The sequence below is a fragment of the Gordonia sp. PvP123 genome (genome assembly GCF_040547295.1).
Taxonomy (GTDB): Bacteria; Actinomycetota; Actinomycetes; order Mycobacteriales; family Mycobacteriaceae; genus Gordonia; species Gordonia terrae.
This window is the reverse complement of record NZ_JBEPPN010000003.1, coordinates 1-114091: the sequence shown is the minus strand read 5'-3', so window position 1 is coordinate 114091 and position 114091 is coordinate 1. Positions and strand designations below refer to the sequence as shown.

102 protein-coding genes, 4 tRNA genes and 2 riboswitches (1 of these 108 cut by a window edge) are annotated in these 114091 nt (G+C 67.9%); of the genes, 56 read left to right on the top strand and 50 right to left on the bottom strand.

Going from position 1 to position 114091, the window contains the following annotated elements:
- The 3 genes in view from ABIC25_RS06020 to ABIC25_RS06010 are tightly spaced (each overlapping or abutting the next) and all read right to left on the bottom strand, a layout consistent with a single transcriptional unit that may run on beyond the window.
- Positions 1 to 740, bottom strand: partial view of a glycosyltransferase gene (locus ABIC25_RS06020; RefSeq protein ID WP_354560439.1) — the 5' portion only. Its footprint begins 394 nt before the window's first position; only the first 740 of its 1134 coding nucleotides appear in the window; its start codon is at positions 738 to 740; its stop codon lies off the left edge, out of view.
- Entirely contained in the window at positions 737 to 1315 is a 579-nt protein-coding gene (locus tag ABIC25_RS06015; RefSeq protein ID WP_354560438.1) for an LbetaH domain-containing protein, read from the bottom strand. Before ABIC25_RS06015 ends, ABIC25_RS06020 begins: the two co-directional genes overlap by 4 nt.
- The gene (locus ABIC25_RS06010; protein ID WP_354560437.1) at positions 1312 to 2601 is read right to left on the bottom strand and encodes a glycosyltransferase family 4 protein; all 1290 of its coding nucleotides are present in this window, start codon (positions 2599 to 2601) and stop codon (positions 1312 to 1314) included. Before ABIC25_RS06010 ends, ABIC25_RS06015 begins: the two co-directional genes overlap by 4 nt.
- A gap of 77 nt (positions 2602 to 2678) precedes the next feature.
- On the opposite strand from ABIC25_RS06010, the gene ABIC25_RS06005 reads away from it, so the two are divergent.
- On the top strand, positions 2679 to 3122 hold the full coding sequence (locus tag ABIC25_RS06005; protein ID WP_354560435.1) for an LbetaH domain-containing protein: 444 nt from the start codon (positions 2679 to 2681) through the stop codon (positions 3120 to 3122).
- On the opposite strand, the gene ABIC25_RS06000 is transcribed toward ABIC25_RS06005, so the two are convergent.
- From ABIC25_RS06000 to ABIC25_RS05985, 4 genes are all read right to left on the bottom strand, one after another.
- Entirely contained in the window at positions 3090 to 4109 is a 1020-nt protein-coding gene (locus ABIC25_RS06000) for a GDP-L-fucose synthase family protein (RefSeq protein ID WP_354560433.1), read from the bottom strand. The two genes, ABIC25_RS06005 and ABIC25_RS06000, sit on opposite strands and share 33 nt — an antisense overlap.
- Complete coding sequence (gmd, locus tag ABIC25_RS05995) at positions 4106 to 5137, bottom strand: GDP-mannose 4,6-dehydratase (protein ID WP_004021358.1); 1032 nt, start codon at positions 5135 to 5137, stop codon at positions 4106 to 4108. Before gmd ends, ABIC25_RS06000 begins: the two co-directional genes overlap by 4 nt.
- 65 nt (positions 5138 to 5202) lie before the next feature.
- A complete protein-coding gene (locus tag ABIC25_RS05990; protein ID WP_101820215.1) occupies positions 5203 to 6726 on the bottom strand; it encodes a sugar transferase in 1524 nt (507 codons plus the stop codon).
- Between the two features lie 742 nt (positions 6727 to 7468).
- Positions 7469 to 8308, bottom strand: coding sequence for an SGNH/GDSL hydrolase family protein (locus tag ABIC25_RS05985; protein WP_101820216.1), 840 nt, complete (start codon positions 8306 to 8308; stop codon positions 7469 to 7471).
- 189 nt (positions 8309 to 8497) lie between these two features.
- Between ABIC25_RS05985 and ABIC25_RS05980 the strand changes: the two genes are divergently transcribed.
- Complete coding sequence (locus ABIC25_RS05980; protein WP_435529046.1) at positions 8498 to 9901, top strand: lipase family protein; 1404 nt, start codon at positions 8498 to 8500, stop codon at positions 9899 to 9901.
- 183 nt (positions 9902 to 10084) lie between these two features.
- Here the strand turns inward: ABIC25_RS05980 and ABIC25_RS05975 are convergent, their stop codons facing one another.
- The 3 genes from ABIC25_RS05975 to ABIC25_RS05965 form a co-directional block, all read right to left on the bottom strand.
- On the bottom strand, positions 10085 to 10948 hold the full coding sequence (locus ABIC25_RS05975; protein WP_354560431.1) for an SGNH/GDSL hydrolase family protein: 864 nt from the start codon (positions 10946 to 10948) through the stop codon (positions 10085 to 10087).
- 50 nt (positions 10949 to 10998) lie between these two features.
- Positions 10999 to 12633: a vWA domain-containing protein gene (locus ABIC25_RS05970; RefSeq protein ID WP_354560429.1), complete on the bottom strand. Its 1635-nt coding sequence runs from the start codon at positions 12631 to 12633 to the stop codon at positions 10999 to 11001.
- A gap of 116 nt (positions 12634 to 12749) precedes the next feature.
- A tRNA-Lys gene (locus ABIC25_RS05965) sits at positions 12750 to 12825 on the bottom strand.
- Positions 12826 to 13006: 181 nt separating this feature from the next.
- Here ABIC25_RS05965 and ABIC25_RS05960 point away from each other — a divergent pair.
- From ABIC25_RS05960 to ABIC25_RS05950, 3 genes are all read left to right on the top strand, one after another.
- A tRNA-Glu gene (locus tag ABIC25_RS05960) sits at positions 13007 to 13079 on the top strand.
- A 47-nt stretch (positions 13080 to 13126) separates the two neighbouring features.
- A tRNA-Asp gene (locus tag ABIC25_RS05955) sits at positions 13127 to 13203 on the top strand.
- Positions 13204 to 13236: 33 nt separating this feature from the next.
- A tRNA-Phe gene (locus tag ABIC25_RS05950) sits at positions 13237 to 13310 on the top strand.
- Between the two features lie 465 nt (positions 13311 to 13775).
- Here the strand turns inward: ABIC25_RS05950 and ABIC25_RS05945 are convergent.
- Together ABIC25_RS05945 and ABIC25_RS05940 are read right to left on the bottom strand one after the other, a co-directional pair.
- Positions 13776 to 15491, bottom strand: coding sequence for an HNH endonuclease signature motif containing protein (locus ABIC25_RS05945; protein WP_354560427.1), 1716 nt, complete (start codon positions 15489 to 15491; stop codon positions 13776 to 13778).
- Positions 15492 to 15847: 356 nt separating this feature from the next.
- Entirely contained in the window at positions 15848 to 17329 is a 1482-nt protein-coding gene (locus ABIC25_RS05940; RefSeq protein WP_354560823.1) for an alpha/beta hydrolase family protein, read from the bottom strand.
- 409 nt (positions 17330 to 17738) lie between these two features.
- On the opposite strand from ABIC25_RS05940, the gene ABIC25_RS05935 reads away from it, so the two are divergent.
- Both ABIC25_RS05935 and ABIC25_RS05930 read left to right on the top strand, forming a co-directional pair.
- Positions 17739 to 18782 (top strand): hypothetical protein, encoded by a 1044-nt coding sequence (locus ABIC25_RS05935; protein WP_354560822.1) that lies wholly within the window; start codon positions 17739 to 17741, stop codon positions 18780 to 18782.
- A complete protein-coding gene (locus ABIC25_RS05930; RefSeq protein WP_354560426.1) occupies positions 18779 to 19381 on the top strand; it encodes an NUDIX hydrolase in 603 nt (200 codons plus the stop codon). The genes ABIC25_RS05935 and ABIC25_RS05930 overlap by 4 nt, the downstream gene beginning before the upstream one ends.
- Before the next feature lie 4 nt (positions 19382 to 19385).
- Here the strand turns inward: ABIC25_RS05930 and ABIC25_RS05925 are convergent, their stop codons facing one another.
- Entirely contained in the window at positions 19386 to 22472 is a 3087-nt protein-coding gene (locus ABIC25_RS05925; RefSeq protein ID WP_354560424.1) for an ATP-binding protein, read from the bottom strand.
- Between the two features lie 71 nt (positions 22473 to 22543).
- On the opposite strand from ABIC25_RS05925, the gene ABIC25_RS05920 reads away from it, so the two are divergent.
- The 5 genes from ABIC25_RS05920 to ABIC25_RS05900 all read left to right on the top strand — a co-directional run bounded on the left by ABIC25_RS05920 (position 22544) and on the right by ABIC25_RS05900 (position 27385).
- The gene (locus tag ABIC25_RS05920) at positions 22544 to 23239 is read left to right on the top strand and encodes a hypothetical protein (RefSeq protein WP_354560422.1); all 696 of its coding nucleotides are present in this window, start codon (positions 22544 to 22546) and stop codon (positions 23237 to 23239) included.
- Between the two features lie 124 nt (positions 23240 to 23363).
- A complete protein-coding gene (locus ABIC25_RS05915) occupies positions 23364 to 23915 on the top strand; it encodes a YceI family protein (RefSeq protein WP_004021349.1) in 552 nt (183 codons plus the stop codon).
- 302 nt (positions 23916 to 24217) lie between these two features.
- Positions 24218 to 25933, top strand: coding sequence for an adenylate/guanylate cyclase domain-containing protein (locus ABIC25_RS05910; RefSeq protein ID WP_248644849.1), 1716 nt, complete (start codon positions 24218 to 24220; stop codon positions 25931 to 25933).
- Positions 25934 to 26054: 121 nt separating this feature from the next.
- Positions 26055 to 26945 (top strand): oxidoreductase, encoded by an 891-nt coding sequence (locus ABIC25_RS05905; protein WP_354560420.1) that lies wholly within the window; start codon positions 26055 to 26057, stop codon positions 26943 to 26945.
- Between the two features lie 92 nt (positions 26946 to 27037).
- On the top strand, positions 27038 to 27385 hold the full coding sequence (locus tag ABIC25_RS05900) for a hypothetical protein (RefSeq protein WP_248644850.1): 348 nt from the start codon (positions 27038 to 27040) through the stop codon (positions 27383 to 27385).
- 33 nt (positions 27386 to 27418) lie between these two features.
- Here the strand turns inward: ABIC25_RS05900 and ABIC25_RS05895 are convergent, their stop codons facing one another.
- The 6 genes from ABIC25_RS05895 to ABIC25_RS05870 form a co-directional block, all read right to left on the bottom strand.
- A complete protein-coding gene (locus tag ABIC25_RS05895; protein WP_004020260.1) occupies positions 27419 to 27937 on the bottom strand; it encodes a hypothetical protein in 519 nt (172 codons plus the stop codon).
- A gap of 234 nt (positions 27938 to 28171) precedes the next feature.
- Entirely contained in the window at positions 28172 to 28801 is a 630-nt protein-coding gene (locus tag ABIC25_RS05890; RefSeq protein WP_239404110.1) for an alpha-ketoglutarate-dependent dioxygenase AlkB, read from the bottom strand.
- 53 nt (positions 28802 to 28854) lie between these two features.
- On the bottom strand, positions 28855 to 29139 hold the full coding sequence (locus ABIC25_RS05885) for a GIY-YIG nuclease family protein (RefSeq protein ID WP_064572140.1): 285 nt from the start codon (positions 29137 to 29139) through the stop codon (positions 28855 to 28857).
- Positions 29140 to 29539: 400 nt separating this feature from the next.
- Positions 29540 to 31258, bottom strand: coding sequence for a GMC family oxidoreductase N-terminal domain-containing protein (locus tag ABIC25_RS05880; protein ID WP_354560417.1), 1719 nt, complete (start codon positions 31256 to 31258; stop codon positions 29540 to 29542).
- Entirely contained in the window at positions 31255 to 32808 is a 1554-nt protein-coding gene (locus tag ABIC25_RS05875) for a flavin-containing monooxygenase (RefSeq protein WP_354560416.1), read from the bottom strand. Before ABIC25_RS05875 ends, ABIC25_RS05880 begins: the two co-directional genes overlap by 4 nt.
- Positions 32801 to 33382, bottom strand: a complete 582-nt coding sequence (locus ABIC25_RS05870) for a TetR/AcrR family transcriptional regulator (protein WP_064572139.1) — start codon at positions 33380 to 33382, stop codon at positions 32801 to 32803. The genes ABIC25_RS05875 and ABIC25_RS05870 overlap by 8 nt, the downstream gene beginning before the upstream one ends.
- A 105-nt stretch (positions 33383 to 33487) precedes the next feature.
- A riboswitch (adenosylcobalamin (AdoCbl) riboswitch) is annotated at positions 33488 to 33569 on the top strand.
- 22 nt (positions 33570 to 33591) lie between these two features.
- On the opposite strand from ABIC25_RS05870, the gene ABIC25_RS05865 reads away from it, so the two are divergent.
- From ABIC25_RS05865 to ABIC25_RS05850, 4 genes are read left to right on the top strand one after another with little or no spacing between them, the layout of a single operon-like run.
- Entirely contained in the window at positions 33592 to 35202 is a 1611-nt protein-coding gene (locus ABIC25_RS05865) for an ABC transporter substrate-binding protein (protein ID WP_354560414.1), read from the top strand.
- Positions 35203 to 35212: 10 nt separating this feature from the next.
- Positions 35213 to 36187, top strand: a complete 975-nt coding sequence (locus ABIC25_RS05860; RefSeq protein ID WP_354560412.1) for an ABC transporter permease — start codon at positions 35213 to 35215, stop codon at positions 36185 to 36187.
- Positions 36184 to 38463 (top strand): ABC transporter ATP-binding protein/permease, encoded by a 2280-nt coding sequence (locus tag ABIC25_RS05855; RefSeq protein WP_354560410.1) that lies wholly within the window; start codon positions 36184 to 36186, stop codon positions 38461 to 38463. Before ABIC25_RS05860 ends, ABIC25_RS05855 begins: the two co-directional genes overlap by 4 nt.
- A complete protein-coding gene (locus ABIC25_RS05850) occupies positions 38424 to 39407 on the top strand; it encodes an LLM class F420-dependent oxidoreductase (RefSeq protein ID WP_354560409.1) in 984 nt (327 codons plus the stop codon). Before ABIC25_RS05855 ends, ABIC25_RS05850 begins: the two co-directional genes overlap by 40 nt.
- A gap of 177 nt (positions 39408 to 39584) precedes the next feature.
- On the opposite strand, the gene ABIC25_RS05845 is transcribed toward ABIC25_RS05850, so the two are convergent.
- Positions 39585 to 40751, bottom strand: a complete 1167-nt coding sequence (locus ABIC25_RS05845) for a pyridoxal phosphate-dependent aminotransferase (protein WP_354560407.1) — start codon at positions 40749 to 40751, stop codon at positions 39585 to 39587.
- Positions 40752 to 40844: 93 nt separating this feature from the next.
- Between ABIC25_RS05845 and ABIC25_RS05840 the strand changes: the two genes are divergently transcribed.
- The gene (locus ABIC25_RS05840; protein WP_354560405.1) at positions 40845 to 41396 is read left to right on the top strand and encodes a pyridine nucleotide-disulfide oxidoreductase; all 552 of its coding nucleotides are present in this window, start codon (positions 40845 to 40847) and stop codon (positions 41394 to 41396) included.
- A 16-nt stretch (positions 41397 to 41412) separates the two neighbouring features.
- Positions 41413 to 43104 (top strand): protein kinase domain-containing protein, encoded by a 1692-nt coding sequence (locus ABIC25_RS05835; RefSeq protein WP_354560403.1) that lies wholly within the window; start codon positions 41413 to 41415, stop codon positions 43102 to 43104.
- A 21-nt stretch (positions 43105 to 43125) separates the two neighbouring features.
- Here ABIC25_RS05835 and ABIC25_RS05830 read toward each other — a convergent pair whose 3' ends face one another.
- From ABIC25_RS05830 to allB, 4 genes are all read right to left on the bottom strand, one after another.
- Positions 43126 to 44796, bottom strand: coding sequence for a DNA repair helicase XPB (locus ABIC25_RS05830; protein WP_331711032.1), 1671 nt, complete (start codon positions 44794 to 44796; stop codon positions 43126 to 43128).
- 76 nt (positions 44797 to 44872) lie between these two features.
- Entirely contained in the window at positions 44873 to 45802 is a 930-nt protein-coding gene (locus ABIC25_RS05825) for an oxygenase MpaB family protein (protein ID WP_064571303.1), read from the bottom strand.
- Positions 45803 to 45858: 56 nt separating this feature from the next.
- On the bottom strand, positions 45859 to 48207 hold the full coding sequence (locus tag ABIC25_RS05820; RefSeq protein ID WP_354560401.1) for a helicase-associated domain-containing protein: 2349 nt from the start codon (positions 48205 to 48207) through the stop codon (positions 45859 to 45861).
- Between the two features lie 54 nt (positions 48208 to 48261).
- Positions 48262 to 49635, bottom strand: coding sequence for an allantoinase AllB (gene allB, locus ABIC25_RS05815; protein ID WP_004020244.1), 1374 nt, complete (start codon positions 49633 to 49635; stop codon positions 48262 to 48264).
- A gap of 248 nt (positions 49636 to 49883) precedes the next feature.
- On the opposite strand from allB, the gene ABIC25_RS05810 reads away from it, so the two are divergent.
- On the top strand, positions 49884 to 51395 hold the full coding sequence (locus ABIC25_RS05810; protein WP_354560399.1) for an NCS1 family nucleobase:cation symporter-1: 1512 nt from the start codon (positions 49884 to 49886) through the stop codon (positions 51393 to 51395).
- A gap of 16 nt (positions 51396 to 51411) precedes the next feature.
- The gene (locus tag ABIC25_RS05805) at positions 51412 to 52134 is read left to right on the top strand and encodes an aspartate/glutamate racemase family protein (protein WP_354560398.1); all 723 of its coding nucleotides are present in this window, start codon (positions 51412 to 51414) and stop codon (positions 52132 to 52134) included.
- Here ABIC25_RS05805 and ABIC25_RS05800 read toward each other — a convergent pair.
- Together ABIC25_RS05800 and ABIC25_RS05795 are read right to left on the bottom strand one after the other, a co-directional pair.
- Complete coding sequence (locus ABIC25_RS05800; RefSeq protein WP_354560396.1) at positions 52109 to 53425, bottom strand: APC family permease; 1317 nt, start codon at positions 53423 to 53425, stop codon at positions 52109 to 52111. The two genes, ABIC25_RS05805 and ABIC25_RS05800, sit on opposite strands and share 26 nt — an antisense overlap.
- Before the next feature lie 309 nt (positions 53426 to 53734).
- The gene (locus ABIC25_RS05795) at positions 53735 to 54358 is read right to left on the bottom strand and encodes a TetR/AcrR family transcriptional regulator (protein WP_239402801.1); all 624 of its coding nucleotides are present in this window, start codon (positions 54356 to 54358) and stop codon (positions 53735 to 53737) included.
- A gap of 133 nt (positions 54359 to 54491) precedes the next feature.
- Here ABIC25_RS05795 and ABIC25_RS05790 point away from each other — a divergent pair, with 133 nt between their 5' ends.
- Genes ABIC25_RS05790 through ABIC25_RS05775 form a run of 4 tightly spaced genes read left to right on the top strand, consistent with a single transcriptional unit; the run spans position 54492 to position 59719 of the window.
- On the top strand, positions 54492 to 55637 hold the full coding sequence (locus ABIC25_RS05790; protein ID WP_354560394.1) for a saccharopine dehydrogenase family protein: 1146 nt from the start codon (positions 54492 to 54494) through the stop codon (positions 55635 to 55637).
- On the top strand, positions 55634 to 57196 hold the full coding sequence (locus ABIC25_RS05785; protein ID WP_354560393.1) for a class I adenylate-forming enzyme family protein: 1563 nt from the start codon (positions 55634 to 55636) through the stop codon (positions 57194 to 57196). Before ABIC25_RS05790 ends, ABIC25_RS05785 begins: the two co-directional genes overlap by 4 nt.
- Complete coding sequence (locus ABIC25_RS05780; protein WP_354560391.1) at positions 57193 to 58548, top strand: NAD-dependent succinate-semialdehyde dehydrogenase; 1356 nt, start codon at positions 57193 to 57195, stop codon at positions 58546 to 58548. Before ABIC25_RS05785 ends, ABIC25_RS05780 begins: the two co-directional genes overlap by 4 nt.
- A 49-nt stretch (positions 58549 to 58597) precedes the next feature.
- The gene (locus ABIC25_RS05775; protein ID WP_354560389.1) at positions 58598 to 59719 is read left to right on the top strand and encodes a Zn-dependent alcohol dehydrogenase; all 1122 of its coding nucleotides are present in this window, start codon (positions 58598 to 58600) and stop codon (positions 59717 to 59719) included.
- Positions 59720 to 59746: 27 nt separating this feature from the next.
- Here ABIC25_RS05775 and ABIC25_RS05770 read toward each other — a convergent pair whose 3' ends face one another.
- Together ABIC25_RS05770 and ABIC25_RS05765 are read right to left on the bottom strand one after the other, a co-directional pair.
- Positions 59747 to 60985 carry a PucR family transcriptional regulator gene (locus tag ABIC25_RS05770; RefSeq protein WP_101820268.1) on the bottom strand — a complete coding sequence of 413 codons (1239 nt, stop codon included), beginning with the start codon at positions 60983 to 60985 and terminating at the stop codon, positions 59747 to 59749.
- A 55-nt stretch (positions 60986 to 61040) separates the two neighbouring features.
- On the bottom strand, positions 61041 to 61901 hold the full coding sequence (locus ABIC25_RS05765) for a phytanoyl-CoA dioxygenase family protein (RefSeq protein WP_354560387.1): 861 nt from the start codon (positions 61899 to 61901) through the stop codon (positions 61041 to 61043).
- 305 nt (positions 61902 to 62206) lie between these two features.
- Here ABIC25_RS05765 and ABIC25_RS05760 point away from each other — a divergent pair, with 305 nt between their 5' ends.
- The 4 genes from ABIC25_RS05760 to ABIC25_RS05745 all read left to right on the top strand — a co-directional run bounded on the left by ABIC25_RS05760 (position 62207) and on the right by ABIC25_RS05745 (position 66330).
- Positions 62207 to 63739 (top strand): flavin-containing monooxygenase, encoded by a 1533-nt coding sequence (locus ABIC25_RS05760; RefSeq protein WP_354560385.1) that lies wholly within the window; start codon positions 62207 to 62209, stop codon positions 63737 to 63739.
- Positions 63736 to 64785 carry an alpha/beta hydrolase gene (locus ABIC25_RS05755; protein WP_239402809.1) on the top strand — a complete coding sequence of 350 codons (1050 nt, stop codon included), beginning with the start codon at positions 63736 to 63738 and terminating at the stop codon, positions 64783 to 64785. Before ABIC25_RS05760 ends, ABIC25_RS05755 begins: the two co-directional genes overlap by 4 nt.
- Entirely contained in the window at positions 64782 to 65474 is a 693-nt protein-coding gene (locus tag ABIC25_RS05750) for a hypothetical protein (RefSeq protein WP_354560383.1), read from the top strand. The genes ABIC25_RS05755 and ABIC25_RS05750 overlap by 4 nt, the downstream gene beginning before the upstream one ends.
- A 91-nt stretch (positions 65475 to 65565) precedes the next feature.
- Positions 65566 to 66330: an alpha/beta fold hydrolase gene (locus ABIC25_RS05745; protein ID WP_354560381.1), complete on the top strand. Its 765-nt coding sequence runs from the start codon at positions 65566 to 65568 to the stop codon at positions 66328 to 66330.
- A 28-nt stretch (positions 66331 to 66358) separates the two neighbouring features.
- Here the strand turns inward: ABIC25_RS05745 and ABIC25_RS05740 are convergent, their stop codons facing one another.
- Positions 66359 to 66766: an STAS domain-containing protein gene (locus ABIC25_RS05740; protein ID WP_239402812.1), complete on the bottom strand. Its 408-nt coding sequence runs from the start codon at positions 66764 to 66766 to the stop codon at positions 66359 to 66361.
- Between the two features lie 162 nt (positions 66767 to 66928).
- Positions 66929 to 67333 carry a hypothetical protein gene (locus ABIC25_RS05735; protein WP_354560379.1) on the bottom strand — a complete coding sequence of 135 codons (405 nt, stop codon included), beginning with the start codon at positions 67331 to 67333 and terminating at the stop codon, positions 66929 to 66931.
- Between the two features lie 97 nt (positions 67334 to 67430).
- On the opposite strand from ABIC25_RS05735, the gene ABIC25_RS05730 reads away from it, so the two are divergent.
- On the top strand, positions 67431 to 67823 hold the full coding sequence (locus tag ABIC25_RS05730) for a winged helix-turn-helix transcriptional regulator (protein WP_354560820.1): 393 nt from the start codon (positions 67431 to 67433) through the stop codon (positions 67821 to 67823).
- Between the two features lie 175 nt (positions 67824 to 67998).
- Positions 67999 to 69405 carry an HNH endonuclease signature motif containing protein gene (locus ABIC25_RS05725; RefSeq protein ID WP_354560378.1) on the top strand — a complete coding sequence of 469 codons (1407 nt, stop codon included), beginning with the start codon at positions 67999 to 68001 and terminating at the stop codon, positions 69403 to 69405.
- Here the strand turns inward: ABIC25_RS05725 and ABIC25_RS05720 are convergent, their stop codons facing one another.
- The 6 genes from ABIC25_RS05720 to ABIC25_RS05695 all read right to left on the bottom strand — a co-directional run bounded on the left by ABIC25_RS05720 (position 69406) and on the right by ABIC25_RS05695 (position 75636).
- A complete protein-coding gene (locus ABIC25_RS05720; protein WP_354560377.1) occupies positions 69406 to 70365 on the bottom strand; it encodes an alpha/beta hydrolase in 960 nt (319 codons plus the stop codon).
- Between the two features lie 15 nt (positions 70366 to 70380).
- Positions 70381 to 71037 carry an LGFP repeat-containing protein gene (locus ABIC25_RS05715; protein WP_354560375.1) on the bottom strand — a complete coding sequence of 219 codons (657 nt, stop codon included), beginning with the start codon at positions 71035 to 71037 and terminating at the stop codon, positions 70381 to 70383.
- A gap of 32 nt (positions 71038 to 71069) precedes the next feature.
- Positions 71070 to 72008 (bottom strand): TAXI family TRAP transporter solute-binding subunit, encoded by a 939-nt coding sequence (locus ABIC25_RS05710; protein WP_354560374.1) that lies wholly within the window; start codon positions 72006 to 72008, stop codon positions 71070 to 71072.
- A 9-nt stretch (positions 72009 to 72017) separates the two neighbouring features.
- On the bottom strand, positions 72018 to 73409 hold the full coding sequence (locus tag ABIC25_RS05705) for an MFS transporter (protein WP_004020228.1): 1392 nt from the start codon (positions 73407 to 73409) through the stop codon (positions 72018 to 72020).
- 115 nt (positions 73410 to 73524) lie between these two features.
- Positions 73525 to 74970: a sensor histidine kinase gene (locus ABIC25_RS05700; RefSeq protein ID WP_354560373.1), complete on the bottom strand. Its 1446-nt coding sequence runs from the start codon at positions 74968 to 74970 to the stop codon at positions 73525 to 73527.
- A 3-nt stretch (positions 74971 to 74973) separates the two neighbouring features.
- Positions 74974 to 75636 (bottom strand): response regulator transcription factor, encoded by a 663-nt coding sequence (locus tag ABIC25_RS05695; protein WP_239402819.1) that lies wholly within the window; start codon positions 75634 to 75636, stop codon positions 74974 to 74976.
- 118 nt (positions 75637 to 75754) lie between these two features.
- On the opposite strand from ABIC25_RS05695, the gene ABIC25_RS05690 reads away from it, so the two are divergent.
- The 11 genes from ABIC25_RS05690 to ABIC25_RS05640 all read left to right on the top strand — a co-directional run bounded on the left by ABIC25_RS05690 (position 75755) and on the right by ABIC25_RS05640 (position 84272).
- Positions 75755 to 76129, top strand: a complete 375-nt coding sequence (locus ABIC25_RS05690; protein ID WP_239402820.1) for an ArsR/SmtB family transcription factor — start codon at positions 75755 to 75757, stop codon at positions 76127 to 76129.
- 48 nt (positions 76130 to 76177) lie between these two features.
- Positions 76178 to 77551, top strand: coding sequence for an ABC transporter substrate-binding protein (locus ABIC25_RS05685; protein WP_354560370.1), 1374 nt, complete (start codon positions 76178 to 76180; stop codon positions 77549 to 77551).
- A gap of 342 nt (positions 77552 to 77893) precedes the next feature.
- Positions 77894 to 79453, top strand: a complete 1560-nt coding sequence (locus tag ABIC25_RS05680; protein WP_354560368.1) for an amidase — start codon at positions 77894 to 77896, stop codon at positions 79451 to 79453.
- 82 nt (positions 79454 to 79535) lie between these two features.
- A complete protein-coding gene (gene nthB / locus ABIC25_RS05675; protein ID WP_239402823.1) occupies positions 79536 to 80267 on the top strand; it encodes a nitrile hydratase subunit beta in 732 nt (243 codons plus the stop codon).
- The gene (gene nthA, locus ABIC25_RS05670; protein ID WP_086535295.1) at positions 80264 to 80869 is read left to right on the top strand and encodes a nitrile hydratase subunit alpha; all 606 of its coding nucleotides are present in this window, start codon (positions 80264 to 80266) and stop codon (positions 80867 to 80869) included. Before nthB ends, nthA begins: the two co-directional genes overlap by 4 nt.
- Positions 80866 to 81282, top strand: a complete 417-nt coding sequence (locus ABIC25_RS05665) for a nitrile hydratase accessory protein (RefSeq protein ID WP_354560366.1) — start codon at positions 80866 to 80868, stop codon at positions 81280 to 81282. The genes nthA and ABIC25_RS05665 overlap by 4 nt, the downstream gene beginning before the upstream one ends.
- Before the next feature lie 46 nt (positions 81283 to 81328).
- Positions 81329 to 81559, top strand: a complete 231-nt coding sequence (locus ABIC25_RS05660; protein ID WP_354560364.1) for a CbtB domain-containing protein — start codon at positions 81329 to 81331, stop codon at positions 81557 to 81559.
- Positions 81560 to 81579: 20 nt separating this feature from the next.
- Positions 81580 to 82416: a CbtA family protein gene (locus tag ABIC25_RS05655; protein ID WP_354560818.1), complete on the top strand. Its 837-nt coding sequence runs from the start codon at positions 81580 to 81582 to the stop codon at positions 82414 to 82416.
- A 62-nt stretch (positions 82417 to 82478) separates the two neighbouring features.
- Positions 82479 to 83552, top strand: coding sequence for an aliphatic aldoxime dehydratase (gene oxdA / locus ABIC25_RS05650; RefSeq protein WP_354560363.1), 1074 nt, complete (start codon positions 82479 to 82481; stop codon positions 83550 to 83552).
- Between the two features lie 11 nt (positions 83553 to 83563).
- Positions 83564 to 84037, top strand: a complete 474-nt coding sequence (locus ABIC25_RS05645) for a group I truncated hemoglobin (protein WP_086535395.1) — start codon at positions 83564 to 83566, stop codon at positions 84035 to 84037.
- Between the two features lie 28 nt (positions 84038 to 84065).
- The gene (locus ABIC25_RS05640) at positions 84066 to 84272 is read left to right on the top strand and encodes a ferredoxin (protein ID WP_354560362.1); all 207 of its coding nucleotides are present in this window, start codon (positions 84066 to 84068) and stop codon (positions 84270 to 84272) included.
- Between the two features lie 12 nt (positions 84273 to 84284).
- Here ABIC25_RS05640 and ABIC25_RS05635 read toward each other — a convergent pair whose 3' ends face one another.
- Both ABIC25_RS05635 and ABIC25_RS05630 read right to left on the bottom strand, forming a co-directional pair.
- Complete coding sequence (locus ABIC25_RS05635; protein ID WP_064571290.1) at positions 84285 to 85100, bottom strand: bifunctional allantoicase/(S)-ureidoglycine aminohydrolase; 816 nt, start codon at positions 85098 to 85100, stop codon at positions 84285 to 84287.
- Positions 85097 to 86371, bottom strand: coding sequence for a DUF6986 family protein (locus ABIC25_RS05630; protein ID WP_354560359.1), 1275 nt, complete (start codon positions 86369 to 86371; stop codon positions 85097 to 85099). The genes ABIC25_RS05635 and ABIC25_RS05630 overlap by 4 nt, the downstream gene beginning before the upstream one ends.
- A gap of 117 nt (positions 86372 to 86488) precedes the next feature.
- Between ABIC25_RS05630 and ABIC25_RS05625 the strand changes: the two genes are divergently transcribed.
- Positions 86489 to 87250, top strand: coding sequence for an IclR family transcriptional regulator (locus ABIC25_RS05625; protein WP_239402828.1), 762 nt, complete (start codon positions 86489 to 86491; stop codon positions 87248 to 87250).
- Here ABIC25_RS05625 and ABIC25_RS05620 read toward each other — a convergent pair whose 3' ends face one another.
- Positions 87251 to 89623, bottom strand: a complete 2373-nt coding sequence (locus ABIC25_RS05620; protein ID WP_239402829.1) for a protein kinase domain-containing protein — start codon at positions 89621 to 89623, stop codon at positions 87251 to 87253.
- 128 nt (positions 89624 to 89751) lie between these two features.
- The gene (locus ABIC25_RS05615; RefSeq protein WP_354560357.1) at positions 89752 to 91872 is read right to left on the bottom strand and encodes an RCC1 domain-containing protein; all 2121 of its coding nucleotides are present in this window, start codon (positions 91870 to 91872) and stop codon (positions 89752 to 89754) included.
- Positions 91873 to 91973: 101 nt separating this feature from the next.
- On the opposite strand from ABIC25_RS05615, the gene ABIC25_RS05610 reads away from it, so the two are divergent.
- The 4 genes from ABIC25_RS05610 to ABIC25_RS05595 are packed head-to-tail and all read left to right on the top strand — an operon-like array spanning position 91974 to position 93730.
- The gene (locus ABIC25_RS05610; RefSeq protein WP_101820284.1) at positions 91974 to 92246 is read left to right on the top strand and encodes a hypothetical protein; all 273 of its coding nucleotides are present in this window, start codon (positions 91974 to 91976) and stop codon (positions 92244 to 92246) included.
- A gap of 5 nt (positions 92247 to 92251) precedes the next feature.
- On the top strand, positions 92252 to 92803 hold the full coding sequence (gene moaC / locus ABIC25_RS05605; protein ID WP_354560356.1) for a cyclic pyranopterin monophosphate synthase MoaC: 552 nt from the start codon (positions 92252 to 92254) through the stop codon (positions 92801 to 92803).
- Positions 92796 to 93287 (top strand): MogA/MoaB family molybdenum cofactor biosynthesis protein, encoded by a 492-nt coding sequence (locus tag ABIC25_RS05600; protein ID WP_239402832.1) that lies wholly within the window; start codon positions 92796 to 92798, stop codon positions 93285 to 93287. Before moaC ends, ABIC25_RS05600 begins: the two co-directional genes overlap by 8 nt.
- On the top strand, positions 93284 to 93730 hold the full coding sequence (locus ABIC25_RS05595) for a molybdenum cofactor biosynthesis protein MoaE (RefSeq protein WP_354560353.1): 447 nt from the start codon (positions 93284 to 93286) through the stop codon (positions 93728 to 93730). The genes ABIC25_RS05600 and ABIC25_RS05595 overlap by 4 nt, the downstream gene beginning before the upstream one ends.
- Before the next feature lie 92 nt (positions 93731 to 93822).
- Here ABIC25_RS05595 and ABIC25_RS05590 read toward each other — a convergent pair whose 3' ends face one another.
- From ABIC25_RS05590 to ABIC25_RS05570, 5 genes are all read right to left on the bottom strand, one after another.
- The gene (locus ABIC25_RS05590) at positions 93823 to 94443 is read right to left on the bottom strand and encodes a transglycosylase family protein (RefSeq protein WP_004020203.1); all 621 of its coding nucleotides are present in this window, start codon (positions 94441 to 94443) and stop codon (positions 93823 to 93825) included.
- A 6-nt stretch (positions 94444 to 94449) separates the two neighbouring features.
- Positions 94450 to 94633, bottom strand: a riboswitch (cyclic di-AMP (ydaO/yuaA leader).
- A gap of 257 nt (positions 94634 to 94890) precedes the next feature.
- Positions 94891 to 95139 (bottom strand): MoaD/ThiS family protein, encoded by a 249-nt coding sequence (locus tag ABIC25_RS05585; RefSeq protein WP_101820288.1) that lies wholly within the window; start codon positions 95137 to 95139, stop codon positions 94891 to 94893.
- An 11-nt stretch (positions 95140 to 95150) separates the two neighbouring features.
- Entirely contained in the window at positions 95151 to 96239 is a 1089-nt protein-coding gene (gene moaA / locus ABIC25_RS05580) for a GTP 3',8-cyclase MoaA (protein WP_064571283.1), read from the bottom strand.
- A 27-nt stretch (positions 96240 to 96266) separates the two neighbouring features.
- Positions 96267 to 96812, bottom strand: coding sequence for a flavin reductase family protein (locus ABIC25_RS05575; RefSeq protein WP_064571317.1), 546 nt, complete (start codon positions 96810 to 96812; stop codon positions 96267 to 96269).
- A 5-nt stretch (positions 96813 to 96817) separates the two neighbouring features.
- Positions 96818 to 97027 (bottom strand): hypothetical protein, encoded by a 210-nt coding sequence (locus ABIC25_RS05570; RefSeq protein ID WP_004020199.1) that lies wholly within the window; start codon positions 97025 to 97027, stop codon positions 96818 to 96820.
- A gap of 229 nt (positions 97028 to 97256) precedes the next feature.
- Between ABIC25_RS05570 and ABIC25_RS05565 the strand changes: the two genes are divergently transcribed.
- A complete protein-coding gene (locus tag ABIC25_RS05565) occupies positions 97257 to 97670 on the top strand; it encodes a cold-shock protein (RefSeq protein ID WP_004020198.1) in 414 nt (137 codons plus the stop codon).
- A gap of 4 nt (positions 97671 to 97674) precedes the next feature.
- Here the strand turns inward: ABIC25_RS05565 and ABIC25_RS05560 are convergent, their stop codons facing one another.
- Both ABIC25_RS05560 and ABIC25_RS05555 read right to left on the bottom strand, forming a co-directional pair.
- A complete protein-coding gene (locus tag ABIC25_RS05560) occupies positions 97675 to 98187 on the bottom strand; it encodes a DUF2771 family protein (RefSeq protein ID WP_354560352.1) in 513 nt (170 codons plus the stop codon).
- Entirely contained in the window at positions 98184 to 100190 is a 2007-nt protein-coding gene (locus ABIC25_RS05555; protein WP_435529047.1) for an MFS transporter, read from the bottom strand. Before ABIC25_RS05555 ends, ABIC25_RS05560 begins: the two co-directional genes overlap by 4 nt.
- A gap of 87 nt (positions 100191 to 100277) precedes the next feature.
- On the opposite strand from ABIC25_RS05555, the gene ABIC25_RS05550 reads away from it, so the two are divergent.
- Both ABIC25_RS05550 and ABIC25_RS05545 read left to right on the top strand, forming a co-directional pair.
- Positions 100278 to 101084, top strand: coding sequence for a DUF3027 domain-containing protein (locus tag ABIC25_RS05550; protein ID WP_004020194.1), 807 nt, complete (start codon positions 100278 to 100280; stop codon positions 101082 to 101084).
- 17 nt (positions 101085 to 101101) lie between these two features.
- Complete coding sequence (locus ABIC25_RS05545) at positions 101102 to 103888, top strand: sacsin N-terminal ATP-binding-like domain-containing protein (protein WP_354560351.1); 2787 nt, start codon at positions 101102 to 101104, stop codon at positions 103886 to 103888.
- On the opposite strand, the gene ABIC25_RS05540 is transcribed toward ABIC25_RS05545, so the two are convergent.
- On the bottom strand, positions 103848 to 104441 hold the full coding sequence (locus ABIC25_RS05540) for a TetR/AcrR family transcriptional regulator (protein ID WP_004020192.1): 594 nt from the start codon (positions 104439 to 104441) through the stop codon (positions 103848 to 103850). The genes ABIC25_RS05545 and ABIC25_RS05540 overlap by 41 nt on opposite strands.
- Before the next feature lie 71 nt (positions 104442 to 104512).
- On the opposite strand from ABIC25_RS05540, the gene ABIC25_RS05535 reads away from it, so the two are divergent.
- Complete coding sequence (locus tag ABIC25_RS05535) at positions 104513 to 105652, top strand: acyl-CoA dehydrogenase family protein (RefSeq protein ID WP_239402839.1); 1140 nt, start codon at positions 104513 to 104515, stop codon at positions 105650 to 105652.
- A gap of 19 nt (positions 105653 to 105671) precedes the next feature.
- Here ABIC25_RS05535 and ABIC25_RS05530 read toward each other — a convergent pair whose 3' ends face one another.
- Positions 105672 to 106394: a hemerythrin domain-containing protein gene (locus ABIC25_RS05530; protein WP_004020190.1), complete on the bottom strand. Its 723-nt coding sequence runs from the start codon at positions 106392 to 106394 to the stop codon at positions 105672 to 105674.
- A 167-nt stretch (positions 106395 to 106561) separates the two neighbouring features.
- Between ABIC25_RS05530 and ABIC25_RS05525 the strand changes: the two genes are divergently transcribed.
- The 4 genes from ABIC25_RS05525 to ABIC25_RS05510 all read left to right on the top strand — a co-directional run bounded on the left by ABIC25_RS05525 (position 106562) and on the right by ABIC25_RS05510 (position 111545).
- Positions 106562 to 107143: a phosphatase PAP2 family protein gene (locus ABIC25_RS05525; protein WP_354560349.1), complete on the top strand. Its 582-nt coding sequence runs from the start codon at positions 106562 to 106564 to the stop codon at positions 107141 to 107143.
- A 563-nt stretch (positions 107144 to 107706) separates the two neighbouring features.
- A complete protein-coding gene (locus ABIC25_RS05520; protein ID WP_004020188.1) occupies positions 107707 to 108957 on the top strand; it encodes an acyl-CoA dehydrogenase family protein in 1251 nt (416 codons plus the stop codon).
- Between the two features lie 13 nt (positions 108958 to 108970).
- Entirely contained in the window at positions 108971 to 110044 is a 1074-nt protein-coding gene (locus tag ABIC25_RS05515) for a phosphotransferase family protein (RefSeq protein ID WP_239402844.1), read from the top strand.
- 28 nt (positions 110045 to 110072) lie between these two features.
- On the top strand, positions 110073 to 111545 hold the full coding sequence (locus tag ABIC25_RS05510; protein WP_239402845.1) for an APC family permease: 1473 nt from the start codon (positions 110073 to 110075) through the stop codon (positions 111543 to 111545).
- Here the strand turns inward: ABIC25_RS05510 and ABIC25_RS05505 are convergent.
- Positions 111542 to 111790, bottom strand: a complete 249-nt coding sequence (locus ABIC25_RS05505; RefSeq protein ID WP_064571276.1) for a DUF2530 domain-containing protein — start codon at positions 111788 to 111790, stop codon at positions 111542 to 111544. The genes ABIC25_RS05510 and ABIC25_RS05505 overlap by 4 nt on opposite strands.
- Before the next feature lie 24 nt (positions 111791 to 111814).
- Here ABIC25_RS05505 and ABIC25_RS05500 point away from each other — a divergent pair, with 24 nt between their 5' ends.
- Both ABIC25_RS05500 and ABIC25_RS05495 read left to right on the top strand, forming a co-directional pair.
- The gene (locus tag ABIC25_RS05500; protein WP_064571275.1) at positions 111815 to 113383 is read left to right on the top strand and encodes an NCS2 family permease; all 1569 of its coding nucleotides are present in this window, start codon (positions 111815 to 111817) and stop codon (positions 113381 to 113383) included.
- A gap of 108 nt (positions 113384 to 113491) precedes the next feature.
- Complete coding sequence (locus tag ABIC25_RS05495) at positions 113492 to 113956, top strand: MarR family winged helix-turn-helix transcriptional regulator (protein WP_004020183.1); 465 nt, start codon at positions 113492 to 113494, stop codon at positions 113954 to 113956.
- The last annotated feature ends 135 nt before the right edge of the window (positions 113957 to 114091 follow it).

The window sequence follows — 114091 nt, the reverse complement described above, 5'->3', positions numbered from 1 at the left end:
AAGGTGCGAAGCACGTCGTCGACAACCGGCCCATCGCCCTCGTCGGGTCCGATGATCGTGAAACGGGCTGGGATCAGCGGCGCGAGTTCGGTTGCGACGCAGGCGAAGGCCACTGCACGCTTCCGGGGATGCAACCGGGCGAGAAAGAGGACCTCGGGCAGCCCGTCGGGGCGATCGGCCGGCATGGCGTCGGGCAGTGGCACACCATTGCCCAGGTAGGAGTAGCGCGGTGAACCGCCGATCGCCGATCGGAGCTTTCGCAGCTCGACCTCGTTCAGGTAGAACGCTGTTCGGGCATCGCGCACCGCCGGGATCGTGAGCGCCCGATCGATCACCTGATAGGGCAGCGACGGCCGGGGGTTGATCATCCCGTGTGTCTGCACGTGTGTCGGGACGTTGCCCCATGACAGCAGGCGAGCGGCGGGGAGGGTCACGAAGTCCCGACCGAGGTGGACATGGGCGACGTCGAAATCGTCGGCGTGCGCCCGAATCCAGCGCAGCATCGACGGCGCGATGATGCGTGAGAAGCTTCGCCCGCGGCCGACGGTTCGCGTCGGAAACGTGAGGACACGGACACCGGGCAGGTCAGGGGCCGCCGCCGGCCCGTCGTACGAGCCGGCGATGAGCGTGACCGCGTGACCCAGCTCGGCGAGCGCGCGACTCTGGTTGATCGCAACGGTTGCGGGTCCGCCGAACTCGCCTGCGGGCGACAGGAGTGTGAGTACCTGCAGGATCCTCATGGTCGGCCGCCCGGTGTCGAAGAACGCGACTTCGCCGAGATCGCCGGGATGACCACCGCTCCGGCGGGCACCTGCGTACCAGGCTGGAGCACAACGCCTTTCAGTACGGTCACGCCGTTGCCGAGATGGCAGCGATCGCTGATGACGACCGACTCGCTCGTGCGGGTGAAGGTGGGTGAGCGGTGGTCATGACCGCCCGAGCAGATGACCGTCCGTCGTCCGAGCGAGCAGTGGGCGCCGATGGTCACCGGTTCCGGGTTGATGATCCACACATCGCGGTCGATGCGCACGTCGTTGTCGAGGTCCAGCTTCCATGGGAAGTGCACCCGGAAGCTCCGGTGGATGTCGCATCCGGCACCCACCCGCGCGCCGAAGGCACGCAGCAGACGGGTACGCAGCACGGTGCCGCCGACCCCGCTTCGCAACACGGCGCCGACGCCCAGCCAGGTGACAATCCACAGTCGATTGCGTCCGCGATCGGACTTGTCGACGATGTAGTCGCGCAGGCGTCGGGGTTCGAGTTCGGACAGGACCTCCGAGCGCGCGGTGGTCGTGGTCGGTGTCGTCACGGTCATGCCCGCACCGAGGCATGGTGCGACAGCTTGCGCAGCCACATCTCGAATTTCTCGACGGCGGCGTCGGCGCCGAGCACCTCTCGCGAATACCGTTCGCCCGCTTCGCCCATGATGCGTGCCGCGGTGCTGTCGGCGGCGATCTGGGTGATCGCTTTGAGCAAAGCAGCCGGATCGCCCGGGGAGACGACGACCCCGGCGAGCGAGCGCCGTACCTCGGCAGCGGTGATCCCGCCATCGGAAACCGCTGCCACCACCGGTATTCCGTAGCTGAAGTAGGTGGTCAGCTTGCTCGGCAGCGACATCTCGAGGACGCCGGGCTTCTCGTTGACCACCAGGACATCGGCGGCGGAGAGCATGAGGTGGAACTGATCGTCGGGCAGGGAGTCGACGAAGGTGACGTCCGTGCAGCCGCGCGCGCGGTCCTCGAGATGCCGGCGCTGATTGCCGTCGCCGACCAGGTACAGGTGTACGTTCCGAGCTGCGTCCGACGACCCGGCGACGAGTCGTGCGGCGTCGACCAGGTTCTCCAGGCCCTGCTTCTGGCCCATGTTGCCGGCGTGCACCGCGACGATCGCGTCGGCGGACATGCCGAGTCGGTCTCGTGCGATGTCCCGGGGCGCACGAGGTTCGTGGCGCACCTGCGTCCAATTCCGGACGTGGGTCACCACCGCCGGGTCGACGCCGAGTCGGTCGACGATGATCTCGCCGAAGCGCGGATGCACGACCGCCACCTCATCGGCGGAGCAGAGGGCGAACTTCTCGAGTCTGCTCACGAGGGCGCGGCTGAGGGACCCGCCCGCGGCCGCTTCGCTGACTGCCTGGCTGTACAGGTCGTGGACCCAGACCCCCATCGGTGACAGCGTGCGACGCCCGACCCTGCGGCGCATCATCACCAGCGCCGACGCGATGAGCGGCGGACTGGCCATGACGGTGACGGCCTCCGGTCGCAGGTGGGCGACGATGGCGCGCAGGCCGAACTCGAGCTCCATCCGCGAGCGTGACACCAGAGCAGTGCCGTCTGGGATGCTGTGCGGTACTCGCACCACGATGACGCCCTGATCGACGACCGTGGACGTGTAGTCCGACATGTTCCCGTCGAGTCGCCACTGCGGGTAGTGCGGGTAACCGGTGATGACGCGCACGCTCCACCCACGAGCGGCGAGGCGTCGGGCGATGTCGGTGACGTAGGGCGCGATCCCGGTGACCTCGGGGGCGTAGTTGATCGCGATGAAGTCGACACACTTGCGACCCTCGGACCGATCCATCGGTTCGGCGACGCCGTTCATCGGGCCCGATCCACCTCGGGTTCGATACGATGGCGGTCGTGTTAGCTCAGTTGTCATCGCTGGCTTGGCCTTTCGTGATGCGTGCGATCGGGTTGGTGTTCGTGCCCAACTCCGTTCGCCTGGCGGTGCTCCGGGTGTTCGGTGCGGAGATCGGCCGCGGGGTGCTGATGCGACCACGTGTGCGGGTCACCAGTCCGGCGCGACTCGTGATCGGCGCGGACTCGTGGATCGGCGAGGCGGTGACTCTCGACAGCGCCGGTTCGATCCGGATCGGCGCGAACGTCGTGGTGTCGCAAGCCGCCGCCCTGCGGTGTCCGGCCGATACACGCGGTGAGCTGGTCGTGGAGGACGGCGCGTGGATTGCGTTGCGCGCGCGTGTGATAGGTCCGGTGACCATCGGACGACGCGCGGTGGTGGGTGCCGCCGCGATGGTCTCCCGCGACGTCGCGCCCGGGACGGTGGTCGTCGCATCGGTCATCACCGACGACTCAGATCCGGACATCGCCGGCCCCGACCTCTGAGCAGGGGTCCATATCGGCTTGGTGAGCTGCGCGGTACCACTCGACGACGTCGGCGACACCCTGCTCGAGACTGATCGTCGGCCGCCATCCCAGGCTGTGAATGGTGCTGACGTCGAGCAGCTTTCGTGGCGTTCCGTCGGGTTTGGTGGTGTCCCAGTCGACAACACCGCCGTAACCGACGGCGTCGGCCACGATCGCGGCGATCTCGGCGATCGAATGGTCCATGCCGGTACCGATGTTGACCTGGCGCGGATCGTCGTGATTCTCGAGCAGGCACAGGCAGGCCTCGGCCATGTCGTCGGCGTGGAGGAGCTCGCGACGCGGTGTCCCGCTTCCCCAGTTGGTGACGCTCGGCGTGGCCCCCCGGCGCGCCGACTCGTAGCGTCGGATCATCGCCGGGAGCAAATGGCTCGTCTCGCCGGAGAAGTTGTCGTTCGGCCCGTACAGGTTGGTGGGCATCGCGGAGATCCAGGGCAGCCCGTACTGGCGTCGCGTCGCCTGCACCTGCATGATGCCCGCGATCTTGGCGACCGCGTACGCGTCGTTGGTCGGTTCCAGGGCGCCGGTGAGCAATGCGTCCTCGCGGATCGGCTGCGGGGCGAACTTGGGGTAGATGCACGACGACCCCAGGAACAGCACGCGCTCGACGCCATATGCGGCCGCCGCGTCGAGGACGTTGACCTGGATGCGCAGGTTCTCGGAGAGGAAGTCGACAGGCCAGGCGTTGTTGGCGGCGATTCCGCCGACCCGGGCGGCCGCCAGGATCACCACGTCGGGTGTGTTGTGCGCGAAGAACTCGAAGACGCTGTGCCGGTCGCGGAGGTCGAGTTCACGGCTGGTGCGCCCGATGATGTCGGAGATTCCCCGCCGCCGCAGCGCCCGCACCAGAGCCGAACCGGCGAGGCCGCGGTGGCCCGCGACGTAGAAGGTGGCCGACGGATCGAGCGGCCCGGGCTCCCAGCCGCGTCGTCGCACAGACCGCGTCATGACGCGCGACTCCAAGCGAGCAGTTGCGGCTTGTCGATCCACTCCGTGCCCTCGCATTTCAAGGCGGCGATGTCGGCATCGACCATGATCCGAGCGAGCTCCGGTGCGCGGACCGCGGCTCGCCACCCGAGGTCAAGTTCGGCCTTCGACGCGTCGCCGATCAGCGAGTCGACCTCGGTGGGACGCAGGTAGCGCTCGTCGAAGACGACGTGGTCGCGCCAGTCGAGGCCGGCGTGGTCGAAGGCGTGCTGGAGGAAATCGCGGACGGTGAAGGGCACACCGGTCGCGAGCACGTAGTCGGCGGGCTCGTCGGCCTGCAGCATGCGCCACATCCCCTCGACGTACTCCGGCGCGTAACCCCAGTCGCGCACGGCGTCGAGATTGCCCATGTAGAGGTCCTTCTGGACGCCGGCCTTGATGCGGGCGACTGCGCGGGTGATCTTGCGTGTCACGAAAGTCTCGCCGCGGCGGGGGGATTCGTGGTTGAACAAGATGCCGTTGACGGCGAACAGGCCGTAGGCCTCGCGGTAGTTACGGGTGACCCAGTACGAGTAGACTTTCGCCGCCCCATACGGGGAGCGAGGGTAGAACAGGGTGTCCTCGTTCTGCGGCGGGGGAGAGGCGCCGAACATCTCCGAACTGGATGCCTGGTAGTACCGGCATCGAATGCCCGCCTGGCGCACCGCTTCCAACAGTCGGACCGAGCCGATTCCGGTGGTGTCACCGGTGTGCTCGGGCTCGTCGAAGCTGACGCGGACGTGCGACTGCGCGGCCAGGTTGTAGACCTCGTCCGGGTCGATCGACGCGAGCAGCGTGACCAGTCGGGCGCCGTCGCTGAGATCGCCGTAGTGCAGGAACAGGCGGGCGAACGGGTCGTGCGGGTCCTGATAGAGGTGGTCGATCCGGGCGGTGTTGAACGACGACGATCGTCGGATGAGTCCGTGCACCTCATAGCCTTTGGACAAGAGCAATTCGGCGAGGTAGGAGCCGTCCTGACCGGTGATCCCGGTGATCAGGGCCTTCTTCATGGTGCTTCCTTCGAGTGGTGTCGATCCGTGGTGGTGGCGGTGCGGATGATGGGTGGACGTGGCGGTCAATAGGCGCCCCGACGAGAGAGGACGGCGCTGGCGGTCCGCCAGAGGATGACGAGATCGGTTGTCAGTGACCAGTTCTCGACGTAGGAGAGATCGAGCCGCACGGAGTCCTCCCAGGAGAGGTCGCTGCGACCGGAGATCTGCCACAGGCCCGTCATCCCGGGGCGGACGAGCATGCGTCGCCGGACGACCGGGTCATAGGACTCGACCTCTTCACGCAAGGGCGGGCGCGGACCCACGAGGCTCATCGTCCCGCCCAGCACGTTGAACAACTGCGGCAGTTCGTCGAGGCTGTAACGGCGGATGATTCGACCGACACGGGTGACCCGCGGATCGGCGTGGAGTTTGAAGAGGACTCCGTTCCCGTCGTCGCGGACGGCGAGGCCGGCGCGCATGGTGTCCGCGTCGACGACCATCGAGCGGAACTTCCACATCGCGAACGGAGTGTTGTCGGTGCCGATGCGTTCGGCGCGGTAGAACACCGGGCCTCTGCTGTCGAGCTTGACGGCCAGCGCGCAGAGCGCGAGCAAGGGTGAAAGAAGCACCAGTGCAACCATTGTCAGCACCTTGTCGAAGGTCTGTTTCAGAAAGCGGTTGGCGCCTTTGTATCGCGGTCGATCGATGTGGAGCAGTGGGAGTCCGGCCTCGGGACGCATGGTGATACGCGGGCCGGCGACGTCGATCAGTCCGGGGGCCACGAGCATCTCGACATCGCAGTTCTCGAGCTCCCACGACAGTTCACGCATAGCCCGATGGCCGAGTGCGTCGGCGGAGGTCACGGCAACGGTGTTGGCCCCGCAGGTGCGGACCAGCTCGGAAGCCCGGTCGTAGCCGGCGAAGATCGGGACTTCGGCGAACACGCCCTGGGTCGCGTGTCCGGCGGCGAACTTCGGGGTCGGAGAGGCGCCGGGCGGATCGGTGAGGCACACTCCCACGACTCGGTAGCCGAGGGCGGGATTCGTGTTCAACCGGTCGATGAGTGCTCGAGCGGATGATCGGGATCCGACGACCAGTACCGATCGCAGGAATCGTCCGCTCTCGCGGCCCGCCAGGAGGTGTCGGCGCCAGGCCCATCGGCCGACGATGAGCATCAGCGTCCCTGCCGGGAGCGCGATAGCGATGAATCCGCGGGCGATGCCCAGAGCGAATGCGAGGTCGATGATGGCCCAGGCACCGAAGCAGACGAAGCAGGCGCTCAGGACACGGTGGTACTCAACAGGTCCGGTGCCCAGTATGCGGGGATCGCCGGCCTGTCCGACGCGCAACGCCGTCTGCCATCCGACGATGAGGGTCACGGTGACCAGGAGTGCGGGGATACCGTCGCGGCCGATCGGCCGGAAGGGGTCGGCACCGAACCGTAGGAACTGTCCGGCCAGAACGGCGATCGAGATGAGCGACAGATCGGTCCACGCGACGTGCCGCGCGTACTGGACCAGCCAACTCTGCGACGTGGTCGGCGTCGCGTCCGGAACACGGTCGGTACCGATGAAGGCCCTCGTGAACCGGTCAACTGGAACGCTCATGTACTCCCCCTGAGTGACGCCGAGGCGAACGGCCGGTTGTATTCGAGCGGCTCGCTGCCTTGGCGATTCGGAACACTACAACGCATTTCTCGGCTTTTACACAGATTGTTTTGCGCGGGTTCGTCTGGACTACGTCGCTTTGTCGGAAAAGGCGGAGAACCTGGACGACTGACTCAATCCCGGTTTCAGAGCGGGATTCTCGATCACTGTCGAATGGGCTGGTATCGGCGTCGGGCCCGTTTGTCAGGCGATGCTTGTCGAGTGTTCCGAGAGCTGAGATTCGCGCCCATGAGACAACAGTGGTTGTCTCGTCGGTGGCGCTCTAGGTGTTCTGAACTGCAGGTTTACCGGGCCGTCCGTCAGCCGGTGCGCTCGGCGGTGCTTCGGTCGGCGTGTGGCGACGCTCGCGCCTGTGTTGCGAGTTGACAATCGCCGGTTGAGAAATGCCGGTTGACTAATGACCGCTTATTTTTGTGAGTCGTTTTCGTTGATCAGAACGTGAGCTATCGGGGCGTTCCCGAATCGAACCGGAATTGGACAATTCGACGGGTTGTCGTCGGTCGGAATGTCTCGCGGGAGAGTTCCGGGGAACCGCTCGGAACTGCCGGTGAGTTGGCACAATTTTGTACCGAGTCGGCGTGTCCCGGAGGACAGCACGGCCAAAGGTGCGCACAGCGAACGGGTTTCGGGTTCCGCCGGTATGAGACGGCGATCAGCTCTGCAACGTGAGCTTCTACGGGGTCTAGAGCGCCCGGGCGATCAGATTTGCGATGGCTTTGCTTCCCAACGGCGTCGGGTGGCGGGGTTGGGTCTGGGATTGCGAGGCGTTCCCTTCGAACCAGCGCGCTGCGCCCGCGCATGCGTCATGTCCGACCGCGGCGGCGGCCACGTCGACGAAGGTCATCGATCGTGTGACGGCGGCTGTCCGCAGGATCGCGTCGAATCGCTTGAAAAACGCGTAGAGGTACGCGGCGTCGGCGTTGCTGATGTTCGCCTGGCCGGGGCAACCGGTTCGGCCGTAGTAGCCGCCGTGTCCGACGAGAACTACGCGAGCGAGGGGTGCGCGGGCGGCGATGGCGCTCAGAGTTGCGCCGATCTTCGGTGCGACTGCGGTGAGGGCCGAGGTCATCCGGTCGGCCATGGCTCGATCCTGTCGACACCGAGCGTCCTGGCCGAACCTGGGCGTGAAGCAGGAGGAGACAATCGACCACCAGCGGAGATCGTTGCCGCCGATCGAGAGAGTCACCAGTCGCGTGGACCACGACAGGGCGTTGATCTGGACGGGCCGGGCGCCAAACGATGTCGTCTGTCGGCTGGTCGTGACGTCTGCTGTCGTGGCGTTCACGCAGGCAACCGAGGTGAAGCTCATCCGGAGCTGGGAGGCGAGGTGCGTCGGGTAGGCGTCGGCGGTGCGGCCGCACCCGTCCGGATGCTGTGCCGAGGTCAGTGTCGGCGCCGCGGCGCGTGAGTCCCCGAGGGCGACGTAAGCGGGTGCCGCCGGCGCGGCGAGAACCGACGGTACCGACACACAGCTGATCGCGATGGCGAGGATGGCGACGAGTGCGAGGCGGATTCGGGTCACGGCGGGAGTATCCCAGCTGTCCCGGCGGGCGTTACATGAGGCCTGCCTCAGACGGAAACAATCAACAGGGCCGTTGCCGCCCGTTCACGCGAACCCTTTAGCATGACGGGGTTCGATTTCGATGCGAGCAGTGGCTGACCAGCGGGGTGTTCCGGTCCGGGATCGCTTGTATGACAAGGAGTATCGGCGATGCCGGCATGGTGGAACGTGCGGCCCTGGACGCTGCGCGCAGCGGCCGCTGCAGTGATGGCGACGGGGATGACTATCGGCGCGGTCGGCGGTCCGGCGGAGGTGTGGGCCGAGCCGCCGAATCTCGGTCCCGCGCCCTCCGCGGTTCCCGAAGCCATCGACGCGGTTGTGCCCGCACCGCCGGTGAAGGAGCTGCAGCGCATACCTGCGCGCTCGGTGACCCCCGGAGCCTCCCACGAGCTGCAGGAACTGCGCGAGGCGGTCATGCCGTCGGCGAGTGGCGACCGGTTCTTCGACCAGTGGCCGGCCGATCTCGCACGCCGTGCTGCCGGAGACGTGATCGCCACTCGCGATGTCATGCGCACGGCGCAGTTGCTGATGACGGTTCCGCTGCGGTCGGCGCGCCAGATCAAGTTCCGCAGCGTCGACGCGGGGGACCAGCCGATCTTCGGTACCGCGACCCTCCTCGCCCCGGCCAAGGCGTGGAGGGGACCTCGGTCGCGTCCGGTGCTGGTTCACAATTCGCCGATCGTGGCGCTGGGCACGAAGTGCACGCCCGGTTACACGCTGGCTCACGGCTATCACTCCGACACCAACACCACCGACCTCATCCCGCCGTTCGCGCAGTTGGCCTTGGACCGCGGCTACGCGGTGATCGTGCCCGACCACACCGGCCCCCGGATGGCCTACGCCGAACCGTATGTCGCAGCGCACGTGATCATGGACTCGTTGCGGGCGGCAGGCCGGCTCGACCCCGACAACTTCGCCACCGGACCCATCGCCATGCACGGATACTCCGGCGGCGCGATTGCCACGAATGCCGCAGCGAAGCTTGCCGAGTCCTACGCCCCGGAGCAGGCCGGGCGGATCGTCGGGGCGGCGTACGGCGGCGTTCCGGCCGACTACCGTTCCCTGGCCGGGGCCATGAACGCCAACCTCGGTACCGGGGTGTTCCACGCCGCCATGCTCGGTGTCGCACGGGAACGTCCCGAAGTCCTCGCGATGGCGAACAACGCGGCACGCTGGTTGGCCACTTCTCCGATGCGGGACCTGTGTACCACCGGGATGGGTGCCCTGGGCGCGTCGCACATACCCACCCAGGTGTTGTCGGCCGACCCCGATCCTTACCACTCACCCGTCGCCGAGCGCCTTTTCGAGATCACCTCGATGAAAGATCGGCAGGCGACGATGCCGCTGCGGATCTACCACGGAACGTACGAGTGGTGGATCCCGGCGAGCCAGGCGCGCGCTTTGTTCGCCGAGCAGTGCGCGCTCGGGGCATCGGCGTCGTATCGCGAGTACCCGGCCGAGCACATGACCGGGATCTTCGCCGGGCTGCCCGACACGTTGACGTGGCTCGATGATCGTCTGCGTGGGAAACCCGCGCGGAGTGAGTGCCGCTGACAGGACGACTTGTTTCGACGTCGCCGCCGGCCGGCCAACGGTGGGGTGGCTTCGACTCGGCGCCTCGCTTCGCTCGGGGCCGGCTCAACCAGCGGTGGGGCGCGGGGACGGCTCAACCAGCGGTGGGGCCGCCGGGGGACGCTGCCAGCGGTGAGGCTCGGATCGGCTCGCCCAGCGGTGGCGTCAGAGCGCTGCGACGACCAGGTCCGCGATGGCCTTGCTGCCGAGCGGGGTGGGGTGGCGTACCTGGGTTGCCGAGCGCGAGACGTTTCCCTCGAACCATCGGGCGGCACCCGCGCATGCGTCGTGTCCGACGGCGGGGCCGGCGACGTCGACGAAGGTGACCGACTGCGCGTGGGCGGACTTCTCGAGTACTGCGTTGAAGCGCTCGAAGAACCGGAGGACGAACGCGGCGTCTGCGGCGCTGATGTTGGCTTGGTCGGGGCAACCGGTCTGCCCGTAGTAGCCACCGTGACCGACGAGTACGACCCGCGCGTGGGGAGCGCGTCGTCGGATCTGGGTCAGCGTGGCGTCGATCTTGGGCGCGAGCGACGCCAGGCTCGGGTCGATTCGTCTGCTCACCGACGTGTTGTCGCGGCAGCGCGCATCGTGGCCGAATGTCGTTGTGAAGCAGGACGACACCAGCGACCACCACTGCAGATCGATACCGCCGATCGACAGGGTGACCAGACGTGTCGAGCGAGATAGCGCGCGAGTTTGGACGGGCCGCGGGCCGTAGAGCGTCAGCTGCCGCGTCGTCGTGACATTGGCAGTGGTGGCGTTGACGCAGGCGACCGACCTCACGGCGAGTCCGAGTCGCGAGGCCACGTGTACCGGGTAACCGTCCGGTGTGCGCCCGCAACCGTCTGGGCGCAGGCTGGAACCGTTGGTGGGCGCGGCAGCGCGCGAGTCGCCCAACGCGACGTATGCGGGAGCACTCGGTGACGCCGTCGCCGGCACCGCCAGCGCGGAGCCGAGCAGACAGACGAGGGCTGCGAGAGTCGCGATGCGGACGCGGGACATCAGGGAGCTGTGGCCGTCGATCATGTTGGTGCTTCCGGTTCTTTTGTGGGGCTGGTCTGGAGTGGGGCAGTACGTCAGGCTCGGCACAAGGCCTTCAGGTTCTGCTGCGAGGTGAAAGCGGAAATAGTCACCGATCCGTCGCCGGCGAGCTTCGCCAGGTATGTGCCCTCGTACTGAACGGCTTCGTCCGGGTACCTCGTGGCCAGGTCGCCAAGTGCGGCAACAGCTTCCAGGTCGCCGGCAGGACCACGGGAGTTGATCAGATTCCTGGTTCGGTACAAGTCCGAGACTTGCTGCCACGCGTTGCAGACATCCTGCTTCGTCGGGGTGGCGTTCTCATCCGACGCGCTTCTGGGCTCCTCGACCGTGACCTGCGCGCCGTCGGGCCGCTTGCACCGGATGACCGGCTCGCCCGCCTCGGTTTCCGCGGCACCGAGGATGTTGCATCCCCATGCGTCGATCTGAGCCCCGCGATCACCGCGTTGGGTACGAGGATCGTCGACGTAACGTTCGACGAGCCGGAGCGCGGTCTGGCAGTCAACACCTCTGGCGACGACGCGAAGCTTCGGGAAATCGGCTGTGGGCCCGCAGTTGTCGGCCTCGTCCTGTGAAGTCGGTTTCGGCAGGCAGGTGCACAGGGTGAGAGTCCGGACGGTACCGCTGACGACATCGCCGTCGTAGGCAATCCGAAGTGCGATACCGCGGGGTTCCTCTGCAGCGAAATATGCCGTGGACGTAGCTTTGTCGTCACTGACAGCCTCGCCGAACAGTTCGACGACGCGACTCATCGGAGTGCCGACCGTCACCCCGTCGACCGTCGTGACAGACGGTCCGAGCGGGCGGATCTCGACCAAGACGCCGTCGGCGAAGACCCATTCGCAGTCACGCCAGCGCACGACCACGCGGTCGCCGTCCGCCGTTCCCGTGGACAGTTCCGGGAAGCCAGGTGTCGTGGCTCTGATCTCGTTGGCACGAGACCCCAGGTTCACCCCGGCCAGGCCGGTGTCGGTCAGCTTCGCCGACGCCGAGTCGGCGTCGCGGGCGGCGGTGATCCGTGCGGCGAGCTGCTGCGAGTTGTCGGCCGTGATGTACACGCCGCCGCCCTCGCGCGCGATGCACTCCAACTGCGTATTCGTCGCACGGAAGCCGATCGTGCTGATCGTGACGTCGGGGTAGCGAGCGCGCAGCTGCTGGGCCGTGTCGCAAGGATCGGGCGGGCAGTTTGCCTCTCCGTCAGAAACCAGAACGACGGACCCTCCGCTGTCGGCCAGCAGCTCGACACCTTGGGTGAGAGCCTTCGACAGCGGGGTCCACCCTTGAGCCTCGACACCGGCGATGGCCCCGGCTGCTGCGCCCTTGTCGATGCGTGCCAGATCCATGATTGTCGTGACGTCTTGGCAGCCGGCCGCCTGGCGCGTCGTCTTCGCATCGAGCATGTTTCCGTAAGCGACGAGACCGAACGGTGTGCCGTCGGGGAGGCCCGTCGCAAAGTCCGTCACGGCGGCGCGTGCAGCGTCGATGCGCGGGCCCGGAGCGTCGGCAGTCAGCATCGACTCCGATCCGTCCAGCACGACGACCACTGGGGAGGTGTCGGCGGACGTGGTCGCACTCTCCGACGAGGAGCTCGGGCGGCCGTCGCCCGACGTGCTACAAGCGGCCACCAGGAGACAGATGATGGCCAAAGAGCCCAGCCGGGCGAATAGCGTCACCAGCGGATCGTAGGTAGTCAGCAAGCACTCCCGGAGGCTTCGCCGGCAGAGTTCACCCGATCGGGTGACACTCACTTCTCCTGTGCCGCAGCGCGCTTCGCGCGAGACGTCGGTGCTGGTGCCCCCACCAGGGCTCGAACCTGGGACCTGCGGATTAAAAGTCCGTAGCTCTACCAACTGAGCTATAGGGGCAGGACCCCGGCGAGCCGGGGCGTCGACTACTTTACAACGCCCGCCGACGGCATCGACGAGCCCCTCGGCGTGCGTGTCGCGGACCTGGATCTATAGACACTTTTGCCGCCTGACCTGGCGATTTGTGGTTTTCGCGAGACGTGTCATAAGCTATCCAAGCTCCCAACGGAGAACACGACCGGCCCCCTTCGTCTAGCGGCCTAGGACGCCGCCCTTTCAAGGCGGTAGCGCGGGTTCGAATCCCGTAGGGGGTACGCCTGCCCGGCACTCGGCGACGAGGACCGGGCAGATAATTGAACAAGGCCCTGTGGCGCAGTTGGTTAGCGCGCCGCCCTGTCACGGCGGAGGTCGCGGGTTCGAGTCCCGTCAGGGTCGCCAAAGGTTTCGGTTCATTAGTGACCGGTGCCTTCCGGCCAGGTAGCTCAGTTGGTACGAGCGTCCGCCTGAAAAGCGGAAGGTCGTCGGTTCGATCCCGACTCTGGCCACCTGTAGATCCCCAGCAGTCTAACTGCTGGGGATTTTTCATTGCGTGCCGCTGGGTGTGACGCGCCCGATGCGGACCAGTCAGCAGTGCGTCGGCGCACAACCGGTCAGCTGTCCAAACCCCAACAGCGGCAACAGAATCACCTGAACGGACGACGTAATGCTCTTTGCGGTCCGACGCTCGAGCAGCCATGATTGTGCGATGAACGCGTTACCGGGGGGTACGCCGCGTGAACCCTCATACAGTCATTTTCCGAGAACGAACGAGAGCGGACAGCCGCGCCATGCAACGGCGCCCGCCGACAGCCGCGAGAGAGACGTCGGCACACCGACATACAGGTACGAGTACAAAGACCCGTACGCTCCCATGTCCACCGCGAAACAGGTGGCGCTCGGATGCGCGATCTCCCTCGTCTTGATCGCCTTCGCGGTCGCGGCCTTCCTCGTCGGTCAGTCCTGAACCGTCGTCAGAACGGCGGCGGGTTGTCGATGAAGTCTTGACGTTCGGCGGCTTCTTCGGCTTCGCGCTGCTTTCTGTTGCGGGCACGTTCGGCCCGCCGACGGGCCAGTTTGGCGTCCAGTCGGCTGGTGGTGCGCCGCGGGTTGTCCTCGGGCGCGATCGTGCGGGGCGTGGGTGGGGCTTGCGCGGCTTGTTCGAACCGGATACGCCGCAGGTTCGGGAACAAATCTTCGAGGGTTTCCGCGTCGCCGTGGATGGTGACGCCTTCGGGTGTGGTGTATTCGGTGACCAGGCGTCCGTCGTTGTCGCGGTATTGGTCGTCGATCCAGTCGCCGTGGGTTTTGAGGAGGTGACCGGGGCGGCATTTCGCGTTGAGGTTGTCGCTCGACGTCGTGCCGCCGTGCGATGGGTTGGTGTGGTCGTATTCGGTGACGTGGTCGAGGTCGCAGTCGAAAGCCGAGTGTGTGCAGCCGGGTTCGGTGCAGTAGCCGTCGCGGACCCGCACGAAGTCGGCGCAGGACGTGGTGGGCCGGTAGGGGTCGGCGGGTTGCGATCCCGGGTAGATCACCACGACCTCGGGTGCTGACGATCCGGTGGGTGCCTCGCGGTGGGCTGTAGGTCGGTCGGTGTGGTCGGCCGGGTCGTCGGTGCTGGTGCCGGCAATCGGTTCGGTGCCTGAAAACGGTTCGGCGGCTGCGGGTATCGGCCGGGTTCGTGATGGTGTGACGGGTGTGAGGGTGGCGTCGGTGCGGGCGGCGAGGTCGCGGACATGCTCGTCGGAGATGACGCCGTATCCGTCGAGGAATCCGGGTCCGGTGGCGCCGGCGAGGGTGGCGGCGTCGGTGACGACGTGGATGACGACCTCGGTGCTGATGGCGGCGAGGACCGCGTCGGGGTCGGGGATGGTGGCGGTGCAGTCGTCGCGGTCGCATTGGCATTCGAATGTGGTGCGGGTGAGCAGGGCGAACATCGCATCGGAGGTCCGGACACCCAGGAGGCGGTCGTCGTGTTCGCACACCGAATCGGCGAGGATGCGGACTGTTTTGGCGCTGATGCGGATGTTTTCGGCGGACATGACGGCGGTGATCTCCCCGACGCCGTCGTGGAAGTTGTCGGTCCACACGCCGCGGGAGTCGAGGGCGTCGCGGCGTCGTTCGCGGACGAGGTCGGGGTCGTGGCGGAAGAGGGTTCGGTCGACCATGTCGCGCAGGCGGGCCCGATCCCACGAGCCTCGCCGGTTGCGGATGGTCTTGGCGATCTCGGCGTCGATGGTCAGGATGATCGGGTCGTCCGTGGGGATGAGTTCGGTGCGGGAGATGATCAGCCGGATCTGGTCGTCGGTGAGGAGTCCGTCGCGCAGGGTGGTGGCCACCTCGGGGAGGCGGTCGCGCAGGGTGAGGGCTTCGTCGATGAGGGTTTCGGCGCGGCGGCGTGAGATGGCCGAGTGGCGGGCGATGCGTGAGGCGCAGTCGGCGTAGCCGTCGGAGACGAAGGCGTCGGTGTGTTCGCGGGCGGCGACGAGCCGGTCGTGCATGACCGCGACCGTCTGGTAGCGACTCCAGGCGAGGTAGGACTGGCCCCGGTTCGTCGCGCCCAGGCCGTTCATCAGGGTCACCATGTCGTCCTCGTCCGGGTAGGCAGGATCAACTCCGGCGAGAAACTCGCTCGGTAGATCGGTCCACAACCGCACGATGACCCCGGACTTTCGTGGACCGGTCCCCATCCCGGTCCTCTGCCACCCACGGTAAACCACCCCACCGACAAGATCGGACGATGCTGGGAGTGGTTGAGGGACTGGTGGTTTGGTTGCGAGGTGGTTTCGACTCGGCGCCTCGACCTCGGGGCCGGCTCATCCAGCGGGGAGGGGTGCCGGCTCAACCAGCGGGGATGGGCGGCTTCGCTCGGTGCCGGCTCAACCAGCGGAGGGGGAGGCGGCGGGTGGCGCAGCCGGCAGAAGGGCTGCCGGCTGCGCCGGTCGCCGACGCGACCAGCAGGGCGGGTGCGGGTCGCGGTGAACGCCGGCGCAGCCACCGGAGGGGTCTGGTGGCCGGGAGTGTCGCCGACGCGGCGTGTGGGGCCTCAGGCGGCGGCGTCGGACCCGCCGTCGGCCGAGTCGGATTCGGTGTCGCTCCCGGTGTCCGGCGTATCGGTTTCGGTATCCGACTCCGATGCGTCGGAGTCCGGAATGGCCGAGGTGTCGTCAGCCGTTGGGGAATCGCTGCCGTCGGAAGACGGCTCGGCATCCGTGGAATGCCGTCCGACGCCGGTCAATCGGTGCCGTCCGCCCTCGGTAGGAGTTTCGGTCTCGAGAGTGCTGCCGGAATCCGTGGTGTCGGGCGCGCGATGGCGGCCGCCGGTCGGCGTCTCGGTGTCGGGAGTGGCTTCGACAGGCTTGACCAGCGTGGGGGTGGGCTCAACCAGCGTGCGGGTGGGCTCAAGCAGCGTGGTGGTGGCTTCGACCGACTCAGCCAGCGGGGTCACCGGCACTGCTGCGTTCGACGGCGTCGGGGTCACCAGTGGGTAGAAGGCGTTGTTCACGCGGTCCCACCGAGCGACGTCGGCGTCGCTCGGGTCGATTCCCACCGCGTCGTTGAGAATCATGGCGACCAGGGTGAGTGGGTGGTGCTTCGGCTGGTAGACGACGTAGGTGGTGTTGCCATCCTGGCTGCGCATCGCGGTCGGCGGCGCGCTGTAGTCGATCAGGTTGCCGTAGTTCTCTTCACCGAGGCCGGAGTGGATGGCGATGAAGCCCGCGCCGTTGACAAGCAGCGAAGACAGCGGTCGGTGCGATTTCCACTGGAAGTTGGCGACCGGATCGCCGACCACGATGATCGACGTGACCGGCAAGTCGTCGCCGGTGGCGCCCGGGTCGCGGGCGCCGTTGCTCTCGGCGCCGAAGAGCTCGAACACGGTGCTCACCAAAGGGTTGTCGTCGGCCCACGCCTTGAGACCCCACGGGCTGCGCGGGTCGGAGATGAGCAGGATCAGCGAGTTCTCGGTGTCGATCGTGCCGTCGGCGACCGCCGCCTCGGCGGCGTCACCAAGTGCGTCGGCTCCCTGGGAGTAACCGGTGTACACAACGAACGGCTGTCCCACGGCCTGGCGTGCGAACGCCGCCATGACGGCGAGGTTGTTGTCGATCGCAACGTCGCGCGACGCGTCATAGCCCGGGGCAAAGATCGGCAGAATTGCACCCGAACGACCGGAAACCAGCGGCCCCAGTGCTTCTGGATAGTCGATGACGAGGGTTTGGCGGCCCGCTCGTAGGCCCTTGATGCGCGGGAACAGCGTGCCGTCGTCGGTTCCGGGCGTCACCACCACGACGGTGTTGCTGTCAGCCCGGGGAAACGATGTGGACAGCCAGTCCGGTCCGAGCCCGTCGTCGGGTTCAGCGGGTCGGAAGACGCCCTCGCCGTTGAGCTGGTCAATGGTCTGCTGCGTTTGCGGAGACAGCACTGGTGTGGCCGCAGCCGTCGATGACAGCGCAGTTGGAACGATCAGTCCAAGGCACAGTGCGCACCCCACCGTAGAAGCGCGCAGCGCTTGTCGAATACCTGTCATCAGATTCCCCGCCCCCGGTGAATGTCGCGTCGGCGTGACAGCCAGTGTTGTCATGCTCAATCGTTGCTCCGCGATCTCGAAACTCGGCCAATTGTGCGCCCTGGCTGCGAGTCCCGACAAGTTACCGGCGGGTTTTCGCCCGATCGGGGGAATGGGATTCACTCGTTTGGGGGAAGGAAGGAATTCTGCTGACTGCCAAGTGGTTTCGAGTCGGATCACCCAGCCGAAGGGTGGGAGTGGTCACCAGGTGGCTTCGACTCGGCGCCTCGCTTCGCTCGGAGCCGGCTCAACCAGCGGGGTTGGGTGGTTTCGACGAGCTCAACCAGCGGGGGTGGGTGGTTTCGAGAAGCTCGACCAGCGACGACGGCCAACCGGCCATACTCGTTCAATGAGAACTCGCGCGACCACGGTGGTCGTCCGCAGCGTGTACGGCACCGCGGCCGTCGAGTGGTTCTTGATCATCGCGATCGCGACGATCATCGTCACCAGGCTGTACCTGCACCTGACCGGGTATCCGCAGATCGGCGGCGGCACCCTGCACATCGCGCACGCGCTGTGGGGCGGGGCGCTGATGATGCTGGCGCTGATCACCGGTTGGCTGTTTCTAGGGGCGACGGCGCGGATCGTCGCGATCGTGCTCGGCGGCATCGGTTTCGGGTTGTTCCTCGACGAGGTCGGCAAATTCGTCACCCGCACCAACGACTACTTCTACGGGCCGTCGGCGGAGATCATGTACGTGCTCGTCGTGATGATCCTGTTGATCAGCCGCGTCGTCCGAGATGTGCAGCGTCCCACCGGCGCCGAAGCGCTCGCCAATGCGGCGGTCATCGCGGCCGACGGTGTCGCACACGGGCTTCCGGAGCGCCGCCGACGCCAAGCCGAAGAGTTCCTCGTCGTCGCGGAGGACAAGGGCCTCGATGCCGAAACGATCGGTCACATCCGGGCGCTGCTCGAGTCGAGCGAGGGCACGCCGGATCGGTTGATGCGGCTCCGCGACCGCGCGGTGGCGTTGATCCCCGGCTTCTTCCGGAGTCCCCGATGGATTCCCTTCGTCGGCTGGGGATTGGTGGTGGCCTCCGCGCTCACCATCGTCGTCGGCGTGTTGAGCTTCTACTTCACCGGGGATCGCAGCGAGGAACTCGACATCTACATCGAGCTCACCGGCAGTACTCCCGCCACGTGGATCCTGCTGGTCAGCGGCATCATCACCCTGGCCTTGGCCCTGCCGGCAATGGTCGCGCGTGGACGCGGGGTGGCCTCGGCGGGACCGCTTCGCGGGCTGCGTATCGCGGCGTTGGTGTTCATGCTGTCGAACGCACTCGTCGACTTCGCGCTCGAAGGGTTCGGTGCCCTGTTCAACCTGGCCCTCGGGCTGTTCGCGCTCAGCATCGTGAGCTATCACCTCACGCAGGCGGTCACGACGGATGGCCGACATGATCAACTGAGGGTGTGACTACTCTCGATCGGGCCGTGGCCGCCGCGCGCGTCGGCGCCTTTGACCGGCGCACCGCCGACGTCCCGGATGCCCGCGCCGCCTCGGTCGTCCTCGCCGTCGCCGAGAAGGACGGACGCCAGGGCATCTGGTTGTCCAAACGCCCGGCGACCATGCGACGCCACGCCGCGCAGTTCGCCCTGCCGGGCGGACGGCTGGACCCCGGTGAGGACCATGTCACGGCCGGTCTGCGTGAACTCGACGAGGAACTCGGCATCCAGTTGCCGTCGAGTTCGGTGCTCGGTGCGCTCGACGACTACCCGACTCGCTCAGGGTTCGTGATCACCCCGATCGTCTGCTGGGCCGAGGAGTACCAGGAACCGACGCCCAATCCCGACGAGGTGGCCCTGCTGTTCTTCGTCACCTTCGAGGAACTGCTCGTCGAACCGCGATTCCTCACGATTCCACAGTCGGATCTGCCGGTCATCCAGCTGCCCATCGTCGGCTCCCTCGTCCACGCGCCGACGGCTGCGGTCATCTATCAGTTCGCCGAGGTGGTCCTGCGGGACCGACACACCCGGGTCGACGGCTTCGAGCAGCCGGTGTTCGCCTGGAAGTGAGGCGTCAGCCGTCGCCGAGTCGATGCTCGGCGCGCCGCAGGTAGGGACGGGCGCCGGTGTCGCGCGCGACCCGTATGGCCTCCCGCAGATCGGCCGAGCCATCCATCCCGACGATCTGGCGTGCTGTTCCTCGATAGAGCGTCACCGGACCCAGGCACACGAGTCCAGGCCACTGCACCAGAAGGCCCGACGACCAGTCCGCGGTGAACGGCTCGATGCGTCCGCAGATCTCGCGCGCGGCATCGCGGTGACGGGGATCGCACGAGATCGCGTACAGCGTCTCGATCAACAGCGGAACCCGGGCGACCACCCGCGAACCCGTCCACCCGCCGGCGTCCGCGGTGAGCTCGGTCGCCAGGTCGAGGGCGCGGTCGAGGTCGCCGCTCTCGGCGGCGCCGAGAGCGATGACGAGGGCGAAGTCCTCGTCGACCTCTTCCGCCAGCGCGTCGAACGGCGGCAGCGCCGAGGCGAGGTCGCCTCGATGCCACGCCGCGATCGAGGCGCTGGTCGCCATCGAGGACTCGGCGAGAAGCCTTGCACGGTCCGACAGTTCGCCGACCGTCGCCGCGAACCGTTCGGTCAGCCTCGTGCTGGTCTCATGATCGCCGCGCAGGAGCGCGATCATGACCTGCCACCACAACTGCATGGTCTCCGCGTCGGTGCCGCCACCTCGTCCAGCGAGTCGGGTGAACTCGGTCGACAGCCGCCGCGCCAGACGGAGGTCACCTGCCTCCAGCGCACACACACGTCGTAGGTGGAGTGCGGTGAGGCGCTTCTGAATGTCGCCCGCCGACAGTTCGTACAGCTCCCGCGCGATCTTGCGCCGATCCGCCAACCGGTCGGGAACCCACCGCACGAGGAAGTCGGCGAGCGCGATCTCGAAATCCACGGCGCCGCCGCCGTGGACGACCCGTGCGGCCCCGAGGTGATCGTCGGCGCCCGGCAAGCCGAGGACCGTCAACCGGGCTGCCTCCGACGCGTGCAGGCGCGCCGACACCTCTGGGGCCAACGCGTCGCCGTGTGTCAGCGCCTCACGGGCCAGCGCGGCGTCGTCGGACTGCACGACGCCGTAACCGGACCAGTAGCCCGCGACCCCTCGGGGGGTCGACAGCAGCGCGGTGTCGGCGAGGGAGCGCCAGTCCCGCGCAGCCCGACTCGGAGCTGCGGCCGATTCGAGAGACGCAGCCGCGGAATCGAACTCGCCGACACGGAGTGCGGCCTCACCGGCGATCCGGTGCAGCTCGACGGTCGACGACGGGTCCAGCCCGGGAAGGGAGAGCCCGCATCGGGCCAGGTCGAGCGCGCGATGGTCCGCCGACGCGGACAATGCGCGGTGAGCCGCCCGGATACACGCCTGAGTGGCGACGGCGATCGATGCCACGTCGACGGTGCCCCGGAACTCGCTCCTCAGAGGAGTGAGGTCGGTCAGCAGGCCGCTGCGCCGCGCCTCATCGCCCACGCCTCGACCGAGAGCATCGGCCACCTCGGTGAACACGTCCTCGGGGAGTTCACCTCCGGCCACCGCAGCGATGGTGACGAGTGCACGCGCGGCGTCGGACAGGTCGTCGAAGCGTGTCGAGATCATCGATCGGACCGGTTGGTTCCGATCCCACGATTCACCGGTCGCCGCCGCAACGCACAACTGTTGCGCCAGAGCGGGATTGCCGAGCGACTGGGCGACCAGCGTCTCGGCGTCGAGGTGTGCGGTCTCGCCGACGTCGCCGAGGCGCTGATCGATGAGGGTGCGGATGTCGTCGGTGCCGAGCTCGCGCAGACGCAGGTCGGCGACCGGGCCGTGCCGATCCAGCGTCGACCGGAGGATTCGGACGGGCTCGGCGTCGGGGTCGCGGGAGGTGACCAGTACCGCCAACGGTGCCTGCCCGATGCCTGCCAGCACCCGGCCCAGCACACGCGCGGAGTCGGTGTCGAGCCATTGGGCGTCGTCGACGAGCAGCACTGATCGCCCGAAAGCGGCTACGTCAGACCAGATGTGGGCGGTGAGGTCGGTGACGATTCGCCCGGCCGGGATGGGCGCCGTCGGGCCGGATACGGGTGACTCGCCGAACAGTTCCTCGAGTCCGCAGAACATCGGTCCGGGCGGCCCGGGGCGGCCGATGAAGCGGCGCGCGGTCGCACCGTGTCGGGAGACGAGGTGTTCCACGAGCGCGGTCTTCCCGATGCCCGACGGTCCGACCACGACCGCACCCGCGGGGCGGCTCGTACTGGCGTTCCAGACCTGTTCGAGGACAGCGTGTTCCGCGGTGCGGCCGAACAGTTCGCGTGTCGTCCGGGCCGGCGACGGTCGCGCGACGGCAGGGGAGGTCCGCATGACCACGGGCGACGGGTCGAGCAGATCGACTTCGAGGGCGACGGTGTCGGGGTGTGGATCTAGACCCAGGTCGTCGCGCAGGCCCTGCCGGAGCAGGCGCAGCACGTCGAGGGCGTCGACAGTGCGTCCGTCGTCGTGCAGTGCGTGGGCAAGTGTCCGCGCGGCGCCCTCGCGGTAGGGATGGCGTCGGCACAGCGGCGTCAGCAGCGCCACCGAACGACGGTGCTCGCCCACGGTGCGCAGCGCGTCGGCGGCGGTCTCGGTGAGTTCGGCCCGCATCTCCTCGAGTCGGACGAGTTCGGGTGCGATGTCGGGGATGTCGGCGATCTCCGGAAGCGGATCGCCGCGCCAGAGTTCCAGGGCTCGGCACAACAACTCTGCGCCGGCTCGAGGGTCGGTCCGGACCAGCTGCAGTCCTTCTTGTCCGAGTATGTCCAGCAGGTCGAGGTCGGTGACCGCTCCGTCGCAGCGCAACACGTATCCCGCGGGCACGGTGTCGATGCGCACGGCACCGGTGGGGCCGAGCGTCCGGCGCAATCGTGAGACGTAACCGTGCAACGTGCTCACCGCCGACGCCGGTGGACGACCGCGCCACAGCAGTTCGGTCACCCGCTCGGGGGAGCACGCCGTGCGTTCGGCGGTGAGGATGGCCAGCAATTCGGCGTGTTTGCGGGCCGTCATCGTGATCGGCGACCCGTCGGCGGCCGTCACCGACAAAGGGCCCAGGACCCGGATCGCCAGTTGTGGATCGGAAGCCAACACACGCGCCGTTCGTCGGGCCGCACCAGTCGCGCACAAGGCTAACACCAGTGGGGGCCGCCAGCGTTGCGGTCATGACTACCACCGCACACACCCAGAACCAGAACGACAACGCGACCGGCGCCGACGGTCCCGGCCCGTTCCGCAGTCCGAGTTGGCAGGTCCTGCGCCGCCTCAGCGGGGGCGCCCTGACGCTCGGCGGGCTCGCCTGCATCGCCGGCGGCACCCTGCACCCCATCGTCGACGGTGAAGCCCATTCGGTGCAGGCGCTACAGGGGGCGGGCGCGCCATGGGCGCAGATCCTGCTCGCGATCGGCACGACCCTGCTGCTTCTCGGCCTGCCCGGGATGTATGCGTGGCTGGCGCCCCGGATCGGGATCGCCGGACTGATCGGCCTCGTCGCCTACGCGGTCGGCAACCTCGTCACCGCAACCGGTCACCTCACGATCGAATTGTTCGTCGCGTATCCCTTTGCGCACGATCCGGACAAGGCCGCGCTCATCGCTGCCGACGACTCGATGCTGGGCACCACTGCCTTCGAACTGCTCAACACGGTCGGCGGCCTCGTGATGCTCGCCGGAATGGGGATCTTCGGCGTCAGCCTCATCCGCAACCGGGCGGTACCGCTCTGGATCGGGATCCTGACCGTGGTCGGCATGGTCGGGTTCATGCTGCCGATCCCGGCGATCGCCGGGATCTCCGGCTTCATCTACGAGGCGCCCCGCGGAATCGCCATCGCCGCGATCGGAGTGTTGATGTTGCGGAGGTGACGTAGATCACACGAGCGCCGGGGATGAAATCGGACCGCGGTCCGGTTAGTGTCTGGTGATGGGTCGCGAAGGCCCACAGCCACCATTCGAGACCCGAACGAACACTCCCTGGAAGGACCACGACATGACCTCCGCAACCACCGTCAAGGCACCCGTCCCCGCCGGCACCTGGACCATCGACGCCGTGCACTCGGCGATCAACTTCACCGTCAAGCACCTCATGGTCAGCAAGGTCCGCGGTAGCTTCGACACCTTCTCCGGCACCATCACGGTCGACGAGAACGGCACCCCGGCCGTCCAGGCCGAGATCGACGTGACCTCGATCAACACCCGCAACGAGCAGCGTGACGGCCACATCAAGTCCGCCGACTTCTTCGACGCCGAGAAGTTCCCGACGGCCACCTTCGTGTCCACCGGCGTGCGTCAGAACGGCGACGACTACCTGCTCGACGGCGACTTCACCCTGAAGGGCGTCACCAAGCCCGTCACCCTCGAACTCGAGTACCTGGGGACCAACCCCGGCATGGGCCAGGGCACCGTTGCCGGCTTCGAGGCGAAGATCGTGCTCAGCCGCAAGGAGTTCGGCATCGACATCGAGATGCCGCTCGAGGGCGGTGGCGTCGTCGTCGGCGACAAGATCACCATCAACCTCGAGATCGAGGCCCTGCAGGCCTGATCCGCAGCTGACCCGAATGGACCGGCACCGTGAGGTGCCGGTCCATTCGTGGTTTCGACACGCCGCGTGGCCGCTTCGCGTCCGCGTGGCGGCTCAACCAGCGGGGGATGGGCGCGTGGCCGCTTCGCGTCCGCGTGGCGGCTCAACCAGCGGGGGATGGGCGCGTGGCGGCTCAACCAGCGGGGGATGGTCGCGCGGCGCCTGGTCGAAGCCACCTGGCTTGCGACAAGGGTCGTTGGACACCTCTGCGACGGCGCCTCCTTGGGTAGGCTGCGGAGAACGCCGTCAGGCAGGAGAGGCCGATGGGACGACCACGCCGGACCCGTCGTGGTGCGTCGTGGATGCGTCTGCGCCGACGCACCGCGGGTTTTCTGTGGGGCGTGTCGACGGTCCCGAGTCCGCGCGGATGGGCCCGGATCGGGCCGACGATGCGCAGCAAGATCGCTCTTCACGCCACCGTCACTGCGATGACGGCCGTGATCGCCAGCAATGCGGTGATCGGCGTCGAGACCTTCCTGCTCGTCCAACTCGCCTTCAACGGCGGACAACTGACCTTCGACGAGACGCTGGGTGCGCCGAATTTCCCGGTCGTCGTAGGGGCGATCGTCGTCGGTATCCTCACCAACCTGCTGCTCGGAATGCTCGCGGTCCGGCCTCAACTGCGCTGGTTCATCAGCTGCCAACCCGCCGACCATGCCCGACGACGCGCAGTGCAGCGGATACCGATCGTCCAGCTCGGGGTCACGGTCGTCTCCTGGAGTGCGGCAGCCCTGTTCTACGTGTTCATCGCCGAGGAACTGACGACCGCGACCGTCGCGGGCGTCGCGGTGGCCTTCGCGCTGGCCGGTATGTCGAGCGCTTGTCTCACCTACCTGTTCGCCGAGCGCGCCGCCCGGCCCCTGGCTGTCGTCGTTCTCGAGGATTTCCCGACGGATCACGTGATGAACGGTGTGCGGGTACGGATGCTGGCCGTGTGGGCCGTGAGCTCGGCGGTGCCGATGGTCGGTCTGCTGACCGTCAACGCAGGCCGGTGGACCGGTCTGTTGCCCGACGTCTACGGTGCCGTCGACTGGACGACGGTGATCCTGTGCCTGGTGGGTCTCGCATCGGGAGCCCGTGTCATCGCGCTTGTCGGACAAGCGATCACCGACCCGTTGACCGAGATGCGCCGCGCGGTTCACCGCGTCGACCACGGGGACTACAAGGCACGCGTGCCCGTCTACGACTCATCGGAACTCGGCGTGCTGCAACACGGTTTCAACCAGATGGTCGAAGGGCTCGCCGAACGTGACCGCATGCGTGAGATCTTCGCGCGACACGTCGGCGACACCGTGGCCGATCTCGCGATCTCCGACGGGGTCGGCATGCACGGCACCAACAAACGAGTCGGCGTCCTCTTCGTCGACATCGTCGGATCGACCGGACTGGCGCAGCAACGCAGTCCCGATGACACCGCCGCGCTGCTCAATGCGTTCTTCAGCATCGTCGCCGACGTCGTCGACCAGCACTCCGGCTTCGTCAACAAATTCGAGGGCGACGCCGCGCTCGCCGTCTTCGGCGCACCCGTCGAGATCGACGACCCGGCCGGCGCCGCGTTGGGAGCGGCCCGCGATCTCGCCGACCGCCTGGCCAGCAGCCTCGACATCCGTTGGGGGATAGGCGTTTCCTACGGCGAGGCGTTCGCGGGCAACATCGGCGCCGAACGGCGCTACGAGTACACCGTCATCGGCGACCCGGTGAACGAGTGCGCCCGGTTGTCCGACATGGCCAAGACCGGGCGGATCCCGGCGCTGGCGAGCGGGGCGGCCGTCGAGTCGGCAGGCGAGGAAGCCGAGGAATGGAAGCTTCTCGGTACTCGGATCATGCGCGGACGCTCGGAGCCGACCGCCTTCTACGCGCCGATCCAGCTCGTCGAGCGGCTCGGATCGTCGACCAATCTGATCGCGGAACTGTTGCGGCCTGCCCGGCGGATCGTCGGCGCGAATCCGTTGCGGCTGACGACATTCTTCGGCGGGTAGGCCCGCCGAACGCCGGGGACGTCCACGGCGACTCGTTGACGTCGTCCCGGCCGGTCAATAGCGTGGGCCGCATGGACCCGGCGTCGGTGCCGGGCCTGACAACGCATCCCAGGGGGTCGTGATGAGTGGTTGGACGAATTCAGATGTGCCGGACCAGGCGGGCCGGACGTTCGTGGTGACCGGCGCCAACAGCGGTCTCGGCTATCAGACCGCCAAGGTCCTGGTCCGTGCCGGCGCCGACGTGGTCCTCGCGTGCCGGAACACCGCGAAAGCCGACGCCGTGGCGTCGGAGCTGGGGCCGAAGGCGACCGTCGCCACACTGGACCTCGCCGACCTCGAATCGGTGCGCAGCTTTGCCGCCGGGATCACCGGCGCCGACGTCCTCATCAACAACGCGGGGCTGATGGCGGTGCCGTTCCGGCGCACCGCCGACGGGTTCGAGATGCAGATCGGCACCAATCATCTCGGGCACTTCGCCCTCACCGCGCTGCTGCTGCCGAAGATCACCGAGCGCGTGGTGACCGTGTCCTCGACGATGCACCAGATCGGCGACATCCAACTCGACGACCTGAACTGGGAGCAGCGCCGCTACCGCCGGTGGCGGGCCTACGGCGACTCGAAGATGGCCAACCTGATGTTCGGCAAGGAACTCGCCGCGCGGCTGGCCGCGGCCGGGTCGTCGAAGAAGTCGTTGATCGCCCATCCCGGTTATGCGTCAACGGAATTGCAGGGCAGGAGTGAGAACTTCTCCGACTTCTTCGCGAAGCTGGGCAACAAGCTGCCGATCGCCCAGCCGGCGGCCGACGGCGCGCTGCCACAGCTGTACGCGGCGACCGTGCCGGACGCGGAGTCCGGGACGTTCTTCGGGCCCACCCAGATGTTCGGCATGCGCGGTGCGCCCGGTCGGAGCGGTTACAAGAAGGCCGCCGACAAGACGGAGTTCCGAGCGGCGCTCTGGGAAGAATCCGAGCGGCTGACGGGTGAGAAGTTCGACGTCGGGGCCGCGGGCTGACGAACGGAGTCGGCCACGCGATTCGTTCCCATGATCGGACGAATTGTGTTCGGGATCGAGAACTTCGGACGCTGATGCCATAGATTCTCGGCATGACTCTGTCGAAAGTCTCGATACGAATCGTCCTCGCCGGCGCCGCGTGTGTTGCCGGCGCGGCATTGTCCACCGTCTCGCCTCCGTCGGCGTCGGCCGAACCCACCGGATGTGTGGCGGGTTCGGCCTTCGTCGTGGCGGCGTCGTACTGCAGTGGCGGGACGGGTGAGCATCGGGTCGAAGCGGCCTGCGTCGTACCTTCGCTCTACGCCACGTTGTTCACAGCCCCCGGACCCTGGACGGCGCCTGGCCAGCTGTCCGTCGTGACGATCGGTGCGCCGACGACGTCGCCGACTTCGGCCGGGAGCTGCGTTCTCCCGGTCTTCGCCGGAACCGGGACGCGCTGACACCGAACGCTCGGCCGACGTCCGGCGACGTGACTACTGGACGCTGAACGCGATGCTGTTCGACGCACCCGAGATGGTGTCGGTGACGCGGATGGTGAAATCGCCCGCGCCCTTGAAGAAGTAGGACTTCACCGCAGTGCAGTCCTGCGTCTTGAACAGGGAAGCCTGCTTGGGGACCTTGGGTCCGGACAGACGGACCTCCATGCGGCACTCGTTGCCGTCGACGATCGGCCCGGCGTCGATGATCGAATTCCAGCGCACGCCCAGACGCGAGTTCTTCGGGTAGGTGTTGGGCACGATCGCCTGGGTCTTGTCGGGCGTGTAGACCCACACATTGATCGACTTGATGCCGTTTGGCGCGCCGGGACGACCGAGCTTGCCGTAGTGCGTCACCTTGTCGCCGCCTGACGAACCGAGCGCGGCGCTGCCGGAGTCGAGGCTGCCGCTCGCGCTTCCGAACAGCGTGTCGAGCGGGCTCGCGGTCGCCGGCGCGACCGGCAGGGCCAGGGCGGCGGTGGCGAGCAGGGCGGCGGCGATACGGGTGCGCTTCATGACTTCTCTCGGTCCTCGCGGTTTATAACGAAATGATTAAAGCACGATCGCCCGCTGGTTGACCCGGCACCGAGCCGAAGGCACTTGGTGACCTACCCCCGCTGCTCGGCTGGCAGGAGAGCCCTGCCCCCGCTGGCTCGGCGAGCGGGAGAGCCCTACCCCCCGCTGGTTGAGCCGGCTCCGAGCGGAGCGAGGCGCCGAGTCGAAACCACTTGGCGACCGCAACGGCCCACATCACCACACCCCGGGCGGCCTCAGTTGAATGCTGATCCGGGCGCCGACACCACGCACCTTGGGGACCGCGTGCTCCCAGGTGCGTTGGCAACTCCCACCCATGACGAGCAGGTCGCCCGAAGACAGCGTGAACTTCAGTGACCGCCCACCACCGCGGGGTCGCAGCATGAGGGGTCGAGGTGAACCGAGCGAGATGATGGCGACCATCGTGTCGTGTGTGGACGCCCGGCCGATCCGGTCACCGTGCCACGCAACCGAGTCATTGCCGTCGCGGTAGAGGCTGATCCCGGCCGTCGAGAATCCCTCGGGCAGTTCGTCGCGGTAGTGCTCGGTCAGCGCGGTGCGTGCGTCGGTGATGATCGGATCGGGGAACAGGTGATCGGCCTGGTAGATGGAGACAAGCCGCGGGACCTCGACCACCCGCTCGTACATACGACGTCGCTCGGCCCGCCAGGGGACGCATTCGCTGAGTCGGTCGAAGAGTTCGTCGGCGCCCCTGATCCAGCCGGGACACAGGTCGACCCACGCTCCCTCGGTGAGCGGGCGCCGCGAGATCGAGGTCGCCAGGTTTCCAAGCGTCGGCTCCGCTGACTGCTCAGAGAACAAGGAGCCTTGGGTACCGAGGGACATGGCTGCAGGGTACACCTGAATAGCACGTGTGTTCGAGTGTTCTGCCCCTGCCGTCACCTCCCATCCGCGCGCGACAGTTCCGGCAGCAGGTCGAGCCGGCCCTCGATGAGTGCGGTCCGCTTCGCGCGCGACCAGCCATGGATGCGACGCTCTGCTGCGTAGGCCTCGCCGATGTGCGGGAACTCCTGCTGGTAGACGAGCCGAACCGGCCGACGAGGACGCGTGTAGCGCGATCCGTTCCCCGACTGGTGCTGGTCGAGTCGATGCTCGACGTCCCGGGTGCTGCCGACGTACAGGGTGCCGTCCGAGCATTCCAGGATGTAGAGAAACCCGCTCATGGTGTGACTGTCCCAGGATTGCTGCGACAAATCGGCCAGAGTCTCCACAGCCGACGGAGCGCGGCGAGGCTGTCCACAGGACCGTGTGGGATGAGTTTCGCGGATCGGTCGCCAGGTGGTTTCGACTCGGCGCCTCGCTTCGCTCGGGGCCGGCTCAACCAGCGGTGGGGACTGCCGGGCTCAATTAGCGGGGGTTGTCGCCAGGTGGTTTCGACTCGGCGCCTCGCTTCGCTCGGTGCCGGCTCAACCAGCGGGGGTAGGGTCCTCGCTTCGCTCGGGGCCGGCTCAACCAGCGGTGGGGACTGCCGGGCTCAACCAGCGGGGGTTGTCGCCAGGTGGTTTCGACTCGGCGCCTCGCTTCGCTCGGTGCCGGCTCAACCAGCAGTGGGGGGCTTCCGGGTCAACCGGCGCGGGTGGCGTCGGACACCGGCGTGATCGGCAGGCGCAGCGCGCCAGGGGCGTGTGCGGGGACGGTCGGACGGTGGGGTTCCACCGGCTCGACGGGACGGTACGACGCTCCGAGCTCGGGTCGCGGGTCGGCCTCCCCGGCGTTGGGCCACATGGCGAGCGCGCGCTCCGCCTGTGCGGTGATCGTGAGCGAGGGATTGACGCCGAGGTTGGCCGAGACGGTCGCGCCGTCGACGATGTGCAGGCCCGGGTGATCGAACACCCGGTGGTAGGGGTCCACCACGCCGTCCAGTGCCGACCGTCCGATCGAGCAACCGCCCAGGAAGTGAGCGGTCATCGGGATGTTGAACAGGTCGACGATGGAACCTCCTGCGTCGCCGTCGATCTCGCGTGCGACAGCCCGGACCGCGTCGTGTCCCTCCGGGATCCACGTGGGCGGTGGATCGCCGTCGCCCTGCCTGCTACGCAGCATCGGGCCGAAACGGCCTCGCCGGGAGAACAGTTCGAGTGAGTTGTCGGCAGTCTGCATGACGAGCGCGATGATGGTGCGCTCCGACCAGCGCCGTACGGAGAGGCCGCGCATCGTGATCACCGGGTGGCGGACCATCTCGATCAGTGCCTGCAGCAGCCGCGGCAGCGGACCACCACCGTCGACGAGAATCGCCTGCAACAATCCGATCAGGTTGCTGCCCTTGCCGTATCGCACCGGCTCGATGTGCGTGTGCTCGTTGGGATGGAACGACGACGTGATCGCCACACCCTCGGTGTAGTCGGTCTCGAGGTCGCGCGCGGTGGCGGCCAGTACCGCCTCGGAGTTGGTGCGGACCACCTTGCCCAGGCGCGACGACAGCCCGGGCAGGTGTCCGCCCTGCTGCATGTCCAGCAGGAGCTTGTTGGTGCCGTACGTGCCGGCGGCGAACACCACGTGATCGGCGGTGAACGTGCGGCGCCCGCGGCGCGACCAGCGGCGGCCCGACCGGTGCGCCTCCACGACGTACCCGTCGCCCGAACGGGGACGGACGGTGTCGACGGTCGTCATCGGGATGATGTCCGCGCCGGCCTGCTCGGCCAGGTACAGATAGTTCTTGACGAGCGTGTTCTTCGCCCCCACCGGGCATCCCGTCATACACGCGCCGCAGTCGGTGCAACCGGTGCGTGCCGGACCGGCGCCGCCGAAGAAGGGGTCCTCGACGGTCTTGCCGGCCTCCCCGAAGAACACGCCGACGGGGGTGTGGACGAAGGTGTCGCCGACCCCCATCTCCTCGGCGACCTTGCGGATCACGCGGTCGGCCGGCGTCACCTTCGGGTACGTCGTCACACCGAGCATTCGCGACGCCTGGTCGTAGTACGGGTCGAGCTCGGACGCCCAGTCGGTGATCGACCCCCAGTGCGGGTCGTCGAAGAAGGCGGGCAGCGGCCGGTACAGGGTGTTCGCGTAGTTCAGCGATCCGCCGCCGACGCCGGCACCGGCCATCACGAGCACGTCGCGCAGCAGGTGCATGCGCTGTACGCCGAACAGTCCCAGCGCGGGCGCCCAGACGTAGTCCTTGAGGCGCCAGCTCGTCTTGGGCAGGTCGCCGTCGGAGAAACGCCGTCCGGACTCGACAACCGCGACCCGGTAGCCCTTTTCGGTGAGACGCAGGGCCGCAACCGAACCGCCGAAACCGGAGCCGATGACGATGGCGTCGTAATGGTCTGGGGTCGAACTCACGGTGCGACGGTCCTCTCGGTGTCGGGTTCGGTTGCATCGGTGGCGGCCGCGAGTGGGATCGCGGCGTCGAATCGGTGATCGGCCGGGTCGAACGACGACATCATCCGGCGGAAGTCGCTCGTGAACTTCGGCCACATCACCGAGTTTCGTCCGGTGGAGTCGAGATACCAGCTCGAGCATCCGCCCGAATTCCATACGGTGCGTTCGAGTTCGGGATCGAGGTCGGCGTTGTACCGGTCCTGGGCGGTGTCGGTGACCTCGAAGGTCGACCGGCCGCTGCGGGACAGCTCGGAGAGTGCCTTGCTCATGTAGTACGCCTGCGGTTCCAGCATGAGCACGATCGAGCTGTGACCCAGATTGGTGTTGGGGCCGTACAGGAAGAACAGGTTGGGGAAGCCGTGGATCTCGACGCCGCGGTAGGCGCGCGGCGATCCCGCCCACGCCTGGGCCAGGGTGCGCCCGTCGCGTCCGGTGATCGCCGACGCGATCGGCGGTTCGGTGGGGGTGAACCCGGTGGCGAAGACGACCGTGTCGACCTCGTGTTCGCGGCCCTGGTCGTCGACGGCGCCGCGTGCGGTGAGGCGGGTGATCGCGCCGGTCACCGTTGCATTGTCGCGCTGCAACGCGGGGAACCATTTGTTGGTCAACAGCATCCGCTTGCAACCGATGGTGTAGTCGGGGGTGAGCCGACGGCGCAGGTCGCCGTCACGGACCTGGATCCGCAGCTGCGCCAGCGCGATGGTCTTGGCGATCGGGAGCAGTTTGGGGTTGCGGGCCATCATCAGGACGTAGGCCTCGCGATAGGTCCACACCATCCGCCGGACGAGCCGGTGGACACCGGGGACGCGGCGATAGAGTGCGCGTTCGAGGGAACCGATGGTGCGGTCCAGACGCGGCACGACCCAAGCGGGAGTGCGCTGGAAGACCGTGAGATGTCCGACCTCGTCGACGATCTCGGGCACGATCTGGATCGCCGACGCGCCGGTGCCGACGATCGCGACGCGACGTCCGCGGAGGTCGTGGGAGTGGTCCCACTGAGCGGAGTGGAACACGGTGCCGGTGAACTCATCGGCTCCGGCGACCGGTGGCAGACCCGGCTCGGACAGCGCACCCGGTGCCGCGACCAGGTAGCGGCAGCGAACCTCGCCATCCGTCGTGACCACGACCCATTCCTGCGCCGCGCCGTCCCAGTGAGCCGATGTGAGTGCACAGTTGTAACGGATCTGGTCGGCGAAATCGGCTGCGACCGAACGTAGATACTGGTGGATCTCGTGGCGGCGACCGTAGGTGTTGGACCAGTCCGGGTTGGGGGCGAAGGACAGGGAGTACAGCGACGTCGGGACGTCGCAGGCCGCGCCCGGGTAGTCGTTCTCGCGCCAGACCCCACCCGCGCCGTCGCCACGTTCGATGGCCAGCGTCTGCAACTGCGGATGATCCGTGCGAAGACGATGCAGGGCGGCGAGACCGCCGAACCCGACGCCGACGACGAGGACGTCCACGCGCCGGGGCAGCGTGTTCTGCTGCGGGAGAGTCGGACTGGGTTCAGTCATGGGTCAGGAGTTCCTTCCATACGGGCAGGAGGTGGTCGAGCAGCGCGCGGTCGGCGTCGGGTGAGCGCAGGATGCGCGACACCGCCAATCCGCGTGCGAGTTCGATGGAGAGTTCGAGTTCCGCGGCGGTGTACCGGTCACCGAACAACTCGGCACAACCGACGGCGAGTGCGTCGGACACCTGCTGTTCGAGCGGGATGATCGCGGTTCGCAATCCGACGTCGCAGCGGGCGGCGACCCACAGCTCGAGAGCGGCGTCGAACAGCGGGCCGCTGAACGCCTCGATGAGTATCTCGAGTCCCTCGTCACCCGTCCGGGGCCGCGACAGGATCTCTGCCAGCCGACGCTCGACCAGGTGTCCGACCGCGGCAACCACCAGTGATTCCCGGGTGGGGAAGTGATGCAGGAGAGCGCCGCGGGAGATACCTGCCCGGCGGTTGACCTCCTGCGTCGTGGTGGCGGCGTAGCCGACGTCGACCAGGGCGTCGACGGTCGCGTCGAGGATGAGCGCACGCGTGGTCGCGGTGCGTTCGGCCTGCGTGCGTCGGCGCGGGGCTCGGGTGGGCTCGGTCACATCGACGACGATAGCACAAACAGTCCGGACTGCTTGTAAGTTCCGGGGATCATCCACCGCACGCCGCATGCGATGTCGTGATTGTCCACTCCGTACGATGACCGGGACGCAAGGGAACCCGGTGCGAATCCGGGGCTGTCCCGCAACTGTGACCCGACCTCGATCGGGAAGCCAGATCGCTTGCGTCTTCGCGACCCACGAGGATGGACATGAAAAATTCAAGATCGACAGCTGCGCACGCAGCTCCCGAATTGACCCGACGCCGGCTGCTACGCGGAGCCGGTGGGATCGCCGGCCTCGCCGGTCTCGGCGCGGTGGGCCTGCTCGCCGGTTGTGCCGACCGGCCGAGCCCGGCAGGCGCTCCGAGCGGCGGTACCCCGGTCCCCGGCGGCACATTGCGCGTCGTCTTCGCGGGCACCTCGGCGACCGCCGATGTCCTCGACCCGCACGTCGTCGGCCACTCGGCGGGTGGCGCACTGTCCAAGGCGGTGTGGGATCACCTCGTCGACTACAACAACGACCTCACCCTCGACTATCGGCTCGCCGAGTCGCTGGAACCCAACGCCGACGGCTCGCAGTGGCGGATGGCGCTGCGCCGGGGCGTCGAGTTCAGTGACGGTTCGCCGTTCACGTCTCGCGATGTCATGTGGAGTCTCGAGCGCATGCTCGACGAGGAGAAACCGTCGGCCGGTGACCTCGACATCATCGACCTGTCCCGCACCAGGCCCGACGGCGATCACGCCGTCGTGGTGTCGATGAGAGAACCCGTCGCCGACTTCGGTTCGGTGCTCGCCGGTTGGTACGTCTACGTGATCAAGGACGGTACGACGGAATTCACGCCGTCGTCGCTTCCCGTGGGGACCGGCCCGTTCGTTCTGGAGTCGTGGTCGCCGGGCGACCGGTCGGTGTTGACCCGCAACGAGAACCACTGGGATCAGCGGCCGCACCTCGACGGGCTGGAGATCCTCCAGGTCGCCGAAGCCGACGCCAGATTCAACGCGTTCGGCTCGCAGGAGGCCGACGTCGTCTACGAACTCTCGCCGGCGCAGGGCAACATCCTGCGATCGCAGTCCGACGTCTACCTCGTGACGCCGCCGGTGGGCACGATGAGCTCGTTCACGATGCGTACCGACCTCGCGCCGTTCGACGATCCGCGAGTACGGGAGGCCCTCAAGCTGTCGGTGGACCGGCAGGCGATGGTCGACAAGGTGTATTACGGGTTCGCCGAGGTCGGCAACGACCTGTACGGCAAGGGCGCACCGTTCTACGCCGACATGCCGCAACGCGCGTACGACCCGGAACGAGCTCGCCGCCTGCTCCGAGAGGCGGGCAAGGAGAACCTCGTCGTCACCCTGCACACCGCGGACGTCAGTCCCGGCCAGTTGGCCTCGGCGACCCTCTTCGCCGAGCAGGCCAAGGCCGCCGGGATCACCGTGAACCTCGCCGTCGAGCCGGGCGACACCTACTTCTCCCAGGTCGTCGGGTCCAAGCCCTTCACCCAGTCCGGTTGGTGGAACTACAGTCTGGACTACTTCTACGGGCAGACCCTCACCTCGGACGCCCCGGCCAACGCGACCGCCTGGCGTCGTCCCGCGTGGGATGCCACCTTCGCCCAGGCTCGCGCCGAGATGGACCCGGCTCGCCGTGGTGAGTTGTACCGGGAACTGCAGGACGAACTCTGGAACGACAGCGGTTACCTCATCCACAGTTTCGCCCTGCAGCCGACGGGCGTCCGCAACACCGTGCAGGGCATCACCGACGGGGTGCCCGGCACCGGGCAGTGGGCCTCCTTCACGGGCACCTGGCTCCAGCAGCGCTAGGGGACTCGTCGTGTTGCGGTATGTCGCGGGCCGGTTGGCGGGGGCGTTGGCCGTGCTCGCTGTCGTTGCGGTGTCGATCTTCGTGCTCTTCGAACTGCTCCCGGGTGATGCCGCCACGACCCGGTTGTCGAGAGGAGCCGCGGGCCAACCGGATCCGGCTCAGGTGGCCGCTCTGCGCGCGGAACTGGGACTCGATCGTCCGGCAGTCGTACGGTTCCTCGACTGGGCAGACGGTTTCCTCACCGGGGACCTCGGCGTGTCGCAACTCTCGGGCCGTCCGGTCGCCGAGATCCTCGACGGGCGACTCGCGAACTCGGTGATCCTCGCGATCGTCACCGTCGTCGTCCTGGTCCCGGCGGCGCTGGCGATCGGCGTCGCCGCCGGCGCACGGCCGGGTTCGCGCTGGGACCGGTTGCTCAGTACTGCGGCGCTCGCGGCGGAATCCGTCCCCGCGTTCGTGGTCGGTGTCGTACTGATTGCCTGGGTGGCGATCGGGATGGGGGTGCTGCCCGCGGTGTCGCTCGTACCGACGGGCACATCGGCGCTCGACCGTCCGGAGGTGCTGGTGCTACCGGTGCTGTGCCTGCTCATCGGGCTGGCACCGCATCCGGTGCGACTCGTCCGCGCCCAGATGGCGGAAGCGATGCGCGCGCCGTACATCTCGGCGGCGCGGGCGAACGGGGTCGGCGAATTCCGGCTCGTCGTGCGTCATGCGGCGCCCAACGCGATCTCCGCGTCGGTGCAACCGCTGGCGGGAGCCGTCGTCGGGCTCGTCGGCGGTATCGCGGTCATCGAAGTCGTGTTCGCGTATCCGGGTGTGGCGCACGAACTCCTGCGGGCCATCTCCGGACGCGATCTGATCTTCGTGCAGTCGGTGGCGGTGCTGTTGGCCGCGTACGGACTAGTCGTGTACCTGCTTGCCGACCTCGTGGCACTCGGCTCGTCACCGGCCGCGCGTGGTGTCATCGGACGTGGGCGGTCATGAGTACGCGCTCTCGACGGCTCGTCGGCCCCGCTGCGGTGTTGGTCGTCCTCGTGATCGTCATCGTCCTCGGGCCGTTCGTCGCACCGTTCTCGCCGACCGCGATCGCCTCGGTGCCGTTCGAGACACCGTCGTCGAACCATTGGCTCGGAACCGATTTCGTCGGACGCGACGTCCTGTCACGCGTTCTACACGGTGGTCACCGGCTAATACTGATGACCGCGGTCGCGCTGTCGGTGTCGTACGTCGTCGGCGTTCTCCTCGGAGTCACCGCGGGAATGTCACGCCGGCTCGACGGCTGGGTGATGCGCCCGGTCGACGCGATCACCGTCCTGCCATGGTTTCTCCTGCTCGTGGTCATCGCGACGACGATGGGGAAGGGCCCGGTCGCGGTGTGCCTCACCGTCGGAGTCGCGACGGTGCCATGGGTGGCGAAGATCGTGCGGACGGCGACGATCGAACTCATGGACGCGGGTTTCGTCGAAGCCGCGATCGCCCGCGGCGAGACACTGCGATGGATCGCGGTGGCCCAGGTACTGCCGAACCTGCGGCCGGTGTTGCTGGCCGACGCCGGGATACGGGTCTCGGGAACCATCGCGCTCGTCACCGCGGGAAGCTTCCTCGGTCTCGGAGTGACTCAGCCACAGCCGGACTGGGCATTGATGGTCACCGAGAACAAGGGCGGGATGGCGTTGACCCCCTGGCCGGTCATTGTGCCTGCCGTATGCATCGCATCGCTGGTCGTGGCGGTGAACCTGCTCGTCGACCGATTGTCCGAACCTCCCGAGCCCTCACCTCGTGGTCCGCGACAACGTGTCCGGCGGCCGCTGGACCGTCCGGATGCCACCGCCGGGAACTCGATATCGGTGTCGGGGCTCACGGTGGCGGCACCGGATGGCACCCCGCTCGTCGCGATCGACGCCCTCGAGGTCCGCCGTGGCGAGACCCTGGCCGTCGTCGGACCCTCCGGTGCCGGAAAGACCACGACGGCACTCGCTCTCGTCGACGCGCTGCCACCCGGATTCGTCACCGCCGGGACCGTGCGTGTGCAGGCTCCCGCCGACGGCGGTCGACGGCTCGGATACGTACCGCAGGACCCCGGTACCTCGCTCAACCCGTCCATGCGGATCGGTTCGGCCCTCCGAGAAGTCCGACGCGCCCACCGGTCGCGTCGTGCCCGGGACATCGAGATCCTGCTCGCCGAACTGGGATTGCCGACGGACCGCGAGTTCCTCCGCAGGTATCCGGCGCAGCTGTCCGGCGGCCAGCAACAACGGGTTCTCCTCGCGATCGCCCTCCTCGGCTCCCCGGGCGTGCTCGTCCTCGACGAGCCGACGAGCGGTCTGGACGCGGCCACGGCGGACGAACTGGTCGGGGTGTTGGACCGTCTCCGCAGTGGACGCACGGTCATCGCCATCACCCATGACCTGCACCGTATCTCGCGTATCGTCGATCGAGTCGTGATGCTCGACGGCGGGCGGATCACCGGTGAGTGCCAGGCCGACGAGTTGCCTGCATCGCATGTTCCGGCGGCGGTGGCGCCCGCGGCCCGGTTCGTCGACGACGCCGGCCCACGCGTCGTCGTGCGCGGCGTCACGGCAGACCATGGCCGCGCCACCGTGCTGCACGACGTCTCGTTCGAGATCGGGCGGGGCGAGTGTCTGGCGATCGTCGGACGTTCGGGCGCCGGAAAGTCGACGCTCGCGCGGTGTCTGGCGGGTCTGCATCCCCCGACCGACGGTGAGCTGCTGCTCGACGGCGCGCGCCTGGCGTCGACCGCCCGTGACCGCAGCATCGATCAGCGGCGCGCGATCAGCATGGTCTACCAGAATCCGCGACGCAGCCTCGACCCCCGGCGGACGGTCGGCCGGGAACTGCGCCGGGTACTCCGGGTGTTGCGCGGACTCGACGGCGTTGCCGCGGACCGCGAGATCGCGTCATTGCTGGCGGCGGTCCACCTCGGCCCGGAGATGCTCGATCGCCGCCCCGGCGAGTTGTCCGGCGGCCAGATCCAGCGCGTGGCGATCGCACGGGCACTCGCCGGCGGTCCGGACGTCCTGATCTGCGATGAGATCACGTCGTCGCTGGACGAGGTGGCCGCGGATGCGGTCCTGAGGATCCTCGAGGAACTCCGGGCGACGGGAACCTCGATGCTGCTGATCTCCCACGATGCGCAGACCGTGCGGCGGATGGCCGATCAGGTCCGGACGATGATCGACGGCCGCGTAAGTTGGACGGCATGCGATTCGGACTCTTCATTCCGCAGGGCTGGCGTCTAGATCTCGTGGGTGTGGACCCCGCGGACCAGTGGGGGGTGATGTCCTCGGTCGCCGACCGCGCCGAGTCGGGCGGATGGGACTCGGTCTGGGTCTACGACCACTTCCACACCGTGCCGCTGCCGACGGACGAGGCCACCCACGAGGCCTGGACCCTGGTGGCCGCACTGGCCGCCACCACCAGCCGCGTGGAGATCGGCCAGATGTGCACCGCGATGAGTTACCGCAACCCGATGTACCTGGCCAAGGTCGCCGCCACCGCCGACCTGATCTCCGGGGGCCGCGTGCAGATGGGCATCGGCGGCGGTTGGTACGAACACGAATGGCGCGCATACGGATACGGATTCCCGTCGGCGGGCGAGCGCCTCGCGCGGCTCGACGAGGGCGTGCAGATCATGAAACAGGCCTGGGAACAGGGCCGCGCGACGCTCGACGGCAAGCACTACACCGTCGACGACGCCATCTGCGCCCCGCAGCCCACGGCCGGACGGCTGCCGCTGTGGATCGCCGGCGGCGGGGAGAAGAAGACGCTGCGGATCGCGGCGAAGTACGCGGACTACACCAACTTCGACGGCACACCCGACGGATTCGCGCACAAATCGTCAGTGCTGCAACAGCATTGTGCCGACCTCGGACGCGACTTCGAGGCGATCACCCGCTCGGCCAACTACAACATCATGCTCGGCGAGACCGAGGCCGAGGTGGAACGCAAGCTCGCCGACCTCGAAGCCCGGCTCAGCAAGACGGTCGGGCCCGACGCGGCTGCCGGCAGCATGGGCGCGTTCCGCGGTATGCCCGGCGTCGGAACCCCGGAACAGGTCGCGGAGAACCTCCGCGTCCTCGCCGATGCCGGTCTGGCATACGGGATCTGTTACTTCCCGAACATCGCCGTCGACCGCGAGGACCTCGAGTTGTTCGAGGAGCGAGTGGTTCCGGCGTTGCGCTGAGTGGCTTCGGTCGCCTGGTGGTTTCGACTCGGCGCCTCGCTCCGCTCGGTGCCGGCTCAACCAGCGGGGGTGGGCGGCTCGCTTCGCTCGGTGCCGGCTCAACCAGCGGGGTGGGGGCTCGCTTCGCTCGGTGCCGGCTCAACCAGCGGGGGCAGTGCCCGCTCGATCAGCGAAAGATCAGAGCCGCCGAAGTCGTTCAGCGGCCTCGGCGATGACCTCGTCGCGTTTGGCGAAGGCGAACCGGAGCAGGTGGTGCCAGGGTTCGCGGTCGTCGGTGAAGACGCTCACCGGCACCGCGGCGACGCCGATGCGCTCCGGTAACGACCGGCAGAACTCGATGCCGTCGTCGACGCCGAGCGGCCGTGGGTCGGCGCAGACGAAATATGTTGCTTCGCTTCGGTGTACGGCGAAGCCCGCGTCGGTCAGGGCGGTCGAGATCAGGTCGCGTTTAGCCTGTAGTGCGAGAGCTGACTCGCGTACCCAACCCATCTCGTGTTCCAGGGCGTGCGCGACCGCGGGCTGGAACGGTCCGGAGCCCACGTAGGACATGTACTGCTTCGCCGTCCGTGCCGCGGCGATCAATTCGGGCGGCCCACTCACCCAGCCGACTTTCCAGCCGGTGCAGTTGAAGGTCTTCGCAGCGCTGGAGATCCGCAACGTCCGTTCCCGCATACCCGGCAGCGTCGCCAGCGGGGTGTGGGTCCGTCCGTCGAAGACGAGGTGTTCATAGACCTCGTCGGTGAGGGCGACGACGTCGTGTTCGACGCAGAGTCGGGCGATCTCGGCGAGGTCGCCGGGCGACAGGACGGTCCCCGTCGGGTTGTGCGGGCTGTTGACCAGCACCACCGATGTCCTCGGCCCGAAGGCCGCGGCGAGCCGTTCGCGGTCCAGGCGGAAGCCGTCGCCGTCGGGTACCAGCGGTACGACGCGTCGCACGCCGCCGGCCATCGCGACGGTGGCGGCGTAGGCGTCGTAGTACGGCTCGATCATGATCACCTCGTCACCCGGTTCCACCAGGCCGACGACCGCACCCGCGATCGCCTCGGTCGCGCCGACCGTGATCAGCACCTCGCGATCCGGGTCGTAATCGAGCCCGTACAGGTCGTGCTGCGTTCGCGCGACCGCGTGCCGCAACTCCGGCACCCCGATACCCGGCGGGTACTGATTGCGTCCGTCGGTGATGGCCTGGCGCGCGGCGTCGAGCATCGACGCCGGCCCGTCGGTGTCCGGGAAGCCCTGGCCGAGGTTCACGGCGTCGTGGTCGACCGCCAGCGCCGATATCTCGGCGAAGATCGTCGTGGCGAATGGACGGAGCCTGCGGGTTGTCCTGTCCTCGAATGACATGGATCCCACAGTGGCACAGGTCCACTGTGTGCGGACACCGGACCTCGTCCGAATGACGGGGTCGACGACCCCGCCGGGGCGTACGATCCGTGCATGAAAAACCCAGCAGAGGTGAAGAAGCCCGCCGGACGGGTTCGGGTGCTGGCGGCGATCGCGGGGTGCGCTGCACTGTTCGCCGTGGCGGCCTGTTCGTCGGTCGAGCGCGTCACGAACAACGTCTCCGAACCCTCGGACGTCGCGATCGGGGAGTGCGTGGAGGTCCGCGAAGCGGACGGTAGCTCCACCGTGGAGGCGACGAAGACCGATTGTGACGGTGACGGAATGACATTCGTCGCCACCCAGGTGGTCCCCGGCGAATGCGGCGAATTCGAGAACTACCTGACCTTCCCGGAGACCTCCGACAAGCTGTGCCTGATGCCGAACTTCGCCGACGGCCAGTGCTACCAGATCCCACAGTCGGCGGGCGGGTCGCTGGTCGACTTCGCGAAGATCGACTGCGCGGGCACCGCGGAATCCGGATCGGCGATCTACCGCGTCGATGCCAGCGGTGACGGCTCGCTGGAGTGCACCGAAGAACAGCTCAAGGCCACGTACGAGGTGCCCGAACCACGCGCGTTCTGCATGACCTCGGTGGGAGACGCCTGACGCGCGAGGAGGGGCGATGCCGCGCAATCCAGGCGAGCACTTCGCCGGCTACACCATCATCCGACTCGTCGGCCGCGGTGGGATGGGCGAGATCTATCTCGCGAGACACCCGCACCTGCCGCGGAACGAGGCGCTGAAGGTACTGCCCGCCGAACTCAGCCGCGACCCGATGTACCGGCAGCGGTTCGTCAAAGAAGCCGAGCACGCCTCGAGCGTCGTCCACCCGTCGATCGTGACGATCTTCAACTCCGGCGAGTACGACGGCCACCTGTGGATCGCGATGGAGTACATCGACGGCATCGACGCGCTGCGACTGCTCCGCCAGACCCCACAGGGTCTCGACACCCCGACCGTGATCGCCATCGTGCGCGCCGTCGGTGCCGCGCTTGACCGTGCGCACGCGACGGGACTCCTGCATCGCGACGTCAAACCGGCCAACATCCTGCTGCAGGGCGTGGGCGGCCCGGAGCCGCGAGTCCTGCTCGCGGACTTCGGGATCGCCAAGTCCGAGCAGGACGTCAGCCATCTCACGTCGACGAATGTCTTCCTCGGCACGGTCGCCTACGCCGCCCCCGAGCAGCTGCTCGGCGATCCGGTGGACGCGCGTGCGGACCAATACGCGCTTGCGGCCACCGTCTTCGAACTCCTCACCGGCCGGCCGCCGTTCCAGGGCGCCGGCACCGCGTCGATCATCGCCGGCCACCTGCAGTCGATGCCGCCGCGCCCGTCGACGCTGCGACCGGGCATCTCCGGCAGCGTCGACCCGGTGTTCGGCCGCGCCCTCGCGAAGGAGCCCGACCGCAGGTACGGATCCTGCCGCGAGTTCGCCGCCGAGCTCGAACGCGCGCTCGCGGCACCACCGCTGTCGAAGGAGCCGACGGTGCGTGCGCCGACACCCGCGCCGGTTTCGGTGACCCCGCCCGCCCCGGTGGGTCCGGTTTCCTATCCGCAAGGGCCGCAGCAGTATTCGCCGTATCAGTCGCAACCGGGGACCTATCCCGGTGGGTTCGCCTCGCAGGGCGGCTACCCCTCGCAGGGCGGCTACGCGCCGCCACCGCCGAAGAAGCGGTCCGGCCTGCTGATCGCCCTCGGCTCGCTCGCGGTGATCCTCGTCCTCGCGATCGCCGCCGGGGTCGTGTACGTCGCGACACAGGTGTCGAGTGCACCGACCGCGGGCGGCACCTCGACGTCGCGCTCGACCCCGGTCGCCGGGCCGGAGACCACGACCTCCGCCGCCGGCACCTCCGCTCCTCGCACCACCGACTCCTCGACGCCGGCCGTCAACGGACCGGGGGACGTCCAGGTCGGCGAATGCGTCGGCATCGCCACCGATTCCGGGTCGTCGACGAGTGTGAATGCCTCCAAGGTCGACTGCGACTCCGCCGGTCTCAATTTCTACGCCGCGTCGAAGATCGCCGCGTCCACGTCGTGCGCGAGCCCACAGAATTCGACGCTCACGTTCCCGGACAGCACGGACAAGCTCTGTCTCACACCGAATTTCTACGAGGACCTCTGCTACCTGGTCCCGCTCTCGGGTGGCTCGCTCGCCGACTACCGGGAGGCCCCGTGCGCGAGCTCGGCGACGGCGCAGACGGTCCTCGCGCGTGTCACCACGCGGTCGGACGCAGCCGTGACCTGCTCCGGCGACGAGACCAAGTGGGTCTTCTTCGAACCGGAGTCGATCGGGTACTGCCTCATCGAGACCTGAGGCCGTAGGGACCGGAGGGGCTCAGTCCGCGGAGGTGGAGTCACCGATCGTCGGGCCGAGAAGGTCGTCGGCGTCGGTGATGCGGTAGGCGTAACCCTGCTCGGCCAGGAACCGCTGGCGGTGCGCCGCGTAGTCGGCGTCGAGGGTGTCGCGGGACACCACCGAGTAGAAGTGTGCTTGCCCGCCATCACGTTTCGGGCGTAGCAGCCGGCCGAGGCGCTGCGCCTCCTCCTGGCGGGAACCGAACGTTCCCGACACCTGAACCGCGACCGAGGCCTCGGGGAGGTCGATGGAGAAGTTCGCCACCTTCGACACCACGAGGGTCTGCAGCTCGCCGGAACGGAACCGGTCGAACAGCACCTCGCGCTCCTTGTTCTTCGTCGAGCCCTGGATCACCGGGGAGTCGAGTTCGCGACCGAGTTCCTCGAGCTGATCGATGTAGGCGCCGATGATCAGGGTCTGCTGACCGCGGTGCTTGTCGAGGATCGCCTTGACCACGTTGACCTTGGTGTGCGCCGTCGAGCAGAGCTTGTACTTCTCCTCCGGCTCGGCGACCGCGTACTGCAGACGTTCCTCGTCGGTCAGGGTCACCCGGACCTCGACGCAGTCGGCCGGGGCGATCCACCCCTGGGCCTCGATGTCCTTCCAGGGCGCGTCGTACCGCTTGGGGCCGATGAGGCTGAAGACGTCACCCTCGCGGCCGTCCTCGCGGACCAGGGTGGCGGTCAGGCCGAGGCGACGACGCGACTGCAGGTCGGCGGTCATCCGGAAGACGGGGGCGGGGAGGAGGTGGACCTCGTCGTAGATGATCAGACCCCAGTCGCGCGAATCGAACAGGTCGAGATTGCGGTACTCGCCCTTCGACTTCCGGGTCATCACCTGATACGTCGCGATGGTGACGGGGCGGATCTCCTTGCGCTCACCCGAGTACTCGCCGATCTCTTCCTCGGTGAGGGAGGTGCGCGCGATGAGTTCGCGTTTCCACTGACGACCGGCGACCGTGTTGGTCACCAGGATCAGCGTCGTCGCGCCCGCCTTGGCCATCGCCGCCGCGCCGACCATCGTCTTGCCCGCACCGCAGGGGAGGACCACCACGCCCGAGCCGCCGGCCCAGAACGAGTCGGCCGCCATCTCCTGATAGTCGCGCAGCTGCCAGTCGTCCTGGGCGAGCTCGATGGCGTGCGCCTCACCGTCGACGTACCCGGCGAGGTCCTCGGCCGGCCAGCCGACCTTCAACAGAACCTGCTTGAGTCGGCCGCGCTCGGACGGATGCACGATGACGGTGTCGTCGTCGATGCGGGCGCCCAGCATCGGCGCGACCTTTTTGTTGCGCATCACCTCGATGAGGACGGCCTGGTCGAGGCTGACGAGGGTGAGGCCGTGTGCCGGATGCTTCACCAGCTGCAGTCGGCCGAACCGTCCCATCGTGTCCACGACGTCCATCAGCAGCGGCTGGGGCACCGCGTAGCGCGAGTACGTCACGAGCGCGTCGACGACCTGTTCGGCATCGTGACCTGCGGCTCGGGCGTTCCACAACGCGAGCGGGGTGACGCGGTAGGTGTGGACGTGCTCGGGGGCACGTTCGAGTTCGGCGAAGGGTGCGATCGCCGCGCGCGCCGCCGCGGCGTCGGGGTGATCCACCTCGAGCAGCAGTGTCTTGTCGGATTGCACGATCAGGGGTCCATCGGTCACCCGCTCCATTGTCCAGAAAGCACCGACGATTGTCAGCGTCGGGCCTGCTCTGGAACGCGTGAGACCCCCGTCGGCCTCAGAAGACGGGGATGCCGAGCTTGCGTCGGACCCGCAGATCCACCAGGTTGAGCCGAAAGATCCCGCGCAGCACGGGTGCCACCAGAGGGTCCACGAGTCGGAAGCCGGCGAGCGCCCGCTGGTACCGGCGCTCGTCGCGGTCGGACCACCGCCACCGCATCATCTCGCGGAACTCCGGCGGTAGCCCGGCTTTGATCGCGTAGGCGAGTGAGGGGCCGATCGTGATGTGCGCGAGGGTTCCCAGCGCCCCGACCCGGTACTCCAGGAACGACAGGTCGGCGAGGCTGCGGAGTTCCTCACGGACCGGGTCGTCGATGCGCAGCGCGGTCAGCTCGGTGTTCCAGTAGACGAGCAGATCGTCGTAGGTCTTCGGCCATCTGTCCCGCGGCACGTTGAGCGCGGTTCCCAACGGGTGCGACTCGGTGAGCACCATCTGCTTCTCCTCGGCGCTCAGGGGGCCGTAGAGCAGTTCGTACTGGTCGATGAAGTACTTGAGCAGGCACACCGCGACCCACAGCTGTAAGCGTGAGTCGTTGGCGCTGTAGCGGACGGGACTCGTCGCGGTCGAGTACACCTGGTCGTGGATGTGGCCGACGGCGTCGTGGATGTAGGCCTTGTCGGCGTCGGTGCCCATGAGTGCGACGGCGAGGAACGTCCCCGTCGTGCGGCCTCGTTTGATGGGCCGCTTGATCGCGTTGCCCGACGGCACGCGGCTCTCGTGTACGCCGTAACCGACCTTCGGGTTGGCGAGCTGCATGATCACGTTCGCGCCGGCGAGGGAAGGCCCGATAGCGGTGACGAGGTCGGCCGGTCGTGTCACCCGGGGGCGCTTGCGCGAGGGTTTCATCCGGGTGACGAGGTCGTGCTGATAGGTGTCAGCGACGCCACCGGGGGGTTCTCCTGCGGGGATCTCGCGAGCCGCGGTCATACCCGAGGGTACCAAGGATGAGACGGAAATCACTCCGATGTCTCTGTCTCCAGGGCTCAGGCGTCGAGCAGTTCCACGCTGGTGAGTCGATGGAGCGAGAAGCGCTGCTCGTCGTCGCTGCCCTCCTCGACGGCCACGAGTTGACCCGCGCCGAGGATCTTCGGCGTCACCACGTGCCGGCTCGCCGAGCCCTGGGCGTCGACATACCCCACACGCAGCCTGCGGTTGGCACGCAGGGCGAGCTGGATGAGCGCGGTCGCGGATTCGCCCCCGCCGGTGGCCCGGACCGGGGTCGTCGTGGCCGCGCCGCGAACCGGGGTGGCGGCCGCCGCCCGGTCGGTCGAGCGGATTCGCGTGACCACCGACCGTAGTTGGTCCTCGGACGGCGCATTGCGGCGCGGCTGGCTCTGTCGCCGCGCCCGCGACACCGTGACCCGACTGCCCCGCTCGCGCAGATCGACCAGGGCGCCCGACGAATCCTCACCCGCCGGAGCGAATCCCGCCGCTCGCAACTGGTCGATGACGTCGCGCACCTCTGATGGCGACACCGCGACCGTCGGCGCCAACGCGCGCAACGCGAGTGGCTCGGCAGCCGCGCTGCGCAGCACGGCGGCCAGCACCGTCGGGTCCTCACATCGGATGAACGCCGACGCCACGCCCACCCGCAACTGGCCGTGTCTGCGGGCCACGTCCTCGATGAGATACGTGAGGGATTGCGGCACCGGGGTTCTCGAATGCGTCGTGAACATCGACAACAGCTCGTTGCTGCTGCGGCCCGCGTCCAATGCCCGGCGCACGCTCTCCGGCGAGACCCGATACACCGAGGCCGCGCCGCCCGACTCCAGATCGGCGACGAGTTCGACCTGTTCCGCGAGTTCCGAGGTCATCGGGCCGGGGACGGTCAGCGTCAGATCGGCCTGCGTCAGGAAGTGATCCACCGGTTCGGGCAACGCCTTGCGCATCGCGGCGAGCACCGCCGCGTCGACATCGGCGGGGTCGGTGGCCGGTGATTCCTCGACGGTGTACGCGCGGCCGACGGTGGTCAGGGCGTCGTGCGCGACGAGACCCAACTCCCGTGCCTCACGGAGTGTTTCGGCGACGACGCGGCGACTGAAACGTCGGATCTGGCGGGGACGGTGCCAGTGCAGGTTCGCGAGGACCGTGTCGGCGGGTACCCCGACCGCGGTGCCGGCGTCGGCGAGCGTGGACAGGATGAGCTGACGTTGCACGGGAGCGTACGCATCGTGCAGGTCGGCGGCCAGGGTGGCCAACGCGTTGCCGTCCCGGTCGGGTTCGCCGACCTGCCAGGCCCGGCGCGGCATGTGCAGCCAGGCATCTGCCAGCGCGAGCCACTGACGTTCCCGCGGTTGGTGCAGCCAGGTGTCGGCGGTGGAGGTGGGTGCGAAGGACTGCTCGCCGGAATCGTTGGGCGGCGCGGGTTCCGGGAAGCCGGCGTCGATGAGCCGGAGGTAGGCGGCGAGCTCGATCAGGAACGCGACCCGTTGAGTCTCGAGGCCGGTCAGCTTCGCCAGGCGCCGCAGTTCGCGCACGCCGAGCGCGCCCGAGCGGAGCACCGCCGCCGGGGTCGCCCCGAGGACCGTGATCAGCTGGGTGAGATGACGGATGAGTTCGAGTGCCTCACCCCCTGCGGCGGCGTCGACCGCCTTGGCCCCGAAACGGGGTTTGGCGCCGGACTCGTGTAACGGCGGTGGCGTGAGAACATCTGTGTGCCAAGGCGGTTCGTCGCGAAGCACGGCGCCGACCATCGGTGGGAGCTCGACGGTCTGACTGTCGACGCGGGCGAGCAGGCCCGACGAGATGAGGCGCGCGACCGGGGACTCCGGATCGGCGTCGGGTGCCGCATCGCGGCTGCGGCCCAAGGCCGGTCCGCGTGCCAGCGTCTGCAGCAGACCGAGAGGGCGTTCGTCGAGACCGGCGATCATCGCCGCGATCTCCTCCCCGGACCGTCCGACGAGAGGTCCGGTGAGATGCCGCGCCTTCCATGGCATCGCGGATTCGAGGTGCTCGCCGGCGCACAGGGAGGAGTCATCGCCCCACAGCACCGCGCGTCGACGGAGGAGATCGATCCGGGCACGTACGGAGTCGGCATCGGCCCGTCCGGACAAGGCCTTGGCCACCGTCGTGACCGACGGTCGCTTCTTCTTGTCCGGACTACGGCTGTGGCGCGCGCTGACCACCTCGAGCACCGCGACGGCGAGGATGTCGAGATCCTCGCCCGCCAGGGACAGCGACGCCGCCGACAACGCCCGCTGAGCGAGCACTCGGGTACCCGACGGTGTCGGTGAGGCGAGATCGGGGCGTTCGACGAGGAGCTCGGTCAGTGCGTCGTCGGAACGCGCGGCCAACTCATCGGCCAGGCCGGTGTGCTGGTCATCCGAACTCATTCGATCGAGCTTACCGGGGGCCTTCGACGGGGCTCAGGCAGCAGGGACGAGGAATCAGACGTCGCCGCGGCGGAGCATGCGGCCCCGGGCGGTCTCGAAGTCCACCCGCTGTCCGCGAACCCAGGTGCCCGTCACCACACCGGCAAGCGCACGACCGTCGTACGGGCTCACCGGGTTCTTGTGGTGTAGCCGGTTGACGTCGACGATCTGCGCGGACTCCGGCTCGAAGATGGCGAAGTCGGCGTCGCAACCGAGGGCGATGCGGCCCTTGGTCGGCAGGCCGGCGAGGTCGGCGGGCTTCGACGCCATCCACTCGATGACCTGCGGGAGGTCGATGCCGCGCTTCTTGGCCTCGGACCAGATGAGCGAGAGCCCGAGCTGCAGCGAGGCGACGCCGCCCCACGCGACCCCGAAGTCCCCGTTCTCGGGGTCCTTGAGGTCGACGGTCGACGGCGAGTGGTCGGAGACGATGCAGTCGATCGTGCCGGCCAGCAGTCCCTCCCACAGCAACTCACGGTTGCCGGCCTCCCGGATCGGCGGGCAGCACTTGAAGGCGGTCGCACCGTTGGGCACCTCCTCGGCCAGCAGGGTGAGGTAGTGCGGGCAGGTCTCGACGGTGATCTTCACGCCGTCGCGCTTCGCGCTTGCCAGCATCGGCAGGGCGTCCGACGACGACAGGTGGAGCACGTGGGCGCGGACCCCGGTCCAGCGTGCGCGCTCGATCACCTCGGCGATGGCCAGGTTCTCGGCCCCGCGCGGCCGCGAGGCGAGGAAACGTCCGTACTCGTCACCTTCGGGTGACGGAGCCTTGTCGATGGCGCGGGAGTCCTCGGCGTGCACGATCATCAGCGAGTCGAACTCGGCCAGCTTGGCCATGTCGGCTTCCATCTCGTCGGCCGTCAGGTGCGGGAACTCGTCCACTCCCGAGTGCAGCAGGAAGCACTTGAAGCCGAAGACGCCGGCGTCGTGCAGTCCCCGCAGGTCGTCCTCGTTGCCGGGGATGGCGCCGCCCCAGAAACCGACGTCGATGTGCGTCTTGCCCTGCGCCGCAGCGCGCTTCTCGGCCAGTGCGTCGACGTTCACGGTGGGCGGAATCGAGTTCAGCGGCATGTCGATGAGCGTGGTGACGCCACCGGCGGCGGCCGCGCGGGTGGCCGAGTCGAAGCCCTCCCATTCGGTGCGGCCGGGCTCGTTGACGTGTACGTGGGTGTCCACCAGTCCGGGGATCATCACCTGGTCGTCGGCGAGTTCGATGACCTCGGCGCCCACGAGTCCGCTCCCGAGCGGTTCGATGGCGACGACCCGACCGTCGCGGATGCCGATCTCACGCGCGACGATGCCCGCCGTCGTCAGCGTCTGTTCGCCACGCACGACCAGGTCGAACGGGGTGTCGGAGACGGGGGCCTGGTCACCGGATTCTGAGGTCATGGGGCGGGACTCCTTGGTGGTCGCCGTGTCCTGGGTCGATCCAGAGACTAGCTCACACTATTCCTCATCATGGAATCCCGTGCTGTTATTTCGGAACGTAACTCGCGAGTAGCGCAGGGTCGTGCTATTGACAACGACCCTGAGCGTGGGGCTAACTGTCACGAACGCGGAAATCCGATTCCACATCACGGAACTCCCGCAAGTGTAGGAGCGCGGTCATCGCCGACCGTCCGACCGAAAGTGCAGAGATGAGCACTGAGCAGCACACAGTTCCCGTCGGTGAGGATGTCTCCGGTACCACCGGCGTCGTCCCGGATGGGCTGAGTCCGAAGCTCTACAACGACGACCTCGCGCCCACGAGCCGTGTCGGTCGACGCTGGAGCAGCTACAACATCTTCACGTTGTGGGCCAACGACGTCCACAGCCTGGGCAACTACGCCTTCGCCATCGGACTCTTCGCGCTCGGACTCGGCGGCTGGCAGATCCTGACCGCGCTGGTGCTGGGCGGCGTCTTCCTCTTCCTGCTGCTGAACCTCTCCGGGTTCATGGGGGAGAAGACCGGTGTGCCGTTCCCGGTGATGAGCCGCATCTCGTTCGGTATCCGTGGCGCGCAGATCCCCGCCCTCATCCGTGGCGGAGTGGCGATCGCGTGGTTCGGCATCCAGACCTACCTCGCCTCCGTCGTCCTGCGGATCATGCTGGTGGCCCTGTTCCCCGGCGCGGCCGATCTGGACACCAACCGCTTCCTCGGGCTGTCGACCCTGGGCTGGATCGCCTTCGTGTCCCTATGGGTGATCCAGGTGATCATCGTCAGCTACGGCATGGAGATGATCCGCCGCTACGAGGCGTTCGCCGGTCCGGTCATCCTGATCACGATGGTGTCCCTCGCCATCTGGATGCTCAGCAACGCCGACTGGACGATCGCGTGGTCGACGCCCGATTCGTTGACCGGCGTGGACATGTGGCTCCAGATCATCGGTGGCGCCAGCCTCTGGGTCGCGATCTACGGCACCTTCGTCCTCAACTTCTGCGACTTCACCCGAAACGCCGAATCGCGAAAAGCCATCGTGGGCGGCAACTTCTGGGGCATCCCGCTCAACATGCTGCTCTTCGGCGGCATCGTGGTCGTCCTCGCCGGCGCGCAGTTCCGGATCAACGGCACGGTCATCGAATCGCCGGCGGACATCGTCCAGACGGTGCCCAACACCTTCCTGCTGGTGCTGGCCTGCCTCGCGCTGCTCATTCTCACCGTCGCGGTGAACCTCATGGCCAACTTCGTCGCGCCGATCTATGCGCTGTCGAACCTCTTTCCGCGGCATCTCGACTTCCGGCGCGCAGCGCTGGTCACCGCGGTCATCGGGCTGGTGATCCTGCCGTGGAACCTCTACAACTCACCCGCGGTGATCAACTACTTCCTGGGCGGGCTCGGTGCACTTCTCGGACCGCTGTTCGGCATCGTGATGGCCGACTACTGGCTCGTCCGGCGTGCTCGGATCGATGTACCCGCGCTGTTCAGCGAGGCTCCCGACGCCGCCTACCACTACCGCGGCGGGGTGAACATGCGGGCCGTCGCCGCGCTGATCCCGACCGCCGCGATCGCCCTGGTGATGGCGTTCGTCCCGGCCTTCGAAGTGATCTCGGAATTCTCCTGGTTCATCGGCGCCGGTCTCGGGGCGGTGGTCTACCTGGTGGTCGCCGACCGTCGCGGGCCGTTCGCCGAGGTCTCGGGCGAGCCGATCTCCGTCGCCAGCACCCACTGATCAGGAAGAAGATCTGATGCGCATCCTCGTCGCCAACGTGAACACCACCGAGTCGATGACCGAGGCCATTGCCGATTCGGCTCGATCGGTGGCCTCACCGGGCACCGAGATCGTCGGCATCACACCGCGATTCGGCGCCGACTCGTGCGAGGGCAACTTCGAGTCCTACCTCGCCGCCATCGCGGTGATGGACGCGATCCTCGCCTACCCGGAGCCGTACGACGCGGTGATCCAGGCCGGGTACGGCGAGCATGGCCGCGAGGGACTGCAGGAACTTCTGGAGGTCCCCGTCGTCGACATCACCGAGGCCGCGGCGTCGACGGCGATGTATCTGGGACACCGCTTCTCGGTCGTGACGACGCTGGATCGGACCGTCCCACTCATCGAGGACCGGCTCAAGCTCGCCGGCCTCGATCAGCGCTGCGCATCGGTTCGGGCCTCGGGACTCGGTGTGCTCGAACTGGAGTCGGACCCGGAGCGTGCGGTCAAGGCGATCGTCGAACAGTCGACGCGCGCCGTGGCCGACGATCACGCCGAGGTGATCTGCCTCGGCTGCGGCGGGATGGCCGAGCTCGAGGAGCAGGTCCGCGAAGCGACCGGCGTCCCGATCGTCGACGGCGTGCGTTCAGCCGTCACGATCGCCGAAGGTCTTGTCCGGATGGGACTCTCGACGTCGAAGGTGAGGACCTACGCCCCGCCACGAGAGAAGAAGATCACCGGCTGGCCGTTCCGGATCTGACGGGGCGAATGGGCCGACCCACGCCCGGCCCGGCCGTGCCGGCTGCGATGCGTGTACGGAGGACGACGGCCCACCAGAGGAAGCCCAGCACCAGCAGGACCGCAAGCGGTACGACGTTGGGCCGGAATTCCGGCAGGAGGACCAGCGCGCCCATCACGACCGAGAAGCAGAGCAACCCGACGATGTGGACGGGGCGCCGGAAGCGTCCGAGGTCGAAGAAGCCGGGTTCGGACGACGGGAACGTTCCGCGACGATCGGCGACCATCATCCCGGCCGTGGTCAAGATGTACACGCCGACGTACCCGATCGTCGCCATGCCCAGGATGTAGGAGAACGCTTTCTCGCTGAACAAGGCGGTGACCAGGAAGAACCCTGACACAGCTGCCGATCCCCACACCGCGGTCGTCGGAATCCTGTGCTTGGCCGAGACGGCGCCGAGCGCCCGCGAGCAGGGAACCATGTTGTCGCGGGCCATCGCGTACAGCAGTCGGGTGGCGACGAGCATGTTCGCGAGCACGCACACCAGGATGTTGGTCAGCGCGATTGCGACGACGAAGTTCGCGAACTGTGGCGACACCTGGGCGGAGATGATCTCCAGGATGGGCGCCGAGGATTCGGAGGTCGCCCCGATGTCGGCGGTTGCCAGCAAGAACGTGATGTACATGAAGAACTCGATCGCCGCGGCCGTCCTGAGTGCGAGGAACATCGTCCGGGGGATGACGCGCCGCGCCGACTTGGTCTCCTCGGCGATGTCGGCGGGCGCCTCCACACCGAGCAATCCGAACATGACGCCGAGACTGGACACCATCCATGCGAAGACGAACGTCGCGTCAACGGTGTTCCCATGTGAGGCAAAATAACTCAGAGGTTGCCCGGACTCCTTGACCAGGACCACGTAGATCAGGACGAAAGCGGTGATCCCGACGGTCAGGAAGATCTCGAGCATCACCCCGATGTTGTTGACCGCGGTCGCGAGCCTGATGCCGTAGACGTTGATCAACACGCAGAGCAGCAACACGCCTGCCGTCACCCCGAGTAGCTGCGGTGTGGAGGCGTCCCACCCGACGAGGCCGGCGAAGTAGGTCGCGAACGTGAACGCGACGCCGGTGAACCCGGAGATGAACCCGATCAACGCGATGAACCCGGTGAACCATCCCAGGTTCGGGTGAACCAGGCGACTCGTCCATTGATACGCGTAGCCCGCGAGCGGCAGTTTCACCGCCAGATCGGCGGCGATCATCGCCCACAGTGCGAAGACCACAACGACGACGGGCAGGGTCCAGACGAACATCGGGCCGACCGTGTCGATGCCGAAACCGAATCCGGCGTAGACGGCAGTGGTGGCGCGATCAGCGCGAATCCCACACAGAAACTCGCGAACGGGGTGACGGAACGATCGAGTTTCTGTGCGTACCCGAAACGTTCGAGATCGAGGTCCTCATCGGAGGTCATCAGTTGTGTCCCATCTGAACACCGGCGGGGCCGGGTGGGGTGCGGAATCGACGGACTCAAGCAGGGGAAACGAATATTCGTTCGCTCGAGTGCGGCAACGCTAACCCCGGGCGGAGACGAGTGTCAATGACTTGGTGCGATCTCCGCGCTAGTCGGCGAGCATCCGGCGTGCCAGGCGCCAGTGCAGCTCCGCGACGTCATCGGGAGTCAGCGCGCTGTCGGCGTCGTACCAGATGGCGACGCGGTCACACATGGCGAGGATCGCCATCGTCACGATGTCCACCTCTGGCGCAGGCAGTTTGGGCGCGTACGCCGCCACTCGTCGACCCAGTAACTCCAGATAGTCACGCTGCTGTTCGAGCAGTCGGTCGTAGTCCTCGTGCGAGACGAAATCGCCGGCTGACGCCGTGTCGAGGAGCATGTCCGCAACGCGGGCGAGATGCACGTTCTCGATCTGATAGAGAACATGCCGGCGGACGGTGTCGCGAAGTTCTTCTTCCGGTGTGCCGTCGCCGACGGCGGCCGCGTTCTCGGTGAAGTCGGCCAGTACCCGCGAGACGGCCTCGGTGAGGATCTCCTCCTTGGAGCGGAAGTGGCTGTAGAGGCCCGGCGCCTTGATGCCCGCGGCCTCGGCGACCTCGCGCACGGTGCATGCACCGAATCCGCGTGTGGCCACGATCGTGACGGCCGCCGCCAGAATCCGTTCGCGCCCGATGTTCTGGTCGAAGACGCGGTCGAGACTGGTGGGTTCCGCACCTCTGGTCGACGGCATGGTCGCAACAGTACCGCGATGTCCGAACGTGTCCGACAATCACCGACCGACCTGGGGCGTTGACCGATGGCCCTTCAGCGGCTAGCTTAACGAATATTCGTTCGCACGCTCGTGGAGGCTGGAAATGGTGTCAGTGGCAATCGTTGGGGTCGGTCAGATGGGTGGCGCAGCCCTGCGAATTCTGTTGGAGGAGTTGCCGGACGCGCGCTTCGTGGCCATGGACCGGGCGCCGGAGGCGCTCGCGCGCGCCGAAGCACTCGATCCCCGGCGCGTCAGCGGCCGGGTTGTCGACGTCTCAACCGAGGAGGTCGATCTCGCCGGGGTCGACCTCGTCCTCAACATGTCCGGCCCGTTTTTCGCCGGATCGGGAAGCCTGGCCCAGGACGCCCTCCGGTCCGGCACCACCTATATCGACATCGGTGACGATCTTGAGGCCACCGACAGCATCCTCGCTCTCGATGCGGCCGCGAAGTCGGCCGGTGTCGCGCTGATCACCGGCGCGGGTTGGTCTCCCGGCGTGACGAACTGGTGCGCCGCCCGGCTGCTGGACGAGCACCCGGATGCAGACGGTGTCCAGGTGGTGTGGGCGACGCACGAACGCAACCCCGGCGGGCTCGCGCCGCTGCGGCACATGCTGCACATGGCGGTCAGCCCCTGCCCGGTGTGGTCCGACGGCCGGTGGGTCGAGTCGCCGGGGTTCGTCCCGGCCACCGCGGCCGAGTTCGACTTCCCGGAACCGTTGGGCCGCATCGAGGCCTACGACACCGCTCACCCGGAACCCCGCACTCTTGCCCGTACCTACCCGCGCCTGCGGAACGCGAGCTGCAAGGGATCTCTGCGGCCGGCATGGGCCAACGCTGCGTTCTCCACCCTCGGCCGCATCGGCTTCGGATACCACGACCTCGCGATCGACGTCGCGGGGCACGACGTCGAACCCGCGGAGTTCTTGTGGAAGATGATGTGGGCCAGGCACTCCGCCGGGTCGCGTCGGGATGAGGGCGTGGCCCTGACCGCGTTGCTGGTGCAGGTGCTCGGCGGTTCAGACGCCGAAGTCCTCGGCTCGCTGGCAGTCGTCGACGACGCGCCGATGTCCCGCGGCACGGGTCTGGGCGCCGCCGTCGCCGCCGTCGCCGCGCTGCGCGAACCCCCGCCCGCCGGCGCGTGGGGACCCGAGGTGCTCCCGTGGCAGTTCGCGCTCGGCGAGTACGAGCGGGTCGGTCTCGAGCTGGGTGGTTTCGGCCCGGGTATCCAGTCGTCGATCGTCTCGGTGCCGGAATGACCGCCCGGTCGAACCGGCCGACCCTGTCGCGTGCCGTCTCCGCCTGGGCCGAGGACCGCCCGACCGCCATCGCCGTGGAGTCAGCGGGCGACTCCGTCACCTGGTCCGAACTCGATGCCGCGCTGACCCGATTCGCAGGTGAATTGCGTTCCCGCGGTGTGGGTGTCGGGGACCGGGTCGCCCTGCTGGGAGAGAACAGCCTGGAATGGGTCGTGGCGTTCCTCGCCTGCGAACGCGCACAAGCCGTCGTCGTGCCGATGAACACCCGGCTCGCGCAGGCGCAGATCGCGCAGCAGGTCCGTGTGGTGGATGTCGCGCTCGTGCTGGTCGATACCGATTCGGACATCCCGCCGCTCGAGGGGGTGGCATGCGTCGAACTCGGCGCGCTCATCGCCTCCGTCCGCGCCGGCGGACCAGCTGATGCGCCGGTGATCGACACGAGCGACCTCCCGGACGACCCGCACGATGGGGTTGCCGATGATGCCCCCGCGCTCATCAGCTTCACCTCCGGGACCACCGGAACCCCGAAAGGCGCGACGGTCTCACGATCGTCCCTGGCCGCGTACGGACAGGGGTTCGCGCAGTACTTCGGCACCCGTCCGGACGACAGCACACTCGTCATCGTCCCCATCTTCCACAACACCGGATTCGCCGATCAGCTCGCGCACATGATCGCCGCGGGAGCCACCACGAGGCTGCTGCGGCGGTATCGCACCGACGCCGCCGTCGCCGAACTCGTCGCTCGGCCGGTCACTTTCCTCGCCGCAGTGCCCAGCATGTTGCGCATGCTGATGCTCCACCACGACGCCGATGCGGTCTTCGCGGGTGTGCGCACCGTCATGTACGGCGGCAGCGCCATCCCGGAGGCGTGGGTGCGCGAAATGCACCGGCGATGGCCGCACGTCCGGCTCGCACATGCCTACGGACTGAGCGAGTTCACCTCGGTGTGTACCGTCCTCCCGAGCGAACTCGCCTCGACCGCAGCCGAATCCGCGGGCAGGCCGCTGCCCGGCGTCCGGATGCGGGTCGTCGACGACGGTCGCGATGTCCCACCGGGCGATACGGGTGAGGTCTGGGTGTCGGGACCGACTCGCATGCTCGGCTACTGGAACCAACCCGAGTTGACCGCGCAGAAGTTCGCCGGGCCGTGGTTGCGGACCGGGGACGTCGGACACATCGACCCCGACGGCCTCCTCTGGCTGCATGGTCGGGTCGACGACGTGATCAACCGCGGCGGCGAGAAGATCATGCCTGCCTTCGTCGAGTCGCACCTCGCCGGGCACGACGGCATCGCGGCCGCGTGTGTCTTCGGCTACCCGGACGAGATCCTGCGCGAGCGCATCGCCGCGGCTGTCGAACTCCGCGACGGGGTCGTGTTCGACGCCGACGCCATGCGGTCTCACCTACGGCAATCGTTACCCGACTACGCCGTTCCCGATCGCTGGATCGTGCGCGACACCCTCCCGCTGAACGCGTCCGGGAAGGTCGACCGCAGGACCCTACGAGCGGAACTGACCCGAGAACCCACTCTGCCGACATCGAGGAGCATCCGATCATGACCGACCCGACGTACGCGGTCACCGACCCCGCGACCGGCGAGACGCTGCGGACCTATCCGGCCGCAACCGATCAACAGATGGACGCCGCCCTCGGCGCGGCATGGCAGGCCCACCGGGAGTGGTCGAGAAGGTCGACCGTGGCACAGCGCGCCGAACTCATCCGCGAGGTCGCGTCGCTGCACACGCGACGCCGCGACGAACTGGCCGAGATCATTCATCGGGAAATGGGTAAACCGCTCGAGGAGTGCGTCGGCGAGATCGATTTCAGCGCTGCGATCTACGAGTACTACGCCGATCACGCGGAACGCCTCCTGGCCGACCAGCCGATCGAACTCCTCGACGGAGACGGCAGCGCGCTCGTCCGACGCGAGTCCATCGGAGTCCTGCTGGGGGTGATGCCGTGGAACTTCCCCAATTACCAGGTCGCTCGCTTCGCCGGTCCGAACCTCGTTCTCGGCAACACGATCGTCCTCAAGCACGCGCCTCAGTGTCCGGAGTCGGCGGCCGCGATCGAACGGATCTTCGCCGACGCCGGGCTGCCTGCCGGCGCATACGTCAACGTCTACGCCACACACGAGCAGATCGCCGATGCCATCGCCGATCCGCGGGTCCGGGGAGTGTCGTTCACCGGGTCCGAGCGGGCGGGCGCTCAGATCGCCGAGACAGCTGGCCGGCATCTGAAGAAAGTGGTGCTGGAGATGGGCGGGTCGGACCCGTTCATCGTGCTGTCCACCGACGATCTCGACGCCACGGTCGATGCCGCCGTCCAGGCCCGTCTGGACAACACCGGCCAGGCGTGCAACGGCGCCAAGCGGATGATCGTCGTCGACGATCTGTACGAGGAGTTCCTCGCCGCGTTCACGGAGCGACTGCTCGCCCACACCGACGGAGTGGCCCCGCTGTCATCGGTCGCCGCGGCCGAACGGCTCGAGCAACAGGTTGCCGGCGCCGTCGCCGACGGGGCGACCCTGGTCCGCACCGGCACCCGATCAGGGGCGTTCTTTCCGCCCGCCGTCCTGACCGGCGTGGCCCCCGAGTCGGCGTCCGCGGCACAGGAACTGTTCGGCCCGGTCGCGACCGTGTACCGGGTGGGATCGGAGGACGAGGCGGTCGACCTCGCGAACGCGACGCCCTACGGGCTCGGCTCCTACGTGTTCACCTCCGACCCGATCCAGGCGATGCGTGTCGCCGACCGGCTGGAGGCCGGGATGGTCTTCGTCAACGGCGTCGGCATCGAGGGCGTCGAGCTGCCGTTCGGCGGCGTCAAACGCTCGGGCTTCGGCCGCGAACTCGGCAACCTCGGGATAGAGGAGTTCGCCAACAAGAAACTCATCCGTATCGCCGGCTCCTGAAGTGCCACAGAGCATTCGGACATCTGAACCCAGACAGGGAAGCACAACCATGACCACCATCGAGTTCCAGGCCGCCGTCTTCCGCGCGCCGAGCACACCGCTCACCGTCGAGACGGTGTCGATCCCCGCCACCCCGCCGCCCGGGGAGGTGCTGGTGCGGTTGAAGGCGAGCGGGTTGTGCCACAGCGACCTGCACGTGATCGTCGGCGAGTGGCACGGCATCCCGACACCCACGATCCTCGGACACGAAGGTGCCGGCGTCGTCGAAGCGGTCGGCGATGGCGTCACCGATCTCGATGTGGGCGACCACGTGGTGTTGACGTGGACTCCCTCGTGCGGGCGATGCCGGTATTGCGTCAGCGGTCGACCGGTGTTGTGCGACAGAGCTGCCGAGCACTCGGCCAACCATGTTTCCTTCGACGGCGGTACCAGGGTCACATCCGCGGACGGAGAACCGGTCTACAGTTTCGCCGGTCTCGGGACGTTCGGGGAGTACGCCGTGCTGCCCCGATCCGCGGCCGTCGCCGTCGACCGGGCCGCGCCGTTCGAGCAGTCGGCGCTCGTCGGTTGCGCGGTGACCACCGGGATCGGCGCTGTCGTGAACACCGCTGCCGTCCGCCCGACCGATACGGTACTGGTCATCGGGTGTGGCGGGGTGGGCCTCAACGCGGTCCAGGGAGCCCGGCTCGTCGGCGCCCGACGCATCATCGCCGCCGACATCAGTGATCAGAAGCTGGAACAGGCCAGAGCGTTCGGCGCCCACGAGGTGATCAACACGACCACCGAGGATCTCGGGGAGCGGATCGCGCAGATCACCGACGGCCGGGGCGTCGAGGTCGCCGTCGAGGCCATCGGTCTGCCGCAGACCATCGAGGCGGCCTACGGCGTGCTCGCGCGGGGCGGCCGGGCGATCGTCGCCGGGCAGGTGGCAGATGGTGTCCGGGTGTCGATCGACCCGTTCGTGATGTCTGATCAGGAGCTGTCACTCGTCGGGTCCAATTACGGCTCGAGCCGGCCCGATATCGATTTCCCGAATCTCGTCGACCACTATCTGCACCGACGCATCGACCTCGACTCGCTGGTGACCGGCGTGATCGGGCTCGACGAGATCAACGACGGATTCGAGGAGATGAAGCACGGCAAAGGGATTCGCACGGTGGTCGCGTACTGAGCGATCCGGCGGGGCCGAGTGCGACGGTCACTCACCGCCCCGCCGGACCCGCAACAGGGTGAGCGCGACGACCACCTCGGTCGGGTTCTGTGCGAACGGTGTAGGGAGCAGCTCGTCGACCCGGGCCAGGCGCCGGTCGATGGTGTTGCGGTGGGTGTACAGCCGTTCGGCCGTGCTGGTCCGGTTCAGGCCTTCTTCCACATGGACGAGCACGGTTCGATGGAGAACGGGACTCGCGTCGAGGAAGTCGCCGAGGACATCTGCCACGAAACGGTCAGCGGCGGCCACGTCTCCCGAGATGAGATCGACGAGATGGACGTCTTCGTAGCGCACCACCGTCATCTGTGAATCCAGACGGACCAGAAGACGCTGCGCTGCAGCGGCATCCATATGCGTCCGGCGGAAGCCGGCCGCGCTCCGCGCCGGACGTCCGAGAGCCACGCGGACGTGCCGATGGCCGCGGAGTCGATCGATGACAGCGTCGGGCGACGGCGTGGCGGCCGTCGGAATCCAGAGCCACAACGTCGCTGTTCCGGCGACCACGGTGAGACGACGATCGGCGCCACACGCCCGCATCACCTGTTCGGCAGCGCGGTCGAGCGAGCCGACGTCGTCCTCGGAATCGACCCAGACCACCACACCGAGGTGTGATCCGGTCAGCGCATATCCCAGCTGCTCCTCGGCATGCGCGGTAGAGATGTCCGCACCCTGCAGCAGCAACTCGACCGTGGCGTATCGCTGCAACTGAGAACCGCCGGCGAGCTCGTCGGAGATCCGCCGCACATATTCGCTCAGCTCCGCCATCGCGTCGTCGGTGAACGTGGTCAGCGTGTTGCCCGAGACCTCGCACAGTTCACGGAGCTCCGCCGGATCGTCGGTGGCGTCGAAACACGCTGTCAGCCACCATTTCCAGCAGACGCGCTGTACCGACCGCCAGGCGCCCACATCGTCGGCGACGAGACCGCGCAGCACGACATCGCGTGCGAACGTGCGCATCTCGGCCCCGCCGAGTGGCCGCACCCGCTTGCCCGGTTCGGTGATGTTGGACGTCACCCAGTGCTTGACGAGCGACACGACCAGGCGTGCGTCTGCGTCGGCGAGTGTCGGGTCGTCGGCGATCGTCCGGTACTGGGGCTCCGCGATGGACGCGGCGGTCGCGTCGGCGATGACCTCGTCCAACCGGGCGAGCAGTGTCTCGGCCAGCTCGCGGATCAACCGTGACACCGACTCGGAAGGGTCGGGCCACGGCTGATTCGGCGTCGTCATGCCAGCCAGTCTCCTCGCGAGAGCCTCGGGCATCAGTGATTCCGGCAGACTTCGACTACAGGCCCAGGTAGTCGGCGAGTTCGGCGTAGTCGACCTGCCAGAGTCCCGGCGAGCCGAGGGGGTACTGCGAACGGAAGCCGAGGATGCGCTGCACGCGCTCGGGCAGGCCGGCGGCCACGTCCCGCGACACGAGGAAGGGGTAGGCCTCCTCGCCCACGAGGTAGCCGGGGTTGAACGCGAACGACACCGCACGCCGATATTGATCGGCGGTGACGTTGGCACCACCGCCGTGCACGGTCTTCCCGCTGATGAACAGTGCGTCACCGGGCTTCATCGTCGCCGGAATCGTCTGCTCCGGGGATCCGCGATCCTCGAAGTCGCTCCAGAGGTGGCTGCCCGGAATGACCCGCGTGGCCCCGTTCTCCTCGGTGAAATCGGTCAGCGCGATGAGGAAGTTCAACGTGATCTCGGGTCCGGCCGGTCCCATCCCGACGAAGGGGTACCAGTTCTCCAGGTCGCGGTGCAGCATCTGGGCACGGTTGCCGGGCCCGATCTCGATGACCTGGGCGGTGGTCATCCAGTAGGTTCCCGACTCTTCCAGGAACCGCGCGTCGCACAGTTCGTGGACCAGGTCGAGGTCGATGATCTCGTCCCGGAACACGTCACTGCGGTTGACCAGGTTGGTCAACCGCTTGGTGTTGACGCCGTGGAACTCCTGCACGATCTCGTTCTCGTGTGTGCTGCCCGGTGCCAGGGCCGCGACCGAGGGGTCGATCTCGGCGTTGAAGCGCGAGACCTGTTCAGCGGACAGCAGTCCTTCGATGACGACGCCTCCGTCTCGCGCGACGATAGCGAGGATGTCGGCGGCGGGTGTCGTACTCGGGACTCGCTGGATGTCGGTGTCGAGGCTGGTCATGGCACTTCCTGTCTGTCCGATCGAATGTGGCGCAGGTCTCACTATCGACATCTCCGGGCCCGTTGCCCATCCGCATGTTTCAGCGTTTCCGGGGTGGCCGCGGTGCAGAGTGCACCGGTCCCGCAGGTCGGTGCGCTGCCGGCGGCGACGGGCGAGCGAAGTGTGTGAGGAATGCACACTCCGATCGTCGAAGACGCTCACATCTGCTGTGGCGCGCGTTACACCCGCGTCGGCAGGCTATGCCCATCACACAGTCGTTCAAGCCAAGTCGTCGGCTCCCCGGCGCGCAAGGGAGGCAGAGGATCATGCCCGGACACTCACCCACCTCACCGGAGAATTTCGACGTCGTCATCATCGGCGGCGGGATCTCGGGGATCGGTGCCGCCGTCTACATCACGCAGGAGTTCCCGACGAAGAAGGTGGCCCTCCTGGAGGGTCGCGACGCAATCGGCGGGACATGGGACCTGTTCCGCTACCCCGGTATTCGGTCGGACTCCGACCTGCACACCTTCGCCTACGAGTTCAAGAGCTGGCGGCACGAGACCGCCATCGCGGACGCGCCGCTGATCAAGGACTACCTCGCCGAGACCGTCGACGAATACGGCCTCGACGCGATCGTCCGGTATCGCCACCACGTCACGTCCGCGGACTGGTCGGGGAGCGACGCGCGGTGGACGCTGGCGGTGGACATCACCGACACGGACGGGGCCGTCCGGCACGACATCATCACGGCCGGTTGGGTTTTCGGTGCCACCGGTTATTACCGGTACGACGAGGGTTACACCCCCGAGTTCGAGGGCCGGGACGACTTCGCGGGTGACATCATCCACCCGCAGCACTGGCCCGAGGACTACGACCACACCGGTAAGAAGGTGGTTGTGATCGGCAGCGGTGCCACTGCGATCACGCTGATCCCGTCGATGCTGAAGGGACCGGGTGCGGCGTCGCACGTCACGATGCTCCAGCGGACGCCGTCGTACATCATGACGATGCCGCGGATCGACGGACTGAGCCTCACGTTGACCAAGTTGCTCGGCGAGCGTCGCGGATACCTGGCGACTCGATGGAAGAACGTGTGGGCCGATTGGGCAGTCGTCAAGACGCTCACCACGTTCCCGAAGGCGTCGCGGCGAATGATCCGCTACCTCAACACCAAAGAGCTGCCCGCCGGATTCGACGTCGACAAGCATTTCAACCCGCCCTACGACCCGTGGGACCAGCGCCTGTGCCTCGCGCCGGACGGTGACTTCTTCACCTCCATCCGCACCGGCGATGCGTCCGTCGTCACCGACCGCATCCGGCGGTTCGTCCCGGACGGCATCGAACTCGAATCCGGCGAGAAGCTGGAGGCCGACCTGATCGTGACCGCGACGGGACTCAACATGCGGCTCCTCGGCGGTATCGACCTCAGCGTCGACGGTCGTCCCGTCGACCTGCCGTCGTCGGTGGTCTACCGGGGGATGATGCTGTCCGGCGTGCCGAACTGGGTCATGGCCGTCGGTTACACGAAATCGTCGTGGACGCTGAAGATCGGGCTGCTCGGCAAGAGCTTCATCGAATTGCTCCGCCACATGGACACCCACGGATTCGACACCGCGACGGCGGTTGCCCCCGACGGCACCGGCACCCGTCCGGTCATCGACCTCGATGCCGGTTACATGCTTCGCGCCAAGCACACACTGCCTCGACAGGGTGATGAGATGCCGTGGCAGATGAAGAGCGTCTTCCTCGAGGACCGGAAGATGTTCCGCCAACCCGTGATCAGCGATGCGCTCACCTTCTCCTCGCGTCTCGAACGGGAAGTGGGCAGGCCGGCCGCGGTGGAAGCTGCACGATGATGACGGTTCTCGAACGATGTCAACGCGCGGCGTTCACCGCTGTCGGTCGTCTGCCCGACACCGTGCTGAGCCGTGTCGTGCCGCCCGTCATGAACTCCGACGGTGACGTCATGGCGCCGGAAATCGCTGTCTTGATGAAGGTCTCGTCCTCCGGTCCGGACTTCAGCGACGGGACCGTAGCGCAGGCACGGGTCGCGATGGACAACGATTGCCGGGTCTTCGCTGACGACGCCCCGGCGATGGACGTCGACGATCTCGCTCTGCCGAACGGGATACGCGCCAGCCTGTATCGCCCGCCCGGCCGGTCCGATGGACTCGTCGTGTTCCTGCACGGCGGAGGTTTCGTGCTCGGCAGTCGAGCCGGGTACGACGCACCGGTCCGCCTCATCGCCGACCGCGCGGGCGTGGCCGTCCTGTCGGTCGAATACCGGCGCGCGCCCGAAGCGCGGTTTCCCATCCCGGTCGATGATGCGTTGCACGCGTGGCGTTTCGCTGTCGATCAGGCTTCCGAGTGGGGAGTCGATCCGGAACGGATCGTGCTGCTCGGTGACAGCGCCGGGGCCAACCTGTGTGCGGTGCTCGCCAACGATCTCGCCGACGAACCGCTCCGGCCCCTCATGCAGGTGCTGATGTATCCGGTGGTCGACGGCGTCGGCGCTCATCCGTCACGTACCGAGTTCGCCGACAATCCCGCATTGTCGGCCAAGCAGATCGACTGGCTGTCAGAACTCTATGTCCCCGACGGCCATCCCGCGACGGACCCGCGAGTCTCGCCGCTGTACGCCGACGATCTGTCCCGGGCGCCGGCGACGCTGATCACCGTCGCCGGATTCGACCCGCTGCGCGACGAGGCGATCGCGTACGCCCGTCGGCTGATCGACGCAGGCGTACCGACGCGCGTGATGCGCGAAGGCGGCCTGGTCCACGGTTACATCTCCCTGACACGCATCAGCAAGGCGTCGCGCCAGGCCGTCGACCGTGTCGCAGACGCCATCGCCGACGCACTTCGACATGACGCCGGACCAACCCGAGATGAGTTGCCATGAGCTTGATTCACATGACGTTGGTGTTGATCGCCAATCTCGCGATGTTGGGCGCGGGCTATGTCTACGGTGTCCGACTGCTACGGCGCCATCGCAACCTGCTGCTGGGCGTCGAATGGCTGGTGATCGCGGTGTCCGGCACCAACATCTTGGTCCTCGCGGCCACCGGGGTGTCCCACGACAGCGTCAGCTACCACCTGATGGTGTTCTTCGACGCGTTCTCCCGGTCGTTCGGCATGACGGTCATGTTCATCCTCGGGATGCTCGTGGTCACCCACCGGTACCGCCCGAGCTGGATCGTCGAGGCTCTCGTGATCGGAGCGGGAATCGCTGTGGGGCTCGACCGTGCCCTCGACGTCCGGCCGGTCAGCACGGGGTGGACGGTCTTCTACACCGTCGCGAACCTCGCCACCGCGGCGTTCATGCTCTACGTCGCCGCGCGCCTCGTCCGTATCGGCGAACGGCGCCCCGGCGCCTGGGTGGCGGTCGCGACCGTGCTCGGCGCGTTCGTCGCCGCGTCATATGACGTCATCCGAATTCCCGGCGACGACGCCGACCGCACCCTGTTCTACAGCGTCGCGATGGCGGTCTGGGCTCTCATGCTCGTGACGTACTACCACGGTTACCGCGTCCTCGACGAGCACCGGCAACAGCTCTCGCGCAGTTCGGATTCGGCTCTGATCGGAAGCTGAGGGCGTCACCGCTTCCTCGACCTCGACGGGCAGTTCGGCGGCGTTTCGCGAGTCCGCGGATTGCGCGCCGACGTCCCCGTACCCTGGTCCCGTGACGTCTCCGATTCGCGAGTACACGACCATCAGTCATCCCGGGCCGAACACTCGTGTGTGGCATGAGATCCAGGGTGATGGGCAACCGGTCGTTCTGCTGCACGGCGCGTTCTCCGGCGCGTCGTCGTGGGGTGGCCAGGTGCCCGCTCTCGTCGAGGCGGGCTGGAAGGTGTTCTGCCCGGAGCGGCACGGCCATGGCCACAGCCCGGACATGATGGACGAGTTCCACTATGCGGACATGGCCGAGGAGACGATCGCTTATCTCGATGAGGTCGTCGGCGGACCTGCCGAGATCGTCGGGTGGAGCGACGGCGCGGTGGTGGGAGTCATGGTGGCGCTCCGTCGGCCCGATCTGGTCCGTCATCTCGTCCTCATCGGCCAGTACTACAACAGTTCCGGGCGCGCGGTCGGCGGCATCCTGGATGCGCTCGATACCGCCGACGACGAGCTGATGGGATTCTTCGCCGCGGAGTACGCATCCGAATCCCCGGACGGGGCAGAACATTTCCCGGTCATCTTCGCCAAGACGATGGCCATGATCAACACCGAACCCGAGATCGATCTCGGTGACCTGGCGGCGATCACCGCGCCGACGCTGGTGATGCAGGGCGACCAGGACGAGGTGACCCTCGAGCACAGCCGCGACGTCGTCGCGGCCGTCGCGGGCGCCCGGTTGGCTGTCATCCCCGGTACGCACCTCATCCCGATCGAGGCGCCGCAGGCGGTGAACGCGGTGCTCGTGCAGTTTCTCGGCGCGGAATGAGCGTGCGGCTTCTCGCGCCCGCGCCTGCTCAGGATCGAGTCATCGCCGCGAAAGCGTCTGTCAGAGTGGGGTAGACGCAGAGTGTCCGATCGAGACCGGACAGCTGCAAGGGCCGCGTGATCGCGGGATGCTCGGCTACGACGCCGAACCGGCCGCCCGGGGTGATGGCCGCGTGGGCGGCGAGGAGTGCAGCGATGCCGGAGGACGCGAGGAAGTCGGTGGCGGTGAGATCGATGATGAGCCCGCGGGGTTGCTCGCTCACCGCCTCCAGAACAGCTGCACCCAGCCGCGGAACCGTGAGCAGATCGAGGCTGCCGTGAGCGGTCAGGATGGTGAGCTGATCGCGCTGTGTCGAGATCACTGCCAATGCCCGACCTGCCGGGGACTCGTCCCGGTCGTCGTCGACGACCACCGGTTCGAAGCTGTCTGCCTTCATGTGGCGCTGCCTCCCTGTCCGCTCGACGTCGACCATCGGCGAGATGGCAGCGCATCGAGATTCGCCTGTGCGGCTACGGCAGTTGGCTTCGCCGGGGCCTTCGGAGTGTGTCTCCCGGTATGGCGTTCGGCGCCGCGGACGACACGGATGGTCGGGCCATCCTCACCGAGGTGCCGGTTGCGTGACCGAGGAGACGTACACGGCCACCGCCACAGCACTGACCAGCACGAGGTACCACCCCTCGCCGTGGTCAAGGGCCAGCAGGTAGAGCGCGGCCAGCGTCGCGGCGCACAGAGCCGCGGCCAGGACTGCCGGAAGCCATCGACTGTCTCGCAGGACGAAGATCGCGGCCTGGAACTGCAGCCCGAGGTGGGTGAGTGTCAGGACCGCTCCGGCGCAGCCCGTCGCGACCCACCCCGGGACGGAACCGACGTCGAACAGGGCTGCGGTCACCGGCGTCGCCAGGACTGCGATCGTGCCCAGAAACGCCCGGATCGTCTGTGACGTGAAACGCGCGAAGTCGCGGTCTACCGAGGTGTTCTCGAGTTGCTCGACGGAACTGTGCATGACTTCTGTCTAACGCACTACGTGCATCGACGGTAGTATGCACAATATCGTCCATATGGACGACAATGTCCACATGAAAGCCGGCGGGAGGTCGACGATGGAGAGCGAGGACGAGTCCACCCTGCGGGACCCGGTCCGACGCGCCTACGAGGTGTGTCCGGTCGAGGTGAGTGTTGCCGTGCTCGGCGGCTCCTGGAAGATGACCATCGTCAAGAACCTCCTCGAGGGACCGATGAGGTACGGCGCCCTCGGACGCGCGGTCGGCCCGGTGACGCCTCGCGTCCTCACCCGCCAACTCCGTGAACTCGAGAGCGACGGCATCGTGCAACGCACTGCCTATCCCGAGGTTCCGCCCAGGGTCGAGTATTCGCTCACCGAGCAGGGCCACGCGTTGAGCCCGTTCGTGTCGGCGCTGAACGAGTGGGGGAAGACCTACGTGACCGAGGTCATCGAGCCGAAGGTCGCTCGCCAGGGGGCAGTGGCGAGCTGACCGGCGGAACCGCCCGACAGACGGAGTGTTCCGCGGAACACTCGTGACCTCGGGTGAGGCCCGACGAAATTGTCGGTGGCGGCCGATACATTTGTCCTGTTCCGTTCGTTTGGATCAGGGGGTTGCGGTGGGGGTCAGTGCTTTTCGTGCGGGTGCGGGTGCGGGTGTGTCGTCGATGTTCGATGGTGCGGATCCGGTGTCGTTGTCGGATGAGGTGCTCGAGGGGCGGGTGTTGGGGTATGCCGCGCAGATGTCGGCGCTGACTGCGGATTTCCTTGGACTGGTGGCGGAATTTGCTGAGCGGGGGTCGTGGCGGGGGCCGGGGATTCATTCGCTGGCGCACTGGTTGTCGTGGAAGGCCGGGATCGCACCGCGAACAGCGCATGAGCAGGTGAGGGTCGCGAAGGCGATCCGAGGATTGCCGTTGATTCGCAGGGCTTTTGGTGAGGGTCGGCTCTCGTATTCGAAGGTTCGGGCGTTGACGCGGGTGGCCACGCCTGAACGTGAGCAGGAGTTGGTGAATCTGGCGTTGTCGTGCACGGCGAGTCAGTTGGATCGGGCGGTACGGGCGATGGGCCAGATCGACCGTGACCGTGGCGTCGAAGACGAAAGCCGGCCGCCGGTGGAGTCGACGGGTCGGTGGAAGTGGAACAGTGACGGGTCGTTGTCGGTGTCGTTGCGGTTGAGTCCGTTGGATGGGGCGCGGTTCCTGGCTGGGACGGTGCGGGCGGAGTATGAACGCACCCGCACCTGCGATGACCCGGATCTACCGACCGTGCAGAGTGTTCCGCGGAACACTGAATCGGGTTCGGTTGTCGAGGATTCGGTGGTGGAGTCGGAGGTGGTTCCGTCGCGGCGTCGGGATCTGTGGCGGCAGGTGCCGTCGAATGTGGCGCCGGCGGTGGTGGCGATGGCCGGCATGGTGCATGACGGGATCGCGATGCCTGATCTTGCGCCGGGTGCGGAGATCCTCGTTCATGCCGGTGCGGAGGTGGAATCCGCTCATCTCGATGACGGTCCCGGGTTGTCGGAGGTCGAGGTGGCCGAAGCCCGGTGTGGTGCGTCGACGCGGGATGTGGTGAGCAGCAGGGTTCCCGGGCAGCCGGGGAAGTTGGCGTTGTTGGGTGTGGGTCGTCGGAAGCGGGCGCCGAACAAGGCGTTGATCAGGGCGTTGTTCCTACGTGATCGGTGTTGTCAGATGCCGGGGTGTGGGCGTACGCGTCATCTGCATGCCCATCATGTGCGGTTCTGGTCGGCGGGTGGGCGGACGGATCCGGACAATCTGATCTTGTTGTGTGGGTCGTGTCATCGGTCGTTGCATCGAGGTGAGTTCTCCATCACCGCGCACGGTGAGCAGCGGTTCACCTTTCGCGGTCCGGACGGTGTCGAGATCGTGGCAGCCCCGCCGACCTCGAAGCCGGTGGGCTGGGTGCCCGATTCCCGCATCAGTGCAACGGCGACGGTGCCGGTCGGTGGCGGGCGGATGGACTTGGGGTACACCACCGAGGTGCTCTACGCCGTGTGGGAATGGAAGGAACGCAACGCAACTCGATCGGGGCCGGTCGTCCGAGCCGCGGCGTAGCTATTCGTCGCGCAGCTCATCGATGTCGGCCCGAGCGATCTCGTCGAGCCGGTCGAGGATGCGGTTGTAGGCGGGAGACTGATGATGCACGAGTGAGGTGTGGGTTTCGCCGTCGAACAGCTGCAGCTCGGTTGAGCCGCCGGCGGCGTCGAGGGCGCGCGTATAGCGGCGCGAGTTGTTCGGATCGACATCGGTGTCGGCCAGACCGTGAAACATGGTGACCGGTAGCGCGGGGTCGAGATTGCGGATGGGATCCACCGAGTCGTAGCGGTCGGGGACTTGTTGAGGTGTGCCGCCGAGTATGTGAGTGATGACGCGGTTGTTGCCGTGGCCGACCGCATAGCGCATGTCCAGGGGCCCCGAGATGGACACCAGTCGCGATGGAACGAAGGCCGGACGCGAGCCGACTTCATCGTCGGTGAGGCGATGGCGCGTGCCGCCCCACACGGCCAATTGCGCACCGGCGCTGTGACCGATCACCAACTCGTCGTCGATTCGCAACTGCGGGTAGGACTCTGCCAATGCGGGCACGTGATCCAATGCGCGAGCCACATCGTGGAAGGTGGTGGGCCACCCGCCGCCCGTACCCAGGCGTCGGTACTCCACGTTGTAAACCGCCAGCCCGCGATCGGCGAGATCCCTCGCCATCTCGTCGAATTGCTCGGCGCCCGCACGGCTTTCCCAACCGCCACCGTGGATGATCGTCACGAGCGGCAGCGAGTCGTCGGCTTGCTCACCGGTAGGCAGGTACAGATTCGCCCAGTTCTCGGCGGGGTCGGCATCGGCGTCATCGAGATACTCGACGCGGACGACGTCGACCGATTCCGTTCCCGCAGGGACAGCGGGAGCGGTTGCCGCAGATGGTGTGCTGCCCGAAGTCGGCGACGACGACGGCTCGGGTTGCGTCGAGCATCCACCGCCGGCGACCGCGACCACCATGCTGACAGCGATCGTGACCATCCGGCGTCCCATCTGCTACTTCAGACCCGCCGGAACAGTCTCGCCGTTGACCGTCACGGTCACCTCGCCCGTCGATGTGTTCTCGGTGATCCTGCCGTGTTCGAAGGTCACCACCTCGAGGTCCCCCTCGACTGTCACGTCGCTCGTGGGAACACCCAGCGGTCCGGCCGAACCGTTGGTGCCGGTGAGCAACGGGACCCCGTCCGGCCCGCGCTCGGTGTTCCACGCGTCGCGGATCTTGCCGGAGGTGACGATGTAGGCGGGCGTTCCGGCGTCACTGTTCTTCGCGATGATCACACCACCGCGGAACTGTTGATAGACAACGCCGCTCTCGCGCGTCCCCGCGTTGTGATCCCCGGTCAGCGGCCTGCCCAGGGCTTCTCGCTGTGCCCCCGTCGCCGACCCGTACTTCACCGCGATCGGACCGGTGAGGGTCACCTCCACGTCGTCCTCGCCCATCACCGTCACCTCGGTGGGTCCGGACGCGGCATTCTGCGCGACAGGGGAGGGGGCCGTCGTGTCGCCGGCCGCTGCGGTCGTCGTCGACGACCCGGTCGTCGGGACTCCGGTGGGTGAGTCGTCGGCATCTGAGGTGCCGCACCCGGCGGCGATCAGCGTGACCACGAACAATCCGGTAACGAACTCGGTGCGGCGGGAAGCCATCTGCTTCATGTGCTCACCCTAACGGTGAACGGCAGGTGTGCTCACCCGTGCCGACGGCGATACTCACGCGCGGCACCCGGATGCAGGGGGATGGGGCCGGTGAGGATCAATGACTGCGCGTCGAGGAACTGACTGCCGATCGCCTGCGACGGTACGAGGTGTGCGGAGTCGTCGAGGAGCAGATCGACGACGGCCGCGGCGGTCGCGTCCGGCACATCCCGACGGGCGAGCAGCAGGTTCGCGACCCCGACGGTGGTGACCGCCGGGTGTCGGCCGTAGATGTCGGCCGGGATGCGTACGGGCTCGTACGCCGGCCCGTGCTCCCGTCGTAAGGCCGCCACGACTCCACCGAGATCGAGGAGGGCGATCGGCACGCGCAGGTCGGTGAATGCCGGGGTCGGCAGACCACCCGCCCACATGACGGCGTCGACCGCTCCCGTGGCGAGCGCCGAGCCGGCGTCCCGCATGGTCTGGCGAACCGGCCGGATGTCGCGGTCGGCGTCGAGGCCGGCCGCGACGAGTACCCGCTCGGAGAGTCCCGCGGCACCGGAACCCGGCGCGCCGACACTCACCACCCGTCCGCCCAGATCGGCGATCGTCGCGATGCCGGAATCTGCGCGGACGGCCACCTGGAAGTAGTTCTCGTACACGCAACCGAGAGCGGTCAGTTGTGGATTCGCACGTTCGATGGCCGTGTCACTGAGGCTCATGGCCAGGTCTGCGGAACCCACTGCCAGGGCGTCGAGGTTCTCGGCCGAGCCACCGGACCGACGCGGGCGGATCGGCGGCGCGCCCGACCGGTCGGCCGCCGCGGCGAGCAGTCCGGCGAACTCCCAGAAGAACCCGCCCGACTCGCCGGCGGCCAGGCGGACCGGCGCCCCGCGCTCGGTCCCACACGCGGACACCAGGAGCAGCGCGCCCAGGCCGGTGGCACCGCGGAGCATGGTCCGCCGGCCCACCGACCCGCGCGCGAACGACATGGTGCCACCTTAGGCCCGTCGCGCGCCGACCCCTGCGTCGAGGAAGGCCCGCCCCTGCTCGCGATCGAGCGGCGTCTCCGCCTTGTTGCGCAGGACGAAGATGTACACCATCAGCGACACCGCGATCACGATCGTGACGTAGGCGATGAACCACGGGACGTGACCGCCGTTCTTCGCCGCCTGGTAGATCAGCGGTGCGGTGCCGCCGAACGCCGAGTTCGCGAGCGCGTAACCCAGACCCACTCCCAGCGCACGGACGTGCGAGGGGAACAGTTCCGCCTTCACGATCGCATTGATCGAGGTGTAGCCGGTGAGGATCACGTAGCCGACGGCGAGCAGGGTCAACGACGTTGCCACCGAGGTCGTCTGGGGCAGGTAGGTGATCAGGACGTAGGTGTACAGGACACCGCCGACGCCGAAGAAGATGAGGACGGGCTTGCGTCCGACCTTGTCGCTGATCATTCCGCCGATCGGCTGCAACACCATCAGGAACACCAGGCCGATGAGATTGATCCACGTCCCGGTGCGGCCGTGGTCCTCGTAGGCGGTCTTGACGATGGCCGGTGCGTTGACGCTGTAGGTGTAGAAGGCGATGGTGCCGCCGATCGTGACCAGGAAGCAGACCAGCAGGGGACGCCAGTAGTTCACGACGAGTTCGCGAATCGATCCGGACTCGGAGTCGGCCCCGCTGCGCACGGCCTCCAACTGCTCCGGTGTGAGCGACTCGTCCATGCTGCGGCGCAACCAGAAGACGACCACCGCGGCCACACCGCCGATGAGAAACGCGATGCGCCAACCGAAGTCGGAGATCTGCTCCTTGTCGAGGAACACCTGCATCACCAGCAGGGTGAGCTGTGCCAGCACGTGTCCGCCGATCAGCGTGACGTACTGGAACGACGAGAAGAAGCCGCGACGCTCGCGGGTGGCCGCCTCGGACATGTAGGTGGCCGACGCGCCGTACTCGCCTCCGGTGGCGAATCCCTGCACCAGACGACAGAGCACCAGGACGACCGCCGCCCACACGCCGATCGATTCGCGACCCGGTGTGAGCGCGATGACCAGGGAGCACGCCGCCATCAGCGACACGCTGAAGGTCAGCGCGGCCCGTCGGCCCCGACGGTCGGCGTACCGGCCGAAGAACCAGGAGCCGACCGGCCGCATCAGGAAGGTGACGGCGAAGATGGCGTACACGTAGACGGTCGAGTTCTTGTCGGCCGAGTCGAAGAACTGGCTCTCGAAGTACGTCGCGAACACCGTGTAGACGTAGACGTCGTACCACTCGACGAGGTTGCCGGAGGACCCGCGCAGGGTGTTGAGCACGGCACGGCGCGTCGCCGCGGCCGACGAGGTCGGCGGTGCGCTCCGGGCGTCCGCGGGCTGCCGGGTGGGCGAGTCGGTCATCGGGGTCCTCCAGATCGTCGAACGTGCTCCCGACCCGGTCCGGCGTCGGTGCCCCTAACACTGTGAACGCAGTCACAGGCGAAACGGAAGCCGATCGACGTTTCCTAACACTCCCTTAGGAGAGGTCCTCCACGTCGACCTCCGCTGCCGGGATCCAGAGGTCCACCCGCAGTCCGGTGGGACGTCCGGCAGCAACCCTCAGCTCGCCCCCGGCCGCGTCGACGAGGGCCGCAGCGATGGACAACCCGAGTCCGGACCCCGGTACGCCGCCGGTCGACGCGCGGAAGAACCGCTCCGTGACGCGCGGCAACTCGTCGTCCGTCACGCCGCGGCCGGTGTCGGCGACCCAGATCCGGGTTCGCGCGCCCTCGGACCGACAACCCAACTCCACGTGGGCTCCCTTCCCGGCGTGGCTGACCGCGTTGCTCATCAGGACGTCCATCGCCCGGATGAGGTCGTCCTCGTCGAGCGCGGCGATCACCGACCGCGGTCGGGGTGGCGAGACGATCGACGCCGACAGCCCGGCATCCGCGAGCGCATCCGCCCAGAAGTCGTGCCGTTCGACCAGTACGGCGGCGACGTCGCAGACCCCCGTGGTGGAGCCGGCGGGCCGCGACTCGGCGGTGGCCAGGACGAGCAGGTCGTCGACGATGCGGTCGAGCCGGTCGATCTCCACGATGGTCTTCTCATGTGATTCGAGCGAGCGGCCGGTCAATCCGAGCCCGAGGGTGTCGAGACGAAACCGCACGGCCGCGAGCGGATTACGAAGTGCGTGCGCGGTGTCGGCCACCAGGCGGCGCTGGGCGCCGGTGGCGTTCTCGACGTCGGCTGCCATCGCGTCGAAGATCCGGGACAGCTCGCGGACCTCCGGCGGGCCGGTGTGCCGGTGATCGGGCGGTCCGCCCTGGGGCGTTTCATCCGCTGCCGGACCGACCGGTGTCGGACCGCCGTCGATGACCGAGGCACGCAGTGATCGCACCCGTGCCGTCAACGCGGTGAGTGGGCGAACCGTCCACCGCGACAACGCAACCGCGATGAGGGAACCGATCACGAGCATCGCGACGGCACCGCCGGCGATCACGGCCCACGTCCTGGCGACATCGCGTGTCGCCGCCGACGTCGACGCCTGGATGACGACCGCACCATCGACCTGGGTGCCCGTGCCGATCGGCATGGCCACCAGTACCGATTCAGGCGACCAGGGTGTCAGTCCCGACGCGATCCGGGTGCGCTGGTTGCGCAAGGCCCCGGACACGGCCTCGGCGACCTCCGGTGACCGGGCCGAGAGGCCGGCCGAGGCGCGGGTCGTGCCGGCTCGGTCGACCACCACGACACCTTCGTCGTAGAGATCGCGATAGCGTTCGACGGCCCGCTGCAACTCGGTGCCCCGCATCTCCGGTTCCCGATCGGCGAGGTCGGCGAAGTAGATCGCAGACGCGGTCCGGCTCTCGGTGAACCGTTGCAGCCGTTCGCGACTCACGGTCGTCGCGAGGGGGACCGCCAGGCCCAGGACCACGATCGCCGAGTAGGCGACGAGCACGAGCAGCACGCGCCGCCACATCGTTCAGGAACCCCACCGGTAGCCGAACCCGCGGATCGTCTCGATCACGCCCGGCCTGCCGAGCTTCGCCCGGAGTGCGGTCATGTGGACGTCGAGGCTTCGGGAGATCGCGACATGGGCGTCGCCCCAGATCGCATCCATCAACTGTTCGCGGCTGACCGCCTCGCCGCGCCGCGCGACGAGGTGCCCGAGGAGTTCGAACTCCTTCGGGGTCAGGGCCACGTCGACGCCGGCCACGGTGACCAGTCGCGCATCGAGGTCGACCACGATGTCGCCGGTCGTGATCCGTCGCTCGGCGACGGCAGGCGCATCGACGACGCGGCGGCGGGCGGCCACCTCCAGGCGCGCCATCAACTCACCCAACCGCGCCGGCTTGACCACATAGTCGTCGGCGCCCGCCCGAAGTGCCCGCACCACGGACCGTTCGTCGTGCCGCGCGGTGAGCACCACCACCGGCAGCTCGCTGACGGTCCGCAAGCGGCGCAACACGGTCAGACCGTCGTCGTCGGGCAGGCCCAGGTCCAGCAGCGCGAGGTCGACATCTCGATGACCGAGTAGGAGATCGGCGCCGCGCCGCATCCGGCGGGGCTCGTGACCGACCTCGGTCAGGGCGTCGACGAGCGCATCACCGACCCCGTCGTCGTCCTCCACCACCGCGATACGCATCGCGTCCACGGTACGATGCGCCCAGACCGCGGCTGCCGTGACTAGCCGTAGAGTCCGTCGATACGATATGTTGATACTTATTGACGGATTTGGTTCCTCGGCGGACGGATGAACGACCATGAGCACGACAAACGATCAGCAGAGTCGTGAGCTGGTGTTTGCTGCCCTGGCCGACCAGGTTCGCCGACAGATCCTGGACACACTCGCGTCCCACGGCGAATGCAGTGCCGGGTTCATCAGTGACCAGATCTCCTCGGTCGGTCGCACCACCGTATCGACTCATCTCAAGGCACTGAAGATGTCCGGGGTCGTCGTCGAGCGGCGTGCGGGGCGGAACCGCTACTTCTCCATCGACCCGGCCGGCCCGGCCAACGACGCCCTGCAGTTCCTGCAGGGTGTGCTGGAGCGGGCGCTCGGTGCGGGGGAAGCCACCGGCGACGCCGCGGCCCCCGATATCCGTGAGGACGAGGCGAAGGCGCGGCGGCAAGCGTAGCCTGGCGCTGTTCCGGCTATCCGGGGGTGTTGTGTGCCGACTCTTTCCGTGACTGCCCAGATTCCCACCGCTGATCCGCCCGACGTCGCATTCGGCCGATTCGCCGCCGGCGGATTGCTCGATCTGGAATGCACCAGGCTGGAAGTGGGTGCGGCGGTGACGGTGTCCCTCCCCGTCGGCGGCGGCCAAGGTGTCGCGGGAATGCCCATCACCCTGCTGGGACATCTCGCGTCGGTTCGGTGGGGCAAGGCCGTGGTGATCGTGCACCATCAGCCGTGGCGCGGTCGGCTCACCGTACGATTCTTCGCCGACGGCAGTGGCTCGCGCGTGGTCGTGGAGTCCAGTCTGGATCAGGACGGCGTGACCTGGCTGGCCCACAAGCGCGGGTTCGGTCCGCCCGAACCGCTCCGGCCGGACCGGCACCGAATCGGATTGCTGGTCAGCAAGTCCGGGTCCGCGGCGGTCTTCGCCCAGGCCACCGAGATGTTGGCCCAGTTGGCCGTCGATGAGATCAATGCCGGGGGTGGCGTCGGCGGTGTTCCCGTCGAGTTGCTGGTCGGTGACGATGCCTCAGAGTCGATGGCGGGAGCAACCGCCACCACCAGGTTGCTGCGCAGCGGATGCCGGGTGATCTTCGCATGTGTCACCTCGGCGACCTTCAATGCTGCTGCCTCTGTCCTGCAGGGCAAAGATGTGTTGCTGGTGCACACCGTCCTGAACGAAGGTGGGAGGCCGAGCCCCACGACACTGCGACTGGGAGAGCGGCCGCTGGCGCAAGCGCGAGCCGCGATGCCTGCGCTGATGGCTGAAACAGGTAGCCGTAGATGGTTTTTCGTCGGTCACCGCTACTCGTGGTCCTATGGAGCGCACTGGGCGGCCCGCCGCGTGGTTGCCGAGAACCACGGGTCGGTTCTAGGGGACACCTACCTCCCCCTGGGGACTCAGGACTTCACCGCGACCATCGACGCCATCGAGGCGTCCGGCGCGGAGCTGATCCTGTCGTCGCTGGTGGGGCGGGACGAGGTCGTCTTCGAACGGCAATGCGCCGAGCGAGGACTGCGGGCCCGGACCAGAACGCTTGCGCTCGTGCTCGACGAGGCGACGTTGCAGCTGATCGGTGACACGGCTGCCGACGGTGTCTGGGCGGCATTCGCGTACTTCCAGGGTGCTCTCGACGCCCATCGCGATCTCGAGAGTCGCTACCAGCACGAGCTGCACGGCCTGATGCCACCGATGAGCTCGTTGTCCGAGACGACCTACGAAGCCATCAAGGCGTACGGGCAGGAGATGTCGACTGATCCCGACATGGACAGAGACGGGCTGCGGCGCAAACTCATTGCGGATGCCGCCACTGCCGGGCACTCGCCCTCCCGGCCCATTCTCCTGGCGGAGTCGCGACACGGAACCCTGCATCCGCGCTAGTCCAAAGAGTTAATGCGTCGCCACTCATTGACATATCTGTCCCGGGGTACTACGTTTTGACCATGTGACGCGCGCCACGGTGGCTTCTGAACCGGACCTCCGGACGAGGGGCTCGTGAGGGCTGGTGGTGCGTCTTAATGTGCTGCCGCACAGTCGCATCGGGTCGGTCAGCGGCCCACGGGAGGTGGAGAACATCGGCGAAACACGATCTTAATAAGTCGATGTGTCGATACCTATTGACTCATTCATCCACGGGTTCCTAGACTCGGGATCGTTCATCAGCGAGAAGGCGCACTGGCGGGGGAGTTGGTCTCGCGTTCCGCCTCGAAAAGGAGAGAGAGCATGTCGGTTCGTCGTCCTGGTGTGGATGAGATAAGTACTGCAGCAACGCATTTCGGCCTGAGTCTGACTGCTGCGGATCGTGCCGAGTTCGCTGAGCTGGTCGACGGCGCCCTGGGGTCCTACGACGTGGTCGACGATCTGTATGCCGCATCGGCGGCACCGGTCGCGCCGACGAGGGAATATGTCGCGGCCTCCGGCGCGGAGTCGAATCCGTTGGGCGCGTGGTACATACGGACCTCGATCACCGCCGACGAGCCGGCTGACGCGCGGCTCGCAGGTCGGCGGGTGGCGATCAAGGACAATGTCGCGGTGGGCGGGGTGCCGATGATGAACGGCTCGCGCTCACTGGAGGGGTTCATCCCTGCACGAGACGCCACCGTGGTCTCGAGGCTGCTGGAGGCCGGTGCCGAGATCGCCGGAAAGGCTGTCTGCGAGGACCTCTGCTTCTCCGGATCGAGCTTCACGCCCGCCACCGGACCGGTGCGCAACCCGTGGGATCCGGGACGTGAGGCGGGCGGATCCTCGGGCGGCAGCGCTGCCCTGGTCGCCAACGGCGACGTTGATCTCGCCATCGGAGGGGACCAGGGTGGATCGATCCGAATACCGGCTTCGTTCTGCGGGGTCGTGGGGCACAAGCCCACGTTCGGTCTGGTGCCCTACACGGGCGCGTTCCCGATCGAGCGCACCATCGACCACGTGGGGCCGATCACCCGCACGGTCGCCGACGCGGCTCTGATGCTGTCGGTGATCGCCGGTGCTGACGGACTCGACCCCCGCCAACCCGAAGGGATCACTCCGAGCGACTATATGTCGGGTCTCGCCGACGGGGTCCAGGGGTTGCGGATCGGTGTGGTAACCGAGGGTTTCGGACACGATGCCTCTCAGCTCGAGGTCGACGCGGTGGTGCAGGACGCGGCGAGACGGTTCGCCGACGCCGGTGCGGTCGTCGAGCAGACGAGCGTCGCGTGGCATCGCGACGCATTCCATGTCTGGAACGTGATCGCCACCGACGGCGGTGCCTACCAGATGCTCGACGGCAACGGGTACGGCCTCAATGCGAGTGGTCTCTATGATCCCGAACAGATGGCCTACTTCGCCCAGCGCCGCATCGAGCACGCGAACGATCTGTCCGAGACGGTCAAACTCGTCGCGCTCTGCGGACACCACGGCGTTACGGCTCTCGGGGGCGCCAGTTACGGCAAGGCCCGCAACCTCGTGCCGCTGATCCGAGCGGCCTACGACGCGGCCCTGCGCGACTACGACGTCCTGGTGATGCCGACCCTGCCGTATGTCGCCACCGAACTCCCGGAACCGGGCGTCGATCGCGCCACCTACGTCACCAAAGCGCTGGGGATGCTGGCCAATACCGCACCTCTCGATGTGACCGGTCATCCCGCACTGTCGATTCCGGCCGGCGAGGTCGGCGGGCTGCCGGTGGGGATGACGATCATCGGCAAGCACTTCGACGATGCGACCGTGCTGCGCGTGGGGCATGCATTCGAGCAGCTGGTCGGTGGATTCCCGACCCCACGGATGACATCGGTCAGTGCCCCGTCGTGAGCAGGCAAGCCGCTACGCCGACCGCAACGCTCGAGCGGTGTGCGAACCCGTCGCCATCGCCAGAAACCAAGGAGGAGTTCGCATGAACGGTGTTTTCGATCTGGGCGGGACCGACGGTCTCGGTGCGGTCGTCGTGGTCGACGACGAGCCGGTGTTCCGCGCCGAATGGGAGAAGCCGATGTTCACCATGTTCCCGGCGTGCTTCCGCGCCGGGTACTTCGGGGTCGACTCGTTTCGCCACGGCATGGAGAAGATGGACCCCGCGGTCTATCTGAAGGCCCCGTACTACGAGCACTGGCTGTATTCGATCGAGAACCATGCCATCGCGGCCGGAGCGATCGATCCGGCCGAACTCGATCGTCGCACCGAGTACTACCTCGCGAACCCGGATGCCCCGCTGCCCGAGCACGAGCAGTCCGAGGAGCTCATCGAGTTCGTCAATGCTGTCGTCCCTGCGGGCGCGACCGCCATCCGCGAGACCGACAAGGTTGCTCGGTTCCGGGCGGGTGACGTGGTCACGGTGACCGACGTCAGCCCGCTCGGTCACACCCGACGGGCACGATACGTGCGCGGAAAGACCGGAACCATTGTCGCGCACCACGGTTCCTTCATCTACCCGGACACCGCAGGCAACGGGCTGGGTGAGGACCCCGAACACGTCTACACGGTGAAGTTCGCCGCCGAGGAACTGTGGGGAGCCGGTTACGCCGACCCGAACAGCTCGGTCTACTTCGACGTGTGGGACCCCTACATCGAATTCGCCCCAGAAGGATTCGCCACAGAAAGATCCGCCACAGAAGGAGCACAACAATGAGCAACGGAGTACCCAGCCAGGAAGAGATCGCCGCACGCGTCAAGGCGTTGGAGTCGATGCTCATCGAGAACGGCGTGATGACCACGTCGATGGTCGACCGAATCGTCGACATCTACGAGAACGAGGTCGGCCCGCAGCTCGGCGCGAAGGTGGTGGCTAAGGCATGGTCGGATCCGGAGTACCGCGCACGCCTCCTCGACGACGCGACCGAGGCCTGTAAGGAGTTGGGTATCAGCGGCTTGCAGGGCGAGGACATGCGTGTACTCGAAGACACCGATTCCGTGCACCATGCGATTGTGTGCACCCTGTGCTCCTGCTATCCGTGGCCGGTCCTCGGCCTGCCGCCGAACTGGTACAAGGAACCGCAGTACCGGTCGCGAATCGTGCGCGAGCCGCGCAAGGTCCTGGCCGAGGACTTCGGGTACGACGTCCCCGAATCCACCGAGATCCGCATCTGGGACTCGAGTTCGGAAATGCGGTACTGGGTGCTGCCCCAGCGACCCGCCGGCACCGACGGCTGGACCGAAGACCAACTCGCCGAGCTGGTGACCCGGGACTCGATGATCGGTGTCGGACCGGTCAAAGAGGTGTCGGCGTCATGAGCGCCACCGCACCGGCGACGACCCGGGAGCGGCAGATCGTCGAGGATCTCGTCTGCGATCTGCCCGGTGGCCGACCCGAGGATCTCGCGTTCGACAGCCCTTGGGAGATCAGGGCTTTCGCCCTCGCCGTGGCCGCCCACCAGGGCGGGCAGTACGAGTGGGCGCAGTTCCAGGGTGCGCTGATCGCGTCGATCCAGGAGTGGGAGAGCTCGGTCGAGGACCTGTCCGATGAATCCTGGTCCTACTACCGGCACTGGGTCACCGCACTCGAACAGGTCCTCTCCGAGGTCGGCGCGGTGCATCCGGGCGACGTTGCCGGACGCACCGCCCGGGTTCTGGCCGCGCCGCCGAATCGCAACCACCACAAAGCCATTCTCGAACCGGTCGCGATCGACCCGGCCTCCGCGCCCTGAGTCCACTGCCATCGCCCAACCCGCTCGATCGTAAGGAAGCAACGTCATGTCCACCACCGCAACCACCACCACCCGCTTTGCCGCGCCCAGCTGGGCGGTACCCCATCTCGAGACCGCCAGTGTCGCACTCACACTGAGTTTGACCATGGCGCTGGCCCTGCTCGTGTACTACTTCATCGGTTACGACCAGGGCGCGGTGTCGGTCTTCGGTGCCGACACCCACGTGCACGAGTTCGTGCACGATGCCCGCCATTTCCTCGGCTTCCCGTGCCACTGACGACACTCGGACATCAGACCATGGAGAAGAAGTTCATCGGCGCGGGTCTCGGCGCCGGCCTGATCTCGGGAATCGTGACCTACGTCTTCGCCCGGATCTTCCTTCAGCCACGGGTGAGTGCGGCGATCTCCTACGAGGAGGGCCGCTCGGCCGCGCACGAGGCACTCGAGGGTGCCGGCGGGCACTCGCACGATCACGGCGAGGTCTTCAGCCGGGCGATGCAGGCCAATCTGGGTGCCGCCGTGGGCACCGCCGCCTTCGCTCTGTGCATGGGCGCGGTGTTCGCGGTCGCCTTCACCGTTCTCTGGAGCTTCGTCGGCAAGCGTTACCCCGGCACCGACCCGCGGTGGGTGGCGGCAGCGGTCGGCGCGATCGGGTTCACCTCGGTGTTCGCGGTTCCCTTCCTCGTCTTTCCCGCCAACCCGCCCGCGGTCGGCAGCGGCGAGACCATCGGGTCGCGCACCAGCGCGTTCCTCACCATCACGGTGGTGTCGGTCCTCGCCGCCATCGCGGCGGTGGCCGTGGTCGTCGTGTGGCTGCGACCGCGGCTGGGTGGACTGACCTCGTCGCTGGTCGGTGTCCTCCTGTACCTGACGACCGTCGTGGTCGCCGCTCTCGCCCTGCCGAGCTTCGACGAGGTCCCCGGGCCGCTCATGGACGGGACCGGCATCGCCTATCCGGGCTTTCCCGCCGATGTACTGGGGGACTTCCGGATGTACACCATCGCCGATCACGCACTCTTGTGGACCACTCTGGCCGCATCGTTCGCACTGCTTGCCCACCGAGTTCTCCGCGCGCCCCGAGATCACGGCTCCGTCGACGCGGCCACCGGCGCCCGCAGAGCACCGCTTTCCTGACTCGATCACTCAGCTCGACACCGCAATCCGACCCGACTCACAGGCCAAAGGATCAGCCCCCGATGGAATCCGCGATCGACACCCACCTCACTTGTCCGCGCAGTATCTCGCGGCGAGTACCCGACGACTACGAACCGCCCTTCCCCATGTGGGTGGGCCGCGCCGACCACCGGATACAACAGGTCACCATGGCGTACCTGGGTGTGCAGTCATCCGGTGCCGAACACCGGACCGAGGCACTCGCGGCGGTCCGGCAGATCGCGGCGAGCCTCCAGCACGCCGACGGACCCGCCCACCACGACATCACGCACCACACCGACAACCAGGGTTACGACAACTTCATGATCGTCGGCTACTGGAGCGATCCCAGTGCCTTCGGCAGGTGGATGAGCAGCCCCGACATCGACTCCTGGTGGTCGTCCACCGACCGCGAGACCGGACCCCTCGGGTACCTCCGAGAGATCGTGTCGCCGCGAGTCGACCAGTTCGAGACCCTGTACGCCTTTCAGGAACAACTGCCCGGCGTGGGCGCTCTGATGAACGGGATCAGCGGCGACATCAACGAGCACGGTTACTGGGGGTCGATGCGCGAACGAATCCCGTTGTCGCAGAACGATTGGATGCAACCGCGACGCGACGAGTCGCTGCGCGTGGTCTACGGAGATCCCGCGCATGGCGGCCGCGTCGTCGTCGCAGGGCATGACAACATTGCCCTGATCCGTTCCGGCCAGGACTGGCGCGAGGCCGGACAGGCCGAGCGAGATCTCTACCTCGACGAGATCCAACCGACCCTGCAGGCGGGTATGGACTTCCTTCGCGACAACGGTGCCGACGTCGGCTGTTACAGCAACCGTCTCGTCCAGAACATCGATCTGGACGGCAATCCCGTCGACGAGACCTACAACATCGGGCACTGGCGGTCACTGGAGAAGCTCGAACGCTGGGCAGAATCGCACCCCACCCATCTCCGGATCTTCACCACCTTCTTCAAAGTGGCGACCGACCTGGACAAGCTGCGGCTGTACCACGAGGTGTCGGTGGCCGACGGCGCCAGCCAACTCTTCGAGTACATCAACTGCCATCCGGCGACCGGAATGATGCGCGACGCGGTCGTCGCGGCAGCCGTCGACGCGTAAGGAAAACCGACATGACAGAGCAAGCAAGCCTCTATGACCGCCTGGGCGGACTCGAATCGGTGAAGTTCTTGGCCCGGACCCTGGTGGTGCGGGCGATGTTGAACCCGACGATCGGCCACATCTGGAATCACAAGACCGAGGCCGAAGTCCAGGAGGAGATCAGCGGATTCGTCGAATTCCTGGGTATGCACTGGGGTGGTCCGCACACCTACCACGGACCCGATATGGCCACCGCGCACCGGGGGATGGGCATCACCGAAGAGTATTGGGACGCTCTCTTCGACGACATCGTCACCCCCGCCTACGCCGAATTCGGTATCCCGCAACGGGAAGCAGAGGAGGTCGATGCCTTCCTGCGCTCGTTCAAGTCCGTGGTGGTCGGCAGCCCGTCGTTCAAGGACGTCCTCAGGGAACACCCTGACATGGACGTCATGCAGGGCATGAAGAGCGTGGGCGTGCACTGGCCGGCACCCGCGGCCGGCTGATACCTCGACCAGGGCGAGGGAGATGGTCGTGAGTCGTCGACAGTGGCAAGCGGAAGTGTCTCTGCGGTGTATCGGCGCGGGTCTCTGCGTCGCAGTGGCCCCGGCTCATTTCGAGTTCACCGAGGGGCACGCGCAGACCACGACGGACTCCATCGACACCGCCGAAGCCGTCGATGTCGTCCGCAACGCCGCGCACGCATGCCCCGCGCACGCCATCGCCGTGTCGGAGATCTGAGGACCGCCGGGCTCAGAGCACGATCTGCCGGTTGACGTCCTTGTACAGCAGGTAGCGGAAGTTCGACGGTCCGCCCGCGTAGCAGGCCTGCGGGCAGAAGGCGCGCAGGGACATGTAGTCGCCCTCCTGCACCTCCACCCAGTCCTCGTTGAGGCGATAGACGGCCTTGCCCTCGAGGACGTACAGGCCGTGCTCCATCACGTGGGTCTCGGCGAAGGGGATCGAGGCGCCCGGCTCGAAGGTCACGATGTTGACGTGCATGTCGTAGGCGAGGTCCTGCGGGTCGAGCATTCTCGTTGTCCGCCAGGCACCGTCGGTGTCGGGCATCGCGGTGGGCTCGATGTCGCGCTCGTTGCCGAACTTCGGGGCAGGCTCATGGCCGGCGATCGGCTCGTAGCGCTTGCGGATCCAGTGGAACGACGCCGGGACGTCGCCCCGGTTGTGCGCCGACCACGGTGTCCCCGCGGGAAGATAGCCGAACCCGCCGTCGGTCAGCGTGTGTTCCTCGCCGTCCACGGTCACGGTCAGCGCACCGGCGGTGACGAAGACGAAACCCTCGACCTCCGACTGTGGTTCGGGCGCATCCGATCCGCCGCCCGGGGCGACCTCGACGATGGTCTGCGCGAAGGTCTGCGCGCCACCGGGTACGGGGCGGTTGAGCACCCAGGCGCGGGTGTCGGTCCACTCGGGGAAGACGGAGGTGACGATGTCGCGCAGGACTCCCCGCGGGATCACCGTGTACGCCTCGGTGACGACCGCGCGGTCGCTCAGCAGGTCGGTCTGCGGCGGGAGTCCGCCGGCGGGGGTGTAGTACGGTGTCGCGTTCATCGGGCCGTCCTCTGTGAGTGGGGGAGTGCGAGTTCGCGCACCTCCGCGATGGGCAGGTCGGTCGCGGTCTCGACCTCGTCGACGGTGAGCGCTCCGCACACCTCGCCGCGCCGGATGAAGCCGGCCAGGGCGCGGGCCGTAGCCGGCTCGTCGAGGACCGACGACTCGATGCGATGCGCATAGTTCCGCAGACGCACTGCGGCGGAATCGAATCCGTCGCGATAGAAGGCGTATGTGGCCAGGAATCGGGTGACCAGTTGAGCGGGATGCAGATCCCACCCCTGGTAGAAACCGCGTTCGAGGTGGCGGCGGACCAGTCGCGCGTGCAGGGCCCAACCGGCCTCGACGGCTTCGGCGTCCCCGACCGGGAGGATGTTCGTCGATCCGTCCGACAGCCGCACGCCGGTACCCGCCGCCGCGAGTTGCATCACGGCCTTCGCGTGGTCGGCCACCGGATGCTCCATCGACTGATAGGCCGCCGCGATGCCCAGGGAGGCCGAGTAGTCGTAGGTGCCGTAGTGCAGTGCGGTCACCCGGCCCTCGCCGGCCTGGATCATCGGCGCCACGGCCGCGGTGCCGTCGGCGCTCATCACCGACTGCGGCGTTTCCACCTGGATCTCGAAACCGATGCGTCCCTGCGGAAGTCCGTGGACCCGCTCGAGTTCGCGGGCGACGGTGACCATCGCGGCGACCTGATCGGTCGAGGTGACCTTCGGCAGCGTGAGCGTCAGCCCCGCCGGGAGGTCGCCGGTCTCCGCCAGGCCGGTGACGAACAGGTCGAGGGTGCGCAGGCCGCGCGCGCGGACGTCGGCCTCGAAGCACTTGAACCGGATGCCGAGGAACGGTGGCGAGGCGTCACCGGCCTGACGGACCGCGGCGACGGCAGCGGCGACCGCCGCATCCTCCGCGTCGTCGGGCCGGACGCCATAGCCGTCCTCGAAGTCGATACGCAGGTCCTCGATGGGCTCGGAGCGCAGCTTGCCCTCCACCAGATCCGCGAGCGCGGAGGCTGTCGAGTCGGTGTGGGCGACGGTCGCCCGCGCGATCGCGGCGAGCCCGCCGTGCGAGGCGGCCGTGTCGAGCGCCGCACGGCCCCATCTCTGGGAGAGGTCCGCGGTGTACCGGTCGGCGGGGACGTACACCGTGTGAACCGGTTGCCGACTGCCGTCGTCACCCGGATACCGATCGGACAGGATGGCGTCCGCCGGTGCCAGGGCGGCGTCGACGCCGGCGAGGAAGGCCGCACCGAGGCGACCGGGTTGCACGCTCACGACGCGTTCCCTCCATCCGCTGGATTGTGGAAAAACTATTCCGCAAGGCGGAGTTTACACCCTGATTGTGGTTTCACATGATGGAACGTAGCGTGAGGCCGAAATATGGAGGTGGCGATGCCAGGGAACTCGGGCGGTGTGCAGTCCGTCGAGCGGGCCTTCGAATTGCTCGAACTCATCGGACGCGCCGGTGGCGAGTGTTCGCTGAGTCATCTGTCGGCGGAATCGCCGTTGCCGCCGCCGACCATTCACCGGCTCCTGCGGACGCTGGTGGGCATCGGATACGTCCGTCAGCTGCCGAACCGGTCGTACGCCCTTGGCCCCCGGCTGATCCGTCTCGGTGAGGTGGCCAACCGGCAGCTCGGCGCAGTGGCCGCACCCGTCCTCGCGTCGTTGGTCACCGAGCTCAGCGAGACCGCGAGTCTCGCCGTCCTCGACGGCGACATGGTCATCTACGTGGCTCAGGTGCCGTCCCCGCACAGCATGCGCACCAACAACGAGGTCGGCCGCCGGGTGACGATGCACAACACCGCAGTCGGCAAGGCCGTGCTCGCCGAGCTCGACGACGCGCGCATCCTCAAACACGTCACGCAGGCCGGGCTGACCGCGGCCACCGAGTGGAGTGTCACGTCGTTGTCCGGTGTGTTCGCCGCCGTCGAGCAGGTCCGCGCCCAGGGCGTCGCCACGGACGAACAGGAACACGAGGTCGGGGTCTGCGGGATGGCCGTCGCGGTGCCCGGCGCCCCCACGCCCATGGCGGTCGGCATCTCCGGGCCGGTCGCCCGGTTCGACGACGACCTGCGCGCTCGCGCGGTCGGCGCCCTGCGGACCGCGGCCGGAACCGTCTCCGAGGCGTTGATCGGGTCGCGCGAGCCGTAGTCAGATGGTGAGCTTCGTCGGCGTCGTGCGGTTCGCGCCGTCGCCGCTCGAACCGTCACCGATCTGACCGTCGTTGTTGAAGCCCCAGCAGTACACCGACGCCGCCGACATCGCGCAGGACGTCCCGTTGCCGGTCGAGATCGACGTGACGTCGGTCAGGGTCGAGACCTCGCGGGGGATCTTCACCGAGCCGCCGGTGGAACCGAGCTGGCTGCGGTCGTCGTCGCCCCAGCAGAAGGCCCGGTCGTCGGAGACCGCACAGGTGGTGCCCCAGTCGGTGGAGATGGCCGAGACCCCGCCCAGATTGCCGACCTGGACCGGTGTCTGTCGCGTCTCGCTGGTGCCGTCACCGATCTGACCGTAGGCGTTGGAACCCCAGCACCACGCGTCACCGCCGGCGACCGCGCAGGTCGTCTGGAAGTAGGTGCTGGTGTTGGTGTTCGGGTCGTCGTCATCGGCCGCCTCGTGATAACCGCCGATGGCGATGTCGGTGACGTCGGTCAGCGAGCCGACCTTGACCGGTGCCGATCGCGCGGTCGTGGTGCCGTCACCGATCTGCCCGTTGTCGTTGGCTCCCCAGCAGAACGCCGAGCCGTCCGACACCGCGCAGGTGGTGCCGTAGGCGGTCGCGATGTCGGTGACGACGCCGAGTCCGGGCACCTTGACCGGGGCCGACACCGGGTCGGTGCCGCCGCCGTTGCCGAGCTGGCCGTATTCGTTGTTGCCCCAGCAGTAGGCGTCGGTGCCGGCGACGGCGCACGTGGTGCCCCACCCGGTGGAGATCGCCTTGACGTCGGAGATGGTGCCGACCTTGGTCGCGGCATCCACCGTCGATCCGCTGGCGCCGTTGCCGACCTCGCCGTAATGGTTGTTGCCCCAACAGAATGCGTCGCCCGCGGCGATGGCGCATGCCGTCGAGACGTAGGCGTTCTCGCCGGTGAGGTAGCCGCCCGTGGTGACCGCGGTGGCGTTCGAGACCCCGGTCACCGCGACCGGGCGGGTGTGCGGGGTCGTCGTGCCGTCGCCGAGCTGCCCGGTGTCGTTGTCGCCCCAGCAGTGCACGCTGCCGTTGACCACGGCGCAGCTGCTGCCGAAGTTGGTGCTCACCACCGGCTGGGCGACGGCGGCCTTCTCGGGGTCGTCGACGGTGCTGCCGATGACGGCCAGCCCGACGACGGCCGCGACCACGAGCAGCAGCACGGCGCCGAGCACGCCGGCGACGATCAGCCCGGTCCGCTTCTTCTTCTTCGGCGGGACCGGGGGCATGCCGGGGTAACCGGGCTGGGGGTGGACCGGCTGGGCGTGCGGGCCAGAGAGGTGCGGTGCCGACGAGTACATGGGCTGCGGCCCCGACGGTTTGTTCATCAGCGGTTGCGGGCCGGACGGCCCGGTCATCGTCGCCTGAGGAGGAGGCGTGTACTGGCCGTGGGGTGGGCCGAACTGCTGCTGAGGTCCCGAGGGGTGCGGGGCCGGCGCGCCACCCGTGCCGCCACCGACGAGAGTGGGCGGGGGCACCGAGCCGGCGACCATCGTGTTGCCCTGTGCGGCAGGCGAATCGAGAGCCGCCTGCAATGCCGCCGCGAAACTGCGGCAATCGGGGTACCGGGCCGCGGGGTTCTTCGACAACGCGCGCTGGAACACCGGGTCGAGGTGGGCGAGGTCTCCGCGCAGCCGGCCGATGTGGGGGACCGGACGCTGGATGTGTCCCAGCATCACCGACGGCTCGGACTGACCGACGAACGGAGGCTGCCCCGCGAGCAGTGCGTAGGCCGTGCAGGCCAACGAGTACTGATCCGATCGCGCGGTGGCGTCGGCTCCCTCGAGTGTCTCCGGGGCCGAGAAGGCGACCGTGCCGATGAAGGAGTGGGTACCGGTCAGATTCGCCGAGCCGGCGAGTTTGGCGATGCCGAAGTCGAGTACGAGGGCGCGCTCGACGGCATTCGTCGCCGGATCGCGGGTGACGAGGATGTTGGCCGGCTTGATGTCCCGGTGCACCACATGATGGCGGTGCGCGTAGTCGAGAGCGTCGGCCACCTGCGAGACGACCGTCGACACCTCGGCGGGCGTCAGGCGTTCGTCGGTGAGGTCCTTGCCGTCGACGTAGCTCATCGAGAACCACGGGGACCCGTCCTCGATGCCGTACTGGTGGATGGTGATGATGCTGCGGTGGTCGAGCTTCGCGGTGGTGCGTGCCTCGTTGGTGAAGCGCTGGTTGAACCCGGGCTGGGCGCTGACCGCCGTCGAGATCACCTTCAGGGCCTCGCGCCGCTCCAGCTGCAGGTTCTCGACGAGGTACACCTCGCCCATACCGCCCGCACCGAGCTGGGAGACCACCCGATAGCCGGCGATGTGGGTGCCGGGACTCAACGGCACGGCGTCACCTCTTCCTGAGCTTGGCGAATGAACGGCGCCCAAATGGCCGCTCTCGCAGACGTATGCAGGGACGATACCGAAGCCGAAGGGGTCCGGGGCACCCTTCAACCGGATGACGGAACGCGTCGCTAGAACGTGACCTGGGTAGGGGTGGGACGGTCGTCGGTACCGCCGACGCCGAGCTGCCCGGTGGCGTTGAAGCCCCAGCACCAGAGGTACGACGCCGCGTACGCGCACGAGGTTCGCTCGCCGGTCGAAATCGCACTCACATCGGACAATTGGGGCACCCGGGTGGGCGCGGGGCGGTCGGTCAGGGTGCCGTCGCCGACCGACCCCCAGGCGTTGGCTCCCCAGCAGTACGCGACGCCACCCGCCACCGCGCAGGTGGTGTTCGCCGTTCCGGTGCTGACGGCGTCGACCCCGTCGAGGCCGGTCACGGGCGTCGCCGTCCGGCGGCCGTAGGTGGTGCCGTCGCCGAGCTGCCCGAAGTCGTTGTTGCCCCAGCAATACGCGCTCGCCCCGGCGATCGCGCAGGCGGTGGCGGCACCGGCGGAGACCGTGGTCGCGCCGTCCAGATCGCCGACGCGGGTCGGGCGGGCCCGGTTCGTGGTCGTGCCGTCGCCGACCTGACCGTTGTCGTTGAGTCCCCAGCAGTAGGCGTCGCCGGCCGCGACGGCGCAGGTGAAGTTCACCCCGACGCTGATCGCGGTCACGTCGTCGAGCCCGGCGACGCGAACGGGCCGGTACTGGTTCGCGGTGGAGCCGTCACCGAGCTGGTCGAAGTCGTTGGTGCCCCAGCAGTAGGCCGCGCCTGCCGAGATCGCGCAGGTGGCCCAGTTGGCGGTCGAGATGGCGGTGACGTCGGCGAGACCGGCGACCCGGGTCGGCGTCAGGCGTGCGTCGGTCGTGCCGTCGCCGACCTGCCCGTAGTCGTTGTTGCCCCAGCAGTAGGCGAGTCCCCCGGCGATCGCGCAACTGTTGGGGCCACCGGTGCTGATCGCGGTGACATCGTTGAGATCGGCCACCCGGGTGGGTGTCTGGCGGGCTTCGGTGGTGCCGTCGCCGAGTTGGCCTGCGGTGTTGTCGCCCCAGCAGTAGGCGGTCCCGTCCCGGATCGAACAGGTGGCCCCGAGGCCGGCGCTCAGCTGCGCCTGGGCGTCCGTGGCCGCCAGGGGTGACGACGCGGCGTCGGAGGTGGTCCCGTCGTCGCCGCCGAGGGTGACGACCCCGATCGCGACCGCCGTCGCGAGGAGAGCGACCGCGACGACCGCGGCCAACGCGAGCGGCCACCGGCGGCGGTGCGGCGGCGGAGACGATGCCGGCGGCGGCGTCGGGGACGAGACCGTCGGAGGCGGCGTCGTCTGTGGTCGCGGTGTGATGACCTGCGTCGCAGGTCTGACGAGCGTGCGTGACCGGTCGTCGGTTCCGGCCCGTTGGAGCGCGGCGTGTAGCTCTGCGGCGAATGCGCGGCAGGTGGGGTATCGGTCCAGGGGGCCGCGAGCGAGCGCACGGTCGAAGACGGGGTCGAGAGCGCCGAGCTCCGGCCGGTGGCTGCTGATCGGCGCCGGGCGCGTCGTGAGCTTCGCGACGATGTGCCGGGTCTGCGTATCGGCGTCGAACGGCGTTGCGCCGGAGAGGAGTTCGTAGGCCGTGCACGCCAGGGCGTATTGGTCCGACGCGGGGCCCGCCGGTTTGCCGTCGAGGATCTCCGGCGCGGCGTACACGAGAGTTCCCACGAACGACGACGGCGCGGTCAGCGTGGTGGCGGTGGTCAGCTTCGCGATCCCGAAGTCGAGGACGACCACGCGGTCGAGGGCGTCGTCCATCGCGCGGCGCGTGACCATGATGTTGCCGGGCTTGATGTCGCGGTGGATCACGCCGTGTTCGTGCGCGTAGTCGAGCGCATCGGCCACCCGGTGGACCACGGCCACCACCTCGTCCGGGCGTAGCGAGGCGCGGCGGAGGTCCCGGCCGTCGAGGTAGGTCATCGTGAACCAGGGGTCGCCGTCGGTGACGCCGTAGTGGTAGATCGTCACGATCGCGGGGTGGTCCAGGGCCGCCGCGGTCTGCGCCTCACGGCTGAATCGCCGCGCGAACTCCTCGTCGACGGTCTCGGCGATCGAGATCACCTTCAGCGCCTCACGACGACGCAGTTGCGGATTCTCGACCAGGTACACGGTGCCCATCCCGCCGCTGCCCAACCGGGTGATCACCGGGTAGCCGGCGACCTGGACTGGCTGGGCGGCCATGAGCGCCTCCTGGTGGCGTGACCTGTGTTGCGACGACGATAGCCCCTCCCGAGGCCGTCCTGCCCGGACACGGCACTTGTTCATCCGAACGTCATGGCACAATGCTCGACGTGGCAAACAAAACTGGCGCTGACACATCCACCCCCGGCGAAGCGGGTGCCGGCACCGGCAAGGTCGTCGAATCTGCCAAGGGCAAGAAGCAGTATGTCGACAACGGCTGGCCGCAGGACGACAACGGCGACGCGGCCGAGCACGCCGTCTCCGAACTCGCGACGCACATCCCCGGTGCGCTGTCGCCGTTCGGCGACACCGAGTTCCCCCTTCCGGTCGACGACCTGCCGTTCGTGCAGTCGAAGACCGTCGTCAACCGCTGACACCGATGCCGCCCACCGGAACTGACGAAGGTGGGTCGGACTCGCGCGGGCTCGCAGAGGCCGGCGGCTCACGACTGAGCCACCTCGACGCCTCCGGGTCGGCCCGCATGGTCGACGTCGGTGCCAAGGCGTCGACGAGGCGTCGCGCCGTCGCCGCCGGTACGTTCCGGACCACCGCCGAGGTGATCGGCCTCCTCAGTGAGTCGAGGCTGCCCAAGGGGGATGTGCTCGCCACGGCTCGCATCGCCGGGATCATGGCGGCAAAACGGACCGACGAGCTGATCCCGCTGTGCCATCAGCTGGCGCTGACGTCGGTCGAGGTCGACTTCGCGATCGGTACTGAGACGATCGAGGTGACCGCCACCGTGGCCACCTCCGGCCAGACGGGCGTCGAGATGGAGGCCTTGACCGCGGTCGCCGTCACCGGACTGACCTTGCACGACATGGTCAAGGCCGTGGACCGGCGGGCGCAGATGGACGGGATCCGCCTGCTCGCCAAGACCGGGGGCAAGTCGGGGGACTGGTATCGCGATCCGGCTGACCCCGCCGATGACTGACCCGAAGCGCCCTCGCGTCGCGCGCGTCGTCGTCGCATCGAACCGCGCCAGCACCGGCGTCTACGCCGACCGTTCCGGTCCGATCATCGAGGCCTGGCTTGCCGAGCAGGGGTTTTCGGTCGACGAGTGCGACGTCGTGGCCGACGGCCCGCCGGTCGGCGACGCCATCCGCGCCGCGGTCTACGCCGAGGTCGATCTCGTGATCACCACGGGCGGAACGGGCTTGACCCCCACCGACCGGACACCCGAACAGACCCGTCCGCTGCTCGACGTCGAGATCCCGGGTCTGGCCGACGCGATCCGCTCGGCGGGCCTGCCGAAGGTGCCGACCGCCGTCCTCTCACGCGGGCTGGCCGGAGTGTCCGGGACGACGCTCGTCGTGAACCTGCCCGGCTCGACGGGCGGGGTCCGTGACGGACTGGGCGTGCTCGCCGGCGTCGTCCACCACGCACTCGATCAGATCCGCGGAGGCGACCACCGATGACCGGAGATCCCGCCACCCGGGTGGTGCACACCGGGGTCGTGGACGAGGCGATCACGCTGGCCGAGCACGAGGCGATGGTTGCCGACGCCGCCGACGGCAAGGCCGGGGCGGTGGTCGGATTCGTCGGCGCCGTCCGCGACCACGACGGCGGACGAACCGTGACCGCCCTGCACTATTCGGGACATCCCACGGCCGCGACGGTCCTGGCCGAGGTCGTCGAACAGGTCTCCGCGGTCGACGGCGTGCGCGCGGTCGCCGTGTCCCATCGGATCGGCGACCTCGCGATCGGCGACATCGCGTTCGTGGTGGCGGTGGCTGCCGACCATCGCCGAGCCGCGTTCGAGACCTGCTCGCGCCTCGTCGACGAGGTCAAGGCCCGGCTACCGGTCTGGAAACATCAGTTCTTCGACGACGGCACCGACGAATGGGTCAATTCGGCCTAGAAGTTCGCTCCACCATTGGAAAAGGGCCCCGCACGGATGGTTCATCGTGCGGGGCCCTTCGTCTGGGTCCCAGATCGGGCGTGGAGCAGGGATCAGGGGTTGGGCAGCAGGTGCTTGTTGTCGTTGAACATCTTGATCTGGTCCTGGTTCAGCGAGACTCCGCTGTCCTTGGCCGCCTGCCAGAGGTTCTTGATCTCGGGGCTGACGCCGGCCTCGGTGAGGGCGTCGGTGACCTGCTTGGCGACGTCGTCGGTGGTCTTGGCCAGGTCGACGCTGCCGTTGCCGCCGGGGAGAACCGGAGCGATCTCACGCGGGGTGTCGGTCGGCGCGCTGCGCGGGGTCGAGCCCGAGAGGCCGGTGCCGCAGGTGGGCCATGCGCCCTTGCCCTGCGATCCGAGAACGCGCTCGGCGACGACGATCTGCTCTTCGCGCGAGGCCTGATCGGCGGTCGGGGCGAACTCGCCGCCACCGTGGCCGGACCAGGTGCTCGGGGAGAACTGCAGGCCGCCGTGATAGCCGTTGCCGGTCGCGATGGCCCAGTTGCCACCGGACTCGCACTGCGCGACCTGGTTCCACTCGGCGTCGGTGGCCGCATTGGCGGTACCGGTGCCCAGGAGGGCTGCTCCGCCGCCGAGGACTGCGCCGGTGAGGGCGACCTTGGTGATGGTCTTGGCGGCCGTGCTGGTCGTCTGCTTGCGATGACGTCCGGACATGTGTGTATTTCCTCTCTCCACGCGCCTACGAAGTCAGCTGTCGGGTTCGAGCGAGAGGTGCTCGGCCCCGGTTGTCGTGGCGGTTGCCGCGACTTCCGGGACTTAACCCCGAGGACACCTGGTGTGGTGCCCGGTCTCAGGGGATGAGGTTGGGTCCCCCGTCCTCGTTCCTAGATTGCTTGTCGTTCCCACCGGCGGAACGAGGCTCGGCGCGGCCGGTGGGACGTTATGTCTTGGTTGCTGTGTCGTGACCTCCGAGGAGGACGCTTCGTACAGTACGTCGTTCGTTGGACTGAATCACCTGCTTGAACGCAAGCGATTTTCGGCCCGGATCCGGGTCTTCCGACCCACTTCGGCCGTCATCCCAGTTCAACGGGTTAGTGGCCGTCCCGTGCCCATCCTGTTACCGGGCCGTGATGTGACTAAGGTCACAAGGGGGCTGTGGCGTCAGCCACCGGCAAACGGGGGGAGGACGTCGAGTGTCGTGCACGTGCCGAGCGCACGCGTCCGATCGGAGAACGCGACCTCGTCGCGTAGATACGAGCAGCGTTCGAGAACCGTGGCGAGGGAGGGGTTTCCGGCCGCGAGGGTCTCCTCCAGGGCGCGGAGGGTGGTCGACGGGTCGACATCGACCACCGTCTCCTCGGCGCCGGCCGCGGCGCGCGCGGCCGCGAAGAATCGCACTGTGAGCTGCATCGGACGCGAGCCTAGCCGCCGATCGCCGACATCGGTCGATCCGGTTGCCGGAAGCCGGCCACGTTCACCTCGTGGCCGGGGGCCTTCGCCCACATGCTCGCGCGCCAGAGCTGCGCCAGGGCCGCGTCGATCTCGTCGTCGGGGAGAGTGCGCAGTGCGGTCCGGATGTCGGTCTCCGTCGTCGCGAAGAGGCAGTTGCGCAGCGAGCCGTCGGCGGTGAGGCGGGTGCGGTCGCAGTCGCCGCAGAACGGCTGGGTGACCGAGGCGATGACTCCGACACGGGCGGGCCCGTGTGGCCCGTCGTGGCCGTCCACGAGCCAGGTGGCGGCCGGAGCGCTCCCGCGTGGCGCGGGGTCGGGAAGCAGCGTGAAACGCTCGCGCAGCGTCGTCAGGATCTCTCGGGCCGTGACCATCTGCGCCCGCTGCCACGCGTGGTCGGCGTCGAGCGGCATCTGCTCGATGATCCGCAGCTCGTAACCGTGTTCGAGGCAGTAGGCCAGCAGGTCGGGCACTCCCGCGAGGTCCGCGCGGTCGGGCACCACGGCGTTGACCTTGACCGGATCGAGTCCCGCGCGCCGTGCCGCGGCCAGGCCGTCGAGCACGTCGGTTAGACGGTCCCGGCGTGTGATCTCCGCGAAGCGGGCCGGGTCGACGGTGTCCAGCGAGACGTTGATGCGGTCGAGCCCGGCGTCGACCAGGCCGTCGACCCGCCGGGGCAGTCCCAGGCCATTCGTGGTCATCGCGATCTCGGGGGCCTGCGGCAGGCCGGCCACGGCCGCGATGATGTCCTCGAGGTCGCGGCGCAGCAGTGGTTCACCGCCGGTGAACCGGATGCGTTCGATGCCGAGGTCGCGGACCGCGACCGTCAGGACCCGGATCAGTTCGTCGGTGGACAGCACCTGGTCGGTGGGCATCCAGTCGAGTCCCTCGGCCGGCATGCAGTACGAGCAGCGCAGATTGCAGCGGTCGGTGACCGAGACCCGGAGATCCTTCGCCACCCGGCCGAATGTGTCGCGCAGCGGACCCTCGGACGGCACGTCGGATGCCGCTGCCTCCCGCGGAGAGCGGGGCAGTGGCAGGCCGAGGCCGACCGTGCTCATGTGGTTGCCGTCATGCTGCGGGGAGACTCACTTCCGGGTGGGGTCCTTACGTGCCTCGAGGGCGCGGAAGGTGCTGGCGTGGAAGACAAGGGGTTCGACATCGGGATCGGCGCGCAGGGACTCGATCTCCAGCAGCACGACGGTGTGGTCGCCGGCCTGGATCTCGTTGTGGATCGTGCACGACAGGTGCGCGGCGGCGTCGGGCACGAACACCGCACCGCGGTCGGTGCTCAGCGGCGTGATGCCGTCGAAGCGGTGCTCCGACGATCCCGCGAGCTGCTTGCACAGCTCGATCTGGTCGCCGGCGAACACGCTGACCCCGATGGCCGGTGCGGAGCGGATCCGCGGCCAGGTCGTCGAGGTGTTCTGCACGCAGACCGAGACGAGTGGCGGGTCGAGCGAGACGGTGGTGAACGAACTCGCCGCCATTCCGATCAGGGTGGTCGAATCCCCGTCGCGCTGTTCGCAACACACCGCCACGACGCCGGACGGGAAGCAGCTGTAGGCATCCCGCAGTGCCCGCCCGTCGGAGACGGGGGAGAGGTCGGGGGTGGTGTCGATGGTTGTGGTCACGGTCCTCACCTGGCTCGGCGTCCGGCACGGAGTGCGTACACCAGGCCCAGGACGAAACCCAGCGGTGCGCACATGGTCAGCAGGTAGACGGCGGTCGGTGCGGTGTCGCCGTCGGTGACCAACGGTGTGAGGAACAACGCCACGATCGCCAGAATTCCGATTCCGAACACAACCCCGGCCGCCTGCAGCAATCGCGGGGACGACGTCTTCTGCATACCTGCCACGGTAGTGCAACGCTGAGCGCTTCGACGCCGCGCGATACGCGCCCGCCGGGTAATGGTGTGACCCCGGGGTGGGGCGTTGGCTACGATGGTCGATGCAGGCGCCTTGCATCCGTCTGGGCCCGCACGGCATCCGCCGTCCGGACCGCCGAGATGGGTGACGGCGTCTTTTGTCGTGACAGGTCGTTTTTCGACAGTTCGAGAACAGATGAGGGTGAGCACAGTGCCGACCGGCAAGGTGAAGTGGTACGACGCGGACAAGGGCTTCGGCTTTCTCTCCCAGGAGAGCGGTGAGGACGTCTACGTGCGTTCGGCAGCGTTGCCCGACGGGGTCGAGGCGCTCAAGCCGGGGCAGCGCGTCGAGTTCGGCATGGCCGCCGGTCGTCGCGGACCGCAGGCATTGAGCGTGAAGGTCCTCGAGCCCGCACCCAGCGTCTCCAAGAACGTGCGTGAAGCCGCCCGCAAGGACGTCAAGCGGCACACACCCGACGAGCTGCACGGCATGGTCGCCGACCTCATCACCCTTCTGGAGGGCAAGGTCCAGCCGGACCTGCGCAAGGGCCGGTACCCCGACCGCAAGACCGCGCAGCGGATCTCCGAGGTCGTGCGGGCCGTCGCGCGGGAGCTCGACTCCTGACGACCTAGGCGTCCGGCGCGGTCTGCACCGCGAGTTCGCCGCGGGGCAGGACCTCGTCGGCGGGGGAGAGTCGCGCGGACGCGGAGATGACGGTGAATCCGATCAGCACCCGGTCCGGCACCGACCGCAATGTCAGCGTGTAGGTGCTGTCCGACCCCTGCGGCTGCTCGTCTTCGACGAGCCCGCGCGGCGTCTGGTAGACGGCCGCGAGATTCCACGGGCCCTGCGCGATCTCGCTCGAGACGGTCAGCATGACCGTCGACCCGACCGGCACCGGGACCGTCGCGGTCTCGCGCGGCGCGGTGATCTCCGGATCACAGGCGGTCAGCATCAGGTCGCACCACCAGCGCGGATCGACCGTGTGCAACTCGTCGCCGACCGCGACGTGCAGGTAGGGCTGGTCGTCGGAGCTCGCGTTGCGGGTCAGCAGGAACACCGACGTCCCCACCACCGCCACGAACAGCACGACGACGATCGCGATGATCGACAGAGCCTTCTTCTCACCACTGCTGATCACTGACGTCGCTGTCCTGTCTGGTCGTGCGGCGGGTGGTCGCCGGGGCTGTACGGGCGCTCACCCCGGTTCTCGAAGGGGGCGGTCGACGGTGTCCGGGTGGGCATGCGAGCCGTCGACGGCCGTTGGCTGTGCGGCCGGGTGTCGGCGTCGGCCGGTCCGGTCCGGATGTCCGATCGGGCACCGGCGGCACGGAAGGCGACGGTCGGCGCGGCGTGGTCGGGGCGACGACCGCCCAGGCCGGGGACCAGTGACCTGCCGCGGGTGGTCATCACGGTCTGCAGCAGCCCGAGTCCGAGCAGCACGGACACGACGGTGAACCCGATCCACAGGGTCGGCGGCAACAGGACCCCGAGCGAGGCGCCGAAGACCCACGACAGCTGCAGCACCGTCTCCGACCGGCCGAACGCCGAGGCGCGGGACTCGTCGGGGAGATCGTCCTGGATGGAAGAGTCGAGGCACACCTTGCCGATCGCGCTGGTGCCGGAGGCGACCAGGGCCGCGACTGCGGCTGCGGCGATGTTGCCGAAGATGGCCGCCAGTACCGCGACGACGAAGCAGGCCGCTGTCGCGCCGACGACGATGCTCGGCGGGTTCTTCAGTTCGAGGCGGGTGCCGACGCCGTTGCCGATCAGGTTGCCGACACCGGCGGCGGCACCGACGGCACCGAGCAGCAGCAGCTGGGTCCAGTCGGAGGCGTCGCCCTGCTGGGCCTTGGCGTAGAACGCCACGAAGAGCGTCAGGAAGCCCGTCAGGATGCGGATCGTGCCGTTGCCCCACAACCCTGCGACGACCTTGCGGCCGAGTGGCTGGCGCATCTTGGCGGCGAGCATCTTGGCGCCGTCCCGGGCGCTCGTCGGCTGATCGGAGTCGCCGGGGGCGGACCGGGCGGGTTCACCGTGGTAGGTGAGGGTCGTCGGGATCTCACCTTCGGTGGACTCCACCCACGAGGGGATGCGCATGCACAGATAGGCGCCGGCGCCGGCGACCACGGCCAGCCACACCATGGCGCCCGGCAGATGCAGCGGGAGCGCCTGGCCGAGCAGGAACTCGATGGCGGCGGCGACCGCGCCGCCCACGATCGTGCCGCCGATCAGACCGAAGGTGGTCAGCCGGGAGTTCACCCGCGGCAGATCGATGGTCGGCGGCACCACGCGCGGCGTGACCGCCGACTTGAGGACGCCGAAGGATTTCGACAGCACCAGCAGGCCCAGGGCGCAGGGATAGAGGACCCACGGGTCGTACTCCAGCTGCTGCGTCACGTCGTTCCACTGGACGTTGGCCATGATCAGCAGGGCCAGGACGACACGCAGGCCGAAGGTCGTGGCCATGGCGATCCGGCGACCACGCTGCAGCCGGTCGAGGAGAGGTCCGATCAGTGGCGCGATCAGCGCGAAGGGTGCGATCGTCAGCGCCAGGTACAGGGCCACGTTGGTCTTCGACTCGCCGGTTGCCGCGGCGAAGAACAGCGTGTTGGCGAGCGCGACGGCCATCGCGGCGTCGGCGGCGAAGTTGGCGATCACCGGCAGCGTCAGCGCGGTGAGGCCCGACTGGTCGGCGCCGTCGGCGGTGGCCGCCTGATGGATCTTGCCGATTCCCTTGCCGGTCAACTCGCGGCTCCGCATCGCCGCGACCCGCATCACCGTCAGCTTCTTCGGCGTCCGGCCGCCACCGTTCTGGGGCCCGTGCTCGGTCGGCATCGCCCGGGTCTGGTCCTCCGAGGGCGGCCGGCCGCGGTCGTCGAGCGGCGGGAGATGCGGATTGTGCGTGGGCGGGGGGAGGTAGGCATTGCGGCCGGGGCCCGGGCCGGCCGGTGACTCTCCCCATCCCGGTGCCGGTCGACGGGTGCGCATCTGTCGTGTCTCGTCGGCCGGATAGTTGGTCGAACCGGGGTGCTGCGCGGCGCGGCGTGCGCGACCGTCGGGTGGTGGCTGCTGGGGATGCTGGTTCGCGGGACCCCTGGGGGCCCCGCGCCCCTCGTCGTGTCGGGAACTCCGTGGGATCACGCTGACGATTGTTCCTCATCTCCGGCCGAGGTCGCTTGAAGCGGGTCGGTTGTGTGGCACACGTCGGCGATATTGCACACTGGAGCGGTGACTCTGGTTGGTGACGGCGAACGACACGGTGACGGCGAACGGCTCCTGGCGGCCGTCGACATCGCGCGTGCCGCGCTGCTCGACGAAGGTCAGCGGCCGGGCGCGCATCGGCGCAGTGTGGCCGAGGGCGACTGGGCCGCCGCGCACTACTTCGACGCCGAGCTCGCGGGTTACCGGGGCTGGCAGTGGTGCGTCGTGCTGGCGGGCTCCCCGGGCAGTGACGAGATCACGCTCAGCGAGGTCGTGTTGCTTCCCGGTGACGGTTCGTTGCTCGCGCCGCCGTGGGTGCCGTGGGCGGAGCGGGTCGCCTCCGGAGACCTGGCCCCGGGTGATCTGCTCGCCGCCGAACCCGATGATCCGCGGCTGGTGCCGAATCAGATCGACACCGGCGACGAGTTCCGCTTCGATTCCGAGTCCGTCGAACCCGACGACATCGGTCAGGTCGCGGGCGAGCTGGGACTCGGCCGCAAGCGGCTGCTGAGCCCGGAGGGACGCGCCGACGCCGCGCAGCGCTGGTATGACGGCGACTTCGGGCCCGGCTCGGAGATGGCCCAGGCCGCGCCGTTCTCCTGCTGCACGTGCGGCTTCTATGTTCCCCTCGCCGGTGCGCTGCGGGCCGGGTTCGGTGCGTGCACCAACGAATTCGCCGCCGACGGACGCGTGGTCTCGGCCGAGTACGGCTGCGGTGCGCATTCGGACGTGCAGGGGCCCAAGGGCAACGGCTCGCCGGCCTACGACGCCTACGACGACGGCGCGATCGAGGTCGTCGCCATCTCCCGGGACGCGGAACCGGCGCGGACCTGATCCGGCGCACCCCGACCGTGAGCGACGACCCGTTCGGCACCGCGGTACTCCGGTCGTCGACCCTGGACGCCTGGGCCGCATCGCCCACGCGGCTCGCCGAGGACGCGGCGGCCGAGTCGGATCTGGTGACCGTCGGATACCGCGATCGGCTGTTGACCGAACTGGCCGCGAACGCCGCCGACGCCGCATCGGCGGCCGGTGTCGCGGGGCATCTCGCCGTCTGGGTGGACGGTGCCGCACTGCATGTCGCGAACACGGGCGCCCCGCTGACCGATGCGGGCGTGCGTTCGCTTGCCGCGCTGCGGGTCTCGGCGAAGGTGTCCGGCGAACCGGGTGACCGGCAGATCGGCCGGTTCGGAGTCGGTTTCACCGCGACAGCGACGGTTGCCGATCGTGTCGAGATACGTTCCCGCACGGGGTCGGTGGTCTTCGACCGGGCCGCAACGCTGGACGCGGTGCGCGAGGCGGGGATCAGCGTCGGTTCGAGCGCGGACGTGCCGGTCCTCCGTCTGGTGTGGCCGACGAATCGGGAACCGGCACCGGGTTTCGACACCGAGGTGGTCCTGCACCTCCGCGAGGATCCCGGTCCGCTCCTCGCGACGATGCCGGCGCAGGCGTCGGACCTCATCGTCGAACTGACTGCACTACAACGGATCACGGTCGACGACATCGAGGTGTCGGCGGAGCGGACGGCCGGTCCGGACGTCGACGACGAGGCTGCGCGGTCGGTGCTGACGACGGTGTCCATCGCCGGTGATCTCGCATCGACCGGCCTGCCGGCGACACGTCGGTGGCTCGAGGTCGCACGAGGCGGCACACGCTGGCTCGTCGACGCCGACGGTGAACCCGGGCCGGCCGGTGACGTCCTGCGCGCACCCACCCCCACCGACATCGAACTCAGCCTGCCGTGCCGGTGCATCACCGACCTCGCCCTCACGCCCGACCGGCGACACCTCCATCCGCGTGCCGAGATCGGCGACGCGGCAGCGGGTTACGTCGATCTGATCCGGCTCGTCGAACCGACACGCCGAGTGCGCCTGATCCCGGAGCTGCATCTGGCGCGGAACCCCGACGACGCGCGGCTCATCGAGGCGGTCCGGCGCGAACTCCGGGACGCCGCTTGGCTTCCGGCCGCAGCCGGTGCCGACCTGGTGCCGCCGCGTACGGTGATGCTCGTGGGTGTGACCGATCGGCTCGCGGACACCCTGGGCGAACTCTTCGGCGACCTGCTTCATCCGAATCTCTCACTGACACAGCACCTCCCGGCGCTGGGTCGGCTGGGGGTGTCGGAACTGGGACTTGCGGAGCTGGCCGAACGGCTCGTCGGCATCGAACGCGACCCGGCGTGGTGGTACGACCTGTACGATGCCCTGGCGCCGCTGGTGTCGACCGGGCGCGAGGTCGAGGAGCTCGGTGCCCTGCCCATCCCGCGGTCGGACGGGCGGACCGCGATCGGGGTTCGCGGCCTGTTCGTCAGCGACCGGATCTCGACGCCGATGCGGTGGATTCCCACTGTGCATCCCGAGGCCCGCCACGAGTTGCTGACGCGACTCGGTGTCGCGGACCTGACCGTGGCCGAGGCGCTCGCGGACCCGGCGTTGCGCAGTCTCGTCGAGGAGGTCGACTTCGAGGCGGCCGACGACGGACTCGCCGCCGAGGTGTGCGCCGTGCTCCGTGCCGACCCGGATGCGCCGGTCCCGTCGTGGCTGTCGGCGCTCGCGCTGCCCGACGCCGACGGTGAGCTGCGGCCGGCCGATGAACTCCTGCTGCCCGGCAGTCCGCTGCTCGAGGTCCTCGTCGACGACCACCCGTTCGGTGTCGTCGACACCGAGATGGTCGCGGAGTGCGGGGCGGAGCCGTTGCGCCGGATCGGCGTCGGATGGGGGTTCGTCACCGTCGACGACGACCTGCCCGTCGGGCCCGAGCATGACCTCCCCGATGAGGAGGACTGGTGGGAAACACTCGCCGATGCTCCGGAGAAGCTCAGTGCGGTCCGGGATCTCGATCTGATCGACGAGGGGAGCTGGCCGGCGGCGCTGACCATGATGGCCACCGACGAACGGATCAGGCCGCTGTTGGCCGACCGCGCCGGTTACACCGCCTGGTGGTTACGACGCCACGCCGAGGTCGACGGGCTGCTGCTGGGGGAGTACCGATCGCCGTCGGACGACGTCCTGCAGAACATCATCGACCCCCTCGACCACCCGTACGCCGACGAACTCGGCGGCGCCCTCGCCCGTCTGGAACCCGACTCCTCCGACGACGCGACGTTGCTGCTGACCCGACTCGGCGATCGGGCCCGGGCGATCAGCGCGGGTGCCGCGGTGTCGGTGCACGCGGCCGTCGTGGCCGCATGCCGGCGCGGTGTCGTCGACCCGCATGAGGTCGAGGTGCCGGAACGCGTGCGCACGCTGGCCGGTGAGGCCGCCGACCGCGCGGTGGTCGTCGACCGGCCCTGGCTCCTCCAGGTGCTCGCCGACGACGAGTGCGTGCTCGCCGGCTCGACAGTGGTCGCGTCCGACGCCGACCTCCTGGGCACGCTGCTGGACCTGCCGCTCGCGAGCGAGGAGTATTCGGCGTCGGTGTCCGCGCCCGGTGAGGCGGTGAGTTGGTCTCACCCAGACGTGGTGCGTTTCGGGACCCTCCGCGGTGTCGAGGTGTCGCACGCGGAGGTCCGGCTGCACGACGAACTGTGGGTCACGGTGCGCGGCAACGACACCGACCGTGAGGCCCGGGTCGAGTGGTGGGTCGACGCCGCGGGTGTCACGCACCTCGAGAAGCGCCGGCATCGATCCCGGCGGTGAGAATCGACGCGAGCTGGCGGTAGGCGGCCGCGTCGTCGAGCCCGGTCGCCGCCCGCACCTCGCGGCGTTGGATCCGGCTCATCATCGATGACGCCAGGTCGGCGGCGAACGCGGCGTCGACGTTGCGGAACTCACCCGCCGCGACCCCGTCTGCGATCAGCGCCTGGACTCGCGAGGACGCTGCCGCGGTGTTGCGCTCGTACAGCGCGCGAGCGGGTTCGAACGCGTCGAGGTCCCGCATGAACGCCTCCGATGCCGGTGCGAGTGCCTCGCCGACCGCGACGAGGTAGGCGACGACCCGGTCGCGCGGACCCGTCGACGCTGCGACCCGGGCCTCGACCTGCTCGGTCGCGGTGCGGAAGAAGTGGGTCACCGTCGCGGTGACCAGTTGTTCCTTGCTGGCTGCGAGCGTGTAGAGCGTCGACTTCGAGCATCGGAGTTCGGCCGCGATGGAGCCGATCGACAGGTGGGCGAATCCCTCGCGCAGGATCAGTTCGAGCAGGGCGTCGAACAGCGCTGCCCGGCGGCGGGTCGCGAAACCCTGGTTCGGCATGCAAGAATAGTACCGCGAGAAGGACTTGAGTACTAGTTTGGTTATCTGCTGCTGTTACCTGGAGGTCTGAGATGCCGGTCGATCGTCTGCTCCCCAACGACGAGGCGCGCGACCTGATCGCGCTGGTCCGCGACATCGCCGACAAGCGCATGGCGCCCATCGTCGATCAGCACGAGAAGGACCGTCAGTATCCCGAGGGGCTGTTCGCCGAACTGGGCGAGGCGGGGCTGCTCGGCCTGCCGTACCCGACGGAGTGGGACGGTGGCGGCCAGCCGTACGAGGTCTACCTCCAAGTGCTCGAGGAACTCGGCGCGCGCTGGGCCGCGGTCGCGGTCGCGGTGAGTGTCCACGGGCTGGCCTGCCACCCGCTGTTCAACTTCGGTACCGACGAGCAGAAGCAGCAGTGGTTGCCGGATCTGTTGAACGGCAAGCTGATCGGCGCCTACAGTCTCAGCGAACCGCAGGCCGGCTCGGACGCCGCGGCGCTCGCGTGCCGCGCCGTGCCCGGCGATGGCGGCTATTCGATGACCGGTGCGAAGGCGTGGATCACGCACGGTGGTATCGCCGATGTGTACAACGTCTTCGCTCGTACGGGTGAGGGTTCCAAGGGGGTGTCCTGCTTCTTCGTCGCTCGGGACACCGACGGGCTCAGCTTCGGCAAGCCCGAGGACAAGATGGGCCTGCACGCGGTCCCGACGACCGGCGCCACCTACGACGACGCGTTCATCGAGGAGGGCCGTCGGCTCGGGTCGGAGGGGCAGGGGCTTCAGATCGCCTTCTCCGCTTTGGATTCGGGGCGTCTGGGCATCGCGGCGGTGGCGACCGGTCTGGCGCAGGCCGCGCTCGACGCCGCCGTCGATTACGCGCAGGAGCGAGCCGCGTTCGGCCGCAAGATCATCGACCACCAGGGTCTGTCGTTCGTGCTGGCCGACATGGCCGCCGCGGTCGATTCGGCCCGCGCGACCTATCTCGACGCCGCTCGGCGCCGCGACGCCGGCATCGACTACACGCGCGCGGCCGCGACCGCCAAGCTCGTCGCCACCGACGCCGCGATGAAGGTGACCACCGACGCGGTCCAGGTGTTCGGCGGGTACGGCTACACACGCGACTTCCCGGTGGAACGCTACATGCGCGAGGCCAAGATCACCCAGATCTTCGAGGGCACCAATCAGATTCAGCGACTGGTGATCGGTCGGTCGCTGGCGCGGTGAGTTCGCCGAGCATCGCTGTTCAGCGCGGGTTGTAGTAGAACGCGCGGTCGTCGAGTCGCCGGAACCTCGGTCCGCCGAGCCTGATCATCAGGCGCAGGATCGCGGGGATGCGGGCGTACACCGCATCGCGGTCGGCGCCGACGAGTCCCTTCGCCATCAGCGGGCACGTACGAAGTGTCTCGGCCAGACCGGCGCGTCTGCTCATCTTCTCCTCGAAGGCGTCCCAGTCCGGCAGTGTCAGCCGACGCTGCACGATCGCGATCGCGTCGGTCTCCTCGTGGGCGAGGTGCCGGCCGAGAACCTCCTCGGTGCGCAGCAACGCCTCCGCGAGAGCGGCGCGGCCGGCGGCGTCGGCGTGTTCGGCCATCCGCGCGAAGCCGGCCGCGCACTCCTCGAGCAGTGGATCGATCTCGTCGTGCTCGGCCTCCATGGCCTCGAGTACCTCCCGCTCGGTGCTGTCGCATCGCTCGAGCAGCAGCGGCCACAGTTCGAGATCTTCGCCGGTGTGGTGGTGGTGCAGCGCGTGCGCGAACATCGTCCATCGCCGGGCGAGTGCTCGCCACGTCCCAGCGTCGTCGATGGGTGTGACCGGCACGGTGGCGGCGAAGTCGGCGAGGTCGCGCCGGAACCCGTGATGCAGGACGTACATCATGAACGGGTCGATCGGCCCGTCGGGCGCTGCGGCCTGCCCGGGGAGGAACAGCTGGATCGGGTGGGCGGTGTGGGCGGGGTGCGTGGTCATCGGCGGTGTCCTCATCGGTACGGGGTCGGGCTGTGTCGATGACAACTGTCGGCGGTGACGCTTGTGACGTACTTGCAGGCGACTTGGGCGACGCCTGTTTCGGGCCGGGGTCCAGCGCTGCGTGTCGATCGAACAGACGACTGATCGAGCCCGGATAGGGTGGCGGAATGTTCATCTCTCCGACGACGATCGACGAGAACATTCTGAACTGGGTCGTCGAGAACCGTTCGGAGCCATGGATCTCGATCGCCGAAGTGGTGACTCTGCTCGGGAACACCGTGACGATGACGGTGTTGACCTTGGCGGCCGTGGTCGCGCTCGCCGCGACACGACACCGGGTCGACGCCGTCTTCGTCGGCGCCGGAGTGCTTTCCGGTTATGCGGTGATGCAAGCGCTCAAGTACTCGTTCGCGCGGGACCGCCCGCCCGTCGAGGACCGCCTGCTCAACATCGACACCTTCTCGTTCCCCTCCGGGCACGCGATGATGACGATGGTCGTGTTCGGGCTGTTCGCCGTCTCGGCGTATCGCTGCTTCGCCTGGGTGCGATCGCATCGCTGGGTCCTGGTGATCGCACCTGTGCTGTCGATCCTCGTGGGCCTCACGCGGATACAACTCGCCGTGCACTGGGCCACGGACGTCGTGGCCGGATGGTTGTTCGGGGCGATCTGGGTCGTACTGTGCACGTGGGTCCTGCTCCGGTACGAATCGCGACGCGGCACGGGCGATCTCGCCGGGGATCGGCAATAGGTCACTATGAGCGCGGTACTCACTCGGACCGAGACGGCATCGGCTTGCGCCGCACCGGATCGGACTCGATTGCGCCGACGGCACCCGTTGGCCGGCGGGTAAGAGCTGCTCGATCTCGACAATGTGATCCCGGCGGTCGACGCGGTGACCTGGACCGTGTGGCCGACCAGGCCTTTCGGGACGTCCGCCGGCGGCGTCGACCCACGCCGCGAGCTGGCCGTATCCGCCTCTGCATCTCCAGGAAGGGGCAGTTCGGTTCGATATGTGACTCATACTGCCCCTTGCTCGTTTCGAATCGACCGTGGCGGTCGATTCGAACTCATCACTGGCGAGTGCGCCAACCACGATGTGAGGGCGGCAGGCCGCGCGGGTTCGAAGTCAAGACCGCTCAGCTCGATTCGGCGGCTTCGTTCCCACCGGACGGGTTTGCCGACAGTTCGATCAGGGTGGTGGCAATACGACACCCGGACCGGCGACGCCATCGCGACTGTCGCCGCGCCTGCTGGCGCGCCGGTTTGCTCGGAACGATGACGGGTAATCGGTTCATCGCGATACGGTCGGGTATGGATTTCTCCCCGTCAGCGCGGTCGGCCGAACTCACCGAACGCGTGCGCAACTTCGTGACCACCGAGATCGAGCCGGTCGAACCCGAGATCCATCGGGACATCAAGGCCCGTCGCGACGGGGACGGCAACCCCTGGACGCCGTCGCCGATCATCGCCGACCTGCAGAAGAAGGCACGCTCGCAGGGGCTGTGGAACCTCTTCCTGCCTGCTGAGCACGCCGGTCGTTATGCCGCGGACTTCGGCACCGACGGCGGAGCGGGACTGTCCAACGCCGACTACGCGCCGATCGCCGAGGCGATGGGATCGTCGGGGCTCGCGCCCGTCATCTTCAACTGCAACGCACCCGACACCGGCAACATGGAGGTGCTGCTCCGGTACGGCACCGAGGAGCAGCGCAAGCAGTGGCTCGAGCCATTGCTGACCGCGGAGATCCGCAGCGCCTTCTGCATGACGGAGCCGGCCGTCGCGTCGTCCGACGCCACCAACATGGCCGCCACCGCCGTGCTCGACGGCGACGACGTCGTCATCAACGGGACCAAGTGGTTCTCCACCGGCGTGGGCCATCCCGACTGCAAGGTCCTCATCTTCATGGGCGTCACCGATGCCGAGGCCGACCGGAAGTCGCGTCACACCATGGTGCTCATCCCGATCGACGCTCCCGGCGTGACCGTCGACCGGATGCTGACCACCATGGGCTATTTCGACGAGCCGTTCGGCCACGGTGAGGTCAGCTTCGACAACGTGCGCGTCCCCGCGTCGAACATCCTGCTCGGACCCGGCCGCGCCTTCGAGATCGCGCAGGGGCGGCTCGGTCCGGGCCGGGTGCACCACTGCATGCGGGCGATCGGGCTCGCCGAGAAGTCATTGGAACTCGGTGTGCGGCGGGCGCTCTCACGCGAGGCCTTCGGCAAGCAGCTCGCCCGTCTCGGCGGCAACAGCGAGCGCATCGCCGACGCCCGGATCGCGATCAACCGGTCGCGACTCCTCGTCCATCACGCGGCGTGGCTGCTCGACCAGGGCCTGTCCCGCGAAGCCGTGTCGGCGGTCAGCGAGATCAAGGTCGAGGTGCCCAACATGGCGCTCGGCGTCATCGACCTCGCCATCCAACTGCACGGCGGTGCCGGCATGACCGATGATTTCCCGCTGGCCCAGGCCTGGGTGGGCGCACGATCGCTGCGCCTGGCCGACGGCCCGGACGAGGTGCACCGCAACGTCGTTGCGCGCATCGAGTTCGGCAAGTACCGCTGATCGGGGGAACGAGATGACTGATGAAGTCGCGGGTGCAAGCGAGGTCCGCACCGAAGACGCATTCGACGTCGAGGCGGTGGCGAAGTGGCTCGAGGCCAACGCTGCGGATCCGGCCGGTCTCGACGCCGTCCCGGAGGTTCGCCAATTCGGCGGCGGCGCATCGAACCTCACATTCCTGCTGCGTTATCCGGCAAAGGATCTGATTCTGCGCCGGGCGCCGCGGGGGACCAAGGCGCGTGGCGCGCACGACATGGGACGGGAGTACCGGATTCAGTCCGAGCTCGCGACGGCCATCCGGTACATCGCGCCCATGATCGCGTTCTGCGACGACGAATCGGTGCTCGGCGCGGACTTCTACGTCATGGGCCGCATCGACGGTGTGATCCCGCGGACCGAATGGCCCGCCGACGTGCCGCTCGATGCCGAGCAGGCGCGCCGGCTCTGCCTCAACTTCATCGACACCCTGGTCGAGGTCCACTCGGTCGATCCGAGCGGCACCGGACTCGCCGACCTCGGCAAGGGGCACGGCTACGTACGCCGCCAGGTCGACGGATGGACCGCACGTTTCCGCAACGCCCACACCGACGACGTGCCCGACTTCGAGCCGACGATGGCCTGGCTGGCCGAGAACCAACCCGACGATGTTGCGAACTGCGTCATCCACAACGATTTCAAGCTCGACAACGTCGTCCTCGACCACGACGATCCCACCCGTGTCATCGGCATCCTGGACTGGGAGATGGCGACCCTGGGCGATCCGCTCATGGATGTCGCGGGGTCGATGGCCTATTGGATCCAGGCCGACGATCCGGAGGCCATGCAACTCATGCGGCGCGTCCCGACGCACCTGCCCGGCATGATCAGTCGCGCAGAATTCGTCGAGAAGTACTGCGAGCGGATGGGGTTCGACATGACTCCCGAACGCTGGCGTTGGTACGAGGTGTTCGGACTCTTCCGGGCGGGTGTCATCGCCCAGCAGATCTACTACCGCTATTACCACGGACAGACCACGAACAAGGCGTTCGAGCGGTTAGGTTATGCCGTGGGCATCCTCGGCGGGCGGTTGGACGAGCTCCTGCCCGACTGACACGTTGCCGCCGAGAGGAACTCAGACCATGGCCGAAGACCTGACCACCCCGGCCGGTGTGGACGAGGAGTTCCAGGACAGCGGATATGCGCCGGAATTACGCAGGACACTGGGCGGTTTCGCGGTGTTCGCGATCTCCTTCGCGTTCATCTCGGTCGCCGTCGGTGTGTTCGCCACCTACGGCGACGTGCTCACCACGGCCGGCCCCGTCGGTATCTGGTTGTGGATTGTCGCGGCGATCGGTCAGACCCTCATCGCGCTCGTGGTGGCCCAGTTCGCCGCGCGAATCGCGCTGAGCGGTTCGTCGTATCAGTGGGCATCGAGACTGGCCGGCCCGAAGATCGGCTGGTTCTTCGGTTGGCTGAGCTTCTGGTATCTCGCGATCGCCGTGGTGGCGATGGACAACGCACTGGCGAGCCAGGCGTTCATGCCACTGGTGGGGATGGCCGAGAACGAGGACACCGCGAGGGTGATCACGTTGGTCATCCTCGTCGTGCAGGCGGTCCTCGTGATCGCGTCCACCCGGTTGCTCGGTCTGTTCACCTCGGCTGCGGTGGCCGTCGAGCTGGCCATCGTCGCGGTCCTGGTGATCGGGCTCGGCGCGGTGATGATCTTCACCGGCAGCGGAGATCTCGACAATCTCGCCTCGCGCGGGGTCGCCGAGGGCGCCGCCGACTACTGGGCCATCGGTGGCGGGGTGATGGCCGCGATGGTCATGGGCCTGACCACGCTGGTCGGTTTCGATTCCGCGGCCAACCTCGCCGAGGAGGCCAAGGACCCGTTCCGCAGTGTCCCGCGCGCCATCGTCGCATCGGTGGTCGCCGCTGCCGTGGTGGGTCTGATCTTCCTGATCGTGCTCACCATCGCCATCAAGGACGTCACGACGGTGAGTGCCGGGGGGTCTCCGGTCGCGGCGATCATCCGCGACCAACTGGGTCCTTTTGCTGAGCGAGTCCTGCTGGCGTGCATAGCGTTTGCGATGTTCGGTGCCGGCATGGTGGTGATGGCCGCATGTTCGCGGCAAGTGTTCGCGATGGCGCGCGACCAGCGGTTCCCGGCCCACCGGTTGATGCGCCGGGTCAACCCGGCGACCCAGACGCCGGTCCCGGCGACCCTGCTCATCCTCGCCGTGGGGGTGGTGCTCATGGTGGCCCTGCCCGGTGACGCACTCATCGAACTCATCATCGCCTCGACGATCCTGCCCGCCCTGATCTATGGCGGCATCGTTCTCCTCTATCTGGGAGTGCGCAAGCGGTTGGACCACAAGGAGGGCGGTTTCAGCCTCGGCCGGTACGAGCTTCCCGTCGCCGTCGCCGCACTGATCTGGGTGTGCTTCGCGCTCTTCGTCCTCGTCACGCCCGACGAGGCGACGGTCCCCACCCTGATCGTCGGCGGTCTCATCGTCGTGGGTGCGCTCTACTTCGCGGTGATGATGGTCCGCAATCGCGCTGTGCTCGATCACGAACCGGGCGCCGACGAGTTCGCGCCGCGAGAACCCTAGTCGAGCCCCTCCTGCGCGCCGCGGTCACCGCGTCGGACGCCGGCACGCTGCACGAGGACGATCGTCGTCCCGAGCAGACCGACGGCCAGCCCGACCAGACAGATCTGGAGCGCGCGGTCGCCGCCGAGATCGGTGACGGCCACGAGCACAGTGGCGATCACCCACGCGACCATCCCGACCACGATCACCGGCTCCGGGGCGCGCAGTGCGCGGGGTAGTTCGGGGATCTCAGGTGTCGCGGACATGGACAACAGGGTAGCTTTCGGAACGTGCCACACGATGAGCCGAGTGAGTCTCGCGATCTGAGGTCCTCCGACACCCCGGGTGCCGACGCACCGACGGGGCACCTGCCCACCGAACCCGACTTCCCGGCGACCACGCCGGGGCCGGACTCCGCCGTTCCGCACGGCCCGCTCGACCGGTTCTTCAAGATCTCCGAACGCGGTTCGACGCTCAACCGCGAGTTCCGCGGCGGTCTGGTCACGTTCTTCACGATGGCCTACATCGTGGTGCTCAACCCGATCATCATCGGCGGTATCCCGGGCGGCGACAAGAACGCCGACGTCCTGGGCAACGTCCTGCCGCTGGCGCAGGTCGCCGCGGTCACCGCGCTTGTCGCGGGCGTGATGTCGATCCTGTTCGGCCTCGTCGCCAACTATCCGTTCGCGATCGCCGCGGGACTGGGCATCAACAGTCTGCTGGCGGTGTCGATCGCCCCGCAGGTGACGTGGCCCGAGGCGATGGGTCTGGTGGTCGTCGACGGCATCATCATCGTGTTGCTGGCCGTGACCGGATTCCGCACCGCGGTGTTCAACGCGGTGCCCCCGGAACTGAAGGCTGCGATCGCGGCCGGGATCGGTCTGTTCATCGCCTTCATCGGTTTCGTCGACGCCGGGTTCGTCAAGCGCATCCCCGACGCCGCCGGGACCACCGTGCCCGTGCAGCTGGGCAGCGACAACTCGATCTCGACCATCCCCACCCTGATCTTCGCCGTCGGCGTGCTGCTGATGGGTGTCCTGGTGGTGCGCCGGGTCCCCGGCGGTCTGCTGATCGGCATCGCCATCACGACCGTGTTGTCGATCGTGCTGGAGCAGATCTTCGACTACGGGTCGAGCGTCGACAACCCTTCGGGCTGGGGCCTGAGTGTGCCCGACATCCCGAACGCCCTCGGCGGTCTGCCCGATCTCAGCCTGGTCGGCGACGTCGACCTGTTCGGTGCATTCACGCGGATCGGGGTGCTGGCGGCGTCGGTGCTGGTGTTCGCCCTGGTGCTCTCCAACTTCTTCGACGCGATGGGCACGATGACCGGCCTCGGCAAGGAGGCCGGGCTGGCCGACGAGAAGGGCAACCTGCCCGGGATCGGCCGCGCGCTGGTGGTCGAGGGCACCGGTGCCATTGCCGGCGGTGCCGCCTCGGCGTCGTCGAACACCGTGTTCGTCGAGTCCGCGTCCGGTATCGCCGAAGGTGCGCGCACCGGCCTGGCCAACGTCGTGACCGGCGTGCTGTTCCTGGTGGCGATGTTCCTGACACCGCTCTACGAGGTGATCCCGCTCGAGGCGGTCGCCCCCGCGCTGGTGGTCGTCGGTGCCATGATGATCGGCCAGCTCACGACCGTCGACTTCAAGCGGCTCGACTTCGCGCTGCCGGCGTTCCTGACCGTGGTCACGATGCCCTTCACCTACTCGATCGCCAACGGCATTGGCATCGGCTTCATCAGCTGGGTCGTGATGGCGACCGCGGCGGGCAAGGCGCGTACGGTGCACCCGTTGCTCTGGTTCGTCGCCGCGGTGTTCGTGGCCTACTTCGCGCGCGGACCCATCTCCGACCTCATCGGCTGACGGACTCGCGCGACGTTCGTACGGGTTTGCCCGATTCGGTGTCGTCCGCCCGATGCAATTTGGTTGCGGTCGGGGCTGGGTGCCGTTTTCCTGGCCTACCCTTTGTGAATGCATTCACCATACGGTGACGGAAGTCTGTCGGGCGATCTGTCCCTCGCCGTGGTGCGCCTCGCGCGCCGACTTCGGGGTCGGCGCGAGAACAAACTCGTATCGCTCACACAGCTGTCCGCCCTCAACACCCTCCACCACGAAGGACCGATGACGCCGGGCGCACTCGCGGCCGCCGAGCGGGTCCGCCCTCCGTCCATGACCCGGGTGATCGCGTCGCTGTCGGATCTGGGGATGATCAAGCGCGAACCGCACCCGACCGACGGCCGCCAGGCCATCGTGACGTTGTCGCCGGAGGGTGTCGATGTCGTGATCGACGAACTCGCCGCACGCAAGGCGTGGTTGAGCGACCGACTCGCCGAACTCTCCGCCGACGAGCGGGAGATCCTGCGCGAGGGTGTGCAGATCGTCAACAAGATCCTCGGACAGGCCGACACCGACGTACCGCGCTCACGCGCGATCTGATCCCCGCTCCCTGAGGAGTCCCGGAGCTTGCGGGGCTGTCTCCCCGCTCCCTGAGGAGTCCCGGAGCTTGCGGGGCTGTCTCCCCGCTCCCTGAGGAGTCCCGGAGCTTGCGGGGCTGTCTCCCCGCTCCCTGAG

Bases quoted from the DNA above. Each gene is read 5' to 3' on its own strand.
- ABIC25_RS05800 (WP_354560396.1), bottom strand. From the start codon at position 53,425: ATGTTCGTCTGGACCCTGCCCGTCGTCGTTGTGGTCTTCGCACTGTGG.
- ABIC25_RS06005 (WP_354560435.1), top strand. From the start codon at position 2,679: ATGCGTGCGATCGGGTTGGTGTTCGTGCCCAACTCCGTTCGCCTGGCG.
- moaA (WP_064571283.1), bottom strand. From the start codon at position 96,239: ATGAGCACGGTCGGCCTCGGCCTGCCACTGCCCCGCTCTCCGCGGGAG.
- ABIC25_RS05840 (WP_354560405.1), top strand. From the start codon at position 40,845: ATGAAAAACCCAGCAGAGGTGAAGAAGCCCGCCGGACGGGTTCGGGTG.
- ABIC25_RS05910 (WP_248644849.1), top strand. From the start codon at position 24,218: ATGGGACGACCACGCCGGACCCGTCGTGGTGCGTCGTGGATGCGTCTG.
- ABIC25_RS05690 (WP_239402820.1), top strand. From the start codon at position 75,755: ATGAGCACGACAAACGATCAGCAGAGTCGTGAGCTGGTGTTTGCTGCC.
- ABIC25_RS05635 (WP_064571290.1), bottom strand. From the start codon at position 85,100: ATGAACGCGACACCGTACTACACCCCCGCCGGCGGACTCCCGCCGCAG.
- ABIC25_RS05520 (WP_004020188.1), top strand. From the start codon at position 107,707: ATGGATTTCTCCCCGTCAGCGCGGTCGGCCGAACTCACCGAACGCGTG.
- ABIC25_RS05820 (WP_354560401.1), bottom strand. From the start codon at position 48,207: ATGAGTTCGGATGACCAGCACACCGGCCTGGCCGATGAGTTGGCCGCG.
- ABIC25_RS05750 (WP_354560383.1), top strand. From the start codon at position 64,782: ATGAGCTTGATTCACATGACGTTGGTGTTGATCGCCAATCTCGCGATG.
- ABIC25_RS05600 (WP_239402832.1), top strand. From the start codon at position 92,796: ATGACTGACCCGAAGCGCCCTCGCGTCGCGCGCGTCGTCGTCGCATCG.
- ABIC25_RS05850 (WP_354560409.1), top strand. From the start codon at position 38,424: ATGCGATTCGGACTCTTCATTCCGCAGGGCTGGCGTCTAGATCTCGTG.
- ABIC25_RS05590 (WP_004020203.1), bottom strand. From the start codon at position 94,443: ATGTCCGGACGTCATCGCAAGCAGACGACCAGCACGGCCGCCAAGACC.
- ABIC25_RS05865 (WP_354560414.1), top strand. From the start codon at position 33,592: ATGAAAAATTCAAGATCGACAGCTGCGCACGCAGCTCCCGAATTGACC.
- ABIC25_RS05805 (WP_354560398.1), top strand. From the start codon at position 51,412: ATGCGCATCCTCGTCGCCAACGTGAACACCACCGAGTCGATGACCGAG.
- ABIC25_RS05765 (WP_354560387.1), bottom strand. From the start codon at position 61,901: ATGACCAGCCTCGACACCGACATCCAGCGAGTCCCGAGTACGACACCC.
- allB (WP_004020244.1), bottom strand. From the start codon at position 49,635: ATGACCTCAGAATCCGGTGACCAGGCCCCCGTCTCCGACACCCCGTTC.
- nthB (WP_239402823.1), top strand. From the start codon at position 79,536: ATGAACGGTGTTTTCGATCTGGGCGGGACCGACGGTCTCGGTGCGGTC.
- ABIC25_RS05735 (WP_354560379.1), bottom strand. From the start codon at position 67,333: ATGCACAGTTCCGTCGAGCAACTCGAGAACACCTCGGTAGACCGCGAC.
- ABIC25_RS05890 (WP_239404110.1), bottom strand. From the start codon at position 28,801: ATGTCCCTCGGTACCCAAGGCTCCTTGTTCTCTGAGCAGTCAGCGGAG.
- nthA (WP_086535295.1), top strand. From the start codon at position 80,264: ATGAGCAACGGAGTACCCAGCCAGGAAGAGATCGCCGCACGCGTCAAG.
- ABIC25_RS05700 (WP_354560373.1), bottom strand. From the start codon at position 74,970: ATGTGGCGGCGCGTGCTGCTCGTGCTCGTCGCCTACTCGGCGATCGTG.
- ABIC25_RS05845 (WP_354560407.1), bottom strand. From the start codon at position 40,751: ATGTCATTCGAGGACAGGACAACCCGCAGGCTCCGTCCATTCGCCACG.
- ABIC25_RS05895 (WP_004020260.1), bottom strand. From the start codon at position 27,937: ATGAAGCGCACCCGTATCGCCGCCGCCCTGCTCGCCACCGCCGCCCTG.
- ABIC25_RS05780 (WP_354560391.1), top strand. From the start codon at position 57,193: ATGACCGACCCGACGTACGCGGTCACCGACCCCGCGACCGGCGAGACG.
- ABIC25_RS05940 (WP_354560823.1), bottom strand. From the start codon at position 17,329: ATGACAGGTATTCGACAAGCGCTGCGCGCTTCTACGGTGGGGTGCGCA.
- moaC (WP_354560356.1), top strand. From the start codon at position 92,252: ATGCCGCCCACCGGAACTGACGAAGGTGGGTCGGACTCGCGCGGGCTC.
- ABIC25_RS05855 (WP_354560410.1), top strand. From the start codon at position 36,184: ATGAGTACGCGCTCTCGACGGCTCGTCGGCCCCGCTGCGGTGTTGGTC.
- ABIC25_RS05760 (WP_354560385.1), top strand. From the start codon at position 62,207: ATGCCCGGACACTCACCCACCTCACCGGAGAATTTCGACGTCGTCATC.
- ABIC25_RS05705 (WP_004020228.1), bottom strand. From the start codon at position 73,409: ATGACCGACTCGCCCACCCGGCAGCCCGCGGACGCCCGGAGCGCACCG.
- ABIC25_RS06010 (WP_354560437.1), bottom strand. From the start codon at position 2,601: ATGAACGGCGTCGCCGAACCGATGGATCGGTCCGAGGGTCGCAAGTGT.
- ABIC25_RS05920 (WP_354560422.1), top strand. From the start codon at position 22,544: ATGACTACCACCGCACACACCCAGAACCAGAACGACAACGCGACCGGC.
- ABIC25_RS05515 (WP_239402844.1), top strand. From the start codon at position 108,971: ATGACTGATGAAGTCGCGGGTGCAAGCGAGGTCCGCACCGAAGACGCA.
- ABIC25_RS05585 (WP_101820288.1), bottom strand. From the start codon at position 95,139: ATGCAGCTCACAGTGCGATTCTTCGCGGCCGCGCGCGCCGCGGCCGGC.
- ABIC25_RS05535 (WP_239402839.1), top strand. From the start codon at position 104,513: ATGCCGGTCGATCGTCTGCTCCCCAACGACGAGGCGCGCGACCTGATC.
- ABIC25_RS05825 (WP_064571303.1), bottom strand. From the start codon at position 45,802: ATGACCGCGGCTCGCGAGATCCCCGCAGGAGAACCCCCCGGTGGCGTC.
- ABIC25_RS05915 (WP_004021349.1), top strand. From the start codon at position 23,364: ATGACCTCCGCAACCACCGTCAAGGCACCCGTCCCCGCCGGCACCTGG.
- ABIC25_RS05810 (WP_354560399.1), top strand. From the start codon at position 49,884: ATGAGCACTGAGCAGCACACAGTTCCCGTCGGTGAGGATGTCTCCGGT.
- ABIC25_RS05665 (WP_354560366.1), top strand. From the start codon at position 80,866: ATGAGCGCCACCGCACCGGCGACGACCCGGGAGCGGCAGATCGTCGAG.
- ABIC25_RS05595 (WP_354560353.1), top strand. From the start codon at position 93,284: ATGACCGGAGATCCCGCCACCCGGGTGGTGCACACCGGGGTCGTGGAC.
- ABIC25_RS05725 (WP_354560378.1), top strand. From the start codon at position 67,999: ATGTTCGATGGTGCGGATCCGGTGTCGTTGTCGGATGAGGTGCTCGAG.
- ABIC25_RS05570 (WP_004020199.1), bottom strand. From the start codon at position 97,027: ATGCAGAAGACGTCGTCCCCGCGATTGCTGCAGGCGGCCGGGGTTGTG.
- ABIC25_RS05710 (WP_354560374.1), bottom strand. From the start codon at position 72,008: ATGTCGTTCGCGCGCGGGTCGGTGGGCCGGCGGACCATGCTCCGCGGT.
- oxdA (WP_354560363.1), top strand. From the start codon at position 82,479: ATGGAATCCGCGATCGACACCCACCTCACTTGTCCGCGCAGTATCTCG.
- gmd (WP_004021358.1), bottom strand. From the start codon at position 5,137: ATGAAGAAGGCCCTGATCACCGGGATCACCGGTCAGGACGGCTCCTAC.
- ABIC25_RS05530 (WP_004020190.1), bottom strand. From the start codon at position 106,394: ATGACCACGCACCCCGCCCACACCGCCCACCCGATCCAGCTGTTCCTC.
- ABIC25_RS05885 (WP_064572140.1), bottom strand. From the start codon at position 29,139: ATGAGCGGGTTTCTCTACATCCTGGAATGCTCGGACGGCACCCTGTAC.
- ABIC25_RS05680 (WP_354560368.1), top strand. From the start codon at position 77,894: ATGTCGGTTCGTCGTCCTGGTGTGGATGAGATAAGTACTGCAGCAACG.
- ABIC25_RS05625 (WP_239402828.1), top strand. From the start codon at position 86,489: ATGCCAGGGAACTCGGGCGGTGTGCAGTCCGTCGAGCGGGCCTTCGAA.
- ABIC25_RS05720 (WP_354560377.1), bottom strand. From the start codon at position 70,365: ATGGTCACGATCGCTGTCAGCATGGTGGTCGCGGTCGCCGGCGGTGGA.
- ABIC25_RS05770 (WP_101820268.1), bottom strand. From the start codon at position 60,985: ATGACGACGCCGAATCAGCCGTGGCCCGACCCTTCCGAGTCGGTGTCA.
- ABIC25_RS05900 (WP_248644850.1), top strand. From the start codon at position 27,038: ATGACTCTGTCGAAAGTCTCGATACGAATCGTCCTCGCCGGCGCCGCG.
- ABIC25_RS05905 (WP_354560420.1), top strand. From the start codon at position 26,055: ATGAGTGGTTGGACGAATTCAGATGTGCCGGACCAGGCGGGCCGGACG.
- ABIC25_RS05990 (WP_101820215.1), bottom strand. From the start codon at position 6,726: ATGAGCGTTCCAGTTGACCGGTTCACGAGGGCCTTCATCGGTACCGAC.
- ABIC25_RS05945 (WP_354560427.1), bottom strand. From the start codon at position 15,491: ATGGGGACCGGTCCACGAAAGTCCGGGGTCATCGTGCGGTTGTGGACC.
- ABIC25_RS05655 (WP_354560818.1), top strand. From the start codon at position 81,580: ATGGAGAAGAAGTTCATCGGCGCGGGTCTCGGCGCCGGCCTGATCTCG.
- ABIC25_RS05615 (WP_354560357.1), bottom strand. From the start codon at position 91,872: ATGGCCGCCCAGCCAGTCCAGGTCGCCGGCTACCCGGTGATCACCCGG.
- ABIC25_RS05660 (WP_354560364.1), top strand. From the start codon at position 81,329: ATGTCCACCACCGCAACCACCACCACCCGCTTTGCCGCGCCCAGCTGG.
- ABIC25_RS05795 (WP_239402801.1), bottom strand. From the start codon at position 54,358: ATGCCGTCGACCAGAGGTGCGGAACCCACCAGTCTCGACCGCGTCTTC.
- ABIC25_RS05775 (WP_354560389.1), top strand. From the start codon at position 58,598: ATGACCACCATCGAGTTCCAGGCCGCCGTCTTCCGCGCGCCGAGCACA.
- ABIC25_RS06015 (WP_354560438.1), bottom strand. From the start codon at position 1,315: ATGACCGTGACGACACCGACCACGACCACCGCGCGCTCGGAGGTCCTG.
- ABIC25_RS05510 (WP_239402845.1), top strand. From the start codon at position 110,073: ATGGCCGAAGACCTGACCACCCCGGCCGGTGTGGACGAGGAGTTCCAG.
- ABIC25_RS05730 (WP_354560820.1), top strand. From the start codon at position 67,431: ATGGAGAGCGAGGACGAGTCCACCCTGCGGGACCCGGTCCGACGCGCC.
- ABIC25_RS05645 (WP_086535395.1), top strand. From the start codon at position 83,564: ATGACAGAGCAAGCAAGCCTCTATGACCGCCTGGGCGGACTCGAATCG.
- ABIC25_RS05495 (WP_004020183.1), top strand. From the start codon at position 113,492: ATGCATTCACCATACGGTGACGGAAGTCTGTCGGGCGATCTGTCCCTC.
- ABIC25_RS05740 (WP_239402812.1), bottom strand. From the start codon at position 66,766: ATGAAGGCAGACAGCTTCGAACCGGTGGTCGTCGACGACGACCGGGAC.
- ABIC25_RS05980 (WP_435529046.1), top strand. From the start codon at position 8,498: ATGCCGGCATGGTGGAACGTGCGGCCCTGGACGCTGCGCGCAGCGGCC.
- ABIC25_RS05695 (WP_239402819.1), bottom strand. From the start codon at position 75,636: ATGCGTATCGCGGTGGTGGAGGACGACGACGGGGTCGGTGATGCGCTC.
- ABIC25_RS05785 (WP_354560393.1), top strand. From the start codon at position 55,634: ATGACCGCCCGGTCGAACCGGCCGACCCTGTCGCGTGCCGTCTCCGCC.
- ABIC25_RS05505 (WP_064571276.1), bottom strand. From the start codon at position 111,790: ATGTCCGCGACACCTGAGATCCCCGAACTACCCCGCGCACTGCGCGCC.
- ABIC25_RS05525 (WP_354560349.1), top strand. From the start codon at position 106,562: ATGTTCATCTCTCCGACGACGATCGACGAGAACATTCTGAACTGGGTC.
- ABIC25_RS05875 (WP_354560416.1), bottom strand. From the start codon at position 32,808: ATGACTGAACCCAGTCCGACTCTCCCGCAGCAGAACACGCTGCCCCGG.
- ABIC25_RS05755 (WP_239402809.1), top strand. From the start codon at position 63,736: ATGATGACGGTTCTCGAACGATGTCAACGCGCGGCGTTCACCGCTGTC.
- ABIC25_RS05715 (WP_354560375.1), bottom strand. From the start codon at position 71,037: ATGAAGCAGATGGCTTCCCGCCGCACCGAGTTCGTTACCGGATTGTTC.
- ABIC25_RS06000 (WP_354560433.1), bottom strand. From the start codon at position 4,109: ATGACGCGGTCTGTGCGACGACGCGGCTGGGAGCCCGGGCCGCTCGAT.
- ABIC25_RS05610 (WP_101820284.1), top strand. From the start codon at position 91,974: ATGCTCGACGTGGCAAACAAAACTGGCGCTGACACATCCACCCCCGGC.
- ABIC25_RS05975 (WP_354560431.1), bottom strand. From the start codon at position 10,948: ATGATCGACGGCCACAGCTCCCTGATGTCCCGCGTCCGCATCGCGACT.
- ABIC25_RS05540 (WP_004020192.1), bottom strand. From the start codon at position 104,441: ATGCCGAACCAGGGTTTCGCGACCCGCCGCCGGGCAGCGCTGTTCGAC.
- ABIC25_RS05835 (WP_354560403.1), top strand. From the start codon at position 41,413: ATGCCGCGCAATCCAGGCGAGCACTTCGCCGGCTACACCATCATCCGA.